The sequence below is a fragment of the Parabacteroides massiliensis genome (genome assembly GCF_900155425.1).
Lineage (GTDB): Bacteria > Bacteroidota > Bacteroidia > Bacteroidales > Tannerellaceae > Parabacteroides > Parabacteroides massiliensis.
In genome coordinates, this window is sequence record NZ_LT700191.1 from 462,275 (window position 1) to 577,617 (window position 115,343).

The 115,343-nt window shown below is 44.1% G+C and carries 85 protein-coding genes, 4 tRNA genes and 2 riboswitches; of the genes, 53 read left to right on the forward strand and 36 right to left on the reverse strand.

Features of this window, described 5'->3' with window-relative positions:
* The first annotated feature begins 62 nt into the window (after positions 1 to 62).
* The gene (locus tag BQ9893_RS12895; RefSeq protein WP_075966403.1) at positions 63 to 614 is read left to right on the forward strand and encodes an RNA polymerase sigma-70 factor; all 552 of its coding nucleotides are present in this window, start codon (positions 63 to 65) and stop codon (positions 612 to 614) included.
* A gap of 170 nt (positions 615 to 784) precedes the next feature.
* Here the strand turns inward: BQ9893_RS12895 and BQ9893_RS12900 are convergent.
* Both BQ9893_RS12900 and BQ9893_RS12905 read right to left on the reverse strand, forming a co-directional pair.
* Positions 785 to 858 (reverse strand) — tRNA-Asp (locus BQ9893_RS12900).
* Between the two features lie 14 nt (positions 859 to 872).
* Positions 873 to 946: transfer RNA gene (locus BQ9893_RS12905), tRNA-Asp, on the reverse strand.
* A gap of 306 nt (positions 947 to 1,252) precedes the next feature.
* On the opposite strand from BQ9893_RS12905, the gene hisH reads away from it, so the two are divergent.
* The 8 genes from hisH (at position 1,253) to BQ9893_RS12945 (ending at position 8,882) form a co-directional block, all read left to right on the forward strand.
* Entirely contained in the window at positions 1,253 to 1,843 is a 591-nt protein-coding gene (hisH, locus tag BQ9893_RS12910) for an imidazole glycerol phosphate synthase subunit HisH (protein WP_075966404.1), read from the forward strand.
* A gap of 6 nt (positions 1,844 to 1,849) precedes the next feature.
* Entirely contained in the window at positions 1,850 to 2,569 is a 720-nt protein-coding gene (gene hisA, locus BQ9893_RS12915) for a 1-(5-phosphoribosyl)-5-[(5-phosphoribosylamino)methylideneamino]imidazole-4-carboxamide isomerase (RefSeq protein WP_075966405.1), read from the forward strand.
* Positions 2,570 to 2,588: 19 nt separating this feature from the next.
* Positions 2,589 to 3,344, forward strand: a complete 756-nt coding sequence (gene hisF / locus BQ9893_RS12920) for an imidazole glycerol phosphate synthase subunit HisF (protein WP_075966406.1) — start codon at positions 2,589 to 2,591, stop codon at positions 3,342 to 3,344.
* Between the two features lie 178 nt (positions 3,345 to 3,522).
* The gene (gene hisIE, locus BQ9893_RS12925; protein ID WP_075966407.1) at positions 3,523 to 4,119 is read left to right on the forward strand and encodes a bifunctional phosphoribosyl-AMP cyclohydrolase/phosphoribosyl-ATP diphosphatase HisIE; all 597 of its coding nucleotides are present in this window, start codon (positions 3,523 to 3,525) and stop codon (positions 4,117 to 4,119) included.
* A 5-nt stretch (positions 4,120 to 4,124) separates the two neighbouring features.
* A complete protein-coding gene (locus BQ9893_RS12930; protein ID WP_075966408.1) occupies positions 4,125 to 4,802 on the forward strand; it encodes a cell division ATP-binding protein FtsE in 678 nt (225 codons plus the stop codon).
* A 64-nt stretch (positions 4,803 to 4,866) separates the two neighbouring features.
* A complete protein-coding gene (locus BQ9893_RS12935; RefSeq protein ID WP_075966409.1) occupies positions 4,867 to 6,186 on the forward strand; it encodes an aspartate kinase in 1,320 nt (439 codons plus the stop codon).
* 176 nt (positions 6,187 to 6,362) lie between these two features.
* Positions 6,363 to 7,520, forward strand: a complete 1,158-nt coding sequence (gene lysA, locus BQ9893_RS12940; RefSeq protein WP_075966410.1) for a diaminopimelate decarboxylase — start codon at positions 6,363 to 6,365, stop codon at positions 7,518 to 7,520.
* A 180-nt stretch (positions 7,521 to 7,700) separates the two neighbouring features.
* Entirely contained in the window at positions 7,701 to 8,882 is a 1,182-nt protein-coding gene (locus BQ9893_RS12945) for a glycosyltransferase (RefSeq protein WP_075966411.1), read from the forward strand.
* 51 nt (positions 8,883 to 8,933) lie between these two features.
* Here the strand turns inward: BQ9893_RS12945 and BQ9893_RS12950 are convergent, their stop codons facing one another.
* The 8 genes from BQ9893_RS12950 to BQ9893_RS12985 form a co-directional block, all read right to left on the reverse strand.
* Positions 8,934 to 10,178 carry an ABC transporter permease gene (locus tag BQ9893_RS12950; RefSeq protein ID WP_075966412.1) on the reverse strand — a complete coding sequence of 415 codons (1,245 nt, stop codon included), beginning with the start codon at positions 10,176 to 10,178 and terminating at the stop codon, positions 8,934 to 8,936.
* A gap of 87 nt (positions 10,179 to 10,265) precedes the next feature.
* Positions 10,266 to 11,465: a pyridoxal phosphate-dependent aminotransferase gene (locus BQ9893_RS12955; RefSeq protein WP_075966413.1), complete on the reverse strand. Its 1,200-nt coding sequence runs from the start codon at positions 11,463 to 11,465 to the stop codon at positions 10,266 to 10,268.
* 130 nt (positions 11,466 to 11,595) lie between these two features.
* Positions 11,596 to 12,495 (reverse strand): YitT family protein, encoded by a 900-nt coding sequence (locus BQ9893_RS12960; RefSeq protein WP_075966414.1) that lies wholly within the window; start codon positions 12,493 to 12,495, stop codon positions 11,596 to 11,598.
* A gap of 140 nt (positions 12,496 to 12,635) precedes the next feature.
* Complete coding sequence (locus tag BQ9893_RS12965; RefSeq protein ID WP_075966415.1) at positions 12,636 to 12,992, reverse strand: hypothetical protein; 357 nt, start codon at positions 12,990 to 12,992, stop codon at positions 12,636 to 12,638.
* 321 nt (positions 12,993 to 13,313) lie between these two features.
* Positions 13,314 to 14,486, reverse strand: coding sequence for an MFS transporter (locus tag BQ9893_RS12970; RefSeq protein ID WP_075966416.1), 1,173 nt, complete (start codon positions 14,484 to 14,486; stop codon positions 13,314 to 13,316).
* Between the two features lie 187 nt (positions 14,487 to 14,673).
* Positions 14,674 to 16,557 (reverse strand): ABC-F family ATP-binding cassette domain-containing protein, encoded by a 1,884-nt coding sequence (locus BQ9893_RS12975; protein WP_075966417.1) that lies wholly within the window; start codon positions 16,555 to 16,557, stop codon positions 14,674 to 14,676.
* 60 nt (positions 16,558 to 16,617) lie between these two features.
* Positions 16,618 to 17,694, reverse strand: coding sequence for a 6-bladed beta-propeller (locus BQ9893_RS12980; protein ID WP_075966418.1), 1,077 nt, complete (start codon positions 17,692 to 17,694; stop codon positions 16,618 to 16,620).
* Between the two features lie 3 nt (positions 17,695 to 17,697).
* Positions 17,698 to 18,717 carry a hypothetical protein gene (locus BQ9893_RS12985; RefSeq protein ID WP_139322609.1) on the reverse strand — a complete coding sequence of 340 codons (1,020 nt, stop codon included), beginning with the start codon at positions 18,715 to 18,717 and terminating at the stop codon, positions 17,698 to 17,700.
* A gap of 558 nt (positions 18,718 to 19,275) precedes the next feature.
* Between BQ9893_RS12985 and nhaD the strand changes: the two genes are divergently transcribed.
* Genes nhaD through BQ9893_RS13000 form a run of 3 tightly spaced genes read left to right on the forward strand, consistent with a single transcriptional unit; the run spans position 19,276 to position 22,015 of the window.
* Positions 19,276 to 20,706: a sodium:proton antiporter NhaD gene (nhaD, locus tag BQ9893_RS12990; RefSeq protein ID WP_075966420.1), complete on the forward strand. Its 1,431-nt coding sequence runs from the start codon at positions 19,276 to 19,278 to the stop codon at positions 20,704 to 20,706.
* 49 nt (positions 20,707 to 20,755) lie between these two features.
* Entirely contained in the window at positions 20,756 to 21,388 is a 633-nt protein-coding gene (locus BQ9893_RS12995) for a hypothetical protein (protein WP_075966421.1), read from the forward strand.
* 33 nt (positions 21,389 to 21,421) lie between these two features.
* Positions 21,422 to 22,015 carry a uracil-DNA glycosylase family protein gene (locus BQ9893_RS13000; RefSeq protein ID WP_075966422.1) on the forward strand — a complete coding sequence of 198 codons (594 nt, stop codon included), beginning with the start codon at positions 21,422 to 21,424 and terminating at the stop codon, positions 22,013 to 22,015.
* Positions 22,016 to 22,075: 60 nt separating this feature from the next.
* Here BQ9893_RS13000 and BQ9893_RS13005 read toward each other — a convergent pair whose 3' ends face one another.
* The gene (locus tag BQ9893_RS13005) at positions 22,076 to 23,578 is read right to left on the reverse strand and encodes a glutamine synthetase family protein (RefSeq protein ID WP_075966423.1); all 1,503 of its coding nucleotides are present in this window, start codon (positions 23,576 to 23,578) and stop codon (positions 22,076 to 22,078) included.
* 139 nt (positions 23,579 to 23,717) lie between these two features.
* Here BQ9893_RS13005 and BQ9893_RS13010 point away from each other — a divergent pair, with 139 nt between their 5' ends.
* On the forward strand, positions 23,718 to 23,945 hold the full coding sequence (locus tag BQ9893_RS13010; RefSeq protein ID WP_075966424.1) for a hypothetical protein: 228 nt from the start codon (positions 23,718 to 23,720) through the stop codon (positions 23,943 to 23,945).
* A 46-nt stretch (positions 23,946 to 23,991) separates the two neighbouring features.
* Positions 23,992 to 24,064, forward strand: a tRNA-Trp gene (locus BQ9893_RS13015).
* A 12-nt stretch (positions 24,065 to 24,076) separates the two neighbouring features.
* On the opposite strand, the gene BQ9893_RS13020 is transcribed toward BQ9893_RS13015, so the two are convergent.
* Entirely contained in the window at positions 24,077 to 24,412 is a 336-nt protein-coding gene (locus tag BQ9893_RS13020) for a helix-turn-helix domain-containing protein (protein ID WP_075966425.1), read from the reverse strand.
* A 344-nt stretch (positions 24,413 to 24,756) separates the two neighbouring features.
* On the opposite strand from BQ9893_RS13020, the gene BQ9893_RS13025 reads away from it, so the two are divergent.
* The 16 genes from BQ9893_RS13025 (at position 24,757) to BQ9893_RS13100 (ending at position 48,086) form a co-directional block, all read left to right on the forward strand.
* A complete protein-coding gene (locus tag BQ9893_RS13025; protein WP_075966426.1) occupies positions 24,757 to 27,840 on the forward strand; it encodes a SusC/RagA family TonB-linked outer membrane protein in 3,084 nt (1,027 codons plus the stop codon).
* A 12-nt stretch (positions 27,841 to 27,852) separates the two neighbouring features.
* A complete protein-coding gene (locus tag BQ9893_RS13030; protein ID WP_075966427.1) occupies positions 27,853 to 29,787 on the forward strand; it encodes a RagB/SusD family nutrient uptake outer membrane protein in 1,935 nt (644 codons plus the stop codon).
* A gap of 316 nt (positions 29,788 to 30,103) precedes the next feature.
* The gene (locus BQ9893_RS13035; protein ID WP_075966428.1) at positions 30,104 to 31,270 is read left to right on the forward strand and encodes a Gfo/Idh/MocA family protein; all 1,167 of its coding nucleotides are present in this window, start codon (positions 30,104 to 30,106) and stop codon (positions 31,268 to 31,270) included.
* 31 nt (positions 31,271 to 31,301) lie between these two features.
* A complete protein-coding gene (locus BQ9893_RS13040) occupies positions 31,302 to 34,400 on the forward strand; it encodes a beta-galactosidase, LacZ type (protein WP_075966429.1) in 3,099 nt (1,032 codons plus the stop codon).
* Between the two features lie 213 nt (positions 34,401 to 34,613).
* The gene (locus BQ9893_RS13045) at positions 34,614 to 36,197 is read left to right on the forward strand and encodes an SUMF1/EgtB/PvdO family nonheme iron enzyme (protein ID WP_075966430.1); all 1,584 of its coding nucleotides are present in this window, start codon (positions 34,614 to 34,616) and stop codon (positions 36,195 to 36,197) included.
* Between the two features lie 34 nt (positions 36,198 to 36,231).
* Complete coding sequence (locus BQ9893_RS13050) at positions 36,232 to 37,623, forward strand: Gfo/Idh/MocA family oxidoreductase (protein ID WP_075966431.1); 1,392 nt, start codon at positions 36,232 to 36,234, stop codon at positions 37,621 to 37,623.
* A 3-nt stretch (positions 37,624 to 37,626) separates the two neighbouring features.
* On the forward strand, positions 37,627 to 38,568 hold the full coding sequence (locus BQ9893_RS13055) for a sugar phosphate isomerase/epimerase family protein (protein WP_075966432.1): 942 nt from the start codon (positions 37,627 to 37,629) through the stop codon (positions 38,566 to 38,568).
* A 24-nt stretch (positions 38,569 to 38,592) separates the two neighbouring features.
* Positions 38,593 to 39,282, forward strand: a complete 690-nt coding sequence (locus tag BQ9893_RS13060) for a helix-turn-helix transcriptional regulator (RefSeq protein ID WP_208610825.1) — start codon at positions 38,593 to 38,595, stop codon at positions 39,280 to 39,282.
* 11 nt (positions 39,283 to 39,293) lie between these two features.
* Positions 39,294 to 39,875 (forward strand): response regulator transcription factor, encoded by a 582-nt coding sequence (locus tag BQ9893_RS13065; RefSeq protein ID WP_075966434.1) that lies wholly within the window; start codon positions 39,294 to 39,296, stop codon positions 39,873 to 39,875.
* A gap of 84 nt (positions 39,876 to 39,959) precedes the next feature.
* Positions 39,960 to 42,284: a TonB-dependent receptor gene (locus tag BQ9893_RS13070; RefSeq protein ID WP_075966435.1), complete on the forward strand. Its 2,325-nt coding sequence runs from the start codon at positions 39,960 to 39,962 to the stop codon at positions 42,282 to 42,284.
* Positions 42,285 to 42,359: 75 nt separating this feature from the next.
* A complete protein-coding gene (locus tag BQ9893_RS13075; protein ID WP_075966436.1) occupies positions 42,360 to 42,749 on the forward strand; it encodes a putative signal transducing protein in 390 nt (129 codons plus the stop codon).
* 13 nt (positions 42,750 to 42,762) lie between these two features.
* Positions 42,763 to 42,945 (forward strand): hypothetical protein, encoded by a 183-nt coding sequence (locus BQ9893_RS22445; protein ID WP_075966437.1) that lies wholly within the window; start codon positions 42,763 to 42,765, stop codon positions 42,943 to 42,945.
* A gap of 173 nt (positions 42,946 to 43,118) precedes the next feature.
* Positions 43,119 to 44,453 carry an NADP-specific glutamate dehydrogenase gene (locus BQ9893_RS13085; protein WP_075966438.1) on the forward strand — a complete coding sequence of 445 codons (1,335 nt, stop codon included), beginning with the start codon at positions 43,119 to 43,121 and terminating at the stop codon, positions 44,451 to 44,453.
* A gap of 182 nt (positions 44,454 to 44,635) precedes the next feature.
* Positions 44,636 to 46,066, forward strand: a complete 1,431-nt coding sequence (locus BQ9893_RS13090) for a RapZ C-terminal domain-containing protein (RefSeq protein ID WP_075966439.1) — start codon at positions 44,636 to 44,638, stop codon at positions 46,064 to 46,066.
* The gene (locus tag BQ9893_RS13095) at positions 46,063 to 46,803 is read left to right on the forward strand and encodes a nucleotidyltransferase family protein (RefSeq protein ID WP_075966440.1); all 741 of its coding nucleotides are present in this window, start codon (positions 46,063 to 46,065) and stop codon (positions 46,801 to 46,803) included. Before BQ9893_RS13090 ends, BQ9893_RS13095 begins: the two co-directional genes overlap by 4 nt.
* A gap of 149 nt (positions 46,804 to 46,952) precedes the next feature.
* Positions 46,953 to 48,086 carry a PDDEXK nuclease domain-containing protein gene (locus BQ9893_RS13100; RefSeq protein ID WP_075967372.1) on the forward strand — a complete coding sequence of 378 codons (1,134 nt, stop codon included), beginning with the start codon at positions 46,953 to 46,955 and terminating at the stop codon, positions 48,084 to 48,086.
* Positions 48,087 to 49,089: 1,003 nt separating this feature from the next.
* Here the strand turns inward: BQ9893_RS13100 and BQ9893_RS22565 are convergent.
* Together BQ9893_RS22565 and BQ9893_RS13115 are read right to left on the reverse strand one after the other, a co-directional pair.
* Positions 49,090 to 49,467: a DUF5906 domain-containing protein gene (locus BQ9893_RS22565; protein WP_394333240.1), complete on the reverse strand. Its 378-nt coding sequence runs from the start codon at positions 49,465 to 49,467 to the stop codon at positions 49,090 to 49,092.
* A gap of 64 nt (positions 49,468 to 49,531) precedes the next feature.
* The gene (locus tag BQ9893_RS13115; RefSeq protein WP_075966442.1) at positions 49,532 to 50,107 is read right to left on the reverse strand and encodes an RNA polymerase sigma-70 factor; all 576 of its coding nucleotides are present in this window, start codon (positions 50,105 to 50,107) and stop codon (positions 49,532 to 49,534) included.
* 556 nt (positions 50,108 to 50,663) lie between these two features.
* Between BQ9893_RS13115 and BQ9893_RS13125 the strand changes: the two genes are divergently transcribed.
* The 6 genes from BQ9893_RS13125 (at position 50,664) to BQ9893_RS13150 (ending at position 60,018) form a co-directional block, all read left to right on the forward strand.
* Positions 50,664 to 51,689 carry a FecR family protein gene (locus BQ9893_RS13125; protein ID WP_075966444.1) on the forward strand — a complete coding sequence of 342 codons (1,026 nt, stop codon included), beginning with the start codon at positions 50,664 to 50,666 and terminating at the stop codon, positions 51,687 to 51,689.
* Positions 51,690 to 51,944: 255 nt separating this feature from the next.
* The gene (locus BQ9893_RS13130; protein ID WP_075966445.1) at positions 51,945 to 55,250 is read left to right on the forward strand and encodes a SusC/RagA family TonB-linked outer membrane protein; all 3,306 of its coding nucleotides are present in this window, start codon (positions 51,945 to 51,947) and stop codon (positions 55,248 to 55,250) included.
* Positions 55,251 to 55,262: 12 nt separating this feature from the next.
* Positions 55,263 to 56,786, forward strand: coding sequence for a SusD/RagB family nutrient-binding outer membrane lipoprotein (locus BQ9893_RS13135; RefSeq protein WP_075966446.1), 1,524 nt, complete (start codon positions 55,263 to 55,265; stop codon positions 56,784 to 56,786).
* Positions 56,787 to 56,795: 9 nt separating this feature from the next.
* The gene (locus BQ9893_RS13140; protein WP_075966447.1) at positions 56,796 to 57,707 is read left to right on the forward strand and encodes an alkaline phosphatase family protein; all 912 of its coding nucleotides are present in this window, start codon (positions 56,796 to 56,798) and stop codon (positions 57,705 to 57,707) included.
* A 208-nt stretch (positions 57,708 to 57,915) separates the two neighbouring features.
* Positions 57,916 to 58,992, forward strand: coding sequence for a metallophosphoesterase (locus tag BQ9893_RS13145; protein ID WP_075966448.1), 1,077 nt, complete (start codon positions 57,916 to 57,918; stop codon positions 58,990 to 58,992).
* Between the two features lie 30 nt (positions 58,993 to 59,022).
* Positions 59,023 to 60,018 (forward strand): metallophosphoesterase family protein, encoded by a 996-nt coding sequence (locus tag BQ9893_RS13150; protein ID WP_075966449.1) that lies wholly within the window; start codon positions 59,023 to 59,025, stop codon positions 60,016 to 60,018.
* A 105-nt stretch (positions 60,019 to 60,123) separates the two neighbouring features.
* Here the strand turns inward: BQ9893_RS13150 and BQ9893_RS13155 are convergent, their stop codons facing one another.
* Complete coding sequence (locus BQ9893_RS13155; RefSeq protein WP_075966450.1) at positions 60,124 to 61,644, reverse strand: Ig-like domain-containing protein; 1,521 nt, start codon at positions 61,642 to 61,644, stop codon at positions 60,124 to 60,126.
* 155 nt (positions 61,645 to 61,799) lie between these two features.
* Positions 61,800 to 62,006, reverse strand: a riboswitch (cobalamin riboswitch).
* Positions 62,007 to 62,110: 104 nt separating this feature from the next.
* A riboswitch (cobalamin riboswitch) is annotated at positions 62,111 to 62,322 on the forward strand.
* A gap of 50 nt (positions 62,323 to 62,372) precedes the next feature.
* Between BQ9893_RS13155 and BQ9893_RS13160 the strand changes: the two genes are divergently transcribed.
* The 3 genes from BQ9893_RS13160 to BQ9893_RS13170 are packed head-to-tail and all read left to right on the forward strand — an operon-like array spanning position 62,373 to position 67,065.
* On the forward strand, positions 62,373 to 64,640 hold the full coding sequence (locus tag BQ9893_RS13160) for a TonB-dependent receptor (RefSeq protein ID WP_081415465.1): 2,268 nt from the start codon (positions 62,373 to 62,375) through the stop codon (positions 64,638 to 64,640).
* Between the two features lies 1 nt (position 64,641).
* On the forward strand, positions 64,642 to 66,084 hold the full coding sequence (locus tag BQ9893_RS13165) for a PepSY domain-containing protein (RefSeq protein WP_075966452.1): 1,443 nt from the start codon (positions 64,642 to 64,644) through the stop codon (positions 66,082 to 66,084).
* Positions 66,085 to 66,129: 45 nt separating this feature from the next.
* Complete coding sequence (locus BQ9893_RS13170) at positions 66,130 to 67,065, forward strand: sirohydrochlorin cobaltochelatase (protein WP_075967373.1); 936 nt, start codon at positions 66,130 to 66,132, stop codon at positions 67,063 to 67,065.
* Positions 67,066 to 67,077: 12 nt separating this feature from the next.
* Here BQ9893_RS13170 and BQ9893_RS13175 read toward each other — a convergent pair whose 3' ends face one another.
* Positions 67,078 to 70,065 (reverse strand): PEP/pyruvate-binding domain-containing protein, encoded by a 2,988-nt coding sequence (locus BQ9893_RS13175; protein WP_075966453.1) that lies wholly within the window; start codon positions 70,063 to 70,065, stop codon positions 67,078 to 67,080.
* Positions 70,066 to 70,283: 218 nt separating this feature from the next.
* Here BQ9893_RS13175 and gdhA point away from each other — a divergent pair, with 218 nt between their 5' ends.
* A complete protein-coding gene (gene gdhA, locus BQ9893_RS13180; RefSeq protein WP_075966454.1) occupies positions 70,284 to 71,618 on the forward strand; it encodes an NADP-specific glutamate dehydrogenase in 1,335 nt (444 codons plus the stop codon).
* 81 nt (positions 71,619 to 71,699) lie between these two features.
* Here gdhA and ruvC read toward each other — a convergent pair whose 3' ends face one another.
* Entirely contained in the window at positions 71,700 to 72,257 is a 558-nt protein-coding gene (gene ruvC / locus BQ9893_RS13185) for a crossover junction endodeoxyribonuclease RuvC (protein ID WP_075966455.1), read from the reverse strand.
* A complete protein-coding gene (locus BQ9893_RS13190) occupies positions 72,254 to 72,568 on the reverse strand; it encodes a DUF4286 family protein (protein WP_075966456.1) in 315 nt (104 codons plus the stop codon). The genes ruvC and BQ9893_RS13190 overlap by 4 nt, the downstream gene beginning before the upstream one ends.
* 84 nt (positions 72,569 to 72,652) lie before the next feature.
* Here BQ9893_RS13190 and BQ9893_RS13195 point away from each other — a divergent pair.
* Positions 72,653 to 72,726: transfer RNA gene (locus BQ9893_RS13195), tRNA-Ala, on the forward strand.
* A gap of 64 nt (positions 72,727 to 72,790) precedes the next feature.
* On the opposite strand, the gene BQ9893_RS13200 is transcribed toward BQ9893_RS13195, so the two are convergent.
* From BQ9893_RS13200 to BQ9893_RS13220, 5 genes are all read right to left on the reverse strand, one after another.
* Positions 72,791 to 74,338 carry a sulfatase family protein gene (locus BQ9893_RS13200; RefSeq protein ID WP_394333252.1) on the reverse strand — a complete coding sequence of 516 codons (1,548 nt, stop codon included), beginning with the start codon at positions 74,336 to 74,338 and terminating at the stop codon, positions 72,791 to 72,793.
* Positions 74,339 to 74,498: 160 nt separating this feature from the next.
* Positions 74,499 to 75,851: a Gfo/Idh/MocA family protein gene (locus BQ9893_RS13205; protein ID WP_075966458.1), complete on the reverse strand. Its 1,353-nt coding sequence runs from the start codon at positions 75,849 to 75,851 to the stop codon at positions 74,499 to 74,501.
* Positions 75,852 to 76,245: 394 nt separating this feature from the next.
* The gene (locus BQ9893_RS13210; protein ID WP_075966459.1) at positions 76,246 to 77,379 is read right to left on the reverse strand and encodes a helix-turn-helix domain-containing protein; all 1,134 of its coding nucleotides are present in this window, start codon (positions 77,377 to 77,379) and stop codon (positions 76,246 to 76,248) included.
* A gap of 91 nt (positions 77,380 to 77,470) precedes the next feature.
* Complete coding sequence (locus tag BQ9893_RS13215; RefSeq protein ID WP_075966460.1) at positions 77,471 to 78,256, reverse strand: porin family protein; 786 nt, start codon at positions 78,254 to 78,256, stop codon at positions 77,471 to 77,473.
* Between the two features lie 14 nt (positions 78,257 to 78,270).
* On the reverse strand, positions 78,271 to 79,386 hold the full coding sequence (locus tag BQ9893_RS13220) for a PCMD domain-containing protein (protein ID WP_075966461.1): 1,116 nt from the start codon (positions 79,384 to 79,386) through the stop codon (positions 78,271 to 78,273).
* A 176-nt stretch (positions 79,387 to 79,562) separates the two neighbouring features.
* Here BQ9893_RS13220 and BQ9893_RS13225 point away from each other — a divergent pair, with 176 nt between their 5' ends.
* The 9 genes from BQ9893_RS13225 to BQ9893_RS13265 all read left to right on the forward strand — a co-directional run bounded on the left by BQ9893_RS13225 (position 79,563) and on the right by BQ9893_RS13265 (position 93,713).
* Positions 79,563 to 80,876, forward strand: coding sequence for a Gfo/Idh/MocA family protein (locus BQ9893_RS13225; protein WP_075966462.1), 1,314 nt, complete (start codon positions 79,563 to 79,565; stop codon positions 80,874 to 80,876).
* Between the two features lie 506 nt (positions 80,877 to 81,382).
* The gene (locus BQ9893_RS13230; RefSeq protein ID WP_075967374.1) at positions 81,383 to 81,979 is read left to right on the forward strand and encodes an RNA polymerase sigma factor; all 597 of its coding nucleotides are present in this window, start codon (positions 81,383 to 81,385) and stop codon (positions 81,977 to 81,979) included.
* A gap of 17 nt (positions 81,980 to 81,996) precedes the next feature.
* The gene (locus BQ9893_RS13235; RefSeq protein WP_075966463.1) at positions 81,997 to 82,983 is read left to right on the forward strand and encodes a FecR family protein; all 987 of its coding nucleotides are present in this window, start codon (positions 81,997 to 81,999) and stop codon (positions 82,981 to 82,983) included.
* Between the two features lie 82 nt (positions 82,984 to 83,065).
* A complete protein-coding gene (locus tag BQ9893_RS13240) occupies positions 83,066 to 86,473 on the forward strand; it encodes a SusC/RagA family TonB-linked outer membrane protein (protein ID WP_167369873.1) in 3,408 nt (1,135 codons plus the stop codon).
* Positions 86,474 to 86,486: 13 nt separating this feature from the next.
* On the forward strand, positions 86,487 to 87,890 hold the full coding sequence (locus tag BQ9893_RS13245) for a RagB/SusD family nutrient uptake outer membrane protein (RefSeq protein WP_075966465.1): 1,404 nt from the start codon (positions 86,487 to 86,489) through the stop codon (positions 87,888 to 87,890).
* Positions 87,891 to 87,927: 37 nt separating this feature from the next.
* Complete coding sequence (locus BQ9893_RS13250) at positions 87,928 to 88,848, forward strand: glycerophosphodiester phosphodiesterase family protein (RefSeq protein WP_075966466.1); 921 nt, start codon at positions 87,928 to 87,930, stop codon at positions 88,846 to 88,848.
* Positions 88,849 to 89,018: 170 nt separating this feature from the next.
* The gene (locus BQ9893_RS13255) at positions 89,019 to 90,242 is read left to right on the forward strand and encodes a glycerophosphodiester phosphodiesterase family protein (protein ID WP_075966467.1); all 1,224 of its coding nucleotides are present in this window, start codon (positions 89,019 to 89,021) and stop codon (positions 90,240 to 90,242) included.
* Positions 90,243 to 90,259: 17 nt separating this feature from the next.
* Entirely contained in the window at positions 90,260 to 92,560 is a 2,301-nt protein-coding gene (locus BQ9893_RS13260) for an RICIN domain-containing protein (protein ID WP_075966468.1), read from the forward strand.
* Positions 92,561 to 92,876: 316 nt separating this feature from the next.
* On the forward strand, positions 92,877 to 93,713 hold the full coding sequence (locus tag BQ9893_RS13265; RefSeq protein ID WP_075966469.1) for an aldo/keto reductase: 837 nt from the start codon (positions 92,877 to 92,879) through the stop codon (positions 93,711 to 93,713).
* 72 nt (positions 93,714 to 93,785) lie between these two features.
* On the opposite strand, the gene BQ9893_RS13270 is transcribed toward BQ9893_RS13265, so the two are convergent.
* Positions 93,786 to 95,306 carry a DUF4301 family protein gene (locus BQ9893_RS13270; protein ID WP_075966470.1) on the reverse strand — a complete coding sequence of 507 codons (1,521 nt, stop codon included), beginning with the start codon at positions 95,304 to 95,306 and terminating at the stop codon, positions 93,786 to 93,788.
* Positions 95,307 to 95,482: 176 nt separating this feature from the next.
* Here BQ9893_RS13270 and BQ9893_RS13275 point away from each other — a divergent pair, with 176 nt between their 5' ends.
* Complete coding sequence (locus tag BQ9893_RS13275; RefSeq protein ID WP_075966471.1) at positions 95,483 to 97,699, forward strand: RelA/SpoT family protein; 2,217 nt, start codon at positions 95,483 to 95,485, stop codon at positions 97,697 to 97,699.
* 15 nt (positions 97,700 to 97,714) lie between these two features.
* Here the strand turns inward: BQ9893_RS13275 and BQ9893_RS13280 are convergent, their stop codons facing one another.
* Entirely contained in the window at positions 97,715 to 99,148 is a 1,434-nt protein-coding gene (locus BQ9893_RS13280; RefSeq protein ID WP_075966472.1) for a CCA tRNA nucleotidyltransferase, read from the reverse strand.
* 117 nt (positions 99,149 to 99,265) lie between these two features.
* Here BQ9893_RS13280 and BQ9893_RS13285 point away from each other — a divergent pair, with 117 nt between their 5' ends.
* Positions 99,266 to 100,096 (forward strand): hypothetical protein, encoded by an 831-nt coding sequence (locus tag BQ9893_RS13285; RefSeq protein ID WP_075966473.1) that lies wholly within the window; start codon positions 99,266 to 99,268, stop codon positions 100,094 to 100,096.
* A gap of 76 nt (positions 100,097 to 100,172) precedes the next feature.
* Here BQ9893_RS13285 and BQ9893_RS13290 read toward each other — a convergent pair whose 3' ends face one another.
* A complete protein-coding gene (locus tag BQ9893_RS13290; protein ID WP_075966474.1) occupies positions 100,173 to 102,695 on the reverse strand; it encodes a DUF6383 domain-containing protein in 2,523 nt (840 codons plus the stop codon).
* Between the two features lie 145 nt (positions 102,696 to 102,840).
* Positions 102,841 to 103,623 (reverse strand): mechanosensitive ion channel family protein, encoded by a 783-nt coding sequence (locus BQ9893_RS13295; protein WP_244155202.1) that lies wholly within the window; start codon positions 103,621 to 103,623, stop codon positions 102,841 to 102,843.
* Between the two features lie 221 nt (positions 103,624 to 103,844).
* Between BQ9893_RS13295 and BQ9893_RS13300 the strand changes: the two genes are divergently transcribed.
* Positions 103,845 to 104,672, forward strand: coding sequence for a tetratricopeptide repeat protein (locus BQ9893_RS13300; RefSeq protein ID WP_075966476.1), 828 nt, complete (start codon positions 103,845 to 103,847; stop codon positions 104,670 to 104,672).
* Positions 104,673 to 104,748: 76 nt separating this feature from the next.
* Here BQ9893_RS13300 and leuB read toward each other — a convergent pair whose 3' ends face one another.
* The 9 genes from leuB to BQ9893_RS13345 all read right to left on the reverse strand — a co-directional run bounded on the left by leuB (position 104,749) and on the right by BQ9893_RS13345 (position 115,321).
* Positions 104,749 to 105,807 carry a 3-isopropylmalate dehydrogenase gene (gene leuB / locus BQ9893_RS13305; RefSeq protein ID WP_075966477.1) on the reverse strand — a complete coding sequence of 353 codons (1,059 nt, stop codon included), beginning with the start codon at positions 105,805 to 105,807 and terminating at the stop codon, positions 104,749 to 104,751.
* Positions 105,808 to 105,822: 15 nt separating this feature from the next.
* The gene (locus BQ9893_RS13310) at positions 105,823 to 107,331 is read right to left on the reverse strand and encodes an alpha-isopropylmalate synthase regulatory domain-containing protein (protein ID WP_075966478.1); all 1,509 of its coding nucleotides are present in this window, start codon (positions 107,329 to 107,331) and stop codon (positions 105,823 to 105,825) included.
* 84 nt (positions 107,332 to 107,415) lie between these two features.
* Positions 107,416 to 108,012 carry a 3-isopropylmalate dehydratase small subunit gene (gene leuD, locus BQ9893_RS13315; RefSeq protein WP_075966479.1) on the reverse strand — a complete coding sequence of 199 codons (597 nt, stop codon included), beginning with the start codon at positions 108,010 to 108,012 and terminating at the stop codon, positions 107,416 to 107,418.
* A 25-nt stretch (positions 108,013 to 108,037) separates the two neighbouring features.
* A complete protein-coding gene (leuC, locus tag BQ9893_RS13320) occupies positions 108,038 to 109,432 on the reverse strand; it encodes a 3-isopropylmalate dehydratase large subunit (protein WP_075966480.1) in 1,395 nt (464 codons plus the stop codon).
* Positions 109,433 to 109,442: 10 nt separating this feature from the next.
* A complete protein-coding gene (locus BQ9893_RS13325; protein ID WP_075966481.1) occupies positions 109,443 to 110,939 on the reverse strand; it encodes a 2-isopropylmalate synthase in 1,497 nt (498 codons plus the stop codon).
* A 432-nt stretch (positions 110,940 to 111,371) separates the two neighbouring features.
* Positions 111,372 to 112,481, reverse strand: a complete 1,110-nt coding sequence (locus tag BQ9893_RS13330) for a 6-bladed beta-propeller (RefSeq protein WP_167369874.1) — start codon at positions 112,479 to 112,481, stop codon at positions 111,372 to 111,374.
* A 223-nt stretch (positions 112,482 to 112,704) separates the two neighbouring features.
* Positions 112,705 to 113,892, reverse strand: coding sequence for a purple acid phosphatase family protein (locus tag BQ9893_RS13335; protein WP_075966483.1), 1,188 nt, complete (start codon positions 113,890 to 113,892; stop codon positions 112,705 to 112,707).
* Positions 113,893 to 114,066: 174 nt separating this feature from the next.
* Entirely contained in the window at positions 114,067 to 114,588 is a 522-nt protein-coding gene (locus BQ9893_RS13340) for a nucleotidyl transferase AbiEii/AbiGii toxin family protein (RefSeq protein WP_449406344.1), read from the reverse strand.
* 151 nt (positions 114,589 to 114,739) lie between these two features.
* Complete coding sequence (locus BQ9893_RS13345; protein WP_075966484.1) at positions 114,740 to 115,321, reverse strand: type IV toxin-antitoxin system AbiEi family antitoxin domain-containing protein; 582 nt, start codon at positions 115,319 to 115,321, stop codon at positions 114,740 to 114,742.
* Positions 115,322 to 115,343: the final 22 nt, after the last annotated feature.

Sequence of the window (115,343 nt, forward strand, 5' to 3'; positions counted from 1 at the left end):
TGAAGAAAATATAGTTACATTTACTGACTGATATATTATAAAAGAACTGTATCTCTGAGAAGATGGAAGAGGAGAGTATCATATCTCTTTTTGGGAAAGTGGTGAGAGGAGATGAAACAGCGTTCCGGTTATTGTTTGAAACTTATTCCCGGCGTCTGTTCCATGTGGCTTATTATTATCTGAACTCTCGTGAACTGGCTGAAGAAGCTATTTTGGATGTTTTTACAGTCATTTGGCAAAAGCGGGAAACTTTGTCTCATGTGAAAGAGCCTGAACGCTATTTGTATATATCGGTGAAGAACCAGGCTTTGCATTATCTGAGAAGAGGATATGTGCAGGAAAAGGATTCCTTTTCTTTGTATGAAATTGAGTTGATCCCGGATTCGGATACTCCGGAAAAAAATTTGATGGATGAAGAATATCAAACTCTGATCCAACAGGCAATTGATTCCTTGCCGCCAAAGTGCAGGGAGGTTTTTCGTCTTGTCCTCTCCGATAAATTAAAAAACCGGGAAATCGCAGATGTTTTGGGCATCAGTGAAAAGACTGTGAATATACATATCGCTAAGGCATACGAACGTATTGCTAAATTTGTAAATCGCCGGTATAAGTAATCATAACCAAACACAAAACGGCATTTTCTTCCAATAAAAAAGTCCCCGTACCTTTATAAGATCCGGGGACTTTTTCCTGACTTCGCCACTCAAAAGAATACCCATCTTTACATTTCCGGGTGTAAAAATGGGTACTCATTCTGTAATCTATTGATTTCCAATATCTGTTGCGGTGCGTACGGGACTCGAACCCGTGACCCCATGCGTGACAGGCATGTATTCTAACCAGCTGAACTAACGCACCAAAATTTTATTGTGCGGTCCGGACGGGACTCGAACCCGCGACCCCATGCGTGACAGGCATGTATTCTAACCAGCTGAACTACCGAACCATTATTTATTTAACCGCTATTCCTCTGAATTGCGATGCAAAAGTAGGAGGTTTATTTGAATTATGCAAGAGTTACGCGCATATATTTTCAATTATTTTCAATCATCTCTGATAATAAACCTTTTACACTTGAATTTTTTATTCATAATTCAGAGAAGAACACTCGTTTCTTTGCTATTACTCCGTACTATGCCAAATCAGCCAGTTTATCACAAATAATATCTATTCTGCAACTTTTCATAAAGCATACATCCATATGTCATGATAATTTGTTAGTTTTGCAACTCAATATAAAAAGGAAGCAACAATGGATGTCGCCATTATCAAATACAATGCCGGAAATATTTATTCTGTGAGTTACGCGCTGAAGCGGCTGGGAGTCGAAGCAACGATCACGGCAGATCCGGAACTGTTATGTAAAGCGGACAAAGTAATCTTTCCGGGCGTCGGTGAAGCGCAGACCACGATGGAGTACCTGAAAGAACATAAACTGGATGCGGTCATAAAAGGATTGAAACAACCTGTTTTAGGCATTTGCCTCGGCATGCAATTGATGTGCCGCCATTCGGAAGAAGGAAATGCAGATTGTTTGGGTATTTTCGATACGGAAGTAAAGCGTTTCATCCCGCAGCAACACGCGGATAAAGTTCCGCACATGGGATGGAACACGATTACGAATGTTAAAAGCAGACTGTTCAACGAGCAATTGGAGAACAAGTTTGTTTATTTCGTACATAGTTATTATGTACCCGTAAACGAATACACCGCCGCGACAACCGAATATATTCTTCCGTTCAGCGCTTCCTTGCATAAAGACAACTTCTATGCGACACAGTTTCACCCGGAAAAAAGCGGTTCGGTCGGCGAGGTTATATTAAGTAACTTTTTAAAACTGTAATGTGATATGATAGAGTTGATTCCGGCAATAGATATGATCGACGGGAAATGCGTACGCCTCACCCAAGGCGATTACGACACCAAGAAAGTGTATAACGAAGATCCTCTGGAAGTAGCCAAGATGTTTGAAGATCATGGTATCCGACGCTTGCATGTCGTAGACCTGGACGGAGCGCGGCAAGGACGGATCATCAACTACCGCACGTTGGAACGACTGGCGACACGCACTTCGCTGATCATCGATTTCGGAGGTGGGCTGAAACAGGAAGGAGACCTGGAAATAGCTTTCGAAAGCGGTGCACAGATGGTCACGGGCGGAAGCATCGCCGTGAAGGACCCGGAAGTATTCACTTCCTGGATCACCAAGTTCGGTTCGGAGAAAATCATCCTCGGAGCAGATGCCAAAGACAAGAAGATCGCGATAAGCGGATGGGAAGAGACGACAGACAAAGAGTTGATCCCTTTCATCCAAGACTATTACGACAAAGGGATCACGAAGACAATCTGCACGGACATCAGCCGCGACGGCATGTTGCAAGGCCCAGCCATCGAATTATATAAAGAAATACAGGAACAGATACCTCTGCTTTACCTGATAGCCAGCGGAGGCGTCAGTTCCATACAAGATATTGAAAAACTGGCTGAAGCAGGTGTTCCGGCTGTCATCTTCGGTAAAGCGATTTACGAAGGGAAGATACAGCTGAAAGATTTGATCCGCTTCAGCTGATAAAAAACAACGATTACATATGCTTGCCAAGAGAATAGTACCCTGTCTGGACATAAAAGATGGAAAAACCGTCAAGGGAATCAATTTCGTCAACTTCCGCGATGCCGGCGATCCGGTCGAACTGGGCGCACAATACAGCCGGGATGGAGCAGACGAATTGGTCTATCTGGATATAACCGCTTCGCACGAAGGACGTAAGACATTTACGGAACTGGTAAAGAAAGTCGCGGCCAACATCAGCATTCCTTTCACGGTTGGTGGCGGCATCAACGAACTGAAAGATGTGGACCGCCTGTTGAGTGCCGGAGCCGATAAGGTTTCCATCAACTCGGCAGCTCTGCGCAACCCGAAACTGATCGAAGAGATTGCCAAGAACTTCGGCAGCCAGGTATGCGTGGTCGCCATCGATGCCAATTTTGAAGCGGGCGACTGGATATGCTACCTGAACGGCGGACGGATTCCGACAGAAAAACATCTCTTCCAATGGGCAGCAGAAGCAGAAAGCTTGGGAGCCGGAGAGATCCTGTTTACCAGCATGACACACGACGGCGTGAAAGACGGTTACGCCAATGAAGCATTGGCTATGCTGGCCGACAACCTGCACATTCCGGTCATAGCGTCGGGAGGAGCCGGAAAAATGGAGCACTTCCGCGATACGTTCACCCTGGGAAAGGCAGATGCCGCATTGGCGGCAAGCGTGTTCCATTTCGGGGAAATCGGCATCGGTTCCTTGAAACAGTATCTCCATGAAGAAGGGATCAACGTCCGTCTCTGACGGTCACGGCAGGGAATAACCGCTCCTTTGAAAAGAAGTTATTGTTCCATGCAAGTGAAACTTCCGTTCCATGCAAATGAAAACATTGTTCCATGACGATGGAACCGGAAACGGATGCTGAAGGACAACGTGACACACATACGAATGAATTAAGAACAATATAATAGTCAGATAAAAAATGAAATTAGATTTTGAAAAAATGGGCGGCCTGATTCCCGCCATCGTTCAGGACAACAACACAAACAAAGTATTGATGTTGGGCTTTATGAACGAAGAAGCTTACGAAGAAACAAAAGCTACCGGCAAAGTGACATTTTTCAGCCGTACGAAAAACCGTATCTGGATGAAAGGCGAAACCAGCGGAAACACCCTGCAGGTTGTTTCCATCGCAGCTGATTGCGACAACGACACGCTGTTGATCAAGGCTGTTCCAGCCGGTCCCGTATGCCATACAGGCGCCGACACTTGTTTCGGCGAAAAGAATGTGGAAGACATTATGTTCCTCAAATATTTGCAGAACTTCATCGAACAGCGTCGTCAGGAAATGCCGGAAGGCTCCTACACCACCACCCTGTTCCAGAAAGGCATCAACCGCATGGCACAGAAGGTGGGAGAAGAAGCTGTCGAAACAGTTATCGAAGCCACTAACGGAACAGACGACCGCCTTGTTTACGAAGCTGCCGACATGATCTACCACCTGATCGTATTATTGACAAGCAAAGGACTTCGCATCGAAGACCTCGCACGCGAATTAAAAAGCAGACATAAAGGATAACAACAATGGAAAAGATACCCCTGCTCGAACTGGATAAAGTGGAAATCTGCCGCGAGGAGAACGTCGTTCTTCACGAAGCCTCCTTGACGCTCCACAGCGGTGAATTTGTGTATGTAATCGGAAAAGTCGGCTCCGGCAAGAGCAGTCTGTTGAAATCCTTGTATTGCGAAATACCCATCAAGCAAGGAGATGCCAGGTTCTTAGATTATGACCTCTGTAAGATGAAACGGAAAGACATTCCCTACCTGCGCAGGGACATGGGCATTGTCTTTCAGGATTTCCAGCTTCTGACCGATCGCTCGGTATACAAAAATCTCGAATTCGTCCTGAAGGCTACCGGATGGAAAAAGAAAAGCGAGATAAACGAACGTATCGATGATGTGCTGTTCCAGGTCGGAATGCAGGATAAAGGTTATAAGATGCCGCACGAACTTTCGGGCGGCGAACAGCAGCGTATCGTCATTGCCCGCGCCCTGTTGAACGACCCTGTATTGATCCTTGCTGACGAACCGACCGGAAACCTCGACCCGGAAACAAGCGGACAAATCGTACAACTGCTGCACGACATTTGCCACAAAGGAACGGCCGTCATCATGACGACTCACAACTACACACTGGTACATAATTATCCCGCGCGTATAGTAAAATGCGAGAATGCCTGCCTAAGTGATGTTGGAGAATAATTTTTTATGTAACTTTGCACACGCATTTAAAGCGAAAAAGAACAAATTAATATAGTAAAAGAAAATGAAAGTTTTAAAGTTTGGCGGTACTTCTGTGGGATCTGCACAGAGAATGAAAGATGTAGCAAAACTGATTACGGGAGAACGTAACATTGTAGTCTTGTCTGCCATGTCCGGTACGACCAACTCATTGGTCGAAATCTCGGATTACTTGTACAAGAAAAACCCTGACGGAGCAAACGAGGTCATCAATAAACTGGCTCAGAAATATTACGGCCATATTGAAGAGCTCTACAGCACCGACGAATATAAGCAGAAAGCCAAAGAACTGATAAAACATCATTTCGACCATATCCGCACGTTTACGAAAGACCTTTTCACACTGTTCGAAGAAAAGGTTGTCCTGGCTCAGGGCGAACTGATCTCCACCGGCATGATGAACCTCTACCTGAACGAATGCGGCGTCAACTCCGTTCTGATTCCGGCACTGGATTACATGCGTACGGACAAGAACGCCGAGCCTGATCCCGTGTACATTAAAGAAAAGCTCATTAAGCTGCTGGACGAACATAAGGATGCAGACCTCTTCATCACACAAGGCTATATCTGCCGAAACGCTTACGGAGAGATCGACAACCTGCAACGTGGAGGCAGCGACTACAGCGCCTCTCTGATCGGCGCGGCTATCGGTGCGGAAGAAATTCAGATATGGACAGACATCGACGGTATGCACAACAACGATCCGCGTGTCGTTGAAAAAACATCTCCGGTCCGCCACCTGCATTTCGAAGAAGCGGCCGAACTGGCTTACTTCGGAGCCAAGATATTGCACCCGACCTGCATTCTGCCGGCCAAGCTGAATAACATCCCAGTCCGTTTGTTGAACACGATGCAGCCGGAAGCTCCGGGAACCATGATTTCCAACATGACGGAAAAAGGAAAGATCAAAGCAGTCGCTGCAAAAGACAATATCACGTCGATCAAGATCAAGAGCGGCCGCATGCTGTTGGCAACCGGTTTCCTGCGCAAGGTGTTCGAGATATTCGAAAACTACCAGACTCCTATCGACATGGTGACGACTTCCGAAGTCGGTGTTTCCGTCACGATCGACAATCGCAAACATTTGGATGAGATCGTGGACGACCTGAAAAAATATGGAACGGTTTCGGTAGATGAAAATATGGTTATTGTTTGCGTAGTCGGTGACTTGGAATGGGACAATGTCGGTTTCGAAGCCCGTATCGTCCAGGCGCTGAAGGATGTCCCGGTACGAATGATCTCGTACGGAGGCAGCAACTACAACGTCTCGCTCCTTGTTAAAGCCTCCGACAAAACGAGGGCTCTACAAGCATTAAGCGACCACTTGTTCAATAATAAAGCATAAAAGAGAAAGACGGGGCTGTTTTTGATACATCTCCGTCTTTCTCCATTAAATACAATAGAAAAGGAAGGATCATCTTCACAGACGATCCTTCCCGACCAAAACCTTAACTATGAAAAAATTTACGTGCTACAAATATAGACATAAATTTTTAATCACCAAGATAAATTCAAAAAATGATGCTAAAAGGAACATTTCCTGTAGAAAAGTTCAAATCACTGGCCACTCCATTCTATTTTTACGATATAAAGCTGTTGAAGGAAACGCTCGATACGGTAAAAACAGAAGCTGGGAAATATGGTTATCATGTCCACTACGCAATCAAGGCAAACGCCAATCCCCGTATTCTGTCTGTTATCGCAGAATATGGCCTGGGTGCCGACTGTGTGAGCGGTGGAGAAATACAAGCGGCACTCGATGCAGGTTTCCCCGCTGATAAAATCGTTTACGCCGGTGTCGGCAAAGCAGACTGGGAGATCAACCTGGGGCTGGACAACGATATTTTCTGCTTCAACGTAGAGTCGGCTGCCGAACTGGAAATCCTGGACGAACTGGCAGCTGCCAAAAACAAAGTAGCCTCGATTGCCCTCCGTATCAACCCCGAAGTAGACGCCCATACACATGCCAAGATTACGACCGGCATGAAGGAAAACAAATTCGGTATCAACCTGAGCCAGCTCGGACAGGTGTTAGACCTGGTCAGCCGACTGAAGCATATCAGACTGATCGGTATCCATTGCCATATCGGTTCGCAGATCACAGACATGGCGGCCTTCCGTGCCTTAGCAATCCGTGTCAATGAAATCCAGGAAGAATTGGAAGCGCGTGGAATAAAGGTTGAAAACCTGAACTTCGGCGGAGGCCTCGGCATCGACTATTATCACCCGAATCATTTGCCAATCCCGGCATTCGACAACTATTTTGCCGTATTCAACAAACTGTTGCAGCTTCGTCCGGGACAGCAGGTTCATTTCGAACCCGGCCGTTCCATCGTCGCACAATGCGGTTCGCTGATCTCTAAAGTGTTGTATGTAAAAGTCGGCGAGACGAAGAAATTCTGTATTTTAGATGCCGGCTTTACCGAATTGATCCGCCCGGCCATGTACGACGCCTACCACCGCATGGAAAATATCACCAGCGATGAAGAAGTGGAGGTGTATGATGTTGTCGGTCCGATCTGCGAATCGTCCGACGTGTTCGGCAAAGATGTCGAACTGAACCGCGCCCACCGTGGCGACCTGATCGCTCTCCGCTCCGCAGGTGCTTACGGCGAAGTGATGGCCTCGCAATATAATTGCCGGAAACTGCCGGTGGCTTATTATTCGGATACGTTATAAACCGTATTTCAATATCATAAGATGGTCCCTGCAAAAACCTGTGTGGAAAAGGTTTTTGCAGGGACCATTCTTTTATCCGGTTGCTTTTAAGAACGGGCCTCCATGGTTAGAGGGATGGATTTGTTATAAATATCCAAAAATCATCCGTACATTTGCAGTGTCAAAGACAATATAATATCGATGAGCGAAAATTTACTTACATTCTCCATCCTTGAATTATTCGGGATCGGAATTACAGGCGTGTTGTTTATCATACAAATGCTTTACTATTTGGTTACATATGCACGCCCATTACGTGCCGCCAAAACAGCCGAAAACACAGAACGGGCTACAGCCGATAAAGAAGCCAAACCAGTCTCCGTCATCGTCTATGCCCACGGCGAACCGGAAGATTTACGCAACAACCTGCCGGTATTGCTGAACCAGGACTATCCGGATTATGAGATCATTGTCGTCAACGACGGTTCCGATGCCGACAGCGAAGACGTTCTGAAACTTTTCTCAAATGAATACAAGAACCTCTATTACACCTACGTGCCTGTAGACACTCAATACCTGAGTCATAAAAAACTTGCGCTCACGATGGGAATCAAAGCAGCCCGGCATGACATCCTTCTTTTCACCGAAGCAGACAGCCGCCCGCTCGGTCCGAAATGGATCAAATCGATGGTCGATTCCTACAACCTCGAAACAGATATTATCTTAGGCTTTTGCGCTTACCGCCATACCCAAGGATTTCTGCAAAAGCTCATTGCTTACGACAACCTGACAAACGGACTGCAAATGATATCTTCCGCCCTCTCCCATCATCCTTTCACGGGAACCGGCCGGAACCTCTCCTATCGCAAAAGACTGTTCTTTGCCCACAAAGGCTACTCCAAATCTCTCAACCTTCATGCCGGAGCAGACGATCTGTTTATCAACGAAGTATCGAATTCCACCAATACACAGGTGCAACTCTCGCCCGACTCCATCATTGAGATGAACAAAATAGAGGACTTCGGAATCTGGAGAGAGATGAAAGCCTCCCGTGCTGCCACCAAACGTTTCTACACAGGATGTTCCTTGGCTTTCTACCGGATGGAGATCATCAGCAGCCTGCTCTTCGGGATTGCGGCAACCGCTACTTTCATTGCCGGGCTTTCAGGCAATTGGTTGCTCTTGATATCGGCAGGATTACTTTTGCTCCTTCGTTTCACTATCAAAGCGTTCGTTTATAAAAAATCAGCACTGCTCCTGCAACAAAAACCGTTGACCGCCTGGCTTCCTCTGCTGGAAATCGCCCAACCGGCCTACGACATATATGTCCGCATTTACAGGATGTTCAACGGGAAAAAAGATTTCACCAACAATGTGGCATAAAACCATGTACCAATCAGGACAATATGCCCATGTTGCCGATTTGCCGCATGATTATTCAAACCGAATGCTTTTTGCCGGGTGGATTTTGGTTATCAGGTAGGAAGGCCCGAGCATCATTAACATAGCAGCGGCCAATGTACCGATGTTCAGCAAAACAATGGAAAAAACGGTCAGGTCGATAGGAACCGCATCTAAGTAATAGACAGACGGATCGAGCTTTACGACACGGAAACAAGATTGGACAAGACAAAGCACGATCCCGATCACATTGCCCCAGATCATCCCCTTGCCTATCAGGAAAAAGGATATATAAAGGAATATCTTGCGGATGCTGGTGTTATTTTCACCCAAAGCTTTCAAAATACCGATCATATTCGTCCGTTCCAGAATAATAATCAACAGTCCCGAAATCATAGTGAAGCCGGCAACGGCAAGGATCAGCACCAAGATCACCACCACGTTGATATCCTGTACTTCCAACCAGTCGAATATCATCGGGTTCAGTTCTTTGATGGAACGGGTATAATAGGTGTTGCCGTGCCGGTCCTGCTTCTCGGCAATATCGAAATACAAATCTTCGGCGATCCGGTCCAGGTGATCATAATCATCCACTTGCAATTCCAAACCGCTCACCTCGTCAGACGCCCAACCGTTCAGACGGCGTATCTGGCGGATATCAGCTATCACAAACAACTTGTCATAATCCACAAAGCCAGTCTCATAAATACCTGTTATACGAAATTTACGGGCACGCACATCGTCTTGGACAAAATAAGTCAAAAAGGAATCGCCCACCTTCAGCCCCAACAAGTTTGCCAGATAGCGGGAGATCAATACATCCGTTGACGCTTTATCGGCAGGAAGGGAAAACAGTTCACCTTCTTTCAGATTATTACGAAAGAAAGTCCAGTCGTAGTTCTCGTCCACTCCTTTCAGGACAATTCCTTGAAAATCGGTATCTGTTTTCAGAATTCCCGGCTTCGTGGCAAACCCTTCCACATGCGTAATGCCGGGAAAGGCTTTCAGATGCTCCAGGAGCGTGTCGCTTACCGCGATCGGAGTCGACTCGTAAGATGCATTATTGTCGAAGTTCGTGATCTGGATATGAGAACCGAAACCGATCACTTTGTTCCGTATCTCCTTCTTAAAACCAATGACTATAGCTACCGAAAGGATCATGACAGCCAGTCCCAAAGCTATTCCGATCATAGCAATACGAACAACGGGAGGAGTAGCCTGCCGGTCCCCCTCTTTACTGAAATAGATGCGTTTTGCTATAAAATACTCTAAGCTCAAAGCAATTGACAATTGGCAATTGGCAATTGGCAATTTTGGATTGACAGGTTTTAATTGTCAATAGTTCATTGTCGATTGCCAATTCATTTATACTGTTTTTCCCGGATACGCCTCCAGTGCCTTCTGAAGCACCACGAGTGCTTTCGCCAAGTCTTCTTTTTTCAAGACATAGGCCATACGGACTTCGTTCTTTCCCAACCCCGGAGTCGTATAGAAACCGGAAGCCGGAGCCATCATGACCGTCTGCCCTTCATATTCGAAATCGCTCAGGCACCAGGCACAGAACTTGTCGGCATCATCCACCGGCAACTTGGCTACCGTATAGAAAGCGCCCATCGGAATCGGGGAATATACGCCCGGAATACGATTCAGGCCATCGATCAAACATTTACGCCGTTCGACATATTCATCATACGTCTCACGGGTATATTCTTCAGGAGCCTCCAAGGATGCCTCGGCTGCGATCTGGCCGATCAGGGGAGGGCTCAAACGAGCCTGGCAAAACTTCATAACGGCATTGCGGACTTCGGCATTCTTCGTAATCAAGGCTCCGATACGGATACCGCATTCCGAATAGCGTTTGGAAACCGAGTCGATCAACACCACATTCTGCTCGATTCCTTCCAAGTGACAAGCCGAGATATAAGGTGAACCTGTGTAGATGAACTCACGATACACTTCATCCGAAAAAAGATACAGATCATATTTCTTCACAATATCCCGTATCTGGTTCATTTCGCGGCGGGAATATAAATATCCGGTCGGATTATTGGGATTACAGATCAAGATTGCTTTGGTACGCTCGTTGATCAATTCTTCGAACTTCTCCACTTTAGGAAGGGAAAAACCTTCTTCGATCGTTGTCGTAACCGTACGGATCACAGCCCCTGCCGAAATAGCGAAGGCCATATAGTTGGCATAAGCCGGTTCAGGCACGATAATTTCATCACCCGGATTCAAGCAACTCAGGAAAGCAAACAATACGGCTTCCGAACCACCTGTCGTAATGATGATGTCATCAGCCGTCAGATTTATATCATACTTCTTATAGTATCCCACCAATTTTTCACGATAGCTGCGATACCCCTGACTGGGACTGTATTCCAACACCGAACGATCGATCGTCCGGATCGCATCCAATGCCGCTTGCGGGGTAGGCAGGTCAGGCTGACCGATATTCAAGTGATAGACATGAACACCTCTCTGTTTGGCAGCATCAGCCAACGGGGCAAGTTTCCGAATGGGGGAAGCCGGCATATCGACTCCTCGTTGTGAAATATTAGGCATTACTTTTACGGTTTGTTTTTTTAGAATGAGGCAAAGATAGGGATTAATTGACAATTGACAATTGACAATTGACAATTATTTGTCACCAAACAGAGCTTTCCAGTTGTCAATTGTCAATTTTATCAATCGCTTAGATTCCCGGACGCGGCGAATCCTTGCTTGCATGCATCGTCGAGATAAAGGCATGCGGGTCGATTTCCTTCACCTCGTCTTTCAAGCGAGGCAGGTCTTTACGCTCGGTAATGGTAAAAATGATTTCTCTCTCCTTTCCCTCATACATACCGCGACCATGCAGGAAGGTACCGCGCATCCCTAACTTTCCGACAATCAGCTCTTTCAACTCTTGCGTTTTCTGTGATACGATAAACACAGCCCGGCTGGGATTCTCGGTCTGGAACATCTCCACCACCTTCCCGAATACGAAGATGGCAAACCAAGAGTACAAAGGCACCGCCCAGTCTTGGAACACGAGCAATCCCAACATCACCACGGTCGAGTCTATCACGATAATCATATTGCTGACTTTCAAATTAGAATTTTGGGCAATCACGCGGGCCAATACATCCGTACCGGCACTCGTGCTTTGTGCATGGAACACACAAGACACTCCAAGCCCCAAAATTGCGCCACCGTAAAAACAGGCAATGAAACTGTCATTCTCCACCAAAGGCTGGTTTTCAAAAAGAAATGAAAACGTATCCGTAAAAATAGATATCAAGACAAATGTCACAATCGTTTTCGGTCCCGACGATAAGCCGAGTTTTTTCATCGCCAAAAGCAATAAAGGCACATTAAAACAAAGAGCCGTCGCACCCATCGGCAAGCCTTCGGGCATAAACGAGAAAAGTCCCTGCGTTATGTGGTGTAAAACAATCGATATACCATACACGCCTCCCGGCACGATTTTATAGGGTGCAAGAAACAAACTGTAACTAAGTGCCTGTAAAAAAGCCCCGATAACGATCAATGTGTAGTCTGCTACATTTCTTTTCAGTGTGGCATTTGAAACCAGATTAAATGGCTGTTCCATGTTTGCGTTGTTGTTCGATTTTTGTAATGTTCATTATTTGTCAAAAAACAGCGCAAAGATAGGTAAAAAAGAAGAGATTGCACACATAAAGCATACAATCTCTTCCACTATCAAAAAATAACCCGATCCGGATTGAATTATCAGAAATTCAAAGCGTGGTTATTATTATTTGTCACATTCAACAGAACCACATATTTACGATACTGTTCCGGTGTAAGAACCTTCTTCATTAACTTCAGATTTCCATAAACGGCCTGATGCATCTTTTTGTCACGCATTTTTTCACTGGCCCGGAGACTTTCTCCCTGCATATCCAGAAAATACTCGTTGATATCTGCTACCTCATTGGCCTGAGAAGAAGACAACTGCAAATAGCTGCTCAATTTTTCAAAGTTAATAGCAAACGGTTCTTTACTCACATTGTTACGGTTTTCGCGTGCAAAACCCATCGTTGCACATAATAAAACGGCTGCTACAGCCATACCTAAACGTCTCATAATACCTAAACATTAAATTGTTAAACCTAAACCGGGAGCCATTTGCTCCCTTCTTTTTGCCTTTTATCTTTTTGTCACTGCAAATATAACAATGTGTTTTATAACATTGTTCTTGAATATATTCAAATATTGTTAACAATTAGCAATTTGGATAATATTTAACATTTAAGAAGTCTTTTTGAAACACAAATGAAACATTTACTATAAATAAGACACCACATTCTCCACCAAGAAGCCAAATAGACAACATAGCCACTTGCAAACCGGACGACCATCGATTGCAGAGCCAGCCGTAGTTGGGATTCCAATTCAAGCAAAAACTTATAACAATTTGTGTTTCTCATACGATGGTTTCACCCAATGCAGGTAAACGCCAAGCGAAGCCAGGCAGCAACCCGCACCCACTCCATAGGCCACAGCCAATCCGGCATAGGAAGCGATAAAACCGGCCGAAAGCATTCCGATCCCGACTCCCAAATCAAAAGAGGTCAGATAAGTAGAGGTTGCCGTTCCGCGCATATTATGCGGAGCGACATTGACAAAGAGACATTGGAAAGCAGGGACTCCCACACCGTAGCCGATGCCGATCATCAAGGCGCAGGCAAAGAAAACCCAAGACTGATGGACGGTTGCAAACACGGTAAACGTCACCAACAAGCAGACCGAAGAACAGACCGACACCCAATGAATCTTCCCATGATCGACCAACCTGCCGGAAATCAGGCGCGACGTTCCCACTCCTATCGCCATATAAATAAAGAAATAGCCCGGATCGGCCACCTCGATTTCCTTTCCGTACAAAACGACAAAAGAGGTAATCATCCCATAAGGAATCGCAACCAGGATATAAGCAAACGCAGCCGGCAACGCCTTCACCAGGATAAAGCGATCGAGGGAAAAATGCGGACGCGGAACCTTTTCCCGCTTCGGATAGCGGATCAGGCAGACAGAACCGACGCCGATAAAAGCCGCCACCCAGCCTATCGAGACAACCGGATGGAACCCGCCTTTCCCATAGATGGCAACAGCCACCAACGGAGCCAGCGACATCGCCAGGTTGATCGTCAGACCGTAAAACCCCATGCCTTCGCCACGCCGGGAGGAAGGAATCACATCGATCGCAATCGTATTGCCGGCAACCGAAGTCAGCCCCATAAAGCCACCCTGAATGAAACGGACAGCCATAATTGCCAGCATGGTCGTGGCGACCAGATACCCGCCGAACATGAAAGCAAAGACAAAGAAGGCGAAAAGATATAACGGCTTACGCGAAAAGCAATCCACTAAAAAACCCGAAAAAGGCCGCACACAGAGCAAGCCGACCGTATAACTGGACAAAACGATCCCCACATTTGCCGTATCGATTCCTAAAACTTCCACCAGATAGACCGGCATCGTCGGCATCAGCATATAAAAAGAGAAGTTCATCAGGAAATAGGAAATGCAGCATTGCACAAAATTCCGGTTCCACAATATGGGCTTACGACCTTCCATTTATAATACAGATTTTATATAAAGAATAATTATGATGATCATGCAAAATGTCTGTCGCTTGTAGGGGCAGGGCTCTGCTCTGCCCATTGGCTCCCAATAAGGCGGACACGGTTTCCATCGGGCGGAGTAGAACCCCGCCCCTACGAGCCACCATTATCAATTCATATCCGCACAAATCACCTTTTCCTTACGCCAGCTCACTCAACTCCAGCCAGCGCATTGTTTTTTCGTCTATTTCTTCTATTACTTTTGCGATCCGTTCGGATTTGGCAAGCAGCTCGTCGTTGCTCAACGTACCGCTGCTCATGGCCGTTTCCAACTCGGCTTTTTCAGCTTCGAGCTGAGGAATCTCGGCTTCGAGCGCTTCAAACTCTTTGCGTTCCTTGAAAGTCAATTTCTTTTTCTGCTCCTTTTCCGGACGCGGCGCTTTCTCCACGGCGGGAGCTTTTTTTGCCTGCCGTGCCGCTTCAGCCTCTTTTTCCAACTGGTCCTGTACCTCTTTCCACTCGCGATATTGCGTGTAGTTGCCCGGAAAATCCTTTATATCGGCATTTCCACGGAACACCAGCAGATGATCGACCACCTTATCCATAAAATAACGGTCGTGCGACACGACGATCGCACATCCTTTGAAATTACGCAGATACTCCTCCAGCACGTTCAGCGTGACGATATCCAGGTCGTTCGTCGGCTCGTCGAGCACAAGAAAGTTCGGATTACGCATCAAAACCGTGCAAAGATACAAACGGCGTTTCTCTCCCCCGCTCAACTTGTAAACATAGCTATGTTGTTTCTCCGGAGCAAAAAGGAAATAGTTCAGAAACTGCGAAACCCCCATCTTCTTCCCGTCGCCCAAATCGACATATTCTGCGATATCCTGAACCACATCGATCACCTTCATCTGCTCGTCAAACTGGAGGCCGTCCTGGCTGTAATAACCGAACCGGACCGTTTCGCCCACGTCAAAGCGACCGCTGTCAGGCTCCACTTCACCCATCAGCATCTTGATAAAAGTAGATTTTCCCGTTCCGTTATTCCCGACAATTCCCATCTTTTCGTAACGGGCGAATATATAGTTGAAATCTTCCACAATCTTCAGTTCGCCAAAACGTTTCGAGACATGCTCCGCCTCGAAAATCTTCGACCCGATATACGAAGCCTTGACATCCAGGTTGACATTCCCAGCCTCATGCTGAAGTTTGGCCTTCTTCTCCAGCTCATAGAAAGCGTCGATCCGGTATTTAGCCTTTGTCCCGCGTGCCTGCGGCTGACGGCGCATCCAGTCGAGCTCTTTGCGAAGCAGGTTGCTTGCCCGATCCACCTCGGCATTCAACGCATCCATGCGCTCCTGCCTTTTTTCCAGATAATAACTGTAATTTCCCTTATATTGGTAAATCTGCTTCCGGTCTATCTCGATAATCTCGCTACAGACACGATCCAGGAAATAACGGTCGTGCGTCACCATTAAGATACTAATGTTCGCGCGAGAAAGGTATCCCTCCAGCCATTCGGTCATTTCCAGGTCCAAATGGTTGGTTGGTTCGTCGAGGATGATCAGTTCGGGATCGGTGATCAGCACGTTTGCCAAGGCCACCCTTTTCAACTGCCCGCCGGAAAGCGTCTCCACCTTCTGGTCGAAGTTATGGATCTTCAGTTGCCCTAAAATCTGCTTGGCACGTTGTTCATAATCCCAAGCCTTCAGGTTATCCATCCTGAGCAGTATATCTTCGAGGTTGGAATGATCGCCGCTTGCCATCGCCTGTTCATATTCGGCAATCAAGCGCACCGTCTCGTTAGGCGAATAGAAACACGCCTGCAAAACGGTCAAGCCATCCGGATAATGCGGCGTCTGTTCCAGGTAGCCAACCCGCAGATCGTTCCGAAACACAACCGCCCCGCTGTCATAGTCCTCTTTTCCGGCTATGATATTTAGTAAAGTCGTTTTTCCCGTACCGTTCTTGGCTATCAGTCCGACCTTCTGTCCTTGCGCGATTCCGAAAGTGATATCTTCGAACAAAACCAAATCGCCGAAACTTTTAGTCAACTTGTCTATCTGTAAATAGCTTATCATATATTCATCTCCGCTTTAAATGCAGGACAAAGATACGAAAAGAAAAATCATACTGTGGTTTTATTTTTTTAATCTTCCGATGTAGAGTGTTGGATTAGGTTCCTCCAGAGTCGTATCATCTATTTCCGTATGTAAAAAATAGAATTGATTTGCATCTGAATTTAGTGGACGGATTTTGACTTTCTCACCTGTGTAAATATCATCTTTGTATCCGTCTTTCATATTGTAGCTTTTCCCTGTTTTTGTATCATGGCAAAAGTAATAGTATTGATTCTTAGCGTTATAGAAAGCAAAAACATATCGGGAGTTTCTATATATGGTAAAGATATTAATTTCTTTTTCACCATTTGGACTTAGGCCTTTGTTCTTAAAGTCCATGTGTAAATTGGCAACTACATCTTTGTTATTTAATTGAAATAGTGTATCAATTAGAAAACAATTTTTTGAGATATCCGAATAATATAAATAAGTTTTTTCTCCATCATGGGTAATGAAATCCTTATATGGATGAAGCCAAATGCCTTTATGGTCAATGCTACGAATAAAGATTGTATCTATATCTTTTAAATCAGATGTAAGTGTATAAAGATAAGTTTCGTTTTTTCGGATGTCATTTTGTTTCACAGGTGTTTCGCAAAGTAATAATAGCCTATTATTGACAAAGTAAAGATTGTTAATCGGTGCAGATGACACTGATTGGTATTCGGTTAATAAGTTTCCATTAAAATCGTAGCACATCCTTTTTAGACCGTGGGTAATTAGACTGATTTTGTTTTCTTTTGTATCTATTGTTGCATCCCATATTCCCGTAAATTCTCCAGGTCCTTGACCTATTGAACCGATTTGCCGAATGAATTTTCCACTTCTGTCAAACAGCATCATGGCCTTTGTCTCTACAACAAGTATGTAATCATCTGTGCAAACAATACGGAAGGGATTTTTGATAAGGCTTTTGTCTGTAAGTTCGAGTTTTACAGAATCCAAACTGCTTGTGATTTCCGATAATGCCAATGGGGTTTCTGCATCCGTATCTACATATATTGTTAATAACCCACTCTTTTCATTTTTACAACATAACATCAAAATAGATATCATGCAATATAAAATAATCTTGAAAGTCTTAAAAATAGTATTCATATATTATTCTTTTGTTTTTACGATAAAAATAACTATCTTATTATTTGTATTTATTTTGTTTGCTTTTTGTTTTATTTTGGCTGCTTCTTTGATAAAGTAAAAATATCCAGGTTTATTGGATAGTGATATAATATTGAAATACCCTGTATGGTAAAAATCATCATATATAGGACCTTCTTCTGTGTTATTGATGTTGTATTTTTCTCCTGATTTTAAATTTTCAAGATAAAAACATCTTCTGTTATTGATGTATTTATCTGATGAATTTCTTAAAATATAATTTATATATATGTAGTTCCCGGTAATACCCTTAAACGAAAGAACGAAAGGTTTGTAATAATAATATCCTTCTTTAGGCTTTATTCTCCAATTGAAAAATGATGAAATTTTATCTCCTTCAATTTTATATATAGTACTATCCATAGTTGGTGCTATCAATAGTTCATTGTTGTAAGTAAAAAAGTTGGCTTCCGAAACAGCTCCGTATGTAGATTTTGGAGCAGAATTGAGATTGTATGCATTCAAATTGTTGAATGTTTCTTTTCCTGTTATTATATTTATTTTTGAAATCGTATAACCTATGCCAACATTCAATTCTACAAAAGAATGAATCCAAATATGTTTATTATGATAAAATAGGGCATTCGGAATATGTTGAGTTTTATATTCCTTCTTTTTATTCAGAGAATAGTCATAACATTTGATTGTATTATCTCTTGCCGCAATATAAATTTCTTTTGTATCGCTATTCCCCGTTATACCTTGAATATCAGTTTTACAATCTACTTTTTTGACAAATTCTCCTGATGTCGTGAATTGATATATTTCAGTTCTTCCACATGCGAAAATGGATTGATCTGTAAAATGTAAGAATTGTAGCCAGTCAATTTTTCTGTCCAAATAGATTGGACTGACACTTTCCGCGATTTGGGAAAGTTTTAGCAAAGAAGTATTTTTTGTATTTATAGGTATTTCTATAATTTTCTGTGCATTAGATAGGAAACTGATGCAAATTGATAACATTATTATTGCGTATGTGAAGAACAAGTGCCTATTCATGTATTGCTTATCTTATAGTGTTTGTAAATCTTTTTATAATAGATTGATTTGTATTTATGCTAATGTCTGTTCCATATACCAATTTTACGGTATATGTCATGTCTGAAAAATAACGGTTACAATATGCATACTTTTTTTGAATAAAACAAATGTGCCAATTATAAATTTTCTAAAAAACTTGATCAGTATAATTATGTGATGTGATATGTTGAAAACCTGTAAGTTGCCGTTGTATAAAGATCAGGCACAATGAACGGGATTGTTTTGTATAATTCCCGCCAGTGTAATTTGTATTCGACAATGTCGTGTATATTTCCCGCATTGTCATGAATATTTTCGGCATTGCCGTATATATCCTCGAGATGGACAAAAACAGATTACACCAGCACCTATCGGTAGTTGCCTACCGGTCGGTTCAAAACAGACTGGCGGGGGAATTTTAAACAAATCCCTTGACAAATATGTTTCCCGTACAATAAATTCGTACTTTTGCCACTTTGAATTAATTTTAACAGATACACTATGTTGACAACGATGATCATCGTGTTCCTGGTCGGATACTTACTTATCGCCTTGGAACATCCGTTAAAAATCAATAAAGCAGGGACAGCGCTCCTGACCGGAACAATCCTTTGGGTTTTATACACATTGGGGGCTCCTCAATTCATCCCGACCGCTTCCGCCGAGGAGTTTAAGCTTTTCTTGGACTCATTCCCGTTCATAAAGGAACTGCCCTACGCGGACCAGTGCACCCGTTTCATCATCGACCATCAGATACTGGACAGTATCGGAGAGATCGCTGAGACTCTGATATTCCTGATCGGAGCGATGATCACCGTGGAGCTGGTCGATTCTCACGGAGGGTTCATGTTCATAACCAACCGCATCACCACGAACAACAAGCGGAAGTTGTTGTTTGTCATCGCTACGATCACCTTCTTCATGTCCGCCGTCCTGGATAACCTGACGACTTCGATCGTGATGGTCATGCTGATCCGGAAACTGATCGGCAATTATAAGGAACGTTGGATTTTCGGCAGTATCATCGTGATCGCCGCCAATAGCGGAGGAGCTTGGTCACCCATCGGCGACGTGACGACGATCATGCTGTGGGTTAGAGGAAACATCTCGACTTCGGCAACGATCCCCCATCTGTTTTTACCGAGTTTCGTATCGGCATTCGTTCCGGTATTGATCATATCCCGCTATTTGCACGGCAAAGTAACGCCACCCAATGCTTTTGAAGAAAACCGGGACAACCTCTTACTGAAGGTATTGAAAGCGAACGAGAAACTGGCGATCCTCTGCATCGGCGTGTTCTGCCTGCTGTTCGTTCCGGTGTTTAAGACAATCACGCACCTGCCGCCGTTCATGGGGATTTTGATGGGAGTCGGCCTTTTGTGGGTATTCACCGAATTGATGTACCGGCGGACACCGATCAACGAAGACTTGAAACTCCGCCTGTCAAAGGTCGTGAGCCGTATCGACGGAGCCACCCTGATGTTCTTCCTCGGCATCTTGTTGGCTGTAGATGCGTTGCGTTGCAGCGGCGTCCTGGGCAGCTTTTCCATTTGGCTGGACGATACGATCGGCAACGTATATGCCGTCAATCTGATAATCGGGACGCTCTCTGCCGTAGTCGACAACGTTCCGCTCGTCGCCGGAGCCATCGGCATGTATCCCGTTGCCTCGGATGCGCTGATTGCGACGGCAGCCGATCCGGCCTATATGGCCCAATTCGTGCAAGACGGCGTGTTCTGGCAATTCCTGGCCTACTGTGCCGGCGTGGGCGGCAGCATGCTGATCATCGGTTCTGCCGCCGGAGTCGTCGTGATGGGATTGGAAAGGATCAACTTCATCTGGTATCTGAAAAAGATCTCGTTGCTTGCGCTGATCGGCTATTTGTCGGGAGCCGCTGTTTACATCCTGCAAAATATACTATTAGGCATATAGAAAGATTCTTCGTATATTTGTCGACAATATTATAAAGGATAAACATACAATGAATTTCATTTCCAAACTATTCAAAAAGAAAGAAGAGGCAGAGGTCGTATCGAAAGGCTCCGTAGAGGAGTTCGTTACGCTGATCCGCGTATATTACCAGGCGGTTATGGCTGTGCAGTTAGGTATCACCAACCTCAACATATTGAACGACATGGCGTTGTTCAAACGCATGCTTAAGATTCCGACCCAGAACAACAAGTTAGGCATAGCCGAGAAATCCCGTTCCCGCAAAATCCTGATGCAGGAATACGGATTGAACGAAAACTTCTTCAAGGAAATCGACGCATCCATCAAAAAGAACTGCAAGACGCAGAACGACATCAAGTCCTATTTCATCATGTACCAGGGATTCAACAACGACCTGTTCTCCCTGCTCGACAGCCTGATGCAATGGAAGTTCCGCTTCTCCATGTTGGTGAAGAAACTGTTATATGCGCAGACGCAGAAGACCATCCACGAAATCGTGACCCGTTCGGAATGGAAAGACATCAGCGTTCAGAAAGTCGCTTGGAGAATACGGAAATACAAGGAGACACTCGGCTATTCGGAAGAATGGATGACCGACTTCGTGTATAACGTCGTGCTGATGGCCAAAGAAGATGCCAAAAGGCAGAAGAAGGAAGACAAATAATTTCGCAGGCGGACAAAGTAACGGAACTGAATAATGGAAACACCAGTCTCTCAACTGATAGAGCAGCATCCGTTAGGGTTCTTTCTCCCGGAAAACACGAAGTTGTTGATGTTGGGCAGCTTCCCGCCTCCGCGTGTACGCTGGTCAATGAATTTCTATTACCCGAATATCCAAAACGACATGTGGCGGATACTCGGACTGATCTTCTACAACGATAAAGAATATTTCTTAAAGACTAAAAAGGCTTTCAGCGAAGAGAAAGCAAAAGCCTTCTGCAGGGAAAAAGGGATCGGGATCGGTGATACCGCTGTGGAAATCATCCGGCTCAAGAATAATGCCTCGGACAACTTTCTGCAGGTAGTCACTCCACTGGACCCGGCCGAAGTACTGGCTAAAATCCCGGCATGCGAAGCGATCGTAGTGACAGGGCAAAAAGCGATGGACACGCTTATCGCCATGCTGCCTCCGGTAGAAGAGCCCAAAGTCGGCTCCTACTCCCGTTTTGCCCTGTCGGGCCGCATCTTCCGCCTCTACCGCATGCCCTCTTCCTCCAGGGCTTATCCCAAACCGTTGGAAGAAAAGGCAGCAGTATATAGAGGAATGTTCGAAGATTTAAGAATGGTATAACGTAGGGGCAGGGCTCTGCTCTGCCCACCGTAACCACTGGACGGATAGAAAAAACATCATTTATCCGCAATGAAAATACCGTTTCACCAGTTCAAGCATTCCTTCGGGATCATTTTTCAGGTCTTCGCGCAATGTCGTGTCGTTATAGCTTTCCAGTTTTTTCAGGATACCGTCGATCATGCTCGGACTAAAGACATTATGCTGTTCGAATACAGCCCTTTGCTGTTGCAGGCGTTTGGCCGAAGCGGCACAGCTATCCGGCAACTGGTCCAATGTTTCCAAGCGAGCCTTGTTTTCTTCCTGATGAATATTCACGTTCACATACGTCTTCTCGGCCACATCCAACGCATCGGGGATTTCAAACCCGTAGCGGCAAGCGACTGCCAATCCCGCCAGTAACTGATATAAATCGGCCGATCCGTCAGGCGAACGCATTTCGACCGTCTGCTTCTGCGTGGTGTCGTAATGGCTGTCTGCTTCCAACGGGTTTGCCAACGAACACATATCCTTCTTGGCGGCCCATCCCAACGGAACGCGAACCAACACGGAACGGTTACGATCGCCCCAGCAAATATTCGTCGGAGCTTCCTGGTGAGGAACCAGACGGAAATAAGAGGTCGGGTTCGTATTGCCGAAAGCCGTAATGGACGGAGCCAACTTCATCATGCCGGCAATTGCCTTACGGGCCGTTTCCGACAAAACACCGTCTTTCAACATCTGGTTCTTGCCATCTTTCATTATACGCATGTGTATATGCAGGCCGGAACCCGCTTTTCCAGCCGTGATCTTCGGAGCAAACGTAATATTCAAACCGTACTCGTATGCCAGATTGCGGATCACCCATTTGGCGATCATCAACTGGTCGGCGGCATCTTCCACCCGTGTCGGCAGGAATTCAATTTCATTCTGTTCGTAGATTTTACCATTCAAAGTGAAATTACCCACTTCCGAATGTCCGTATTTTATCTGCCCGCCGGCCTGTGCGATATATTGCATACATTGCGTACGGAACTGGTTGAATTTCGCATAAGGCCCCGATTCGTGATAACCGCGTTGGTCGGTTGCAGGAAACAATTCTTCCTCATCCGCAATCACATAATACTCCAACTCACCCATCGCTTCGAACTGCATCCCCGTCACATCCGTAAACGCCTTGCTTGCCTTGTGCAACGTATATTCAGGCGAGCTTTCCAGCGGTTCGCCATCCTTATTAAAGAACGAGCACAGCATGCTCAACGTCGGCAATTCGGAAAAAGGATCGACAAACGCCGTACGGAAACGCGGAATCACATACAGGTCACTGCTACCCGCTTCGATAAACGAAAACAGGCTGGAACCGTCCACACGCTCCCCGCAAGTCAGGATTGCGTCCAGATATGCCGCATTGTTAATAACAAAATTCAATGTCTTCAAGCGCCCGTCACCGGCAGGATACATAAAGTTCACCATCCGGATATTCTTCTCCTTAATATACGATACGATATCCGCCTTTGTAAATTCGGAAGCCGGCTTCTGAAGAAACTCAACCAAGAGGTTGGCATTCATGTCTAATTCGTTTTTCATGTCTTTGTTGATTGTTTTTAAGATTACTTGATATTCACAAATATAATCAAAACCTTCTCAATGTACAAAACAAGTAAAACCTTTTATATTCGATTTATCTTTCTTATCTTTGTAAAGACAGACAATAAAAACGAAGTTTATGATAAAAGAGAGTAGTATAACAGATATGTACATGAATGTTCTATCCTCCCTCACAGCAGACGAAAAGCTTGATTTAATCAGTAAACTTTCCGAATCTCTCAGAAAGACAAAGAAAGAAAAAAAAGTCGCAGCTGATCCTTTTGCCTGCTACAAAGGAGATTGGGAAGATGATCTTCCACGCACATTCACCGCAATTCCAAATCTTATAATTGAAAATTGGGAATAAGGAATTTGTTTATTCAGAATATTCTCTTACCTTTGCACCCGCAAACACGGAAGTAGCTCAGTTGGTAGAGCACTGGTCTCCAAAACCAGGTGTCGGGAGTTCGAGCCTCTCCTTCCGTGCTAAAAAAAGAATCATCTCGATTTCAACAATTCCGCAACCTGTTCCCCCAGTACAATATTCAATACCTGATCTTTTTTATCGCCATCCAATTTAATTTGCAGAACTGCTTCTGTCGCTGTTCCATGACCTTTTGCCACAACATATTTATCTGGAAATGTAATAACATCTATTACAGGCATCTGCAAAGCCTTTGCAATTTGCAATAATGTATTATATTTCAATTCACGCTCACCCGACATGATCAAGCTAAACCCCGCCTGTTTCATTCCAATCTGCATAGCAAGATATTCCTGCGAATAGCCTTTATTCCTTCGAATTGTATCAATATTCTCCAATATACCGTTCATACTCTCAAATTAACAATTGTCTAAGAAGAAAAAAATGCATACCCCGCAATATTTTATTGCAATTAGTTTTGCTTATATAACATTTTGCAATATATTTGCCGCAAATACAAATTAAAACTATTAACAAGGATTGTGTTTACAAAGTTTACCTTTTAATCAATCAAGATAGTAGTTAACCTAAAAGTAAGTAATACAGAATCAAATGTAATAATTTTTCATTTAAAATATATGTTTCATTTAATACTTGTTGCCTATGACCTACAACCTCCAAATTCTATTTTTTTAGCTGGATAGCAATATCCATATTAGTTTTTTAACCTTATATTCATTTAATATCCAAACACATGGAAAGAAATTCTTTAAACCATTTTTTCAGGCTGTTTTGCTGTTTTATGCTTTGCATCATGTTTACAGCTACGGCATTTGCACAACAAAAGACCATAAAGGGGACCGTAGTGGATGCGACCGGTGAACCCTTAATCGGTGTCAACGTATCAGTAAAAGGGACAACTATCGGTATAATCACCGATATGGATGGTAATTACACACTGGAAGTACCCTCTAATTCGACTATCGTCTTTTCCTACATCGGCTATCAATCCCAAGAAATTCCGGTAGGAAACCAATCAACGATCAATGTAACTTTAAAAGAAGACACTCAAAAATTAGACGAAGTTGTTGTTGTCGGTTATGGTACACAAAAGAAAGTGACTGTGACCGGTTCTGTTGCCAGTGTAACGGGTGAAGAATTGAAAGCATCCCCAACAACCAACTTAACCAACGGTATGGTAGGCCGTATGCCTGGAGTCATCGGTTTCCAAACAGCCGACGAACCGGGAGGTGGCGGTACGACAATTCGTATACGTGGTACAAATTCTCTTGGAAGTAATGATCCTTTGGTTGTAATCGATGGCGTACCCGACCGTGATGGCGGTATGAACCGTTTGAATCCGACCGAAATCGAATCAATTTCTGTATTAAAAGACGCTTCTGCGGCCATTTATGGCGCACGTGCTGCCAATGGAGTTATTTTGATTACAACCAAGCGTGGTAAAGAAGGCAAACCGGTCGTTTCATTCAACGCAAGTGCCGGTTTTTCACAGCCAACCCGCCTACCCAAAATGACCAATTCATACGAATATGCGACCATGTTGAACGAAGTTCTTCCGGGTTCTTTCTCTGATGAACAACTCGAGGGTTTCCGTACGCATGCCAATCCGTGGAAATATCCGGATACAGACTGGTTTGATGAAATCGTAAAAGGTGCCTCTCCTCTGTACCGCGCAGATATCGGCATATCCGGAGGTACTGAAAAAGTGAAATATTATGCGAACTTCGGAGCAAACGGTGAAGATGGCCTGTACAGAAATTCAGCCAACCGCTACGACCAATACAGCTTGCGTACAAACTTGGATGTCAAGACCAGTAAGTATGTAGACTTTCAGTTAGGTGTAACCGCCCGTTTGGAGGACACCAAATATCCGGCTAAAGGAGCAGGCGATATTTTCGGTGCAGCCCGCCGTTCTCGTCCCGACCAAGTAGCATGGTGGCCTTCAGGTGAACCCGGTCCTGCCGTTGAGCGTGGAGACAACCCGGCCGTAACCAGTACAGACTTAGCCGGCTTCGACCACTACAAAAACCAGTACATCCAAAACAATTTGTCGGTTAATATAAAAGTACCTTGGATCGAAGGCCTGACTTTACGTGGAAACGGTTCTTATGACATCCACTTCCAAAATCGCCGTTTGATGAAAAAACCGGTTTACTTGTACACATGGGATGGTGTAACCGAAGGAAGCGAAGGTTTGAACGCATCTAAACAATGGTTGGACACTCCGCAATTAGAGCGTAAACACAGCGAGCAAATCGGTTGGATGTTAAATGGACTAATCGACTACAACCGTACATTCGGACAACACACTATAGGTGTGACTTTCGGTATGGAAGGGCAGAAAAAGCAATATGAAGAAACATGGGCATTCCGTCAGGGCTTCATCTCCGATTCCAAACCCGAATTGAGTTTAGGTGGTGAAGAAGGCCAGTCTGCAAGAGGTTATTCTTGGAAAGAAACCCGATTGAACTATTTCGGACGTGTTTCTTATAACTACTTGGAACGCTACTTATTCGAATTTGTTTGGCGTGCAGACGGTTCTTACCGTTTCCCGAAAGAGAGCCGCTATGGATTCTTCCCCGGCGTTTCTATGGCTTGGCGTGCTTCCGAAGAAAATTGGTGGAAAGATAATATCCGCTTTATTGACTACTTCAAATTGCGTGGTTCGGTTTCTCAAACCGGTAACGATGCATTGGTAGACGGAGATGGCAACTATGACCACTCCATCCAATATCTGACAACTTACGCATTCAACAATGCCGGTACAGTATTCGGCGGTCAGGAGAACAAACGTCTCTACCCGAGCCGTACTCCGAATCCGAATATCACTTGGGAAGTAGGTACGACATACAATGTCGGTTTGGATTTCAAATTCTTGCAGAACCGCTTGAGTTGGGAAACAGACATTTTCTATCACAAACGTACTAACATGTTGATCTCCCGTAACGCCTCTCTTCCTGAAATCACAGGTATCACATTACCACGTGAGAACTTGGGCGAAATGAAGAACCGAGGTTTCGAATCTTTGATCAGTTGGCAGGATAAAATCGGGGAAGTCGAATATGGAGCATCTCTGAACATGACTTATGCACGTAACAAAATCACATTCTGGGATGAAGTGCAAAATGTACCCGAATACCAATTCTCGACCGGCAGACCGGTAGGAAGCCGTAATATGCTACTCTATGTCGCAGACGGTATTTTCCATACGCAAGCAGAAATCGATGAAGCACGCGCAAAAGGCTTATTATATTCAGACAACACCGTTCCGGGTGACATTCGTTTCAAAGATATGAATGGTGACGGTAAAATAGACGGTTTGGATCGTATCCGTCCGGAAAAGAACCAGGAACCTCGTTTTGTTGCCGGTCTGACCCTGACCGCCAAATGGAAAGGCTTCGATTTGATGATGTTATGGCAAGGTGCAACCGGTGCCGAAGTGTATATCGAAACATGGTCCGGCTTGGTTGGCAACTTCTTGAAGAGTGACTACGAAAAACGTTGGACACCGGAAAATCCGTATTCCGAAGGTCCACGCACATGGGACCGTGAAAACCAATATTGGATCAACAACGACAATACCTATTTCATGAGAAACGCAAATTACCTGCGTCTGAAAAATATCGAATTGGGTTACACATTCAATTTCGACGGATTGAAAAAAGCAGGCATTTCCAATTTGCGCCTCTACACCAACGGAACCAACTTGATTACTATCGATGGTGTTAAAGATGCAGACCCGGAACAGCGTGACGCCAGCTTAGGAGGCTATCCTTTGAGAAAAATTATCAACTTCGGAGTTCAAGCAACATTTTAAAAGGTAATTATTATGAAAACAAAATTGAAATATATCTGCCTTTCGGCAGCAGCGGGACTGACACTTTCACTCAGCTCTTGTTCTGACTTCATGGATCTGACACCTGAAGACCAGTATGACGAAACAACAGTCTGGTCGGATGCTGATTTGGCAAAAACAGTTGTTAACGATGTCTATTCGTATGTATGCGATATAGCACAAGAAGTAAATCCCGATGCCTGGACAGACGATGCTTTCTTTACGCACGTGTATGGATGCCGTGATATCAACGAGGCAACAGTCTCCCCCAGCAACTTGGCCGCTTACGATCGTGACGACTGCCCGTTCAAATGGAGCAAACAATACAAAGGAATCTATCGTGCCAACTTGGTTTTGGCCAATATCGACAACGTACCCGAAAAAACAGGTGTTAACATAAGCGTATTGAAGGGAGAGACTTATTTCCTTCGGGCATATATCTACACAGAGTTACTCCGTGGTTTCGGTGGCGTACCCATCGTCGACAAAGTGTATAGCATCGAAGAAGCCTCGGCCTTAGAGCTACCGCGTGCCAATGTCGCAGATGTAATGGATTTTATCCTGAAAGACATCGAACAAGCTATCAACCTATTACCGGAACAACAAACCGGAACTAATTTAGGTCGTGCGACCAAAGGTGCAGCCAAAGCCTTAAAAGCACGTCTGTTACTGCATGTAGCCAGTCCTTTGTTTGCAGACCGCACCGTCAACAAATTAGAATGCAACCAATATGCCGGTGACCGTCAGGCTTTGTATCAACAAGCGTTAGATGCGGCTAAAGATGTTATCAATGACGGAAATTACTCTTTGATCGACTGCAATGCTGGTACAATCAAGGAAATCGCAGAAAAATTCCATAACATCATTATCACAAATAACGAAGAGACCATCTGGTCCAAACAGTATGTAAACAAAGATTTGAATGCAGACAACTGGGTCCGGAACCGTGTAGCTTTGTTACATGGGCCGAACGGTTATCACAACTGGGCAGGAACAGCTCCGACACATGATTTGGTGATGGCATTTGAAACGGAAGATGGAAAAATCCTGAACACACTGTTGAAGCCGGGTGAATCGACTACCGAGAATCCGTATATGAACCGTGAACCGCGTTTCTACGCAACTATCGGTTATGATGGTGCAGAATGGGGACGTCCCAGAGCTTCCGATGGAGCCGTGTTCGACGCTACTCCACTGGGCAACCTGCAATTCGGTTATTATGAGTTAAGTGAAGGCGGTAATAACGTCAATGCTGTATATTCGGTCGATGACGATAACAATCCTATCAAACAGGAAAAATTCAATGGCATGGTCGGCGTTGATACCCGCATGAGTCAGATCGAGAACTGGAACGGAACTTACACCGGCTATTTGGAAAAGAAATTGATCGACGGTTCCGTTTCTGCCAACGAACACAACTTCCAAACTTGCCCGATGCCCTACATCCGCTTGGCTGAAATGTATTTGATTGCAGCAGAAGCTTGCATCGAATTAAACAAATTAGACGAAGCCGTAAGTTATCTGGACGCTCTCCGCGGACGTATCGGCCGCCCGGACACCAAAGCAACATTAGCTGTTCGCGGACAGGCATTCAACCAGAGTGACCTGCGTGAATTCTTGCGCCATGAACGTCGTGTCGAATTAACTTATGAACATTCACGTTATTACGACATACGTCGCTGGATGATTGCACCGGAAATCGGGAACAAGAAATTAACCGGTATCTCAATCGTCGGTCGCCTGAAACCGGGCAAGACAGCCTCTTTACCGTATGTTCATGACGAAGAAGTCTACAATTACACCTGGACTGTTCTAAATCTGAACTATATTGAGAAACGGAAATGGGACAACAAGATGTATTTCGCACCCATCAAGTTAGAAGAGACATTACGTAATCCGGCAATTGCACAAAACCCGTATTATGAATAATATATATTCCTAAACAAATCAGATTGGGGCTGTGCCGTAATTCAGATTAACGGCTCAGCCCCAACTATAAAACATACACAAATTTATCTTCACTGTCAAGAATTCGTTCTGCGTCCAATGCCAAAGCCTCTGAATCTGCATACTCTTGCTTCGACACGACATTTTTATCTGAACAAAGAGCTGGCCAAGTTTTGTTACAAGCGATGCATACGCTACACACGGCTAATTAATTATTGCAAAACACATTGTACTTATTACAACATTTTGTAATTTTGGGCAATATCTCAATTCATAGAATTACTAATTTAATAATATCATGAAGAACAGAAAATTAAGAATGGGAATGGTTGGCGGAGGAAGTGACGCCTTTATCGGAGCGATCCACCGTCGCGCAGCCTTTATGGACAATCAGATTGAATTAGTTTGCGGATGTTTCAGCGTAGACCCTGAAATATCCAAAAGTTCCGGTTTATCTTACTTCTTGCCGGAAGACCGGATTTACAGCACTTACAAAGAAATGTTCGAACACGAAATGACCTTGCCGGAAGGAGAACGGATGGATTTCGTCACGATCGTGACTCCCAACCGCTGGCATTTCGAACCGGCTATGATGGCGCTCGAAAGAGGGTTCCATGTGGTCGTGGATAAACCGATGACGTTCTCGCTCGAAGAGGCCAAACAACTGCAGAAAAAAGTGGAAGAAACGGGGCTCGTGCTGGCTCTGACACATGTATACTCGGCCTACCCGGCTGTAAAAGAAGCAAAAGCCCGTATTGCAAAAGGCGAACTCGGAAAATTACGCCGCGTTTATGTGGAATATACACAAGGATGGCTTTCCGAACGTATCGAATTGTTGGGAGGCAACAACGCCGGATGGCGCACAGACCCGAAGCGTTCCGGCAAAGCGGGCTGCATAGGCGATATCGGTACACATGCCTGGCATTTGAGCGAATATATTACCGGCCTGAAAGTCAAGGAACTTTGTGCCGACCTGAAAGCATTCGTCCCCGGACGTCCGATCGACGACGACGGAGCAGCATTCCTCCGCTACGAAAACGATGTGACAGGCGTTTTGACCGCTACCCAGATCGGGACAGGCGAAGCGAATAATATCCGTATCCGTGTTTATGGTGAAAAAGGCGGATTGGAATGGCGCCAGATGGAGCCGAACACGCTGACCTTGAAATGGAGAGACCGCCCGACTGAAATATTGAATATTGGCAACAACGGCTACCTGACCCCCGAAGCCCTGTGGAACACCCGAACACCGGCAGGACATCCGGAAGGTTTCATCGAAGCTTTTGCCAATATCTACCGTAATTTCTCACTGACCGTCAGAGCGATCAAAAACGGCGAAACGCCCAGTGGAGACTGCTTGGACTTCCCGACCGTATACGATGGCGTGAGAGGCATGCAATTCATTGAAACAATGGTTGAAGCCGGATATAACGACAATGTAAAATGGCAAAAATGGATTGATTGAAATCCCGAAAAAACGTAATAAATAACATCTTATGAAACTAAACGTACTTGCTTGCTGCCTGTCCCTGCTCGGGACGGCAGCTTTCGCTCAAAAAAACGAGTGGAAAGACCCTAACGTCAACGAAATCAACAGGGCTCCTATGCATACCCACTATTTCGCATACGAAGACGAAAACAAAGCCATGAAAGGATGCAAGGAATCTTCCGGAAATTTTATGACCTTAAACGGCAACTGGAAATTCTTCTGGGTAAAAAATGCAGATATGCGCCCGACAGATTTCTATCAGATGAATTTCAATGATAAAGGATGGGATGATTTGAAAGTTCCCGGCTTATGGGAACTGAACGGCTATGGAGATCCGATTTATGTGAATGTTGGATATCCCTGGAGAAGCCAGTTCAAAAACAACCCGCCCGAAGTCCCGACGGAAAACAACCACGTAGGTTCTTACCGCAAAGAAATCACAGTTCCGGCAGACTGGAAAGGGAAGGAAATTTTCGCCCATTTCGGTTCTGTCACGTCAAACATGTATCTTTGGGTGAACGGGCAGTTTGTCGGCTATAGCGAAGACAGCAAATTGGAAGCCGAATTCAACCTGACCAAATACCTGAAACCCGGAAAGAACCTGATCGCATTCCAGGTGTTCCGCTGGTGTGACGGGACTTATCTGGAAGACCAGGATTTCCTCCGCCTCTCCGGTGTTGGCCGCGATTGCTACCTCTATGCCCGCAACCCGAAACACATCCAGGACATCCGCGTGACTCCCGATTTGGATGCGCAATATAAAGACGGGACTTTGACTGTTTCACTGAACCTGAAAGGCAGCGGAACAGTCGACCTGAAACTGTTGGACAAGGCAGGCAAGGAAGTTGCCACCTCGTCGGTCAAAGGTTCCGGGAAAGTCACGACCGACATGGCTGTAAGCAATCCGGAAAAATGGACTGCCGAAACTCCGGTTCTCTATACGTTGATCGCGACATTGAAAGACGGAAACAACTCCACCGAAGTCATTCCGGTAAAAGTCGGTTTCCGTAAGATCGAATTGAAAAATGCCCAGATATTGGTAAACGGACAACCTGTTTTGTTCAAAGGAGCCGACCGCCACGAAATGGATCCGGACAAAGGCTACATCGTATCTCCGGAACGCATGATCCAGGATATCAAGGTGATGAAGGAATACAACATCAACGCCGTCCGTACGTGCCACTATCCTGACAACAACCTATGGTATGACCTTTGCGACAAATACGGTATTTATGTCGTTGCTGAGGCAAACGTGGAATCACACGGAATGGGGTATGGCGACAAGACGTTAGCCAAAAATCCATTGTTTGCCAAAGCACATCTGGAACGAAACCAACGCAACGTACAACGCGGATACAACCACCCGTCCATCATTTTCTGGTCTTTAGGCAATGAGGCCGGCATGGGACCGAACTTCGAGGCTTGTTATACTTGGATCAAGAACGAAGACAAATCACGTGCCGTACAATATGAACAGGCCCGGACAAGCGAATTCACCGATATCTATTGCCCGATGTACCGCGACTATAAAGCAAGTGAAGAATATTGCAAAGGAGATATCGACAAACCGCTTATCCAATGCGAATATGCACATGCAATGGGCAATTCGCAAGGCGGGTTCAAAGAATATTGGGACCTGATCCGCAAATATCCGAAATACCAAGGTGGGTTCATCTGGGATTTCGTGGATCAGTCTTTGCGCTGGAAAACAAAAGACGGTGCGCCGTTCTATGCCTATGGCGGCGACTGGAACAAATATGACGCTTCCGACAACAACTTTATGGACAATGGCTTGATCAGCCCGGACCGCAAACCGAATCCGCATATGCACGAAGTCGGCCATATCTACCAGTCCATCTGGGTGACCCCTTCCGACCTGGCTAACGGTATCGTAAACGTATACAACGAGAACTTCTTCCGTAACCTGGACGGCTACTATGCCGAATGGGAATTGCTGGCTAACGGCGAAGTAGTTCAGACCGGTATGGTCAAAGACTTGGAAGTAGCTCCGCAACAGACCAAGTCCATAAAACTGAATTACAGCACAGACGGCATTTGCAAATGTAAAGAGCTCTTGCTGAATGTGGCCTTTAAACTGAAAAAAGCGGAAACATTGCTGCCTGCCGGCTACACCGTGGCTAAAAACCAACTGGTCATCCGTCCATACAATGCTCCGGAACTGGATTTGCAGAATGTACACCAAGTGAACATTGCGACTGTCATCCCGACCATTAAAGACAATGACATCAATTATCTGATCGTTGAAGGAGAAAACTTCCGCATGGATTTCGACAAACATGACGGGTTCCTGTGCAGATACGACGTAAACGGCATGACGATGCTGAAAGAAGACGGCAAATTGACTCCGAACTTCTGGCGTGCTCCGACCGACAACGATATGGGGGCCAACCTGCAAAACAAATATGCCGCTTGGAAAGAACCGGGCTTGAAACTGGTTTCTCTGACAAACAAAATCGAAAACGACATGGCTACCGTAAAGGCTGAATATACAATGGATGCCGTAAAGGCCAAATTGTACCTGACTTATACGGTCAATAATGAGGGCGCGGTAAAAGTCACACAAAAAATGGTGGCCGACAAATCGGCAGAAGTTTCCGACATGTTCCGCTTCGGCATGCAGATGCAGATGCCTAAATGTTTGGACCAGATCAACTACTACGGCAGAGGTCCGATCGAAAACTATTCAGACCGTAACAATGTCACCGACCTGGGTAATTACAGGCAGACTGTAGACGAACAGTTCTACTCTTATATCCGCCCGCAGGAAACAGGGACTAAAACGGATATCCGCTGGTGGAAACAGACCAACAAGGGTGGCAACGGACTTATGTTCATTTCGGAAGCTCCGTTCTCGGCTTCGGCTTTGCATTACTCGATCGAATCACTCGACGATGGAGTACGGAAAGACCAGAGACATTCCGAACTTGTGCCTCAGGTCAACTACACCAACATGTGTATCGACAAGGTACAAATGGGATTGGGATGTATCAACAGTTGGGGAGCGCTGCCAATGGAACAATACCGTATCCATTACGGAGATTATGAATTCACATTCATCATGAAACCGATTCAATCCAATTTATAAACAGTAATAATAAAAGAGCTTGTCCCCTCTTCTTCAATGGAAATAAGGGGATAAGCTCTCCTTTACAAAAAATTGATAAAAAAGCATAACCTCTATACATATTTCGTTAAATAGCGGGTATAAACTTTTATTTTATATAGAAAAGAACTACTTTTATTGCCGATTTTTAAATCTAATTCAGGACTAATTGTAAAATCGTTTACCATAAAACAAATGGCTACTAACAACAATTCTAATCGTTATCCTTCCGGGAAAAGAGGGAAATTTTTCAAAGGAAAAACTTTCTTTCTTTTAGTCGGGCTACTTCTTGGTGCAGGCATCATGGTTGCCGTATACAAAACATCTGTTTACTTTTCTTCCGATGAATCCTGTATGATGTGCCATGTTCACCCGCATGCAGAAGACAGTTGGAAACTTTCCAAACATGTAAATAACGGAAGTGGCGTTAAAACTCATTGTGTTGCTTGTCACCTTCCGCCTCAAAGCGACACTTGGAATCATTATACGGCTAAAGCCAAATTAGGCTTGAAAGACGTATGGTCTTTCATGACAAAAGACAGTGCGGATTTCGACTGGAACACCAAGTCGGAACTGGAACATGCCGTCAAATTTATTCCGAACGAATCCTGTAAAGAATGCCATCAGAACCTGTTCCCGGAAGGGATTAACCAAGATGGCATCACAGCTCACCTTTATTATGACGAAAACGAAAAGAAATTGGACCTGCAGTGTATCAGCTGTCACCTCGACGCCGGACACTACAATCCGGATTACAAGCACGGCAAATTAGCCGGCATTCCCGGTGCCGCCACGGCTGCCATCGACACCAGCCTTTATTTCAAGACAGCGACACCGGTCACCTCTTTTACCGACTATACGGAACAAATACCGGGTACGGCCGTCGCTTTCAAAATGGTTGCCATTCCGGGCGGTACATTCAAAATGGGTAGCCCCGATAAAGAACCGTTCCATAAGGCAGATGAAGCTCCGGTCCGAAACGTTACGGTCAGTCCGTTCTTCATGGCAGAAGTAGAAGTCACTTGGGATCAATACTGGGCTTTCTACGGACAAACCATGAGTGAAGGACGTACTCCTCCCGAAACCGTATATGCAAACAACAGCAATCCTGATGTCGATGCCATTTCCGGCCCGACTCCTCCGTTCGGTTTCCCCGATCAAGGATGGGGTGGCGGTGATCGTCCGGCTATCACAATGACCCACTATGCTGCAGAAACATTCTGCCAGTGGTTGTCTAAAAAAACAGGAAAGAAATACCGTCTGCCGACCGAAGCAGAATGGGAATATGCAGCCCGTGGAGGAACGGAAACTCCTTATTTCTTCACCGGGAATCCGAAAGATTTTTCAGACGAGGGATTCTGGCGTAAGTTCTTCGATGCAAAAACAGACAGCATCAGTTCATTCGTGATTTACGCGAAGAACAGCAAGAACAGGACTCAGGAACCGGGAGAAGTGAAAGCGAACCCGTTCGGTTTGAAAAACATGTTGGGTAACGTAATGGAATATTGTGCCGACAAATATGATCCGCAGGCTTACGGCAAAGGTGGCGAAAACGTGACCGACCCGTTAGTCACAGAAGGAGAAGAATGGGTTGTTCGCGGTGGCAACTACACGTCCGATGCAGCAGATGTCCGTTCTGCAGCTCGCGACTACACCAAGCATGACGCCTGGTTGAAGACAGACCCGCAGCAACCGAAGAGTATCTGGTGGTATTCGGATATCCGCGGTATCGGTTTCCGTGTGGTTTGCGAACCGGATCCGGCAATTGGAGCGAAATAATAAATGGTTAATTAATACCTAAAATTACTATATCATGAAGAGAGAAAACAGTATCAGCAGAAGATCGTTTTTAAAAAGTACAGCTATGGCCGGCGCACTGGGTGCAATCGGTACTGGCAGTGCAAGTGTATTAACCTCATGTGCAGGTGGCAGCGAAAGTGCAGCAGCAAACAAGCCTTTGAAAGAACCCGGTACTTACTACATTCCGGAATTGCCTGACAAAGCAACGGACGGAAAAGAGCTGAAAGCCGGTATTATCGGTTGCGGCGGACGTGGTTCCGGTGCTGCAGAAAACTTCCTGGACGCAGCAAACGGCGTAACAGTGGTTGCTGTTGCCGATACATTCAAGGAACGTGTAGACGCTTTGGCAGACAAACTGAAAGAAAAAGGATGTAATATTCCCGAAGACAAACGCTTCGTTGGTTTGGATGCATACAAACAATTGATCGATAGCGGTGTTGATGTTGTCATCATAGCAACTCCTCCCGTATTCCGTCCGGTACATTTCCAATATGCTGTTGAAAAAGGAAAACATTGCTTCTTGGAAAAACCGATCTGTGTAGACCCGGTAGGTTATCGTACGATTATGGCTACTGCAAAACAGGCACAGGCCAAGAATCTGTGTGTTGTAACAGGTACACAGCGTCACCACCAGCGTAACTATGTCGAATCATACAAGAAGATCATGGAAGGTGCTATTGGTGAAATCACTGGCGGTATCGTTTACTGGAATCAGAACATGCTTTGGTTCCGCGAACGTCAGAAAGAATGGAACGATTGCGAATACATGATTAAAGACTGGGTAAACTGGAAATGGTTATCCGGAGACCATATCGTAGAACAGCATGTACACAACATCGACGTATTTACATGGTTCAGCGGTTTGAAACCGGTTAAGGCCGTTGGTTTCGGTTCTCGTCAGCGTCGTATCACTGGTGACCAGTATGACAACTTCAGCATTGATTTCACGATGGAGAACGGTATCCACATGCACAGTATGTGTCGCCAGATCGACGGATGCGTGAACAATGTAAGCGAATTTATTCAAGGAACAAAGGGTTCATGGTCTACTGCCAACGGTGAAACAGTAATCAAGGACAACGCCGGTAACGTTGTTTGGAAATACGATTCGGAAGCAGAAAAAGCCCAATACAAACAGACCAATCCGTACGTATTGGAACATGTAAACTGGGTAAACTGTATCCGTGGCGGCAAACCTATCGAACAGGCTTCCGAAACAGCAGTAGCCAACATGGCAGCTATCATGGGACGTGAATCAGCATATACAGGAGCAGAAACAACATGGGATGCCATGACCGCTTCACCTATAGATTACACTCCGAAAGACTTGAACTTAGGTAAGATGGATATGAGCGGATTTACGGTTCCGGTTCCGGGAAAACCTCGTGAAGAAAAGAAAAAATAATATATGGTACTGAACAGAAGAAATTTTTTAAAAACAACTCTGGCTGGCGCAGCTGTAGCAGCCGGTAGTTCAGCTCTTGTTGCTTGCGGCGGCAAAGTCGCTTCTGCAGAAGGTTGTACGGCAGAAAAGGGATCATGCCCCAACTGCAAAGCCGAGTTGAAATTATCTTTTCAGGAAGGGATCGCACCGGGTGACAACCTCAACGAAAAGTTTGACTACATGGAAAAGTTAGGCGTTGTAGGTTTTGAACCGGGTGGACGCGGCCTGAAAGATCGTGTAAAAGAGATCAAGGAAGCACTGAACGGGCGCAATATCCAAGTGAGCGCCATCTGTGCAGGTTTCCAGGGTTTCATCCTCTCGACAGATCCGGCAATCCAAAAGCAGTGTATGGATACGATGAAAGAGATCATTGCTCCAGCAGGCGAATTAGGTTCTACGGGAGTGATTATCGTTCCGGCTTTCAACGGTCAGAAACCGGCTATGCCTCATACACAAGAGACACGTGACTTCTTGTGCGAACAGTTCAACGAGATGGGCAACTTCGCAAAAGAACACGGGACAACAGTCATCTTTGAACCGCTCAACAGAAAAGAAGCATTCTATCTCCGCCAGGTAGCGGATGCCGCTTCTATCTGCCGCGACATCAACAATCCGGGTGTACGCTGTATGGGTGACTTCTGGCACATGACCTGGGAAGAAACGTCTGATATGGGAGCATTCCTTTCTGCAGGCGAATACCTGCAACATGTCCACGTAGCCAGCCGTAAACGCCGCAGCATGCCGGGTGAAGACGGAGAAGCAGACAACTATGTCAACGGCTTCAAAGGACTGAAAATGTTGGGTTACGACAAATATGTAAGTTTCGAATGCGGATGTCAGGGAGACCGGAATGTTTTGGTTCCTGCCGCAGTGGAATTGCTACGTAAACAATGGGAAGAAGCATAAAATATGCCATTAGTCTATCCTAATATGCAAATGAGTGAGGTGGTGGAAGAGCACCCCTCACTCATTCCTGTCATTAACCGTTTTGGAATCCGCCTGGGTTTAGGCGACAAATCGGTCAAGGCTGTTTGTGAAGAATACCGGTTGGATACCGATTTCCTGTTGATGATGATCAACACGTTCCTCAACGAAGAATATTTCCCGGAAAAGAAACTACAAACGTTCCATACCTCACAAATCATCGATTATCTGACTAAAACCAATCAGTATTACCAGCGTTACCAAATCCCAAATATAGAAAGGCATCTCGGTTCGTTCATATCGATGAGTACGCCGGGAAACAACATCCTCAACCTGATCGGTAAGTTTTTCTCTTCTTTCAAAGAAGAGCTGACCTCCCGTATCGAAAAGGACGACCGAATCTGGTTCCCCTATTGCCTGTCATTAAGCGAAAAGCTGAAAGAGTATCAATCTTCCGGGCAGATAGAAGCATTACATCTCGGAACGGAACAACGATTGGAAGACCCGATAGAGGCCCTGTTGGCAGATCTGAAAAGCATCATGGTCAAGCATCTTTCCGGCGACTATAACGAAAACTTGTGTTACGCTGTTATATTTGCCATCAGCAGCCTGGAAAAAGATATCAAACAACACAACCGCATCCGCTACCGGATACTGACACCGATGGTTTCGGCTATGGAAAAGTTGTGTATTTAATAAACAACCGGATGCATCGCAACAAGCAAATAGCGATTATATTGCCCGACACGCTACAGAGTATCGGCCTGCAAAGCATGCTGACCGATTATTTTCCTCCGGTAGAGATCAGCCACTACCCCACATTCGAGGCGTTATCGGCTTCCGGCAACGATACGTTCGATTACTATTTCACAAATGCTGCATCATTTGTCCTTTATGCAGACTTTTTCCTCCCTCGCCGGAGCAAGACAATGATCCTGATCGACGGTGTGGAAAGCGAAGGGGGAGTATCGGCTACTACTAACCATATCACGATCAAGGCCTCGCAAGAAATCATCATCGAACAACTGGAACAACTTTTCACCGGTGATAACAACAGCATTTCCAGCGAAAGCAACAAAGAACTGTCCACCCGCGAAACAGATGTCCTCCAGCTAATCGTCAAAGGCAGTACCAACAAAGAAATCGCCGATAAGCTGAACATCAGCCTGAACACTGTCCTCAGCCACCGCAAGAACATCACCACCAAGCTCGGAATCAAAACCGTTTCGGGACTCACCTTCTATGCCATTATGAACGGCATTATTTCAGGCGATGACATCGAACTTTAAAATCACTACATGTAGTGATTGATTCCCATTCATCTTTACCGTTCCTTTGCAGTCGTAAAATACTAACAATTCATAATTAATACGATGAATCTACGCTATCTGTATATCCTTGTTGCAGGCACTTTTATGTGTTTGCAACCGATTAAAGCCGAACGGACGAATGAAAATGTAAACGACACGATCAAGACCTATAACATAGGTGAGGTGATCATCACTTCTTCCACCAAAGAGACGAACGACCTTCGTACTCTCCCCGGAGCCATATCCATTCTTTCTCCCCAAGCGATAGCAGCCAGGCAGATAGACGCCCTCAAGGATATCAGTGCTTTCGTCCCCAACCTTTACATGCCGGACTACGGTTCGAAAATGACTTCGGCCATTTATATACGTGGAATCGGAGCGCGGAGCAGCGGACAATCCATCGGATTATATGTCGACAACGTCCCCTACCTGGATAAAAGCGCTTTTGATTTCGAACTGAACGACATCCAACGCATCGAGGTTTTACGGGGACCGCAAGGAACGCTCTACGGACGTAATGCTATGGGAGGCATCGTCAACATCTATACCCTCTCTCCTCTCGATTACCAAGGAACAAAAGTCTCGATGTCGATGGGCAATTACGGGACGGCCCAAGCCAAAGTTTCCCAATACAGCAAACTCGGAGAAAACATAGGGATCTCGCTAAGCGGATATTACGACCGTAACGACGGCTTTTTCATCAACGAATACAACGGTTCAAAAGCCGATAAAGAAGAATCGGCAGGCGGCCGTTTCAAACTGGACTGGCATATTACGGATCATCTGAAAGCGCAATATGCATTCAACTATGACTATGTAACCCAAAAAGCCTTCCCTTACGGGAAATACGACCCGCAGACCGGAACTGTGCAACCGATCCGCATCAACGACCCGAGTTCCTACTGGCGGCGTACACTGAACAACAGTTTGTACCTGGAATGGAAAACAAACCGTTTCATTCTCTCCTCCACCACGGCCTACCAATATCTGAGAGACGACATGAAGATGGACCAGGACTATACGGAACGGTCTGTTTTCACCCTCCACCAAAAACAGAAACAATATGCCTGGAGCGAAGAACTGGTGATCAAATCCAATACAAAAAGCAATTATCAATGGAGCTTCGGCGCCTACGGTTTTTATAACAGCCTGAACACAGACGGTCCGGTCGTCTTCAAGAAAGACGGACTGACAGGGATTTTGCAAAAAGCGTTCGACGACATTCTGGCGAATAACCCGAGAGCGCCGAAACTGACCGTCCAGGGAGACGAATTGAACCAAATCTATTTTCCCGGAAACTTCGACACCCCGACTCACGGTTTCGCCGCCTTCCACCAATCGACCTACAATAACCTCTTCGTCGAGGGCCTTTCCATCACTGCCGGTATCCGTCTGGACTACGAGAAGGCCAGCCTGGACTATCACTCGGCGGTAGACAGCATGAAGATCGGTGTGGAAATGGGACCGATGAAGATGACACTCCCGGTCACGACAACTATGGACGGCAACATCTCCCAGGATTTCCTGCAAGTTTTGCCGAAAGTTTCGCTCCGTTACCAGTGCACCCCCGAAACATTCACGTATGTATCGGTCGCCAAAGGATATAAGACAGGCGGATATAACGTGCAGATGTTCGGCGACCTGGTTCAGGCGCAGGCCAAATACGAACTGATGTCCCAATTCGCTCCCGACAAAGCCGAGCAACCGAGCGAAGTGAAAGAGGTCGCTTCCTACAAACCGGAGCATAGCTGGAATTATGAAACCGGCATCCGCAGCGAACTGATCCAAGGCAGGCTGAGTGCAGAACTGACACTCTTCTACATGGACATCCGCGACATCCAACTGACCAGCTTTGCCGAGAACGGCAGCGGGCGCCTGATTACCAACGGAGGAAAAGCATACAGTTACGGCGTGGAACTGAGCCTGCGCGGCCGTATCATGGACGGGCTGACCGCAGACTTCAACTATGGGTTTACCCGTGCCACTTTCCGCGACTACATCTTCACGGACAAGGACGAAAACAGCCAGATCGTGAAAACGGACTGTAAGGATAATTTCATTCCTTACACACCGCGCCATACCGTCAGCATGGGGTTGCAATACACCAAACTGCTCCACCGGAAAATGATCGACCAGTTTACCGCATCCGCCCAGTTCACCGGAGCCGGCAAGATTTTCTGGACAGAGAAAAACGACATCAGCCAGCCGTTCTACGGCCTCGTCAATGCCAAAGTGGGTGTCCGCAAGGGAATCGTCAATCTGAACCTGTGGAGCCGCAACATCACCAACACGAACTATCAGGCATTCTATTTCGAATCGTTCAACCAATCGTTCATCCAGAAAGGCAAACCTTTCCAGATCGGAGGCGAAATAACAGTAACATTCTAATAAACGATAATTCTTCGATATATATATAATTACTTCGATAAATCATCGTTTACATTATACAACATTATATATATTATGGAAGACAAAATCGTTGAAATAGCCCGTTTCTATGAACCGGAAAAAGCACAGATACTCGAATCCCTCCTGAAATCGGAAGGGATCAAGTGTTATTTGAGAAACGAATATACGAGCCAGGTCATGTACCCGGCCAACATGGGCGGCATCCGCATCGAACTGCTTGAAAGCGAAGTGCCCCGTGCAATGGAGATTTTGGAAGCAAACGGATACGAACTCCCGGAAGAAGGCGAAGAAGCCGAGGAGCTTCAAGCCGTTTCCGGTTGGGCACGCCACGTTCCGTTCCTCCGTCATCTCCCCCTCGAAAGGCAGATCATCGTTCTTTTCATCCTTGTAGCCGTATTCCTGGCCCTGGTCATTTATTTCGGCTCGCTTGTTTCATCCAACTAAACAAATGTAAACTATGGCACGCAGAAAGATTACAAATAGTCAAGCCGTATGCATCACTCTTTTGTGGGGCGTACTTTGTTACATGCTGCTTGTATACAGCGAAAAGATAACTTTCGACATCATTTTTGCCCTCGTAGCGTCAGCTATCATTGTGTTCGTCCCTATCTATAAGAGCAGAAGGCGAAGAGAGGAGTAACATTTGGTTACTTTTATTCGATTAAAATACCGAAATGATATTTTTAATGCATTTTTTCTTTCAAATATTTGTTTGTATAAAATTTTAGCTTACCTTTGCGAGGTCGTTAAAAGAGCAACGGCCGATTAACAAATTGATATTATAAAATATAACATTCTAAATAAAATCAGTCTATGAAGGCAAGTGAAGTTTTAGACAACTTAAAGAGAAGATTTCCGAATGAACCGGAATATCATCAGGCAGTTTCAGAAGTATTAGAAACAATCGAAGAAGCTTACAATGAACATCCCGAATTCGAAAAGAGCAATCTGATCGAACGTCTTTGTATCCCCGATCGTATTTTTTCTTTCCGCGTAACCTGGACAGATGATAAAGGACAGATCCAGACCAACATGGGATATCGTATCCAGCATAACAATGCAATCGGCCCGTATAAAGGCGGTATCCGTTTCCACGCTTCTGTAAACCAGTCGATCCTTAAGTTCTTGGCTTTCGAACAGACTTTTAAAAACTCCTTGACAACTCTGCCGATGGGTGGTGGCAAAGGTGGTTCCGACTTCAGCCCGCGTGGTAAGTCAAACGCTGAAATCATGCGTTTCTGCCAAGCTTTCGTATTGGAATTATGGCGTCATATCGGTCCGGACACAGACGTTCCCGCAGGCGATATAGGTGTTGGCGGACGTGAAGTCGGCTATATGTACGGAATGTACAAAAAACTGGCTCGCGAAAACACAGGAACATTCACCGGTAAAGGACGCGAATTCGGCGGTTCGTTGATCCGTCCCGAAGCTACCGGCTACGGAAATGTCTACTTCCTGCTGGAAATGCTGAACACAAAGGGAATCGATATCAAAGGAAAGACTGTTTGCGTTTCCGGTTCAGGAAACGTAGCTCAATATACAGTAGAAAAACTGATCAGCCTCGGTGCTAAAGTCGTAACGATGTCCGACTCGGACGGTTACATCTATGATCCGGACGGTATCGACCGTGCAAAACTGGATTACATCATGGAACTGAAGAACCTCTATCGCGGCCGTATCCGTGAATATGCCGAGCAATACGGTTGCAAATATGTAGCAGGAGCTCGTCCTTGGGGAGAAAAATGCGATATCGCAATGCCGAGCGCAACCCAGAACGAACTGAACGGCGAAGATGCCAAGACATTGCTTGCCAACGGCTGTATCGCCGTATCGGAAGGAGCAAACATGCCTTCTACACCTGAAGCTATCGATGCATTTCTCGAAGCTAAAATCCTGTATGCTCCGGGTAAGGCAGCTAACGCCGGCGGTGTTTCCGTTTCCGGTCTGGAAATGACCCAGAACGCACAGAAACTGAGCTGGAGCAGCGAAGAGGTAGATGCCAAGCTGAAAAGCATCATGCAGAATATCCACGAACAATGTGTAAAATACGGCAAGCAAGCCGACGGTTACACAAACTACGTGAAAGGCGCCAATGTTGCCGGCTTCATGAAAGTAGCCAAGGCAATGATGGCACAGGGCATTCTTTAATCAATTGATAATTGACAATTGACAATTAAAGAGAGAGACAATTAGAGATTAATGGTTATAGAAGAAGGCGGGCGTTCCGGTACAACGGTTACGCCTGCCTTTTTTATTTTCAGACGAAAATTATCAATTATCAATTGCCAATTGTCAATTGTTTGTTACTTTAGTGCCGAAAATAAAAAGACATGATAACTGAAGAATTAAAACAGCTTTACCAGACACATACCGGCTCACCGGCGACTGAAATAACCGAGTTATCCTCTTCCGGCTCCAACCGCCGGTATTTCAGATTGTCGGGCCCCGTTTCTCTGATCGGTGTCAGCGGAACATCCATAGAGGAAAACAACGCCTTCATTTATATGGCTGCGCATTTCCGGGAAAAAGGATTGCCTGTGCCCCAGGTTTATTGCTGGTCGGAAGATAAATCGTTCTATCTCCAAGAAGACTTGGGAGATGTTTTGCTTTTTAATGCAATAGAGAAAGGGCGGAAAAGCTGCTTCTTCGATGAGACGGAAAAGTCTTTGCTGCGCAAAACGATCACGCTTCTGCCGACTCTGCAATTCAAGGGTGCGGAAAATTTCGATTTCAGCCGGTGCTACCCCCAACCCGAATTCAATAAGCGTTCGATCCTTTGGGATCTGAACTATTTCAAATACTGTTTTCTGAAAGCGACCGGTATGGAATTCCAGGAAAACCTTTTGGAAGATGACTTCCAGAAAATGAGCGATGTCTTGTTGCAAGATTGTACGCCGACATTCATGTACCGGGATTTCCAGTCGCGTAACGTGATGGTAAAAGATGGCGAACCTTGGTTCATTGATTTCCAGGGAGGGCGCAAAGGTCCGATCTACTACGATGTCGCTTCTTTCCTCTGGCAAGCGAAAGCCAAATATCCGGCTGAATTGCGACAAGAGTTAATCACCGACTATCTGCAAGCGCTACGTGGGTATATGGAAATAGACGAAAAGCATTTCTTCCGGCAATTGCGCCATTTCGTTCTTTTCAGGACTTTACAGGTTTTGGGCGCCTACGGTTTCCGGGGATATTTCGAGAAGAAGCCTCATTTCATCCAAAGTGTTCCCTTCGCAATCGATAACCTCCGGCAACTTTTGAAAGAAGACTATCCGGAGTATCCCTATTTATGTACCGTACTACGAGAACTGACCAACCTGTCTCAATTCTATGACGACCTCCAGAGACATTCGCTTAAAGTCAAGATTGTCAGTTTCGCCTATAAAAAAGGAATCCCCAACGATCCGAGTGGCAATGGCGGAGGATTTGTCTTTGACTGCCGTGCCATCAATAACCCGGGTAAATACGAACGTTACAACCATTTTACAGGATTGGACGAACCGGTGATCCGTTTCCTTGAAGAAGACGGAGAAATTACCCGTTTCCTGGACCATGCTTACGAAATCGTGGATGCATCTGTCAAACGCTATATGGACCGGGGATTCACCAATCTGATGATTTGCTTCGGTTGTACGGGAGGACAACACCGTTCGGTCTACTCCGCCCAACACATGGCGGAACATATTCATTCCAAGTTCGGCGTCCAGGTAGACCTCGTACACAGGGAACAAAATATTGAACAACTTTTTAACGCAACATTATGAAAGCTATGATTTTCGCAGCGGGTTTGGGTACACGTCTCAAACCGCTGACCGACAACACCCCCAAAGCATTACTTCCTATCAATGGGAAACCAATGCTCGAACATGTGATTCTTAAATTGAAAGATGCCGGCTTTCACCAGATAGCCATCAATGTTCATCATTTGGGAGACCAGATCATCGACTTCCTGGCAGCCAACAATAATTTCGGTATCCAGATTTATATCTCCGACGAACGGGATTATCTGCTCGATACCGGCGGTGGCATCAAACATGCCGCCCCGTTCCTACAAGGCAACGAGCCTTTTTTGATACATAACGTCGACATCATGTCCAACATCGATCTCCGTGCGCTTTACAACCATCACGTAGAGACCAATCCATTGGCGACATTATTAGTCAGCAAACGCAACACCTCCCGCTATTTGCTTTTCAATAAAGAAAACAAACTATGCGGTTGGCGCAACCGTGAGACAGGCGAAGTAAAATCGTTCTACCCCGATTTCGATCCGAATCAATATACCGAATATGCTTTCAGCGGAATACATGTATTGTCTCCCCAAATATTCGACTGGATGGAAGAATGGACCGGCAAGTTCTCGATCATCAACTTCTACCTCTCTATCTGTGCCAAAACCAACATTCATGCTTACGCTGACGAAAATCTCCATCTGATAGACGTCGGCAAACCGGAAACTTTGGCAACAGCAGAGAAGTGGATGAAGACACTTATTGTATAATATTGTTTATTTAACAAAGAGACGTATCTTTTGTCAATTGCATTAAATTCAGGTTTTTCACTTTTCAAAACAAGTATTGCCATAGCCATGTACATAAACAAGCGATATCTTGTGATATTTCCTTACCTTTGTTGAAAATTCAAGGAGATATGAGCGGGGTACAAATTTATACCGAAGCCGTAAAGGTTATCAAAGAAGCGATATTACAAAGTCAATATCGTGCTGCTTCAATTGCGAATAAAGAGCAATTATCGCTTTATTATGGCATTGGTAGATATGTTTCAGAAAATTCTCGAAAGGGCTTTTGGGGGAAAGGAGCAATTGAAACCATCAGTGAACAACTACAGAAAGAACTACCGGGACTTCGTGGATTTTCTGCAGCGAATATCAAATTTATGCGTCAATTCTATGAGACTTGGTGTGATGATTTGAAATCGCTAACTGTAGTTAGCGGAATTGGAAATGATAAATCGCTAACCACAGTTAGCGAAATAGATACCCAAATGTTGATTCCTTGCGAAAACCCTCAAAAAGAGAGTGTTGATATTGCATCATTCTTGGGGTTAGGATTTACGCATCATATGATTATTGTTCGCAAAACCAAATCGCTTGCCGAACGATTGTTCTATATTCGCCAAGCCCTTGCAAATAAATGGAATAAAGAGGTGTTGGCGGCAAGAATAGAAGATGATTTGTTTTATCATCAAGGAGAAATTGCAAACAACTTCATACAGAAAATACCAGATGCCCGACAATCATTGAAAGCTATTGGGATGTTCAAAGATGAATATCTTTTGGATTTTATCAATGTAGAGGAACTTGGTGAACGTGATAAAGAAGATATTGATGAACGAGTAATAGAACAGAAAATTATACACAACATTAAAAAATTCATTCTCACCTTTGGTCGCGACTTTGCATTTGTCGGCAATCAGTACAAATTAGAGGTATACGGAGTGGAACATTTCCCCGACTTGATATTCTTTAATCGGGAATTGAACGCACTTGTAATAATTGAACTAAAGAAAGGAGCATTCAAATCCTCTTATTTGGGGCAATTATGTACCTACCTTCGTTTAGTGGACGACCAAATGCGTAAACCACACGAAAATCCATCAATCGGAATAGTGTTATGCAAGAGTGCGGATAAAAAGTATGTGGAATATGTTATCCAAGACTACAACAAACCATTAGGTGTTGCTACATACAAGACTTCTGATGAAATGCCTGAGAAGTTAAAACAAGCATTGCCCAATATTGAAGAACTGAAAAAATTACTATAATCTGATAGACGTCGGCAAACCGGAAACTTTGGCAACAGCAGAGAAGTGGATGAAGACACTTATTGTATAATATTGTTTATTTAACAAAGAAACGTATCTTTTGTCAATTGCATTAAATTCAGGTTTTTCTCCTTAAAAAAAGGCCTTCTTGCCGTGAGGTGCACTGTTTTTTCCTACGAAGACGGTCTTCATTACTTTGACGACCGTCTTCATACATGGTGATCTCGGCATCTCACGGCAACGACGACCGTCTTCATATCAATAACGACCGTCTTCATGGCCATAAAGGCCTGAATCCCTTTTCAAATATCCAAAGCCGCCACCAATCTTTTTTGCTACAGACAAATCTCAGGAGGTTGAGCTTTTCCAAAATGTAAGCTTTTATCCCTTTTCTATATCTCTCAAAACAATATATTTTCATTTCCTGCCGGTCTCAGATATCCGTTTATCAGCCAAACAGAAAAAACAGCATCAAAACATCAAACTAAAAAGCTCTGATATTTTGATCGAAAGAGAAAAAGCAGAAAACAGGGGTTATTGTTCAAAATGCCAATTATGTCTATATATAACCATTCAGACAAATAAAAACAACAAATCTGATTTGACGAATCAAGGGCTACTAGGACACTCGGATAAACTATTTTATAGCGTTATGAAACGCTGAGTTTGTTATTTTTCTCGCCAAACAGAAAGCGATTGCCAGTATTTGGGGAATCCCATATCTTTAAGGTCAAGCAGACGGCAGTCGGATTTGAGCAATTGCCTCGTTTTCATCATCGAAAACAAGCCCCCGTTGTTTTAGCCGTGCGACTTGCTCGGCGAGGGTCAACGGTCTCTTTATATAATCAGTTTTATCAGCCAATCCTATCAAAACTATTATATAAAAACTCGAAGACCTCCCCGGGTGCGCTGTTCTACGGGAAGCGTGGGAGGTCATATCGAATGCAAAGATGATATTTTTATTTGATTCTGCAATGCAAGTATGCGCTCGACCTTGATTTTCTCAGCGACCTGCCTTGCATGGTGGTTCTGCCGATTTCGTCACGGTCTTTACCTTTGCTTCCACCTTGTAGGAAAGTGTGGTACTGAGGTTCTTCAACCGTTCGCTGTCTTCCCTACGGTTGAGCAGCACCTCATCCACCACGATAAGGAGCTTCCCTGCCCAGTCGGAATTGAACTGGCTGCGGAAATCCTCGTTGATGTTGTCCAATGCCAGATTGATGTCCCGTGCCTCCTTGCTCTTGCCTTTGGCTCGGTTGCCCTTGATGTCCCAAAGCGTTTTCGGGACACTCTGCTTGCAACAGAACTGCACCACAGTCCCGTTGATTGTCACTCGCCCCATAATGGGGACAATACCGTTTTTCACCTTGCTGCCGTTCACGTAGTATTGATAGCCATTTCAGTGACATTCCAACCTCTTTCCTCGGTTATTCCAAAGATTTTGATTAAAGAAAAGCAAGTAATATCGGCAAATAATCCTTTAGTTCCACACGAAGCAACTTCAACGCTTGCTGAATACGATAATCGACTGTTTTGGATGAAACACCCAAACGTATTGCTATTTCGCTGTACGTCATGTGCTGGAAACGATTCAACTCGAAAGCTTCCCGGTAACTGTCAGGAAGACGTTGCAACGCATCTTCTATTTTACGGCTCAGTTCTTCCACGACATAGAAATCGGGATCTTCATATTCCAAATGCCGATTGTCGTACAGCGTACTGATAATCCTCTGTTTTATTTCATTCCGACTGATCAACGTCAGGCAACGGTTCTTCACCGCCTTGAACAGATAGCTCTTTGGAGAAATCTCAAACGTATGCATCTCCCGATTCTCCCACAACCAAACCATCACATCCTGCACAATCTCTTGTCCATCATCATATTCGACAAACTGCCGGGCATAAGCACACAAAGATGGATAATAACGAAGAAACAAGCAGTCAAAAGCCTTTTCTTCACTTACTTGAATTCTTTGAAATAGAATCTCATCACTCGTTTTATCCGTGAGTATTGAAAGCATATATATGGCAAATTAATTCCTATAAGACTTAGATTTATTTGTACAAATATAATTTTTTGATTTATAAAACAATTTACAATCCCATTAATTTTTCATTAAGATCGAACAAAAAACAAATCCTCCATTTTAAGAATCAACTTTCCTCCTGTTCTTCTATCCACTCTCTCAATTCTGCTTCGGATTCGATACGCATTAACACCAAATAGTGAGACCAAGAAAGCGTAAACGGGTATGTACCTGTTAGTTTTATTGAGCTTTTTATCGTTTTTTGAATTTGGTCAACAGTGTTGACCAAATTACCGTCTGATAATTCACACTGTTGCGCCATATGTGAACTTCTGCGTATTTAGTTTCGTGGAAATGCACAAGAGGCTCGAACAAAATATGTCCGAACTGATTCCGCTGACCGACGAGAACAAAGAAAAACTGGCAGAGGGAATGGGTGCAATCGCCTGAAAACATGGATTACAAAACACAAAAAAGAGCTATGCAAAAAAATTCATTTTTCGTTTAGGAGATTTCCCGTTTCGTTAGTCTTAACTATAAAAGAGACAAAATGAATGCACAAAAACATATAATAGATGAACAACTTCTTTGGAATTACTTTTCCGGAGCAATCACACCTGACCAAAAAACAGTCATCGAATCCTGGATACAAGAATCCGAAGAAAATAAAAAGATGGCACAGGATATCGAGTATATTTATTTTGCCACGGACACACTAAACATTATCAAATCTGTAGATTCAACTTCGGCTTTGAAAGAAGTAAAGGAGAAGATTAACAGAAAAAGAGATTATAAGCATTCGTTCATTTTCCAACTGCAACGGATCGCTGCAATTCTCATCATTCCCTTATTGATCAGCACAATCTACCTTGCAACGAAAAAAGATCCGGTTGAATTCATCGAAATCAGGACAAATCCAGGAATGGTCGCAACCGTTGACCTTCCAGATGGCAGCAAAGTATGGCTTAACTCCCACTCTTATTTGAAGCATCCGAAACAGTTCACCGGAGATACACGAGACGTAGAATTGGAGGGTGAGGCTTATTTCTCCGTAAAAAAAGATAAATCAAAGCGATTCATTGTCAACACGCCTTTTGATTTGAAAGCCGAGGTATTAGGTACTGAATTCAATATGGAAGCTTACAGAGAAAGCAATAAAGTGATCACCACTTTAGTCTCCGGTTCCGTCAGACTCTCATTCTCCAATAAGGAAAATACGGAAGAGACATTGCTTATGAAGCCTAATGAAGAAATATCCTATAATTCAAAGACAAAAGGCATTAGCAAAAATAGACCTTATCTTCCCACGCTAACAGCCTGGAAAGACGGTTTGGTTATTTTCAGGAATACGACTTTTGATGAAGCATTGAATATATTAAATAAACGATTTAATACTGAATTCATTGTAAAGAATGACTTACTGTATGAAAACTCGTTTACCGGAACTTTCGATGGACAACATCTTCATCTCATACTCGAACATTTCCGCTTATCATCGGGTATTCAATATAAGTTTGTTGATCCAGAAACTAGGTCGAATAAAATATCTGAAAAAACAATTGTTGAACTATATTAAAATCACTGAAATATGAACAATCTAAATTCTAACAACAAAATGAAAACATTCAAACCTCCTTAAAAAACATACGGGAAAAATATTGGCGTATTTTCCCGTATGAAAACCTTCTGCCAACTTGTTTGGCGACAAGCTGACAGCAAATAATTTTTTTAACTCTAAATCACTTACAAATCTATGACAAATTATTTTAGCATCCAACATTTCAGGATGACGAATCTATCGTTTATTATCCTGAAAAAAATACCATTATGTATGAGACTCATCGCAATAATGTTATTTGTATGCATCGGACTGACTTATGCTTCAGACAGTTACAGTCAATCTGCAACGTTAACACTGAACGTTAACAACAAAACAGTACAAGAAGTTTTGGACGAAATCGAGAAACAATCTGAATTTCGTTTTTTCTACAACAACAAACAAGTAAACACGAATCGTGTTGTTTCCATTCAAAGTAAAAAAAAGGATGTATTCAACATTCTTGAACAATTATTCAACGGAACAGATATTAGTTATAAGGTTTTGGACAAAAGTATCATTCTTTCTCCCAAAGAGATGCTGATTAGTGCCGTTGCCCAACAATCCATAAAAACGATATCCGGAACTATCACCGATAGTAACGGTGAACCGATCATCGGTGCAAATGTATTAGAAAAAGGATCTACAAATGGCACCATAACCGATATCAACGGTAAATTCAGTTTATCCGTTCCCGATAAATCGACATTAATAATCTCATATATCGGATACGTATCCAAGGCTATTATCGTAGGGAACCAAACAGTCTTCAACATACAATTGACAGAAGACACCCAAAATTTAAATGAAGTGGTTGTAACAGCATTAGGTATCAAACGTGAAGAAAAAGCGCTTGGGTATGCTGTCCAAAAAGTGAAAGGGGATAATCTAACCATAGTCAAATCAGTAGATGTCGGAACAGCTATCACTGGTAAAATCGCAGGATTAAATGTTCAGAACAGTAGTGAATTCAATGAAGCACCAAGTATACAACTTCGTGGAGAAACACCACTTCTTGTTGTTGACGGTGTTCCTTATGGAAACATCACTTTACGAGATATTGCATCCGATGACATTGAATCTATAGATGTTCTAAAAGGAGCAACAGCATCTGCCCTTTACGGTTCTCGTGGAGGTTCAGGAGCCATTATGGTAACAACCAAAAGAGGAAAAGAAGAAGGGCTAAATGTCAGTATAAACAGTAATACCATGTTTGATGCTGGTTTTCTCCGTTTACCTGAAGTACAAACATCTTATAGTACGGGTATGAATGGTAAATATAACTCTGAAGACTTTGTTTGGGGAGATAAAATGGATATCGGACGAACCGCTACCCAATGGGATCCAATTGGAATGGAGTGGAAAGATATGCCATTGATATCAAAGGGAAAAAATAATTTCAAAAACTTCCTTGAACAAAGTATTGTTACCAATAACAACATCAGTGTTGTTCAAAAAGGGAAATATGGAAGTGTTCGCACCTCTCTCACCCACATTTATAATAAAGGACAATACCCCAATACAAAACTGAATAAATTAACTTATACTGTTTCCGGAGATATGAAATGGAAAGATTTCACTTTTGAAGGAGGATTAACTTATAACAAACGCTTCTATCCTAACAATGAAGGGACTGGATATGGAACAGGCGGATATATATATAGCATGTTAGTTTGGACTGGAACTGATTTAGATATTCGAGATTATAAAAATTATTGGCAAAAAAAAAATGAAGTTCAGAACTGGCCCAACAAAGTTTGGTATGATAATCCCTACTTCATTGCAAATGAAATCATCCACTCTAGTGACTATGATGTTGTAAATGGCTTTATGAATGCAAAATACGACTTCGCACCGTGGTTAAGAGCATCTTTACGTACCGGTGTTGATGTGTATACAGAAAGAGAAATCTGGCGTAATTCTATAGGAGCATGTGGAGGATGGAATAAAAAAGGATATTATGAAGAACAAAGGAAAGGTGGTTATAGTGTCAATAATGACATCATCATTTCTGCCGATAAAAAATTCGGTGATTTTTCAATTGATGGTTTTGTCGGTACAAGCTTATATTTTTATCAAGACGATGTCTTAAACGGAAAGACTTCAAATGGTATTACAATACCTGGATATTATTCATTGAAAGCCTCTGTTGATCCAGCAAAGGTATATAGTACAATTAAGAAAAAACAAGTTAACAGCCTATATGGAAAAGTATCTGGTTCTTGGAAAAGCACTCTATTTTTGGACATAACAGCCCGAAATGACTGGTCATCCACTCTACCAGTAGAAACCCGTTCATATTTTTATCCCTCTATATCTGGTAGCTTAGTTATATCTGAGTTATTCAATATGCCCCAATGGTTTGATTTCTGGAAAATTCGTGCATCATGGACACAAACCAAATCTGATCTGGGTGTCTATGAAACCGATCGTAGTTATTCCATCTCTACTAATTTATGGGATAATATGAACGGAGCTACTTATCCCACTACAATGCGCAGCACTTTGGTCGAACCTAGTGCTACTCGTACTTACGAAATTGGTACAGGAATGCATTTTCTAAAAAATCGTCTGCAAGTAGATATTGCCTATTATAATAAACTATATTACAACTTAACTAAAAAAGCAGCAATCAGCGATGCTTGCGGTTTCGAATACACATTAATCAACACAAACGAAGAACATGTCCGGAAAGGAGTAGAAGTAACTGTTTCCGCCAATATCATCCAAAGTAAAGATTGGGATTGGATCACGACATTCAACTGGTCACTAGATCGTTATTATTATTCAAAAATAGATCCTATCTATTCAACTCAAAAAGACTGGGTAAAACCTGGTGAACGTTGGGATTGGCTTGGATATTATGATTGGGAAAGAGATCCTTACGGAAACATTATCCACGATAATGGCTACCCGATCCAAAGCAAGTATCAAAGTGTAGCCGGATATGAAAATCCCGACTGGATCTTTGGATTTAATAATACCGTAAGATACAAAGACTTCACACTTTCATTTACATTGGACGGTCGCATAGGAGGTGTTGCCCATTCGGTTATGGATCAAGCATTATGGATGACAGGAGCACACCGCGACAGTGACACATTCTGGCGCTATGATGAAGTTGTAAACGGTAATAAAAGCTACATCGGGGAAGGTGTAAAGGTTGTTTCAGGTAGTGTAGAATATGACTCACAAGGACATATCGTTTCTGATACACGTGTTTTCGATCTAAATGATAAAGCTGTTTCATATGAAGGTTATATGAAACTCTACAATGGAGCTGGAAATGTTTGGAATGCTAAACATCAACACATTCTCAAACAAACGTTTATCAAATTAAGAGAATTGTCGCTCAATTACAATATACCCCAAAATATATGCAACAAAATTGGCATGAAAAGAGCCTCTATTGCATTCGTTGGAAATAATTTGTTCCTGTTGACAAAAGATTTCAAATTTTCTGATCCTGACAAAGCTACAGAAAATCTCAATTCCCCGTCATTAAGAATGCTTGGATGTAATATTAAAATTAACTTCTAATCAAATCATAAAATGAAAACACTTTCGCATATTCTAATCACAGGATTAGCCTTAATTGGTATCTCCTGTACTGGAAATTTCGATGATCTGAATACAGATCCGAATTCTGCAACAACCGTAACAGCCTCATTGTTGGCAACCCCTTTGCTACTCGATATAACGGCAACAGGAGGGACTGCTTCTGGTTTCATTTCAGACAATTGTCTTGCTAAACAAATGATCTGGCTCGAATCTCTATACGACTACAATTACAATCTGTTGGGACGTGCTAGTGTAGGAGGCTATAAAACTTTAATCAATGCCTTAAAAATGGTGGAACTAGCAGATGAAAAAGACAAAGCGGCTTATGAAGGTTTGGCTCTTTTCATTAAAAGCTACAAAATATTCTATATATCCATGCAGTTAGGTGATGTACCCTATTCTGAAGCACTGAAAGGAGAAGAAGGATTAGTTAGACCTAAATACGATACACAGGAAAGTGTCATGATAAACCTAATTAACGACTTAGAAAAAGCTGCATCCCTATACAACAAAGCATCTGATTTTGAAGGTGATCCAATCTTAAATGGTGATGTTTCCAAATGGAGAAAAGTTGTGGATGCTTTCCGCTTAAAAATGTTACTCTATCTTTCTAAGAAAGAGAATCATACCGAATTACGAATAAAAGACCGCTTTGCCCAAATCGTTGCATCCGGAAACTTGATGAGTAGCAATAATGATAACTTCCAACTGGAATTTTCAGATAAAGCTGGACAGATTTATCCATTTAACAAAATTGTGTCAAAGCATTATATGTACACAACGATCTCAAGTGTCGTAGTTGACACGCTAAAAGCCTACGATGACTACCGTTTATTCTATTTTGCCAAACCGGCAGCAGCATTGATCGCATCCGGTTTAAAAGCAAATGATAAAAATGCTTATGTAGGACTTAATCCTGTTGCTGATTTTTCAGATCTGCAATCCCAATCTGCAGACGGAAATTGCTGTACATTAAATGCCAGGTATACAGATCTGATCACAGGTGAACCTTATGTCAGAATCGGTTATGCCGAGCAATGTTTCATTTTGGCTGAAGCTGTCTTACGGGGCTGGATTACAGGCAACGCCTCCGACTATTATAACAAAGGTATTCGGGCAGCGATGGAGTTTATCGCAAACAACACTCCAAATGAAGAGAAATATCATTCAGGACGGCAAATCACCGATGAATACATTACTCAATACTTGCAAAATAATTGTATTAAACTTCAAGGAAATTTTGAAAGTCAATTGAAAAAGATTATCGTTCAAAAATATCTGGCCTACTATATGCAATATCCGATGGATGCCTATTACGAATATCGTCGTACAGGATACCCAGTCCTTCCCATAAATCCGAATACAAATCGAAATACTGATAAAAACAAGATTCCTGTTCGTTGGATGTATTCGACTTGGGAATATGACTATAACAAAGAAAACGTTGAAGAAGCAGTGCAACGTCAATACGAAGGGATAGATGATTATAATAAATTAATGTGGATTTTAAAGTAAGATAAGTTTATGAAAAATACGTATTTAATAGCAATTTTATTGCTTTGCTGTTTAATTTCATGTACACAACAGGAAAAACAATCATCCGAATGGAAAGCTAAACATGTCATCCTAATCGGTATTGATGCATGGGGGGCTTATAGTATGAACAAAGCCAATATTCCCAATATTCGAAGCCTCATGGCTAATGGCTCATATAATCTGAAAAAACGTTCTGTATTACCATCTTCTAGTGCCCCCAATTGGGCATCCATGTACATGGGAGCCGGACCGGAACTACACGGATACTGCGAATGGGGATCACAAATTCCAGATTTACCTTCTCGTATTACAAATACAGACAAAATATTCCCAACCATTTTCTCTGTGCTACGAGAAGCCGTTCCTGATGCTGAAATTGGTAACATTTGTGAATGGAATGGTATTAGGTATCTAGTCGATACTCTATCTTTGAATTATGACAAACATGTTTTCGAAGCCGAAAAAGATAGTTCGGCAACAGTACGTTATGCCGTCAATTATATCAAAGAAAGAAAACCGACGTTTCTTAACATCGTTTACGATGCCCTTGACCATACAGGTCATGCAGTAGGACACGACACTCCTGGTTATTACACCAAATTGGAAGAAATCGATGGCTATATCGGAGAAATTATAGCAGCAATCAAAGAGGCTGGTATATGGGACGAAACCATCATAATTGTCACAGCCGATCATGGAGGCATTAAGAACAATCATGGTGGACGAACAATGGAAGAGATGGAAACACCTTTCATTATTAGTGGCCCCAATATTAAATCAAACTTTGAAATGCCAGAAAGCATGATGCAGTTTGACATTGCTCCAACTATAGGTTACATTTTTGGTCTAAAATCACCCCAAGTTTGGATTGGAAGACCTATGACTTCAGCTTTTAAATAGGTTCAATGGAGGCTGTCTCCCTTGACATATTATAGGCAGCCTCCTAAACAAACCAAAACCTCTATAAATCGAAAATTATTCATCCCAAATAGATAAAAAACAGGTAACCTCTCTTACAATAAGCAGTATATAGCTAATTTTATAGATTCGATCTTTCATGAAAAGACTATTAATAGTATCTTTGTCCAAATGATAAACTATTCTTCCTATGACAAAATCTAAAATTCTTTCAATCGTTGTAGCTGCACTACTAAGTATTGTTTCTATAACAGCCCAAGTCTACCCTGTCCGGCCTCAACTTTCTGACAAGAATTCTTTTTCTTTGATTCTGTTGCCTGATCCGCAGAGTTATAACAAGTTTGATGCTAACCAGCCGTTGTTCGAGCTACAGACGGCTTGGGTTGCCAACAGTATCGAATCGCTGAATGTCAAAGGGGTTTTATGTACCGGAGATTTGGTTGAGCAGAATGAGATACGGATTCCGGACGGTGTAAACGGGAATCAGACAAGCGAAGAGCAATGGCAGGCTGCGTCCAGGGCTTTCGAACGGCTCGACAACAAGATATCTTATGTCATTTGTACAGGAAATCATGATTACGGATATGAGAAAGCAGAAAACCGACTCTGCCACTTTCCCGATTATTTTCCTTCCGAACGAAACAGTTGCTGGAAAAAATCTTTGGTCGAGACCGGCCTGAACTATCAGGGTATTCCGACTCTTGAAAATGCGGCTTATGAGTTTGAGACAGATACTTGGGGGAAACTATTGGTCATCTCGCTCGAATTTGCTCCGCGTGACGAGGCAATCGAATGGGCGGCTAAAGTTGCCGGTAAAGAGAAATACAAAAATCATAAGGTGATTCTGCTGACACACTCCTACATGTCGCCGGAAGCCAAGCGCCATATCAAGGAAGGCTACAAAATATCGCCTGCCAATTATGGAGAAGCGATCTGGCAGAAGCTGGTCTATCCTTCCTCCAACATCTGTATGGTGATATGCGGGCATGAATGCGAAATTGCGGACTACAAGGGTAATGTCAGTTTCCGGACGGATAAAAACAGCACAGGCAAGAATGTAGCCCAAATGATGTTCAATGCCCAGACTGCCGACGGACAATGGCATGGCAACGGAGGCGACTGTTGGCTCCGCATCATGGAATTCATGCCGGACGGGAAGACGATCAAGATCAAGACATTCTCTCCTTTGTTCGCTCTTTCTCCCCTGACATCCGAAAAGGCGTGGAGAACTGATTCATACGATCAGTTCGACATCACAATAGAGTAACACTATTCATAAACAAAAAACAACCTGAAGATGAAACAACTTCTTATCATTCTTTCGCTTGTGCTCGGAGGCCTGCAACAGGGCCATGCACAGAAACCGAACTTGAAGTTCAACAAAGACGGCAAGTTCAAAATCGTACAGATCACGGATGTCCACTACATTCACGGGAATCCCAAGTCTGCCATTTCGCTCGAACGTATCAACGAAGTGCTGGATGCAGAAAAGCCGGACTTGGTGCTGTTCACTGGCGATGTCATCTACGGCCAGCCGGCGGAGGAAGGGATGCGCACAATCCTGAACTTAGCTGCCAACCGCCAGATACCGTTCGGGGTGACATTCGGCAACCACGACAACGAACAGGGACTTACCCGTACCCAGCTGTTCGATATCATACGGACGATCCCGTATAACCTGACCGATTCCGTACCCGGAGTCGCAGGAGCGACCAATTTTATCCTTCCTCTGAAATCGTCCGATGGAAAGAAAGATGCAGCTGTCCTGTATTGCCTGGACTCACATTCATATTCACAGATCAAGGGGATAGGCGGCTACGATTACATCAAGTTCGACCAAATACAATGGTATCGTGAAAACAGTGCGAAATACACGCAACAAAACGGAGGCACTCCCCTGCCCTCGCTGGCATTCTTCCACATTGCCTTGCCTGAATATAACCAGGCTGCATCAGACGAAACAGCCATCTTGGTAGGGACACGAAAGGAAAAAGCCTGCGCTCCGCAACTTAACTCCGGCATGTTCGCCTCGATGAAAGAGATGGGGGATATTTTAGGTGTGTTTGTCGGGCATGATCATGACGACGACTATGCTGTTTTCTGGAAAGGCATCCTGCTGGCCTATGGCCGTTATTCAGGAGGGAACACAGTATATAACAATCTGTCTAACGGAGCCCGCGTAATCGAAATGACCGAAGGTTCAACCAACTTCAAAACCTGGATTCGCCTGAAAGGCGGAGAGATCATCAACACGGTCAACTACCCTTCGGATTTCATCAAAAAGAAAGACTAAATCATGATATAATTAATTCGTTTCCAAAACACCTATGTTTTGAAATCAAATCATAGGTGTTTTGAAAACGAATCATATATGTTTTGAAAAGGAGATACTTTGGGTTTAATCGTTCTCCATGACGCGGATCATGTCGAAGTAGAAACCGCCTGCGACTTCGGCACCCTTTTCGACCGTGCCGGTGGCGATGTCGTAGATGTAGATGACAGCGTTTGCATCAGCTTCAGTGTTCACGCCGATGTAAGCCTTACCGTTGAAGATGACGCTGCGTTGTGAGAATCGTCCTCCGCTATAGGCAATCTCCTTACCGTTGTAGGCGAGGCGTGTGCGCTGGCCGGTGGCGAGGTCGACGATAGAGTAGTAGTGGCTGTAGCTGTCGATCTTCGTGCCTGAAGCATCGTTACGTCCGTAAACAAGAGCCTTGCCGTTTCCGAGGTATTGAGCGGTCATCAGTTTGCCATCGGCATCCGGGTAACCATTGTAAGAGGCGTCAAACTCATATTCACCGGCATTGATACGAAGCAGAAGCCCGCGTTCGATATCTTCATCGGCAAAAGCGGCGAGGTAGAGGTTACCGGCTTCGTCATACATCACGCAGTTTTGCATCAACTCGCCGTAAGCACTACCGGCCATTTCGCTGGGGACAGGGGAAACAAGGTTTTGTTCCACTTCCATTGTTTCCGGAGCGATCACGGCAGTACGGAAGTTCGGTTCGTTTTTACTATCCATCGAGTTTGTCCCTTGCGTTTTTCCGTAATAGAAATAGAACAGTTTGTTGTCAGCCTGACGGTAAGTCAGGATACCGGATGATGTCAGTTTGCTATAACCTTCCGGAACAGAGATGTTCAACTCGCCTTCATCGATAATAGACATGTCGGCCGTGTTCAGTTTTGTCCAAATCACACCCGTCTTTTTACCGTTGGCTGACATAATCAGCAGGGTGTTGTCGTCCAACCAGGCATGGGTATAAGAACGTACTTTATAAACATTTCCCTTGAACGGACAATCTTTGATCACGACAACTTTGTTATCCTTGATTTGATACTTCACAAAGCGGTTCTCGTCCGACGGAATCTGGTAATAGTACTTGCCTTTTGAGATACATTCCATCGCATAATCGTTCAGCTCTGTACCTTCGCCCGTAATGGTGATTACCCCCATATCGGCAGTCAGCTTGCTGATACTGTTGACCACGGTCGTATTCTTGGAACTCATGCCGCCGTGTTTGCCTACGGTCAGGAAGAGGTCGAAGTGGTATTTGCTTTCGTCAAACGCAGGTGTTTCTTTTGTCACCGTGACGTTGCAAGTGGCTGTGAAACCGCCATCGTCCGTCTTAGCGGTGATTGTCGCCGTTCCTTCGGCAACCGCCGTAACGACACCTTTATCTACGGTGGCTACGCTTTCATCCGAGCTGCTCCATGTCACCGTAGCGACTGTGGCGTTAGACGGGACTACGGCAGCCGTCAACGTGCCAGTCGTTCCTTCTTTCAATTCCAATGTCTCCGGACCGACCGAGACACCGGTCACCGGGACTACTTCCACTTTGTCGTCGTCATCGCAAGCCGTGAACGCAAAGGAAGTCAGGGCTACCATGAACGCAAACAATGCAAATTTGATTTTTTTCATTTCTCTTTGTTTTTAGTTATTCAAATATTAATAATTACATATTATCCGGCATCGAATCGCTTACAGAGAATGTACACATGGAGAAATGATGTCTTTATACAAGGATAAAGAATGGCATGGCTCGATGTTTTGTTGCTCTATTCCCCGAAAGCATTAAAACGATGTTATTTTTGGCAGGTCTTCTGACTTGTTCCGTCTTTGAATGCCTTCCCATCCGGCTTGCGGACAGTGGCTTGTAGCATATTCAAAGAGTTTAGAGTGGAACTTACAGCAGCGGGTCTGTCCGGGATTTGCACCCGGTTCCCTTTTTAACACCTCCCGTAACGAACGGGTATCGTGGAACCAAAAACTTGTGCAAAATTACGTTCCCCGCTTGATTTGACAAGGGGTTAAGGCTTGTATTATGGAAAAATACCTATAAGTAGGTATTTTACTACTACAGAGAACATCCAATCTATAAATTTTATAATTTTGCACCGTTTTTGGTGAAACGCCGGCTTCCTGCCGGTGTTTAAAAGGGAATCCGGTGGAAAGCCGGAGCAGTTCCCCGCTACTGTATGGTCCGTTTCGCAAGAAATCAAAAAGACCTGCATGCCACTGTTCCTCAATATCATACCGGGAATGGGAAGGCGTCTGATAGGATCGAGCCAGGAAACCTGCCAAATGCACATAGATAACTTTTGCTTCCGGGGTAAGAGGCATCTTTATTTATTTTTATTTATAGCTATATGAAATCGAAATTTTTTACTGTGGGCATGTTATGCCTGGGAGTAAGTAGTGCCTTTGCGCAAGATTTGTCCAAAGACACGTTGAGATTGGATGAGGTTGTCATCACTAGCCAGTATGTCAAACCGACCGAAGTCGGCAGGTTACCGGTACCTTTGTCGCAGGCTCCACTTTCCGTGTCCCGGATGTCAGCCCCGATGATTTCCGACCTTTCTTTGAATTCATTGATCGATGTTGCCCGTAACGTCACGGGAGTCCGCCCGAACAATTCGTATGGCGGCTTCCAGTCGTTCTACATTCGTGGTTTCAACACGTTTGTGGTAGTGACAGACGGAATCCGCGACGAACGTCATAACTTATATGCTTCAGCCCCCAATACAACCTTAGCTTCGATCGAAAGCATCGAGATACTGAAAGGAGCGGCATCCGTCATGTACGGGCATTCGGCACTCGGCGGGGTCATCAGCCTCGTACACAAGCAACCGACATCTGTTCCGCGAGTAAATGCGCAAATGAGTATAGGCAGCTGGGGACGCTATTCGATCCAGGGAGGTGCCGGCGGCAACATTGCCCGGGGCGTCGATTTCAGGACAGACTTCTCCATGAGCGGAGGTGAAGGATGGAGACACACGAACGATCGGGCCTACAATGCCTATTTCGCCTTGAACTTCCGCCTTAGCGATTATGACAAACTGAACTTTTCCGTCAGTGCGAAAAACGACCGTTACGGGACGGATACCGGACAACCTCATGTCGACAAGGATATTTATGATGCAGATGGATCGGTGATCTACCGGCCGGGCGACCTGCCGGAAGGTTTCGACCGCCGTACACGCTACAATGACCCCTTGGACCATCTTGCAGACAAGGACCTGACTGTGTCTGCCAAATGGACGCACCAGTTCACCAACCCGGACTGGAGCTTGTCGGACTATCTCTCCTACTACTATGACGATCTGGATTATTATGCTTCCGAGAAGTTGACGTATCTGACATCTTCCGATCCCATATACAACCATTATTATATGAATGGAAACACCAAGACATACATAAGCTTAGATTCCATACAGCGTGTCGGTTACCAGTTCGCATACAAGGTCAGCCTTTTACAAAATCAATTGGAGTTGAAAGGAAAATTCATGACCGGAGAGGTCAAGCATAACTTCTTGGGTGGCTATTCTTTCTCATCCCTGTACACCCCTCGCTATACGGCCAATTATGCTGCCGATGCAACCGGTCCCGGGAAAAACGCACATCTCTCCGTCGTCGATCCTGTCTTGAACCAAGGCGACTTGAATCTGCCTTACCAAAAAAGAAACTTGGCTTGGGAATATATGCATGGCATTTACGTGCAAGACTATTTGAATCTGACAGACCGGTTATCGGCATTGCTAAGTCTGCGTTATGACCGTTACGACCGGACTTACCAACAGGCTTATACGAAAGACAAAGTCGTAACCTCCAAAGACGAAAAGGCGCATATCCATGACAATGCGTTGACCTATCGTTTCAGCCTGCTTTACCAGTTCACGGATGCGTTCAACGTTTATGCTTCGACCAGCAATTACTTCAAGCCGACACGTACGGTAGCTTCGCCGGGATATGTCTATATCGGCAATGACGGCAAGGTGATCGAGCCCAGCGGCAAGAACGTGTTCAGTCCGGAAAAGGGATACCAGTATGAGGCCGGATCGCACATCGCATTTTCAGACAAGTTCAATGCCAACATCTCCGGGTTCTACATCCTGCGGAAGAACATGGTTCAAAGCTTAGGGACAAAAGACGGGCAAACGATTTCGGGACAGGTAGGAAAAGCCGATTCCAAAGGACTTGAAGTGGATATCAACACTCGCCCGTGGCAGCAGTTTAACATTAATGCCGGATATACATTCACAGTTGCCAAACTGAAAGAATACGCGAAGAATGACTATGCCGAGAACACACAGGCCGGCAATTACTTGAATCTTGTCCCGAAGCACATGGCTTACGGATGGGCTTTTTACGACTTTGACCGTTCGTTGAAAGGGTTAAAGTTAGGAGTAGGTTTCAATTATTCGAGCAAAGCATATGTCAACACTGCCAATACATTGGAATTCGAGCCTTATGCCATCGCCAACGCAATGGCGGGATATTCATTTAAAAACTGGAAGTTGCAAATGAATATCAACAATATCTTCGACAAGAATTATTATATGACTTCCGTCAACACGATCGGCTTCATTCCGGAAGAAGGACGCAATGTGAAGTTTACAGTTTCATTTGACATGTAGAATGAAAATCCATCGTTTATTCATAAAAACGCACAGGATACTGGGGATTTGCCTCAGTATCCTGTTCCTTATGTGGTTTGTCAGCGGCATTGTGATGATGTATCATACATACCCCCGTGTCGAAAAGGAACAAGCCTTAGCGTTTGCCGAAGACATCGACACGGTCCTGTTGCCGATACAAAATCTGGTGGAAGAGTTGCCGCTACGAGACCCGGTGAAAAGCATCAGCCTCAACAAACGTGCCGGAGAAAACGTCATTCGCATTTCGACAGAGGAAGAAGAATTCCTTTTGAATGCCCGGACAGGGCTTCCCATAGGCAAGTTTTCCTCCGGGCAATTGCAGCAAATTGCGAATCGATGGTCTTCCGGGGATGCGATGCTGAAAGATACACTCAACGAGATCGACGTTTGGCTGATCGGTGCATATCCGTTCAAAGATTTCCCGGTTTACCATTATTGTTTCCCGGATGAAGAAAAGAGAGAACTCTATTTGTCGTCCAGGACAGGAGACGCTTTGCAGTTTACGACATGGAAGTCACGTTTCTGGGCTTGGGTCGGGGCTATCCCCCACTGGATTTATGTCAAGCAGTTCCGGGCACACGGGCGTCAACCATGGAAAGACATTGTGCTATGGGTTTCAGGAATCGGTATTTTGATGACGCTTTCCGGAATTTATGTCGGTATCCGTTCTTTTCGGATAGCCCGGAAAAAGCATCACACAGGAACTCCATACCGGAAAAGGCTGTTCCGGTGGCATCATCTGGCCGGCCTTTGTTTCGGATTGTTCACCTTGACGTGGATATTCAGCGGGTTTATGTCGTTGGCTCAAGTGCCGCAATGGATATCGAAAGTCCACGAGCCACGCAATGTCCGGGATGAAATAAACGGTTCGTCGTTGGCATTGGATGCGTACAGGCTGGATTGCCAACGCATATTGGAACAGGAGGGGATCAAGAATCTGACTTGGACGAGTTTAGGAGGATACCCTTGCTACAAGGTAGAAACGGAAAAAGAGACTTATCTTGTTGATGCAACCATACCGTCAGAAGTCCGCCGGTTGGAAGTGGACGAAACCTTCTGCCGGGAAATGATGCAACACATTCGGGGAAAAGAGGTTCCTGTCGAAGTCTCTTTGCTGACAGAATATGACAATTATTATATCAGCCTGAAAAACGCATTGCCGTTGCCGGTCTATAAAATAAAAGTCCGGGATGCCGATAAGAGTTGTTACTACCTGGATCCGGTAGACGGCAGTTGCCGGTATTTCAACGAGAATACCCGATATCGTGTCTGGATGTACAAAGGATTGCACTGTTTCAGCACAGTTCTTTTTGCCCGGCACCACACGCTAAGGGATGTTTTGATGTGGATCTTGCTATTGGGTGGATGCGTCTTGTCGGTGACCGGAGTGATCCTCTCAATTCGCTATGTGAGTCGTAATTAATTAAAATGTTTTTGCCATATGTCTATTTTAAATCGTTTCAGTTTTTTGAAGAATGCCTTCAATTCTGTTTTAAGGGTGTTTTGTTTATTCTGCATCTTGTCACAATCCGTGCGGGCAGAGGGTAATTTTATGGAATCCGATCTGTTCGGTTCCTTGAAAGACGGTGAGAAAGGTGCCGTGCTTGTCGTACATTTCGGGACAACCCACGAAGATACGCGTGCCAAGACCATAGATGCCGTCAACAAGAAGATAGCTGAAGCTTTTCCGGGGATTGAGGTCTGCGAGGCTTGGACATCTCGTATCGTCATGCGTCGTTTGAAAGCGCAAGGCATACAGAAGATGAATCCGGAAGAAGCGCTCAAGCAGTTGAAAGCAGACGGTTATACCCATATCCTGGTCCAACCCAGCAGTATCATAGACGGGATCGAGACGGAATCGTTGCGTAAAGATATTGCAGCACAGCAACAAGATTTCAAAGAAGTACGCTTGAGCATTCCTTTGTTGTACAGCCCGGACGACTATGAAGCGGTGATAAAAGCCATTACCACTCAGCGAGGCAAGGAAGATGCTGTTCTGCTGGTCGGACATGGCACTTATACACCCAATACGGCACAATACGCCATGCTGGATTATATGCTGAAGGCAAAAGGATTCGACCAGTGGTTCGTCGGGACCATAGAAGGGTATCCGTCTTTTGACGATGCATTGTCGCAGATCCGGAAAAAAGACTGTAAAACGATCCTGCTGATGCCGTTCTTGTTTGTTGCCGGCGAACACGTTAAAAACGACATTGCCGGCGACTGGAAAGAAGAGCTGGAAAAGCAGGGATATCACGTAGATGTACTCATGAAGGGACTCGGAGAGAATCCGGCCATCCAGGATATCATCGTACAACATGCACGTTTCAGTGCCACTCACCAATCCATGGATATCGCAAAGAAGAAAAAAGAATATGCACAAGGCAAAGAAAAATATGAATAGCTTTATCAAAAGCTATTCATATTTTTCAGGTTTCAGCACCACGCCCAGACTCTTCTTTCCGTCCATCTTGATCACGATCGGTTTATCGAAATGGACATGGCGGAGATATTCGGTTTCTTCCACCGCAGGCAAGGAGTTCAGATATTCTTCATCGAACCAGCCATCTCCCTTAAACGGATTGATCGTGAAATAGCCAACCCCGAACGACGTCAGATTCTGGAAGAAATGCGTTCCCTGGCTCGGATCGACACGATAGTTCTCCAGCCCGCATTCCACAATGACGCGGGCATTGCTGATATGCGGCCATTTCACCGGAATGCCCAACCAGGAATCGCTGCTGCCCCAACGGCCGGGACCGACCAGGACATAGTTCTTTTCCTCTGCGGTGAACCCGCGGTTCATCTTCTCGATGTCGTAAGCTATCAGTTGGTTGTTGGCAGAGTTGAAAGCACCGGTCTTCACATATATGATATCTTGCACATCCGTCACGATGCCATGTCCTAAGACGCTTGTCGATGAGAGTATCGTATCCTTTTGTTCGACGAGTGTCAAATCTTCTTCCATCACCTCTTTGTTGTCCACGATCGGGCGAATCTGCAAGAGATAGAATGTAGCCGTAGGACTGCCTCCCCTGCTCTGCTCTGTCTTCATGGGGTCGATATTTACCGCAAATTCAATTTCTATGGGACGCCCCATCTCTTCCTGCCCGACATGCAGAATCTGGTCGAGCGTATCGGCAAGCGGGAACACGTCATGCTGAAGGACGTTGACGAAAGATAAAATCTTGCGTCCGCCGGGATAGTAGCCGTCACGAATGATCTGGTCATAAGGATCGTAGGTCGAGACAATGAACTTCAACGAACCGTCTGCATCGGCATCTTTCAGGTTCAGACGAAGCAGGTTAAACGAATCGTCTACCGAGAATTGTTCCGCCAGGTTCTTCAGGTCGAGTGCATAATAACGGGTCTGCGTTTCACGCAAAGCAAAGTCCATCGTACTCATCTGCAGAATATTATGCGGATGGCGGGGAGAAAAGCGCAGTGTCTGCCCGCCGTCTACGATATACTTGCCAAGCCCCAGGGCGATATTGGCAATGCCGTCTTCCGCCTTTTCATTTCCAATCGGGTAGAAATTCAACGAACGCGCGACACCGGAAATAGTAGGATAGAAATGATCATTGTACCGGTTTCCTACCACCTCCTGTAAAACGATCGCCATCTTTTCTTGATCGATAAGATTCGATGTTGCTGTCATATAGGCCTTACTGTCACGATAAAACACAGAAGCATAGACCGCTTTGATCGCATCACTTAATGTACGGAGCATGTCGTATTTATCCTCCAGCTTAGGTACCATATAAGTAGAATAAATCCCGGCAAACGGTTGATAATGGGAATCTTCCAAAAGGCTGGACGACCGGACGGCAATCGGGCTTTTGACAACATCGAAAAACGCCATCAGGTCTTCAATCAGACGGGCGGGAAGGCTGGCACGCAGGAAATATTTCAAGATCGTCTCATCATCCACATCACTCAAAGCGACCGGATACAGTTCGTTTGTCTCCATAAACTCATCGAAGATATCCGTACAGATCACGACCGTCTTCGGAATGGTCACTGCAAAATGTTCGTGTTCCAACTTAGGATAACGCTTCACCATCGCTCCGATAAACGCAAGGCCTCTTCCTTTTCCTCCCAACGAACCGTCTCCGATACGGGCGAAGTTGCTGTACTCGTCGAAGCGTTCCTTCTGGTAGACCGCAACGACACCGGAATTCTTCATCCGCCGGTACTGTACGATCAGGTCGAAAATCAGCTTCCGCGCCTCATCCATATCCTTGTAGTCGCTCACGTCCACACGCTTCAACACCTCTGCCGGCGGGAACATGGCACGGGAATAGAAAAAGCGGGAGAAATGGTTACGGCTCAGATGGTAAACCAGAGAATCATCGGGTATCTGAAAGACTTTCTTTTGCAAATCCTTCAAATCCTTGATGCGCATGATCTCTTCCTTCGTCTGGGGATTCAAGATGACGAAGTCGCCGAAACCGAAACGCTGCATGATCTTCTTCCGCAGATCCTGTGGGTAACTCTTGGAATTCTTGTCGATAAAAGAAGCTCCCAACTCTTTTGCGTACACCTTGTTGCTCGCCTCCGACGATTCCAGCACGAAAGGAATGATCAGGCCGGTCTTCCGCACATACTGCCCGAACTTATACCCGGCATAGGGATCTTTCACACCGTCGTGCATGAAGCTCATGTCCGAAATAATCCCTAACATATTATCGCGATACTGGTTAAAGATGCGGACTGCCTCTTCATAGGTACGCGCCAGTTTGATCTTGGGACGTCCGCGCATACGCAACGTTCGCTGATGGTCGTTCAAGGCTTCCTTCGCAAACATCTGGCTCTGTTCCAGCACGAACTTATACAAGTGTGGCAAGGCCGAAGAGTAAAAACGAATGGAATCTTCCACCAACAGGATTATCTGGACACCGACACTGGCCGTATCATCAGGCGCATTCATCTTGTCCTCGATCAGCTTGATGATGGCAAGCAGCAGCTCCGCATTTCCCAACCAACTGAACACATAGTCGATCGCGCTCAAATCTTCATTGGCGATCCGCTTGGATACCTCTTTCGAGAACGGGGTGAGGACAACGATCGGTATATTGGGATAATGGACCTTGATCTCCGTAGCCGCCGCGAAAATATCACGGTTATCCATATTCGGCATGCAGATGATCAACTCGAAGTTGCGGTCTTTCAACTCGGCAAGCGCCTCCGCTTCTGTCGTCACCTGTGTGAAACGAGGCGGATAACGAAGGCTGAGTGAAGTATATTCGTTGAATATCTGTTCGTCCACCCGCCCGTCGTCTTCCAACATGAAGGCATCGTATTTTGTAGCAATAAGCAATACATTATATATACGCTTATTCATTAGATTGGCAAATGATGTGTCTTTAAACACAAGATTCTTAAAATCCGGTATTCCGCTCATAATGATTTGATAGAATTAACAGCCCCAAATGTAAGGAAAAAAACAATCAACCGAAAGAAACTACGGCATAGCCTTCAGGATAAAGCCGGATTTTCACTTAAAGAACATTGTTCAAAAACATAAAAAGAACTGTCAAAAAGTAAGCAAAACATTTTGCAAACCCAGGTTATTACCTATATTTGCAAGCAGAATGTTATCTTAAAAAGAAATTATATACTATGAAGACAGAAGTAATCTTATCAGCACTGGAAGCAAAACATCCGGGCGAAAAGGAGTATCTGCAAGCAGTAAAAGAAGTTCTTCTTTCAATTGAAGAAGTGTACAACCAGCATCCCGAATTCGAGAAAGCTAAAATCATCGAACGGTTGGTTGAACCGGAACGTATTTTCACTTTCCGTGTGCCTTGGGTAGACGACAAGGGAGAAATACAGGTAAACTTGGGATATCGTGTACAATTCAATAATGCGATCGGCCCGTACAAGGGCGGTATTCGCTTCCATCCGTCCGTAAACCTGTCCATCCTCAAATTCTTGGGATTCGAACAGACCTTTAAAAATGCGTTGACAACACTGCCGATGGGTGGTGGAAAAGGGGGTTCCGACTTTGCTCCACGGGGTAAGAGTGATGCAGAAATCATGCGTTTCTGCCAGGCTTTCATCCTCGAATTATGGCGTAACCTCGGACCGGACCGTGATGTTCCGGCAGGCGATATCGGCGTAGGCGGACGCGAAGTCGGTTATATGTACGGCATGTACAAGAAGCTGGCTCGTGAAAACACCGGTACGTTCACCGGTAAAGGCATGGAATTCGGCGGTTCTATCCTCCGCCCCGAAGCTACAGGTTTCGGTGCTCTTTACTTCGTTCACCAGATGTTGGAAACTCACGGCATAGATATCAAAGGCAAGACTGTCGCCATCTCCGGTTTCGGAAACGTTGCCTGGGGAGCAGCCACTAAAGCAACCGAACTGGGTGCCAAGGTCGTTACGATCTCCGGACCGGACGGTTACATCTATGATCCGGACGGCATTTCCGGCGAAAAGATCGATTATATGCTGGAACTGCGTAATTCAGGTAATGACATCGTAGCACCTTACGCCGAAGAATTCCCCGGTGCTACTTTCTATCCCGGCAAGAAACCTTGGGAACAGAAAGTCGACATCGCATTGCCTTGCGCCACTCAGAACGAGCTGGACGTAGACGATGCACGCAAGCTGATCGAGAACAAGACATTATGCGTAGCCGAAGTGTCCAACATGGGATGTACGGCCGAAGCTGTCGATTTGTTCATCGAACACAAACAACTCTTTGCTCCGGGTAAGGCCGTCAATGCCGGCGGTGTCGCCACTTCGGGGCTGGAAATGACTCAGAACGCCATGCATATTTCCTGGACTGCAGCCGAAGTCGATAGCAGGCTGCACCAGATCATGAGCGCGATCCATCAGCAATGTGTCGAACACGGAAAAGAAGGCCAATATATCAACTATGTGAAAGGAGCAAACATTGCGGGCTTCATGAAAGTAGCCAAAGCGATGATGGCACAAGGAATCGTATAGATCGATGTGTATTTCAACACACATCGAGAATGTGTCTATAAGAAGGGGGGATGTCTGTGATTACAGGCATCCTTTCTTGTTTCAGCGGACTTTGCCCGGATTCTTCGCAATAAAGTCCTTCCAGCCGGTATATTTCTTTTCCTGTATCGGGTTATTCGTTTGGAAATAGTGGCAAACGGCAGCAGCCAGTCCGTCTGTCGCATCCAATTGGGGCAACATGGATGCTTCCGGAATATGCAGGTAGCGCTGTAGCATCCCGGCCACTTGTTCTTTAGACGCATTCCCGTTCCCGGTAATGGACATCTTGATTTTTAGCGGGGCATATTCAAATATCGGGATATCCCGTTCGAGCGCGGCAGCCATAGCGACTCCTTGTGCACGCCCCAGTTTCAACATACTCTGCACGTTCTTCCCGAAAAACGGAGCTTCAATGGCCAGTTCGTCCGGATGATATTGGTCGATAAGCCCCAAGACCCGTTCAAAAATTTTACGGAGCCGCAAATAATGATCCTCGTATTTATTCAGTTGGAGTATGCCCATCGCTTCCAGTTTGGGTTTGTTTCCTTCGATCTTCAGGACTCCGTAACCCATCACGATTGTCCCCGGGTCAATACCCAATATGACACGTTCCTTCGTCATTTCTCCCAGTCTATCTCTTCCAGCAAAGTACTAAAGCCGGCAATTTTATGTCCAAAACGGGCGACCAGTGCCCGGTGGAGGTTATTACCTTCGTTCTGTAACCAGAAATTCAGCGTATCGACATTCTTCACATGAAACTGGACAGAGAAACTAACCCCCTCTTCCGTCTCGGCCTGCATCACGCGTCGCAGACATGGTCGTTGCAGAAAACCACTCTCCATAGCTTTCGGGATATATTGTTTTTTCAGATAATCCAAGCCTTCATCCTGAATATCATTTTCGACATGGAACGTTGTATTATAGACAATCATCTTCTTTTTTGAATAAATTTCTATGACAAAGATAGTGGTTATATCAAGAAAAGTCCTATATTTGCACTTGAAAATAAGTCGCACGGGGCATTAGCTCATCTGGCTAGAGCGTCAGACTGGCAGTCTGAAGGTGATCGGTTCGAGTCCGATATGCTCCACAATCTTACGGCAAGCAACAAAAAAAGGCATTCATCATTGAATGCCTTTTTTGTTCTATCCTTCTTATTTCTTCGCATTTGCCAACTCCGTTTCGATCGGATCGTCATATTGTTCCTGCAATTTATGCAGTTCGGCTTTCAGACTGTCGATCAAGGCTTCGTTGCCCGGTTCGTTATATATGTTGTGCATTTCCATCGGATCGTTCTGCAGATCATAAAGTTCCCACACATCGATGTCATTATAGAAATGGATTAATTTATAGCGGTCGGTACGAACGCCATAATGACGTTTCACCGCGTGTTCTGCCGGATATTCGTAGAAATGATAATACAAAGAAGTACGCCAGTCTTTCGGATGCTCGCCTTTCAGCAATGGCAAATAAGAGTCACCTTGGATATCTTCGGGTATAGGAGCACCGGCCAATTCGAGGAAGGTAGCAGCATGGTCGATATTCTGGACCATTTCAGGGATATCGCCTTTAACACCACCGGGGAAACGGACCAACATCGGCGTACGGAAAGATTCTTCATACATGAAACGTTTGTCGAACCAGCCATGTTCGCCCATATAGAAACCCTGGTCGGAAGTATAGACGATAATGGTATTCTCCAATAAACCGCTTTCCTTCATATAATCCAATACACGCCCCACATTGCGGTCTACGGAATGGATCACACGCAGATAATCGTGCATGTATTGCTGGTATTTCCATTCGGCCAAAGCCTTTCCTGTCAACTTCTGTTCCTTAAATTTCTTGATGATCGGATCATAATGTCTGTCCCACGCCGCCTTCTGCTCCGGTGTCATCCGGTTATACAAACCACGGCCGATTTCCTCAAGGCCTGTCGTCGTATGAATTTCATTTTCCTTATCCGCCATCTTCAAGTCATAGACGAGATCCATGTCCTTGATGATACTCATCTCCTGTTCGGATGCGGCAATACGTCCTTCATATTTGTCATAGAACGTTTCGGGAATCGGATAAACAACATCTTCATACAAATCCAGATCGCAGGTATCCGGCATCCAGGTACGATGAGGTGCTTTGTGATGGAACAAAAGACAGAAAGGTTTGTCTTTATCCCGCTTGTTGTCCAACCAATCTAAAGCCAGGTCTGTCGTGATATTCGTGGCATAGCCCTCTATCTGTTTTTTCTCTCCATTATCAATAAAGTACGGATTATAATAATTCCCCTGCCCGATCAGGATATTCCAATAATCGAAACCGGTCGGATCGGAAGTCAGATGCCACTTTCCTACAATAGCAGTCTGGTAACCGGCCTGCTGCAATAACTTCGGAAATGTCTGCTGGTTTCCATCAAAACTGTTCGTATTGTCGGTAAAACCATTCTTATGACTGTGCTTGCCCGTCAGCAAACAAGCACGGCTGGGACCACTCAAAGAATTGGCGACGAAACTGTTCGTAAACCGTACGCCTTCATTGGCAATCCGGTCGATATTCGGAGTTTCGATAAAACGATGATCATAGGCACTGATTGTCTGATAAGAATGATCATCACACATGATGTAGAGAATATTCATAGGTTTCTCCGGAACCTCTTTTTTGTCTTTCTGGACACAGGCAGGAAGTGCAACGACTGCCCAACTCATCAAAAGAAATCGTTGATTCGTTTTCATGATACATTATGTTTTTTTGTTTGGATTTGGCAAAATTAAACAGAGCAAACGGAATAATCGCTATTCGGACTGTAAAATATAAAAAAGTCCCGAAACTTTATCCGGGACTTTTCCCTTACCTTTTATCTTCTTATTATTTGTTACAATACGGCAATTTGTATGGATTCCGGTATTCGTACCAGTACAAACGATGCGATTCGGCTTCCTTATCCCCATTAAAACTCAAGGTTGCCGGATCCCAATGAACAGGACGTCCCAGTTCGCGGGCAATGTTCTGCAAGCAGCAAAGCGTATTCGTGCTACAACCGACTTCAACCGGCGCAATCGGGTTCTTGCGTGAACGGACGCAGTCGATAAAGTTCTGCATATGCGGAGAGCTTACTTCATATTCACCTTTTCCGACTTTCTTTTCCTCTTTCGGCAACAAGGAAGGATCAGAACATTCGATATAACCGCGAGCCACTTTCAACCATCCCTTATCACCGATAAACTTGATGCCTTGTGCATTGGCGTTATCCTCACGGTAAGGCTGTTCGGTCATCACGATTCCATTGGCATATTTCATTGTCGCATACTCCGTACCTTCATATCCTTTCGGAATAAATTCTACCGGACCGGATCCGTCCATACCGATTGCAGCCTGTGCAATATCGAACATATGAGCACCCCAGTCGGCCGTATACCCGTTTCCGGTTTCCTGATACCAGCGCCATGCTCCCCACAACTTTTCGTTCTGTTCGGGTTCAAGAGAAATCGGCGGACAAAGATCAGGATGATAATGAATCTTCGGATCGTTCAACGGTCCCATCCATTGGTTGAAATTCAGATTAGCGGGAACATCCATTTCCGGCAGGTCCAATGGTTTGGGCGGTTCGCCGACACGGGCATATATCTTTTCAATATGGCCGATCTTACCGGCACGGACCAATGCGATCGCATCCTGAAACTCCTTGCTCGAACGCTGCTGGCTACCGATTTGGAACACACGATTATTATCGCGCACAGCACGAACGACAGCCAAACCTTCGGTAATCGTATAAGCCAACGGTTTCTGGCAGTACACATCCTTTCCGCTCTGGCAAGCATGGATAGCAACCAAAGCATGCCAGTGGTCAGGAGTTGCCACTTCAATCACGTCAATATCCTTGCGATTCAACAAATCCTCGTAGAATTCATACATATCGCAGCGGGGAGCCACATTCAAAGACTTTTGCCAAGCTTCGACACGACGTTTGAAGCGTTCACGTTTCAAAGAATCCACGTCGCAACAGGCAGCAACCTGCACACCCGGACAAGTAGAAAAACTCTTGAAATCGGACAAACCTTGCTGTCCTAATCCGACAAACCCCAAAACGACACGATCGCTCGGGGCAATACGCACCCCATTTACAGCCCAACTGGGCAGGATAGTCAAACTTGCCAATCCCAAAGCGGAAAGGCCAAGAAATTCTCGACGGGTTACCCCTTTTTTAGTGTTTTCTTTCATGGTAATTCAAAATATATTGGACTAAAAAATCAAGCGACAAATATAGGATTTTTTTTCGTATCTCAAAAAAATTTCCGCCTTCACCCGTATTGCCACCTTGGTCTACCTTCACTCGGAAGGTTATATTATAGTAGGGTCAGTAGTTGTGGCATCATACAGGTGATAGGCGAAAAATCCGGCCGCCACTCCGTGCTCCTGTCAACAGACGTATGTTTTGCCGTTAATTCGATATGCAAATAAAAAGAAGAGAATCTATATGAGCAACCCTTTGGATGGGGGCGGAACGGCTTTATTGGCAAAGTCGCATATCTTTGTCGTTTAAAGAATTTCAGATTTGTCGTTTCGGCCTTTCTTTGTTGTTTAAGCAAGTTTTGCCATCTGATTTTCCTGTGCCTTATTGATTGGTCTTTTTCCATTTGGCAGGAGAACATCCCTCTTTTTCCTTGAATGTCTTCGTAAAATGGCTCATCGACAAGAAACCCGATATTTCGGCTATTTCAGCGATGGTTTTCTCTGGACATTCAGTCATTTTTTGTTTGGCATATTCCATGCGTAAATCGGTAATCCAGTTACGGAACGACCGGTTGTACACCGTGTTTATATAGGTTGAAAGATAAGTGCGGTTGGTATGCAGTATCTTGGAAAGCTCTTTTATGGTCAGTCCCGGACGGACATACTCACCCGTGTTTATCCACGCATTGATTTTTTCTTCGATTATTTCAAACGTGCCGGAAGGCAATTCCGGGATATTCCCCTCTTCTTCGCCGTCTTGCCTAAAGCTACACGAGGCTTCCTCTTCCGAAGGCATTTCATCCACCATCGTATTCTCAACCTGCTCATAGAACAGCAGGTAATTTTGGTAACAGATATACAGGTAAATATAGAAAGGGACCGAAGAAAGAATCCAAATGAAGATATATTTATCCGGAAGGAAAGTCAAGGCTCCGCATCCTACACCGAATATGACCGCCCAATAGGTAAAGATGGACATCCAACGGATGTATGTCCCGATATCATCCGAAAGAGAGTTGTCGAAAATATCTACTGCCTTCTTATAAGCACGAAGAAGCCTCCTGGAGAGGATCAGGCCATAAGAGATCAGCCATATAGCCATTACCGCCAGTCCTATCTTCTGCGCCATACCTCTCGACAAGGCAAGCAACACTATGCCGGAAAGGAATGAAAACGCCACCCACATGCATAAATGGGCACAGAATCTTCTCCGCGTAATGTAGAACCGGTTAAGCAATGTGGTAAGTGCCGAACTGAAGAGCCAGTAACACAGAAAATAGGTGGACAGGTTCATCTGTATGGCCGCGTTTGGGTTCTGATACCTGATACCGAAGAAAAAATGTATGGAATAGTTTGCCGCAAGCAACAGCAAAGCCACACCCATAATACGCCGTGAACGAAGATAATTCTCAAAAATGGCTTTATCCGGCGTTTTCGAAAACAAAAAAGAAAAGCCGAAGAATAACATCAACGGCAAGGCTACGCAAAGCGAATAGCTATATATTGTATGCTCCATTACAATATCTGTAGGTTGATTTTAATCATTTTATAATCAGGGTATCGTGTATAAAAATCAGTACATCGTGAGAACGGTGTGCCCGCTTGTATCAGAAAGCATAACCGAAACCGACATTCAGATAGATCGGATACATGGCGAAAGTAATCGTATCGAAATCTTTCCGGAAGATATCATTCAATCCCCAGGTCAAATCCACACAAACATTCAAGTGTTTGAATGCACGCCATTCTGCTCCCAACTGTGCTCCCCACTGGAAACGGCGAAGGTCTTTCGAGAAGTCGTAAGGGGCATTTTTACCATCGGCAAAAACAACTTTGTTGCCGGTTGGGTCGCCTTCGCGCAAATAGCCGTCATAGACATTCCCGGAGAAATCTCCTTCCAGCATATACGCAAAATAGGGCCCTAAGTTCATACAGAAACGGCGATTAAACTGATGGGTGGCCAAAACCGGAAAAGACAGATAAGTATTCTTTACTTTGGTCTTCACATATCCGGTCCAGTTACCTTTTACGCGTTCACCACCTTCACCGATAATTTCCATTCCATAGTTTTTCACGTTGGCGTCCGTTTTCATTCCTTTGCTGTCCAAACGAATGCCGACTCTCATCCCCCATCGCTTCTCTTGGTCGAACCATTTTGTCACATTTCCTTCTATCGCAACAGCCATAGTAGGATTATAGCCTGTTATATCACGAATCTCGACGGGTAAAGGCAGCGGAGCTGTCCCTCCGATGTTAAAGCCGGCTTTTACTTCATACTCCAAGCCTATCAATGCCGAGTTGATAATCCCCCTATTCCGGTCTTCCTGCCCGAAAGCCGAAAATGCCACCAGCAACAAGGCCAACACATAAACCGATATAATACTTTTTCTCATCACGATAATCTTTTTTATTCTGCTGCATGAATCAGTTCCACCTCATCGACATACAATGTACTGCCGACAGCGCCTCTGAAATAATCTCCTTCTATACTGGACGAAAAGACAATCGCCACATTATACTTTCCCGCTTTCAGCTTCTCTTTGTCCACACTCTTTCCGGGCTTCGTCACAAACGGCAAATAGAATTCCGTCCACTCATCCGTTTCTTTCCTGTCTTTCTCTTCAATACGCGCTATGGAAATCAGATTCGGATGGTCAAAACGATCCGTCGCATCCAATGTTTTTGTATTTTCATCCGTCTCGTAAAAGATGGCATAAATGTCCCATGTATCCTTTTTATTTTTTACCTCATTCCCTTTTTCATCTTTATAGACCTCACCGGCCTTATATTTATAATACCCTTTCAGATAAGTCGGCACAAACTCGAACGGAACTCCGAACTTCGTCGCTTTCAACGGATCCGTCAATGCATTTCCCATATTAAACGTTCCCATAAAAAGATTGCCGGCTGCGATAGGCATACCTTGCTTCTCTCCAAAATCACCGGTTGCCTTAGTCACCAATTTCACACACTTGCCAACCATTCCCTCCTCTGAAGAAGAGGTCGGGAATGATGCCGGATCTTCCGAGCCCGATCCTGTAAAGGCAAAGCCTGCATTTCCACTGGCCCAGTCCATTACCCATTTCCCTTCGGAATCATTCTCATAGAAAATATTATAAACATATTTTAAAAGCGTACTTTTCTGATCCTTTACGTTCTCAAAATGATAGACTGTGCTAATCCCGGCTACAATATAGGAAACTTGATATTCTTTCTTCCAGTTTCCATCTTCAGAGGTTACCGTATAAGACTGCGGAGTCGTAAAATCACGTTCGGTCCCACTTCGCGGAGATATGGTTGCGCCGGGAGTCAGCGTAAACTCAGGAGCCTGATGCGTCAAATCCGCATCTGCTGTTACCATCAATACCACTTTGTTGTTCTCTATAATCGGATCACGTTTCAATATATCTTCCGGCACCGTACAAGTCAATATATCCGCTTCAGCATTCAACGCCTCGTCACGAATACATGAAACCTGCGCAATCCCCAGCAAAAGACAAACGACAAAATAAGCAACTCTCATCTTCTTCTATTTGTTTTATAAATAATAAGTTCCTTCAAAAGTAAACCGGATACAAAAATACGTTCCTTTTCGAAAAAAGCCATCGCCTTTATATTTTTATCACAGTTTTTATTGTACCGATCATCCATTCTTTATACATTTGGCTCAACAACTTATATTATCTAATTCATAAGACCATGACAACACGCAGAGATTTTATCCGGCAAGCGACCTTATTAGGAGCCGGACTTTCCATGAGTCCATTCTTTATTAATGCTACCCCTGGAAGCGTAGGGGCAAACGACAAAATACGTGTCGGGCTGATTGGCTGCAAAGGAATGGGTTTTTCAGACCTGCAAGCATTTCTCCGTAACCCGGAAGTCGAGTGTATCGCGTTATGCGACATCGACGACGAAGTTCTCAACAGCCGGGCCGCCGAAACCCAAAAGATCACAGGCAAAAAAGTTAAAAATCTTTACAAAGACTGGCGAAAACTGATCGACAACAAATATATCGATGTTGTAATCGTCGGCACTCCGGACCATTGGCACTGCCTGCAGATGGTTGCTGCATGCGAAGCCGGCAAGGACGTTTACTGTGAGAAACCGTTAGGCAACAGCATTGAAGAATGCAACATTATGGTTCGCGCCGCCGAGAAATACAACCGGGTGGTGCAGGTCGGACAATGGCAACGCAGCGATCCTCACTGGCAAGATGCAATGGCATTCGTCCACAGCGGGCAGTTAGGCAAGATCCGTACCGTCCGAGTGTTCTCATACCAAGGCTGGTGTCCATCCATCCCGGTCAAGCCGGACGAACCCGTTCCGGCAGGAGTAGACTATGACATGTGGTTAGGCCCGGCTCCTAAACGCCCGTTCAACCGTAACCGTTTCCACTTCACTTTCCGTTGGTTCTGGGATTATGCCGGAGGGTTGATGACAGACTGGGGCGTGCACCTGCTCGACTATGCCCTATATGGAATGAACGTAACAGCCCCCAACTCCATCATGGCTTCGGGCGGCAAATTCGGTTATCCGGATGACGCTTGCGAAACGCCGGACCTGCTACAGACGATCTATACATTCGACGACTTCACAGTCATGTGGGACCATGCGATCGGTATTGACGACGGAGCTTACGGGCGCAACCACGGTCTGGGATTTGTCGGAGAAAACGGGACACTGGTCGTCGACCGAGGCGGCTGGGAAGTAATCCCCGAAAAAGTAAACGGCAACGCCCGCATGGAAGCTGTACCCCTGAAGAAAGCATACGGCGAAGGCGGATTGAACCTGCACGTCAAGAACCATCTGGAGTGTATCAAGTCGCGCAACCGCAACTGCAATGCCAGCATCGAGATCGGCGCCCATATCGCCAAGTTCTCCCAATTGGGAAACATCGCCTACCGCACCGGCAAGAAACTGACCTGGGACGGAAAGAGCTTCCACGATGCAGAAGCAGACAAATACTTGTGCAAAGAATACAGAGCCCCCTGGGAACTTCCGAAAATCTAAAAACGGAAAAAGGCAGCCCAAAGTTCTCCCCGTTCCCGTTCCTACACTCCAGCCCGGAAACGGGAGATCGTCAAGGCGCTCGGCAAACCGTAAAGCTATGCTTTAGCCAACCTAAAGCTATGGGGTACGATTGCTAAAGCATAGCTTTACGATAGCCTTTTTTGTGCCAATAGCATAGCCATGCAAAATGGCCGCCCCCGTAGGGGCAGGGCTCTGCTCTGCCCATCAGATCCAACCAAAGCGTGCGTTGTCTGCATTGGGCGGAGTAGAACCCCGCCCCTACGGGAACCATTAATTTATTGCGCAGCCATAAATCACCATTTATCGATTCGAATATTTCATTGCATAAAATGAATAAAAGTGGGAGATACTAAAAAACGCCATTATTGATTATCAGCCATTTGTGGTAATTGTATCGGAATATTTCCTTTTGCATGATAAAAGAAATGCTTTTTGAATGCTACTCCAACCATAATATCGTATATTTGTATCAGAATGAAAAAATCATGAAAGAAGCTCACAACAATGATGATATTTTACTCCGTCAATTGCAAGAAGGCAATCAAGTCGCTTTTACTGTAATATACCAAAAATATCATAAAGCACTTTATGTTTTCTCTTATTACTATCTGAAAAACAAGGAACAAGCAGAAGATACCATCCAAACTGTATTTTCAAAATTATGGGAATACCGTTTCCAGATCATAGTCACGGTCAACCTTAAAAATTATCTTTACAAAATGGTTAAAAACCATGTCTTGAATGAAATTCGGGATGCCACAAACGCATTGACCAAGAATTATGAGATGGCCCAGTCACCCGAAGATTTTGAAGATAATTTAGTAGAACAGATTGAAGAAAAAGAACTAAGATCTTTATTCTACAAGGCAATCAATAAACTTCCAGACCAGAAAAGAAATATTTGTTTGCTTAAGATAAAAGAAGGTATGTCAAACAAAGAAATCGCAAAAAAGCTGAATATTGCAGAGAATTCTGTCAAAGTTTATTATAATCAATCGATCAAGACACTACGGTCATACTTGCAAAAAATGCTAATAATTATTATATTATCAATGCTTTTGGCAAGCTTAAGTGTCTTATAAAAAATAAAAAAGGAATCATGGAAAAAATGAAATCTGACATAATAGAAAAAGTATTGAATGGAATCGGGACAGAAGAAGAAGCTCGTGCTGTCACCGAATGGTTTGCCACTCAAGAGGGAGAAAAATATCTATCAGACCAGATGGATCAGAAATTTGAAGAAATAAAGGAGGGATACGAAGATATATTGGTAGATCATCCAATTCCTTCTGAAAAGATCTTTAACAAAATCGAAGCCAACATTGCCCGAAAACGTCTAAAGATAATCCTTTTCAGATGTGCAGCAGTCCTTATCCCAACAGTTCTGATATTAGGACTATTCTATCATTTGGATTCAAAGGTCGAACTATTCGGAGAAGTAGATTATGAAGAAGTATACGTACCTAAAGGGGAACGGATACAAATGATGTTCCAGGACGGTACCCGTGCATACTTAAATTCAGATACCCGGTTAAAGTTTCCAAAAAAATTCAGCCTATCCGAACGGGAAGTGTTTATTTCTGGTGAAGCATATTTCGTTGTCACTGAAAATCCGAAGCGTCCATTTATCGTGAACATAAATGAAATGTCAGTAAAAGTATTAGGAACATCATTCAATGTTCATGCATATCCGGAAGAAAATGATATAACTGTCTTTCTGGAAAAAGGTAGAATAGCTCTAACTGCTCCAACAAAAGAAGAATACATACTTAATCCACAAGAAAAACTCATCTATGACAAGGAAAACAGAAAATGTACAATCACAAAAATAAAAGAGTCGAAATATTTTTCCGTTTGGAAAAACAATATAATATCATTTCATGACACACCCTTCTCTGAAGTAATAAAAACATTGAACCGTTGGTATAATGTTGAATTTATAGTGGAGGATCCTACTGTTTTGAACAATTATTTGACTATAACATGTGAAGATACAAACTTGGATAACATATTGAACGGATTAGAAAATATAGTACCTGTAAAATTTGTCTATGAAAACGGCCGGATAAAAATAGTGGCAATATAAAAAAACACATATACTTTTAAGAAACCTGTGTGTCATTATAACAGAGAGGTGAAATTATTTTTTAATCTTAAAATTTACAATGATGAAACACAAGTTTTTCTTTATCCTGGTTATTCTCTTGACAACATCTCTGTCGATGTTCGCTCAGAAAGTAACGATCAATCTGCAAAATGCGAAGCTGGGGGACGTGTTTACCACCATTACCCAACAAACCGGTTTAAAAGTGGCTTATAGCCGACCAACTGTAAATCCGGACAAAATTATTAGCATTTCTGTTTCTAATGAGGAACTGACAAACATTCTTGATAAATTATTCAAGGATGGGAATATCAGTTATAAAATTGAAGAGAAAACGGTATTCTTGAAAGAAAAAGGAGATACAATTTTTTCATCTAAACAAGCTTTTCAGATCAAAGGAAATATTCTTGACACCAAAGGAGAGTCTATTATCGGTGCTTCCATATTGGAGAAGGGAACTACCAACGGAACCATCACAGACATAGATGGGAATTTCTCCTTAGATGTATCATCCCGCCAATCCATTTTGATTATCAGTTATATAGGATACAAAACACAAGAAATTGCCGCTAATAAAGCCTACCTGCAAATAACCCTTCATGAAGATTCAGAAGCGTTGGAAGAAGTGGTTGTTATCGGGTATGGCACGCAATCAAGAGCTAAAATAACAGGTTCTATCGCCAAATTAGAAGGATCAAAATTAGTAGGTAACTTAGCTGTTACCAGTTTCGACCAGGCGTTAGCATCCAAACTTCCCGGAGTAAATATCCAACAAGCGACAGGAGCCCCTGGAGCCGGAGTAAATATCAAGATCAGAGGAACATCATCCATTAATTTCAGTGGTCATCCGCTGATTGTTGTTGACGGTTTACCTTTATCTAACAGTTCTTTTGACGAAACATTACAAGGGAAATCGACTATCAGCGGATTTCAGAGTTCGTATGCTATCGACCCCTTATCCTCTATCAATCCATCTGATATTGCTAGTATCGATGTATTAAAAGATGCCGCCTCCACTGCGATTTACGGATCAAGAGGATCAAACGGAGTAATTATGATCACTACGAAAAAAGGGAAAGAGGGCAAACCTGCAGTAAACTTCAATATGTATGTAGGTGCACAAAAACTCAGTAAAAAAGTTGATGTCATGGACGCTTATCAATTGGCCCGATATACCAAATTATCTCGTGACGAAGCTTGGGTCGCCATCGGAGGAAATGCTAATGATCCTTTGGATATACGTACCAGCGCCAATACCATTTATCCAGATTATATGTTACCCTATCTGGAAGGCAAGCCTGGGCTGACCAACACTGATTGGCAAGATGAAATTTATAGAACCGCCATGCAACAAAACTACGATATCAGCGTAGCCGGAGGTACTGAAAAAATCAACTACTACATATCGGGAAATTACATGAACCAAGAAGGAATCATCATTAATTCAGGAATCAAACGCTATAGCGTACGATCCAATCTGAATATGAACATCACCGATAAATTACGTTTGGGAATGCGATTAAATGCCAACCAGACAGACAACAACCTCGTTCAGTCTGAAGGAGCTTGGAATAAAGAAGGTATTGTAATCACAGCCTTGATGTATCATCCAAATCTACCTGCTTATAACAAAGATGGTTCCATCGCCAAAAATCTAATGTTGGATGAGCTGAAGAATGGACAGAATATAGCCAAACTACAAAACCCGATAGCGTTAGCTAAAATGGAAACAAATAAGCTACAAAACAGGACATTTATAGGTAATGCCGATTTAGAATATACTATTCTCGAAGGTTTGAAGATAAAAACAGCTTTTGGAGTCGAATCAATGGGATTACACCGTACATTCTATCGTCCGAAATCCCTCTCCCATTCCAACGAAGTTGCACCAACCAAAAGTTACAATTATGGTCTCGACAGCAGATCATCCATTTTTAACTGGATCTCGGAAACTAGTATAACATACAATGCTGATTTTGGAAATCATAACCTGAATGTACTAGGAAACTTCTCTGCACAAAAAGAAACAGTTTCACAATCAATGGTAGAGGGACAAAATTTCCCGAATGATAATGTGACAACAATTAATGCTGCCGCAACCAGTACCGGGACGTCTTTCTCACAAGAGGCGGCTATGGCTTCTTTTCTTGGACGTGTAATGTATTCATACGAAAGCAAATATATGTTATCTGTATCTTTACGCTACGACGGTTCCTCTCGTTTTGCAGCCAACAGCAAATGGGGTTGGTTCCCTTCTCTGTCGGGAGGTTGGAATATTAGCCAGGAAACGTTCTATCCTAAAAAAGCATGGGTAAACAATTTGAAACTCCGTGCAAGCTATGGAATAACCGGAAATGCAGAGATACCTTATTACGGCGGAGTTCCTGTATTGGCAGCGAATAATTATATCTTCGGAAATTCAGGTTCCAAAGATATTGCTTTAGGTTTTTCTCCTGAAAATGCTCCTAATAAAGATCTATCCTGGGAAAGTACTTCCACTGTAAATATAGGTCTGGATGCTGGATTATGGAATAATAATCTGCAAGTTACCATTGATGCTTATCAAGCGACAACAAAAAATTCACTCTTGAATGTAACTATCCCGGCTTCCAGTGGTTTGGTTAGCGCCTTACAGAATGTCGGCGAAATCAGAAACAGAGGATTGGAAATAATGTTGTCAACCTATCAGGAATTTAACAAAAACTGGAGTTTAGATTTATCTTTAGCCATGTCTACCAATCAGAATAAGGTATTGGCACTAGGTCCCGACCAAAAACAAATCCTTTATGCAAGTGGTTTGCCAGACCCCTCATTCATTGTTAAGGTAGGCGAATCAATCGGTTCATTCTACGGTTATAAAGTATTAGGAGTATTCAAAAGCCAAGAGCAATTTGATTCTACACCACATTTAGAAAATGCAAACCAAGGAGTTGGCGATTTCATTTATGCTGATACCAACAACGACGGCAAAGTGAACGAAGAGGATCGCGTAATCTTAGGAAATGCCAATCCTGATTTTACCTGGGGACTTAACGGAACCTTAGGATGGAAAAACCTTGATTTCGGATTCAGTATTGAAGGAAAACACGGGCAACAGGTTTTCAATGCCATGCATCGTTATCTTGCAGAATCTTGGGGTAATAATTTATCCGTTTATCTGGAAGAAGGAGCTCCACGACCGGTATGGGCTTATGGAACCAAAAGCCATACACGTCCATCCAGTTGGCAGATAGAAAATGCGTCTTTCATTCGTATTCGCAATCTAACACTGGGATATACATTCAAGGATCTGGCCTTTTTACAAAAACTGAGAGTATATGTCTCTGCAACCAATCCTTTTATCTTTACCGATTACTCTGGTTATAATCCGGAAGTTTCAAACGGAGGGAGCAGTGCCATTACAGCAGGAGAAGATTTTGGAAATTACCCAGTGGCTAAATCTTTCGTCGTCGGTTTAAATGTTTCATTCTAAATAATTTGAAATCATGAAAAATTTATTACTAATATTATCGCTTCCACTTCTTTATGCTTCATGCAACAATTTTATCGATTTGAATCCTGTTTCTCAACAAAACGCAAACACGTTTTATAAAGACTCACTGGAAATGGATCAAGCATTGACAGCGGCTTATAATGCCCTGCAATCTATTGATCAATATGGAGGAAATGGATTTTCTTCATTCATGGAAGTCACATCAGACAATACATGGAATGAAAACGTCACAATGGGAGGAGGAGCCTACGCTTCTTTTGATAACTTTATCGTTGACCCGACAAATGTACAGGTTGAAAAAACATGGGTTGCCTGCTACGATGGGATCCAAAGATGCAACATTGTAATTACCCGATTGGAAAATAACCAAGAGATAAGCGAAAATTTCAAAGTAAAAAAACAGGGAGAAGCTTATTTCTTAAGGGCTCTAACTTACTTCAACATGGTTCGCATATGGGGAGGCGTTCCTCTTATTACGGAAGAAGTTACAAATGTAAATGACGCCTTCAATCATACAAGAAGTAGCGCTGAGGCAATATACGAACAAATAATCAAAGATTTAGAATTTGCAATCAAGAATTTACCTGCATCGTATAATGCAGAAAATATAGGACGTGCAACGAAAGGAGCTGCTCAAACTTTACTCGCTAAAGTTTTTCTCACACGTCACGATTGGCAACAAGCTTTATCCCTACTGAATGATATAATAGGAAGCGGACAATATGAATTGTTGAATAATTTTGCAGATGTATTTTCTGTTGACAACAAAAACAACAAAGAATCTATTTTCGAAGTTCAATTTGATAAAACAATCGAAGGGTTAGGTTACATGGGAGGTGATCCGTTAATCACAGGCAGTGATGTAAACAACTTGCCTTCTGAGAATTTACTCAAATTATATGAAGAAAATCCAGACGACAGAAAAGATGCTTCAATAATAAATTTAGGTGTACAGGGATGGCGACTCTATAAATGGCACGACACAAAAGGGACTAACAACGGCATGGGGTTCAACATCATGGTATTGAGATATGCTGATGTGTTATTAATGGCAGCAGAAATAATGAATGAAATGAACTATGGACAATCAAAAGCATTCGAATATTTGAACCAGATACGTAAACGTAGCCACGCTACAGAATACACAAATACTGATTTACCAAATCAAGAGTTGTTCAGGGAAGCAATAGCTAAAGAGCGTCGGTTGGAGTTAGCATTTGAAAATCACAGATGGTTTGATTTGTTAAGAACAAATAAGGCGATCAATGTATTAAACAACAGTAAAGGGGCTTCCATATATCCTATCAATGTTAAACCTTATCAGTTATTATTTCCAATACCACAAGCTGAAATAGATGCCAATGGTCATAAATTGGAACAAAACGAAGGGTACTAATAAAAAGAATAAATAAATCAATTTAAAATGCAATAAGATGAAAAAGACAATATTCATATTATTCCTAATAGCAATTTTACCCATGACATCATTCTCTCAAAATAAAGAGTCAATCAAGTTGTTACGCGAGAAGTCTGAAACCGATTATGTCTGGGTAGCCTCCCACAGGGGAGACTGGATTTATGCGCCGGAAAACTCTATTCTGGCATTGGAACATGCCATATATTTCGGAGCAAATATGATCGAAACAGATGTTCGTTTGACAAAAGACGGTAAAATCATTATGATGCATGATTATACCGTAGACCGAACAACGAATGGCTCCGGTAAGATTTCCGATCTGACATTGGCAGAAATAAAAGAACTAAATTTGCGGAATAATTTTGGAATCATGACTGATCTGAAAGTTCCAACTTTAGAGGAATATATTAAAATTGCAAAAGGAAAAATTTCTTTATACTTGGATAAAGCCGGCTATGATTTACCAGATCATCCCCAAGGTTATTTAGTGAAGGAACTTTTGAAAATCCTAAAAGCAAATGGAGTACTGGAAGAAACAGTATTCGTATTGGATTGGCCTTACAAAAAAGCACAAGAAATCTTCGGATATGATCTTGACAAAGTTATTTATTGCCCAGTCATTGAAGATAAAATTCCTAATCTGGATGCACATGTGAATGAATATATTGAAAAATTAAGTCCTGCTGCTTTCCAATTTAGAATGGCCTCATTAGACTCTGATACTTACAAACAATTACCGAAAATACTGAAATCTGGATCAAAAGCTTTCGTGGCTGCAACATGGGAGGAACACACGGCTAATCATAGTGATTTAGTTTCCATATTTAATCGTCCCACCGAAGGATGGGGATGGCTGATCTCGCAAGGATTTAGAGTCATAGAAACAAATTACCCACATGACCTGATAAGATATCTCAAATCAGAAAACCGGCATTAAAATTCAACTCATAGAGAAATGGTCCAAAGTCTGTACAATTGGAAGCAGACTTTGGATACATTTTTAACAAAACGTATAATTTATATATATAATCCCTAAAGTTGACAAGAAAGGAGGATAATTCTTTAGGAAAACATCTCTATAATATTCATCTACAAAAAAATAAAATCATGAATAAAATCATATTACTATTTGTGTGTTGTTTTGTGATAACCTCAATATCTGCTCAACACGGATTTCCTGAAGGACATTATTGTAACTCCGAAAATGGATGGAAAACCAAAAGATGCAAAGCTTTATATGGAATGAAAAAAGAAGATTTCAACAAAGTAATCGTTATCCCTCACCGAGGATTATGGGGAACTCCTGGTATACCAGAAACAAGCCTAATAGCAATACAAGAAGCATATAATAAAGGCTATATGTTTTGTGAAATAGATGTAATCATGACAAAAGATAGAAAACTTATTCTATGTCATGATCAACAACCTAACAGGATGACAAATGCACCAGCTACATTTTCCAATAATGGAGGAGTAGATGATCCCGGAAATTTCTTTAGAAGTCTCAATTATAACACTACAACTAATAATTCTGTACCTGATACTAATGGATCTATGTATCCAATTTTCCCTGCTTTAAAAGATTTATATTATAAAGATCGACAAGGCAATATTACAAATCAAAAAATTAATACACTTGAAGAAGCTTTAGATTTTTGCAAAGACAAAGAAATCATACTTGCTTTAGATATTAAAGTAAGTAAAATGAGTGATCCCGTTATTAAAAATGAATATTTAGAAGTAATGAAGTTAACTTTAGAGTTAGCAAAAACTAAAGGTTGCCTTCATCAAATCATATTTAAACCCGGATCTGCAGGACAAGTAACCCTCCCTGAAATACAAAACTATCTAAACCAATACAACTTATGGGATACTTTTTCTAAACTCACAAATGTTGTTTTAATTGATATCATGGGAAATGCTTTCCCTTTAGCAACCAATAAAGCTTACATTGATTCATGGTTATCCCTTCCATCTTTAATTGGCGTAGAATACATTTATAAAAACCCACAAGATGAGCTCATCATTCCTAAAAGTGAATTTGGGAACAAAAGTATTGTACAATATACAAAAGATAAGGGTTTTAAAACAGGGGTATTTCATCCAACTCCTACTGATGAAACCGGATCTCCTGGGGGTAGAGGCAGTTATTATAATCCTAAAAATTATGGCACATTAGATGACTTAAGAGGTTCTTTGGAATTTTTGTTCGGCGTTCCTAATAATGTATTTCCAGGTATGTTGGTAACTGATCGACCTGATTCTGATATGGATTTTTTAGAATTATTCAATCTTAATTCTAAATACACAAAGAGAAGTACTGTTAACTAATTAAAACAATCAATATTATGAACAAAATAATTATATTATTAGGCTCACTTTTACTCTTATGTAATTCTATATTTGCCTATCGTAGAGATATACATCCTATGACAGTTAATCCTGATTTTAGTGCAACAGGTGGTCTTGTTGGTTGGTATGACAACATATTATCAATTAGCCATACTACTACTAATCCTGGTTTTTCAATACAGGTAGATTTTTCAACACCTGCTATCCCATTAAATGAAACCATATTAACTTTTGGAGGAAAATGGGGAACCAGCTTGGATAATGCTATTTTAATAAAAGAGAATAATGCTACTCTAAAATTTTCACGCCATGTAAAATATAATGATTCTTACGGATTCTATGAAAGTAATGCATGGAATCCCAATATATTAAAAAGAAACACTAATTATTCTTTAAAAGTAGAAATAGATGAAACTCGTCTCAGATATTCAATTTGGGAAGAAGGGAAACCGGATAGTATATCATATGAGTATGAATTTTATGGTATGGCATCATCTTATCTTAAAGATATTTTAGCAAGAACAACAAAAAATTTAGCATACGCTGTAAATCTCCATTATTTTCCTCAAAAATTAAAAATAGAAGATTTAGGATCTGGAGTTGGAGTAGACCCCGTTAAACCTGCCCCCACTATACGATGGGGTCATTTAGTTAATTTAAATAGCAATATGTATTTAAGAAGACAAGGTACTACTTCATTAGGGAATTTAATGTACCAAAATACAAACTCAGATTCTGCCAATGATCTTTGGGAGTTACGACCTACCAATGATTCAAAACGAACTCCATTATCTTATTCTGCAACATTCCAAAATCTCTATTCAGATATGTATCTTTCTCCACAAGGATGCAGAAAAGGGAATGATGTTCCTTTATATGAAACATCCTTTACTGATTGCAATGACTGGCAAATAAAGAAAACTGTCAAAGAAGCCATTTATTTTAATCTTTTAAATAATTCTACAAACAGTTATGCCACTGTCAAAAACAAATCAAAAGAAGCAATGGCCCCCATTGTTACATCCGAGCAAATAACAGGAACTGAATGTTCATGGAATTTTGTCGATTTAAACTTCGATGCTCCTATAGAAACAGGATACTATTCTATTCAAAATAAAAATAGTTCAAAATTCCTATATGTCAAAAATTATTCGATAAGTGTTGGAGAATACATTGTACAACATAGTTATAATGGAACATATCAGGACCTTTGGTATATTGAGAAACAAGCAGGAGGATTCTATACTATTTCAAATATGGATTCAAGACTCTATTTAGAAGTGGAAAATGGTAACTTTGATAACGGAGCTTATATAAAACAGGCAGATGTACCCAGTTTTGGATATCGAAAATGGATAATAAAGCAGGGAAATGAATCTGGAACTTATACCATACAAAGCTTAGCATCAGGAAAATATATGGTCGTACAAAATGCTTCTACTGCAGAAAATGCATATATTATACAATATGCTACTGGAGAAGATAATAAGCTATGGACGTTAAAAAAAGAAACTTTCGCACCTCTACCTTCAACCTGGAGTGGCTTGGGAGGTATATATAAAATTAAAAATTTATATACCAATATGTTTTTAGTGGTAAAAGATGCTTCTATATCTCTTAGTGAACATCTTATAACTTGGAGTACTGCCGATACTAAAAATGCCTGGTGGAGTGTCGTCCAAAAAGATAATGGAACATGGTTGATAAAAAATCTCAATAGCCAATTATACATGAATGTAGATGGAAATTCCATGGAAGAAGGGGCGAGTATTGTTCAATGGGTTGACGGCAGAGATACAGGTAATTCTCTTTGGAATATCATTCCAGATCCCTATCTAACATCTTCTAATATATTTTTTCTGAAAAATGTTCGTAGTGGGAAATATGCACATGTACAAAATGATTCTGAAACCCCAGGAGCTTGGATTACACAACAATATGGAGATACTCCAATTGGTCCTAACAACAAAATGAGATGGGAATTTATACGTATCGACTCACCTTCAAATCGTGTATTGACTAAAAGTATCAGTATAGACAATCCTGATGATTTAATTTCTGTACCTTCTCAGCTAAAAATATATTCTATTGCGAATAATGTATTCAAAATATCATCAAATGAAAAAAAAATACACCAAATTCAATTGATGTCTGTTAATGGACAAATTTTAAATCAATATAACGTAGGAGACATTCAATATGAATTAAATACAGATGGTAAAAGTACCGGAGTATATTTACTCTACATAATTTATGATGACAAAAGTTCTGAAGCTCGTAAAATATTAGTCAAATAATATCACATAAACAATTATATGACAGACATATACATAAAGAGAGACTTATGCCATCGCGCCAACTCAATTATGAACAAAGTGATGGTGCAAGTTTCCGCCGTGAACATCAATGGTCAACTATGAGATCGCGAAGACTTTCACGGTTGGTTAACGGCCCCCAATATCTTCTTTACAAGCAGTAATTTAGGTAACACTATCCGTAATCCATATAATAAGGATTTATTTTTTACTCTCTAACTTTGTAATATCTAACAAGTAAAAAAAGCAGGAGCTATCATAGCTCGAATAACATCGTTAGATAATAAAATTAAATCATATGGAAACAGTTAAATTGAACAACGGCGTTGAAATGCCGATTTTAGGTTACGGTGTCTATCAGGTGACACCTGAAGAATGTGAACGTTGCGTGTCGGATGCCATCAGCGTTGGTTACCGGTCTATCGATACGGCACAAGCTTATTATAATGAAGAAGGGGTCGGCCATGCCATCCAGAAATGCGGTGTGCCACGTGAAGAACTGTTCATCACGACAAAAGTCTGGATCACGAATGCCGGAGAGAAAAAAGCAAAAGCGTCGATCGACGAATCGTTACGCAAATTGCAAAGCGATTATGTCGACTTGTTGCTTATCCATCAGCCTTTCAACGATTACTACGGGACTTACCGGGCTATGGAAGAAGCCTATAAAGAAGGGAAAGCCCGCGCCATCGGTGTCAGTAACTTCTATGCCGATCGTTTTATAGACCTGGCCAAGTTCTGCGAGATCAAGCCGGCAGTCAATCAAATGGAGACGCATGTCTTCAACCAGCAGGTCAACCTGCAGGAGATCATGAAAAAGGAGGGTACACAACTTATGTCATGGGGACCGTTTGCCGAAGGACGGAACAATTTCTTCTCCAATGAAGTATTGAAAGCGATCGGCGGGCAGCACAACAAATCCGTTGCTCAAGTCGCATTGCGTTTTCTCATCCAACGAGGGGTTGTTGTCATCCCGAAATCAACTCATAAAGAACGGATGATCGAGAATATCAATGTTTTCGACTTTACATTGTCTGCAAAAGAAATGGAAGAAATTGCCAAACTCGACAAGGCTGAAAGTCTGTTCTTCTCGCACTACAATCCGGAATTTGTCAACTTCCTGATAAATCTATAAACAAAAAAAGGTGGTGTGCATTCTATGTTTTCATGCAAGTAAAACATAGAATGCACACCACCTTTTTTTGTTTTATTGATGTTCTTGTCTCAGCAAATCGTTTACCGTCTTAACCGGATTGAATGTTTCGATCGGCACTTCGACAAAGACCGTATTCCAGTCACTCATCGCTCCGTTCCACAAACCGGGCAGTTCCAACGCCTTCAGTTCGCGACCATCCTTGCTCTTATAAGAGATAAAACCGGTATTCTTGTCCACATAGTCCGGCAAATTGAACTTCTCGCCTTTATAGTTCTTCAATGCGCAAACCAAATCCACCGGATTGAAATGCGTACCCTTCTCGAACATTGCTTTCTTTTCGGGATCATTCAAGTCGATCTGCGAACTTTCGAGTATCTGCAAAGAGATCGTCCCGTCCGGATTGACAGCCAGGAACGGGCCTCCACCCGGTTCACCGACATTCTTCACCATACCACAGACACGCAACGGACGGTTCAGCTTGCTCTTGATATAAAGAATCAGTTCGGCATCTTCCAGCAACTTCGTTTCCGGATTCTTCACGCACAAGTCTTCCTGAAGGAAATGAATCATATCTTCCACCTGGTCATGCGAGTACTTGCCGCTATCGATCAGTTCCAGATACTTGAAGATGCGTTCCTGCAGAGAGACCAGTACACCGGCGATCACCTTCTTGAAGATAACGGTCGAACATTTGAAACTATCCGGCACGACATTGTCGATATTCTTGACAAACACCACATCGGCATCCACATCATTCAGGTTTTCTATCAAAGCGCCGTGCCCGCCCGGACGGAACAACAGGTTGCCGTTCTTATCGCGGAACGGGTTGTTTTCCATATCGGCAGCAATCGTATCGGTACTCGGTTTCTGCACGCTGAAAGAAATATCGTATTTGACAGAGAATTTCTCTTCATAATCTTCCGTCTTTGCAGCAACCAGCTGTTCGAACAACGCCTTATGTTCGGGCGAAACCGTGAAATGAATATTCACTTCGCCGGCATTGTTCTTTGCATACATCGCACCTTCGGCCAGATGTTCTTCCATCGCCGTACGGGCTGTCTGTGGATAAGAATGGAAAAGCAACAGGCCTTTCGGAAGCTGTCCATAGTTCAGGCCTTTCGGTTCCAACAGGTTGGCGACAACCGCTTTATACTGTCCGAGAGCGACCAACTCCGGAATGTCTCTCGCTTCATTCGCAACGCAAACCCGATTCAAGGCATCATAGAAGGCAAACTTTCTGATGTTGTCGAAAAATTTCTTCTCAAACGCATTCTGAGGCTCGTTATAGTCGGCAGACAAGAACTCATACAGATTCTTGAACATACGGCTTGCCGCACCCGAAGCCGGCACGAACTTCACGATCTTCTTATTCTTCGCCAGGTAAGCATCCCAGGCATCCATATAAGTAGCCTGTTTTTCCTGCGGGATCACCATGATCCCTCTCTCGACCGACGCCGAAGCTGTAATTTCCAGGAAAGGAAAACCTTTCACGAAACAAGCCAACTGTTCTTCAATCTGCTTTTCGCTGATTCCTTTAGCCGCCAGTAACTCTAAGTCATTTGCGTTTAACATAGTATATCTTTTTAATAAATTAATAATCAGACACGCAACAAGGGCCTGCCGGCCTATGTATCTTTTGCAAATGTATAAAAATACCAATAGAATTGCACTGATATTCGCAGAAAAACTTACTTTTACGGTATGTTTTACGGACAGCCCTTAAACAGGCAGTAAAAAGACAGACGACTATGGATATACAACCGTTCTTTACCGAAGAGGAGAAAAAACAGTTTTTCTCCAAGTACAAGCAATTATTACGCCATCTGTACTCTTTCCTGAAAAAAGAAGATCTGAGTAAGATGAAGGAGTTGATGAAGCGAGTTGTGGCTTTGGATTGTTACGGACGAGATAAAAACGGCATCAACGGCCTGCTACGCAATATCGACACAGCGCTGATCGCCGCTACAGAGATCGGACTGAAGCGTACATCGGTCATCGCTCTCCTGCTCTACCGCCCGGTCCTGAAAAAGATCATCACGCTGGATGAAGTGGAAGAGACATTCGATGCAGATGTCACCCTGATCATCAGCCGCCTGCTGAAGACTTCGGACCTTTACGCCCGCAACACGGCTGTTGATTCCGAAAACTTCCATAAACTGTTATTCTCGTTTGCCGAAGATGTGCGCGTGATCCTGATCATGATCGCCGACCGCCTCTGCCTGATGCGCCTCGGCAAACATTTAAAGAGCGACGAAGACCGGAAACGGTTGGCAACGGAGGTCTCCTACCTGTACGCCCCACTTGCCCACCGCCTCGGACTATACACGATCAAGAGCGAACTGGAAGACTTGTCGCTGAAATATACCGACCGCAAACAGTATGACTTCATCAAACGGAAGTTGAACGAAACGAAACGCTCGCGCGACGCCTACATCGCCGAGTTCATCGCTCCTATCAAAAACAAGTTGGAGGAGGCAGGGCTCCGTTTCGACATCAAGGGACGCACGAAATCCATCCACTCCATCAACAACAAGCTGAAGAAGCAGAACATCCCGTTCGAAGACATATACGACCTGTTCGCCATCCGTATCATCCTGGACACGCCTTACGAGAAAGAACGTTCGGAATGCTGGCAAGTCTACTCGATCATCACCGACATGTACCAACCGAACCCGAAGCGCATGAAGGACTGGATCTCCATCCCGAAGACGAACGGTTACGAAAGTCTGCATATCACCGTGATGGGACCGCAGAACAAATGGGTGGAAGTGCAGATACGCACCCGCCGCATGGACGAGATAGCTGAAAGGGGACTGGCCGCTCACTGGAAATATAAAGGGGTAAAAGCGGAAAGCGGGCTGGATGAATTCCTGAACACCGTACGTGCAGCCTTGGAAACGAAAGAAAACAACCCGCTCGACCTGATGCAGGATTTCAAGATGGACTTGTATAAGGACGAGATATATGTCTTCACCCCGACAGGCGAACTGATCAAGCTGGCCAAAGGGGCGACAGTGCTCGATTTCGCTTTCGCGATCCATACCAAGTTGGGATGCAAGTGCGTCTCGGCAAAGGTAAACGGAAAGAACGTTCCGATCAAATACACCTTGAACAACGGTGACACGGTTTCCATCGTCACCGCTCCTACCCAGACGCCTAAACGCGACTGGCTGAACATCGTCGTCACCTCCAAAGCACGAGTCAAGATCAAACAAGCGCTCCGCGAAGAGACAGCCAAAGCCGTGGATTTCGCCAAAGAGATGCTGCAACGCCGTTTCAAGAACCGGAAAATCGAAATGGAGGAACCGATCTTGATGCGTTTCATCAAGAAAAAAGGGTTCAAGACTGTCACCGACTTTTATGTCGAGATTGCCGAGGAACGCCTCGACCCGAACCAAGTGATCGACGAATACCTGGAGCAGGTCCGCCGGGAAACGGAAACAAACGAACATACCGAAGTCCGCAGTGCCGAAGAATACATCACGACAACCGAGGCAGAAGAAATCGCAACGAACAAAGATGTCCTGGTGATCGACAAGAACCTGACAGGCATCGAATATAAGTTGGCAAAGTGCTGTAACCCGATCTACGGGGACGAAGTGTTCGGTTTCGTCTCCACGCAAGGTATCAAGATTCACCGGATGGACTGCCCGAACGCGCAGGAGATGTTCAGCCGTTTCGGATACCGCATCATCCAGGCGAAATGGAGCGGCAAGGGAGACAACGGATACATCGTCACGCTCCGGGTCATCGGCCGCGACGACATCGCGATTGTCACCAACATCACTTCCGTCATCAGCAAGGAAGCGGGTGTCACGCTCCGCTCCCTGAACATCGACTCGGTGGACGGAATCTTCCAAGGAAACTTCACGGTGATGGTTCGTGACACGACGGCGCTGAACATGCTGACCAAAAAGATCAATGCCGTGAAAGGAGTCAAAACGGTCGAAAGGCTAAACTCCTGATTGGCAAACAACCAATCATTTCTTTACCGGCCTCAGCCCCATATTCTCCGCCCGTTGCAGCATAAAGGCACGGGCGGCTTCGTGTTCGTTCGGGATCACGCCATCGAGGATCGCGTTCTTGATGGCTTCTTTCAGGACACCGACCGGTTGGGAAGGGGGAAGCCCGAATGTGTCCATTATCTCCTCACCTGTCACAGGCGGCTGGAAGTTGCGGACACGATCTTTTTCTTCTATATCGGCGAGTTTGTTGCGCACCTTTTGGAAGTTGTTCAGGAAACGACGCACCTTTTCGGGGTTCTTGCTCGTGATATCCGCTTCGCAAAGTTTCATCAGGTCGTCTATATCGTCGCCCGCATCAAACAGCAGCCGGCGGATAGCCGAATCCGTCACCTCATCGTCCGACAAGGCGATCGGGCGCATATGCAGGCTAACCATCTTCTGGACATACTTCATCTTCTCGTTCATCGGCAGTTTCATCTTGCGGAAAATGCCGGGAATCATCTTTTCTCCGATGAAATTATGATTGTGGAACGTCCATCCCAAACGCGGATCGAAACGTTTCGTCGCCGGCTTGGCTATATCATGGAAAAGGGCGCTCCAACGCAACCACAGGCTATCGGTGGTTTTACTCAAGCGGTCGAGCACCATCAAGGTGTGGGCAAAGTTGTCCTTATGCCCGATTCCTTCCTTCGTCTCCACTCCTTTCAGAGCACAAAGTTCAGGAAAGATCAGAGGCAGCAACCCGCAACGGTCCAGCAGGTCGAAACCGACAGATGGTTTCGGCGAGAGAACGATCTTGTTCAGCTCGTCCACGATACGTTCTTTCGAGATGATCGAGATGCGCTCCTTATTCCGTTCGATCGCATCGAAAGTGTCGGGATCGATAAAGAAACCTAACTGGCTGGCAAAACGGACGGCACGCATCATGCGCAACGGATCGTCGCTAAAGGTTATATCCGGATCGAGCGGAGTACGGATCAGCAAATTGTCCATATCGGTCAAGCCATCGAATGGATCGACCAGTTCACCGTACCGGTCCTTATTCAAGCAAAGAGCCAAAGCATTGATTGTAAAGTCACGGCGGTTTTGGTCGTCTTCGAGCGTCCCGTCTTCGACGATCGGCTTACGGCTGTCATGCGTGTAAGATTCTTTGCGGGCGCCGACAAACTCCAGCTCCAGGTCGCCGGCCTTCACCTGCGCCGTACCGAAATTCTTGAAGACAGACAGACAAGCTCTCCGCCCTAACTTCTTCGCCACGGCTTTCGCCAGCTCGATGCCGCTCCCGACGGCAACGACATCAATATCTTTTGAAGGACGATGCAGAAATATATCCCGCACATAACCACCTATCACATAAACCTCAACTCCCAACTCTTCCGCCGCCTCCGAAATCAAATGAAACGCTTTCGCCGAAATATGTTTTAAGATATCTTCTTGTTCGATGTACATACAAATTATCATTTGGCCTGCAAAGATAATTAAATTCTTGCGGGGATGCTAATTCTCTCTTTTTCCAATATCTTTGCATGTGGATAATAAGGAATAGACAACTAAAGGATTATCATAATGAAAAAGTCAGCAATCTGTATAGCGCTTGCAGCCGTAGCATTGGCCGGTTGCAGCAATGACGAAAAGAATGCACAGGCAAGGCTGGACAGTGCCCGAAACATGTATGAACAAAATGAGTTCTTTGCCGCCAAGAGTGAAATAGACAGTATCCGCATCCTGTACCCGAAAGAGTTCAAGGTGATTCGGGAAGGCCTGACACTGATGCGCCAGGTAGAACAGAAAGAAGCGGAACGCAACCTGGCTTTCTGCGACAGCCTGATCCCTGTCAAGCAGCAGGAACTGGAAGGGATGAAAAAAGGCTTTAACTTCGAGAAAGATTCCGCCTATAACGAAATAGGCAACTACGTCTCCAAGCAGCAGACCATCGAACGTAACATCCAGCGCTGCTACATCCGCTCGGGCGTAAACGAGAAGGGCGAGATATATTTGGCAAGCGTCTATTTCGGTGGCAAACCTATCAACCACACCGGAATCAAACTGAGTACGCAGGACGGCCTTTTTGCCGAAACGCCCGCCATTCCTTACGACGGTGGCTTGAACTACCACTTCAAGGACTTGGGAAACACAACCGAAGTCGTGACCTATCAGGGAGAGAAATGCGAAGATGCCGTCAAATTCATTTTTGCCAATAAAGGCGAACGCATCAAGGTCGAATACACAGGCGGCAAGCCTTATGTTCTCTATATTGCCGATGCGGATAAGAAAGCGATCGCCTCAACCTATGAGTTGGCTGTCGTATTAAGCGACATCGAAAAATTGACGAAAGAAAAGGAAAAAGCCATCAAGAAACTGGCTTATTTGGAAAAGAAACTTTCGGGCGAAAAATAAGCCGTTTGCCCTTTATTAAAGAAAAAAGAGGCGGTGTATCCAAATACACCGCCTCTTTTTTTACAAATACAAATTCTTATCTTACAATCACTTTATGGGTTGTGTCACCTTCGACTGTTACTAGTACGATACCGGAAGCAGCAGGCATTGAGAAGTATTCGGAGGTTGCTCTGCGAACACCGATCGTCTGTCCTAAGATGTTGGACAATGTGATCATTTTGCCTGAAGCATTCGTCACGATAACCTGGCCGTCCTTGCTGATCACCTTGATCGCAGAAACGTTTATCTCTTCGTTGGCTGTCGGAGCGGAAGCTGTTTGCACATCGAATGCGACATGCGGGAATTTTTCCAGTACGACAAATCCATTTACTACGCCGACATAAGGATAACCGCTTTCTCCCAATTGCAATTGCTGCTGATTTTCCAAGAGATAGCCACCATGTTCGTTCAATTTGAATGCGAACAAAGCCGGATTGTTTTTCGATCTCCTGATTGTATCATTCGACAGGAACATTGCATTCTTATATGCTTCAGCACTGATATTATTTATAGTCGTATCTTTAAAGGACAAATAATAACGAGTGTCTGCCACAGCCGAAGAGATGAAATAAAGCTGTTTACCGGCAACCATCGTGTCCGGTTCCACCCACAGGCTGAAATTATCTTTTTCATAAGTAGCTTTCGTGATTTCGCTACCTTCTGTTTTCATCTGTGCAAAGAAGTTATTCGGATTCATCACCAATGAATTGCCATCAAACGCCAATCGTTTGTGCCCGGCTTCAAAAATTTCATATTCGGGAGCATCATCCGGGGCGATATTCATGACAGTCCTTGTGTCTGTCAACTGTAATTTGGAAGTATTGACATCGATTCCGATATATTTGCCTTCCGTTGTTTTCATCGAATAGAACTGTCCGTTGGCATCAGAAAGAATATAAAAAGAGGTTGGAGTTGCAGATACCGATAATCTCAAACCATCTTCTCTTTCTTTCGCTACTTTACCATCGCGGAAATAAATACCCAATTGATAAGGTATAATCTTGATTGTATCGCCCAACGACATTGCACCAGCCTTTTTCACAGGTTCTTGTGGGAAAAATTTGAAAAGTTGAAGTTCACTTGCACTACCTTTCAGAATCGTGTCGTCTGCAAACATAAACAGCGCAGGCACACCTTCCGTCGCGGAAAAAAGGCTCAGGTAGAAGCCTTTGTTTACCAAATCCTGTTCTGCAACGGTAAACGAACCTAAGTATTGGTTCTTCAAATCAACATTCATCTTTTCTACCTTAATGGAGTCATCACCAATCAGGTAGGTATCTTCCATTCCTTGAACACCAAAGATCTCTGCATAACCGGCGATCAGCTTTGTATCCGATTCACGATCCACAATAGCATATTTGCCATCCTTTTCTTTAATAAGCCACTGACCACGAAGTTGGTGTACGGTCGGCACGCTATCGCCGCTCATAAAGGCCTCACCTGCCGCAACAAAATATTTGCCGTTATTTTCCCCTTTGCTTACTTTCTGCAAAGAATAAACACCGTCGCCAGTAGGAATTGTAACCGGAGTTCCTCGTTTTGCTGTGATCAAAGGAATTTCTCCTTGATAGGATCCAGAAGCTTCAACTTTTCCGGAGACAGTCAAAACCTTCTTCGAATCTGTCTGGGCATACACAACCCGCACCCCATCAACCTGTGGAGCCAAAGCCGTCCCATTTACATCCGGAGCCGCTTTAACGAACATGGCAATAGAGTCGTTCTTCAAGTTTATCGTAAACTTGAACTTCTGGAAATCAGCATTCCCGATAGAATGCACACCGTCAAGTGCGGCATAAGTCGAGTCGATTGCAAATTTTGCACCGTAAGCTCCCGTTGCACCCGAAATCACAGTCTTGACTGTATCGACACCCAAGAATTTGGATTTGCCATCCGGAAAGGTTTCGTCTCCTTGAACTTGCAAAGAGACATAGCCGTCATCTTCACCGGAAAGGTCTTTTGCAATCAATTCTTTTCCTGTAAAAATGTTACCCTCGTAAGTGTCACCGAAAAACAACTGGAAAACAGAGAAACCATTTCCCAATTGCTGAGCTTTCAGCGGGAAATCCGCACTCGGTTCCTCGACAGCAAAAGCAGAACCGCCGGCTGTAGCAAGAGACAATTTACCCTCTTCGATTTTCAACGTGATAAATTCGTTTCCGCTATAATAGCCTTTCAATATTCCTTCCGCATCAATAACCCATTTATCAACGCCCGCTGCCAAATTCGGGACCAAGGCCTTTGCCGAAGCATCAAACGACAAAACCTGCTGAGTCGCCTTATTGGTTAACTTATAAGTCGTCACACCCAAAGACACCTCTTTATCGGCAATCTGCCACAAAGCAGAGTCACAAGCCGCTTTAGTCGCATCAGACCCAATAGTTTTCACTACAACCGAATCAGCCTTGTTTCCGTCCAAGGACAGATAATAAGTATCATTGCCCAAGTAGTAATAATTACCTGCAGTCCATTTGTCACTCGGAACTGCATCCGCAGCGCTTGCCGCAGTAAAAGTTCCTATCGTCATCAAGGCCGCAGCCAAAAGTGTAAATTTTTTATTCATACGCAAATTGTTTATTATTTCATTTTCCTACAAGGGCAAAGATAGAAAAGTTCAATCTCACAAAGCTATAATCAACTATAAAAGATACTGACGCGCGGGCATAATGTACAAAAGTGCCTTTATCCGTGCCGAAATAAAAAACAAGTTATTTATCAGCCCGATGTACAGTAAGTTGTGGGAACGGGAAATTGATGCCCTTTTCATTAAATGTTGCATAGACCGCCTGATTGATTCCGAAATAGACATCCCAATAGTCCGCACTTTCCACCCATACACGGACAACAATATTCACACTGCTGTCTGCCAACGCATGTAAAGCAATGAAAGGAGCGGGATCTGCCAAAATACGGGAGTCACGGGCAAGAACCGTTTGGATCACGGCCTTTACTTTATCAAAGTCTTCGCCATAATCGACACAGAACGTCCAATCCACGCGACGGGTAGCCTGCCGGCTGAAGTTCGTAACCGCACCACTGCTGAGCGAGCCGTTCGGGATATACACCGTTTTATTATCGGGTGTCGCCAGGATCGTATGGAAAATCTGTATTTCCTTCACCGTGCCGCCCGTTCCCTGCGCCTCCACATAGTCGCCGACCTTAAAGGGCCTGAACAGCAGAATAATCAATCCGCCCGCAAAGTTCGCCAGATTACCGCTCAAAGCCATACCGACGGCAACACCTGCAGAAGCAAGCAGAGCGGCAAACGAAGTTGTTTGTACCCCTAACGCACCGACAACCGAGATGATCAACAAAATAGTCAGGACAACATTTACCAGACTCCCGACAAAAGTCTTGACTGAAGGATCGATATCACGTTTCAGCAAAACCCGCTTTATCAGTTTATTCACCAAGTTAATCAGGAGACGCCCGACAATAAAAACCAAAAATGCTTTAATAAGCGTCCATCCCAACATCGCACCCTGCGTCATCAGGGGAGCCAATAATCCTTCCAGACCATGTGAAAGGTCAATTACCGTTACAATCATAATTCTTTACTATTTATGGAAATTCATATTAATTTCTTTACAGTTATCCATCCCTAAAGTATTAGAAATTGTAGCAAAGATATAAAGATTTCTTATTCGAATAAAGAACCGATTTTATTATGTAGTTTTGCAAACGGTCAAATAACAGATATAAACGATAGGAAATGAGGACTTTCTTGATTATTATAGGTTTGTTCCTTTTCATAGGAAACAGTTTTGCACAATCATATGAAGAATTTATAGAAAAAAGCTACGACTTCGTAGACAAAGGCGACTTGGTTTCGGCAGAAGAGAGCCTGAAAGCGGCCATGCGCAAAGAACCTGCCAACCCACTGAACTACGCCCTGCTCACAAACCTCGGGACCATACAACGCCGGCAGGGAAAGTTGCAGGACGCACTCGTCTCCTACACCTCCGCGCTAAGCGGCCACACAAAGAATATCACCATTCTCGAAAACCGGGCTTCTCTTTATACCGAACTGGGAGAGACAGAAAAAGCGTTGAGCGACTACAACACCCTGCTGATAGAAAACCCGGAACATCAAGAGGCGCTTTATTGCCGCGGGTTGCTCTATATACAGTTAAAAAACTTTATGTGGGCGGAACAGGACTTCGACAAGATACTGGAAGTAAACGAGAAATCGGTCCGTGCCCGCCTCGGCCATGCCATCTTGGAAAAAATGCGCGGGAACTATGACGAAAGCGAACGAATATTCAACTACCTGATCAGCGAGATGCCTCGCGACTGGGTCCTCTACGAAGGACGGGCAGACCTGTATTTCATGATGGGAAAGAATGCACGGGCAATGGCGGATATAGAAAAGGTCTTTACCGAAAGCGAACCGACAGCCGCCCTCTACGTGTTGAGAGGTAAAATCAAACTGGCGCAATACGAAAAGGAACGCGCCGCCCTCGACTTCAAGAAAGCCGAATCGATGGGATATGATAAAGAAGTTATCAGGGAACTTCTTAAATTGACAATGGAGAATTGACAATTGACAATTAGGCTTCGCGTCGCCAAAATCGGCTGAAAGCCGAAAATAATTGTCAATTGTCAATTATTATTTATTATTTATTAATGTAGTTGACAATCCAAGCCCCTACCTCTTTCGTGCCATATTTCGCACCGCCTTCCACCTGGATTTCGGGAGTGCGGACATTGGCGTCCAGAGAAGCATCCACAGCCTTGCGGATCAAAGCACCTTCCGCCTTGCAACCGAAATGTTCGAACAACATGGCAACCGAAAGGATCTGCGCCAGCGGGTTGGCGATATTCAATCCTTTAGCCTGCGGCCATGAACCATGGATCGGTTCGAACACAGGAGTGCTTTCGCCCGTCGAAGCAGAAGGGAGCAAGCCCATAGAACCGCTGATGCAAGAACCTTCGTCGGTCAGGATATCGCCAAAAGTATTCTCCGTCACCATGACATCAAAGAACCGGGGTTCCTGGATCATACGCATGGCGGCATTGTCGACATACATATAATCGGTCTGGACCTCCGGATAAGAAGGAGCCATTTCTTGTGCGATCTGGCGCCACAGACGCGAAGAGGCCAGGACATTCGCCTTGTCGACCACCGTCAGGTGTTTCTTCCGTTTCATGGCGTATTCGAAACCGACTTTCAAGATGCGCTCGATCTCCGGACGTGTGTACATGTTGGTATCGTAAGCCTTGTCGTTATCCTGATATTTTTCTCCGAAATACATGCCTCCCGTCAGTTCACGTATGCACAGGAAATCAGCGCCATCCACCAAGTCGGCACGAAGCGGTGATTTGTGCAGCAGGCACTTGAAAGTTTGTACGGGTCGGATATTCGCAAACAAGCCCAGTTTCTTGCGCATGGCCAACAATCCCTGCTCAGGACGCACTTTGGCTGTCGGATCGTTGTCGAACTTCGGATCACCTACAGCAGAGAAAAGGACGGCATCCGCTTCTTTACAAATCTTATACGTCTCTTCAGGGAAAGGATCTCCCACTTTGTCGATCGCATCGGCTCCGCAAAGGGCATACTCATAATGGACCTCATGTCCGAATTTCTTACAAACGGCACTCATCACTTCCACACCTTGTGCAGAGATTTCAGGGCCGATCCCGTCGCCGGGAAGTACAGCAATATTCAGTTTCATATCATAAATAATTTATTATTGTTCTATTTTGTTCAGCATCTTCAAGGTCGCCTTGATGGCGGCTTCCGTCTGGTCCGCATCGAGACCACGGGTTTTAAAGTCCACACCTGCATAATTCCAGCTGATGATGGTCTGCACAAAGGCATCGGTCCGTCCGCCGGGCGGTATGGAAACGGAGTAGTTGGTCAGCATCGGGAAAGGCCGGCCCAGATCAGTATATATCTTCCGTAGGGCACGGACAAAAGCATCATACTGTCCGTCGCCGGAAGCCGATGCCTGATAGGCTTCTCCGTTGATCTCTATCTTCAAGGTGGCGACCGGCTTCAGTCCTTGTGCCAAAGACAGGGAATAATTCAGGATGCGGATACGCTGGTCGGCCATCGCATCATGATGGAGCACATCGCTGATGATATACGGAAGATCTTCCGTCGTAACCATTTCTTTCTTGTCCCCCAGTTCGATAATCCGTTCGGTCACCTTACGCATGGAGTTTTCGTCGATGTCGATCCCCAACGATTCGAGGTTCTTGCGGATATTCGCCTTGCCGGATGTCTTGCCGAGAGCATATTCGCGGACACGGCCGAAACGTTCGGGTAGCAGGTCATTGCAATACAGGTTGTTTTTGCTGTCGCCATCGGCATGTACGCCGGCACATTGCGTAAAGACATGCTCTCCGATAATCGGTTTGTTAGGCGGAATATGAATGCCGGAAAAGGTCTCCACCAGACGGCTGGCGTAATTGATCCGTTCCTCTTTGAGCGTCGTCTCCACACCCAACTGGTCTTTCAGCACGGCAAGCACACTACTAAGCGGGGCATTTCCGGCACGTTCACCCAATCCGTTCAGCGTAGTATGAATTCCTTCTATGCCTGCACGGACGACAGAGTAGACATTCGCCACCGCCAAGTCGTAGTCGTTATGGGCATGGAAGTCGAACTTCAGATCCGGATAGCGCGTAACCATTTCCTTGCAATACTCGTAGGTGTTGCCGGGATTCAGGATGCCGAGCGTATCGGGCAGCATGAAACGCCGGATAGGCAAGTCGCGGAGTGAATCGATGAAGCCGAAGACATATTCGGGCGAGTTCTTGATGCCGTTCGACCAATCTTCCAGATAGACGTTCACGGCGATTTCCCGTTCGGTCGCCAGATTGATGACGGAACGTATATCGGCAAAATGCTGTTCGGGAGTCTTACGGAGCTGCTCTGTCACGTGCCTGTAAGAGCCTTTGCAGAGTAGGTTCACCACACGGCAACCAGCCGCTTCGATCCAGTTCAGCGAAACATCGCCGTCCACAAAGCCGAGCACTTCGAGCTTCCGGATGTTCCCTGTACGTTCCGCCCAGGAAGCCACACGCTTCACGGCCTCAAACTCGCCGTCCGAGACACGCGCAGAAGCGATCTCCAGACGGTTCACACCCAGATCGAGCAATGCCTGTGCAATACTCAGTTTCTCATGCGCCGCAAAAGAAACCCCCGATGTCTGTTCCCCGTCACGCAGGGTGGTATCCATTATTTCTATCATAATTACAAAATCTTGTTTTTGTCAACATGGAGCATGGAAGACATAGTCATACAAAATGATTGTCGTCCTGTAAAGGCAAGGCTCTTAATAACCACAACGCCCCTTCTCGAACGCTTCGATCCTTTCTTTGTTGGAGAGCAGATAGTCGATGTCGTCGAGGCCGTTTACCAGACAGGCTTTTTTGTAGGCATTGATGTCGAAGTGTTCGCTCTTGCCCGTAGCCTTGTTGGTGATGGTTTGGGCAGGCAGGTCGACTTCGACTTCTGTTTTCGGATCGGCAAAAATCGAGTCGAAAAGCTCAGCCAGGAAAGGTTCGCTAACCACCACTGGGAGAACGAAGTTATTCAGTTCATTGTTTTTATGTATATCCGCAAAGAAACTGGAGACGACTACGCGGAAACCGTAATCGGCAATCGCCCAAGCTGCATGTTCGCGGCTGGAACCCGAACCGAAGTTCTTTCCTGCCACCAGTATCTGTCCGCCGTAGGTCGGATCGTTCAGGACAAACGACTCTATTTTGTTTCCCTGCTTGTCGTAGCGCCAGTCGCGGAACAGGTTTTCGCCGAATCCTTCTTTGTCGGTTGCTTTCAGGAAACGGGCTGGGATGATCTGGTCCGTATCCACATTTTCGAGAGGAAGAGGAACACAGGTCGATGTTATGATATTGAATTTCTGTTTCATCTTTTATGTTTTATGATTTATGATTTCAAAAAAACGTCCTCGGATCCGTAATCTCGCCTGTCACGGCTGCTGCCGCCGCCACCAGTGGTCCGGCCAGGATCGTGCGGGCGCCCGGTCCCTGACGTCCTTCGAAGTTGCGGTTGCTTGTCGAAACGGCATATTTCCCTGCCGGGATCTTATCGTCATTCATTGCCAGGCAAGCCGAGCATCCCGGTTGGCGCAACTGGAAACCGGCTTCTTCAAATATCTTGTCCAACCCTTCCTCGCGGATCTGCGCATCGACCATCCAGGAGCCGGGGACCAGCCAGGCGATCACATGGTCTGCTTTCTTCCGTCCCTTTACGATGGAGGCAAAAGCGCGGAAGTCTTCGATACGGCCATTGGTGCAGGAACCCAAGAACACATAGTCGATCTTTTTGCCCAGCAACGATTCGCCAGGTTCGAAACCCATATATTTCATCGATTTCATAAAAGAGGTTTTCTCCACTTCGTTCATGCCTTCGATGGTCGGGATATGTCCGGTGATGCCCATTCCCATACCCGGATTGGTTCCATAGGTTATCATCGGTTCGATATCGGCTGCGTCAAACAGGATTTCCTTGTCGAACACGGCATCGTCGTCGCTCTTCAATGTTTTCCAATAGGCGACCGCCTTGTCCCATTCTTCGCCGGCAGGAGCATTTTCACGTCCTTTGAGATAGGCGAACGTTGTTTCGTCGGGAGCGATCATACCGCCACGCGCCCCCATTTCGATAGACAGGTTGCACAAAGTCAAGCGCCCCTCCATCGTCAGGCTGCGGATCGCCGATCCTGCATATTCGATGAAATAGCCGGTGGCACCGCTGGTCGTCACTTTCGACATGATATAGAGGGCGACATCTTTTGCCGTCACCCCTTTCCCCAGGTTACCTTCCACACGGATACGCATGGTTTTCGGCTTTGCCTGCAAGATACACTGCGAAGCCATCACCATTTCCACTTCGCTGGTCCCGATACCGAAAGCGACAGCACCGACCGCCCCGTGGGTGGAGGTGTGCGAGTCACCGCAAACGATCGTCATACCCGGCAAGGTCAGTCCGCGTTCGGGACCTACCACATGGATAATGCCGTTCCGCGGATCCATCATGCCATAATGAGTCAGCCCAAATTCGGCAGCGTTCTTGGCCAACGTATCGACCTGGTTCTTCGAGACTGGGTCTTCGATCGGCTTATCCTGATCGTGTGTCGGCGTGTTATGGTCAGGCATGCAATAGATGCGTTCCGGCCGAAGCGGTTTCAAACCACGTCGACGCATGCCGGCAAAAGCCTGCGGGCTGGTCACTTCATGACAGTACAACCTGTCGATGTAAAGCTGTGTGGGTCCCTCTTCGATCATCGTCACCACGTGGGAATCCCAAATCTTGTCAAATAATGTATTCATAATTGTCAATTCATTTCACAAATTTATTAATTGCATCGATAAAAGCCTCGACCGAAGCGGCTATTATATCGGTATTGGCGGCAAAACCGTAATAACGGTTTCCTTCGAACTCGACCTGCATGTGCACTTTTCCCATGTCGTCGCTGCCTTTGTTGATCGCCTGGATCAGGAATTCCTGGATCGTCATCGTACGGTGTATAATGGACTTCACCGCCTTGATGGCCGCATCGACAGGCCCGTTGCCGGAAGCGGCAGCTTCGAACTTCTCGCCAGCGATGTCCAAGCAAACACTGGCCACGGACTGCAGACCGACACCGGAGGTCACCTGCAAGTACTCCAGCTTGATGCGGTGCATAGCCGTACGGTCCTTGCCGGCAAGCATCAGAACATCGTCGTCGTTGATGTCTTTCTTGCGGTCGGCAAGTTTCAAGAATTCTTCATAGACCTTATCCAGTTTTTCTTGCGACAGCTCGACGCCTAACACCTGCAGGCGATGCTTCAACGCAGCTCGTCCGCTACGGGCAGTCAGCACGATTGCGTTATCGTCGATCCCCACATCTTTCGGGTCGATGATTTCATAACTTTCGCGATTCTTCAAAACGCCGTCCTGATGGATACCAGAAGAATGGGCGAACGCGTTACGTCCGACGATCGCTTTGTTCGGCTGGATCGGCATATTCATCAGGCTCGAAACCATGCGGCTGACTCCGTATATCTTGGTCGTATTGATGTTGGTGATGATCTCACGTTCCTTATGGCTCTTGAAGATCATGGCGATTTCTTCCAAAGAGGTATTGCCGGCACGCTCGCCTATGCCATTTATAGTGACTTCCACTTGGCGTGCACCGTTCAAGACGCCCTGCACGGTGTTGGCAGTCGCCATCCCCAAGTCGTTATGGCAGTGAGTCGAAAGGATCGCCTTTTCAATACCGTCTACATGTTCCATCAGATATTTGATCTTCGCACCATATTCGTCCGGCAGGCAATAGCCGGTCGTATCGGGGATATTGACAACCGTCGCACCGGCTTTGATGACCGCTTCTACCACACGCGCCAGATAGACATTGTCCGTTCTTCCGGCATCTTCGCAATAGAACTCGACATCCTCCACATATTTCTTCGCATATCGGGTAGCAGCGATAGCTCGTTCCAAAATATCTTCCTGGTTGGAGTTGAACTTATACTTGATATGATAATCGGATGTCCCGATCCCTGTATGAATACGTCCGCGCTTCGCATATTTCAAGGCCTCGGCAGCCACATCGATGTCTTTTTCCACCGCACGGGTAAGCGCACAGATTGTAGGCCATGTTACGGCTTTCGATATTTCAACGACACTATTGAAATCGCCCGGACTCGACACGGGAAAACCGGCTTCTATCACGTCTACACCCAGTTCTTCCAGTGCTTTGGCAACCTGAATCTTTTCAATACTGTTTAACTGGCACCCCGGTACCTGTTCGCCGTCGCGCAATGTTGTGTCGAAAATAAATAATCTGTCTGACATAGTTCTTATCGTCTTAAATTAATTTGTTAATATCTTTTTTGTAAATTACTTGAACGAAAAAAGCCTTTCTCACAAGGAAGTGAGAAAGGCTTTTCATATCTTAATGCCCAGCAAAGCATATACAGTCTCACTTCCTATCCTGTCCCCAGAGTAGAATAATATTTAGAGAAATAATGAGACTATTTAGCTTTTCCTGTTTCATATCGTCCTTTAGCTTGTTTTTGTTTGAACGCTGCAAAGATACAGCCTTTTTTTAAACCGCCAAATATAATTCGAAGTTTTTTATCAATGTTTTCTTATAAAATGTAAGACGAACGCACTCTGATAACGTCAATTCATAATTCCCCAAAAGCGAACTATCGGATATAGGCATTTATCACTTGCAGTACGAAGTTCTGATCCTACTCATAACGCTTTTCGGTATCCGCGAAGTTATTTCTTTGAAAGAATTAAGATCGGATTAGATTCTTCATCCAACAATTCTACTAATTCAGATAATTTCTCATTTTTGATCTTATCCTTATAGCGAATAATATAATCTGCCGGTATATAATCAATTAGATACTCCGTCGATACCCATTTAGGCCAGAAGAAATGAAAACCGTTTTTCACTGTTATACCTCCAATTGGATCTTGAACAGTTAATATTTGATCATTACTTTTGTCAATGATCACTTTTTTATTTTTACCATGGAACACATAGTCTACATAAATATAATCATTTGTTTCAGAAACATCTGACAAATAAGCATAATTTTCATACTCTTTATTGAACAATTCGTAACTACTCAGTAATCGATAAGGCAATTTACTATTTTCAAAATCAAACACATATCTGATTGACAGGTTATTTTGATGTTGATCATAGGTATATATCGTATCATTGAAATTCTGTCGGACCAACATTTTCTCCTTACTTAGCAAGTGCATATTTTTGACGCTTGGAAGCGCAAACATATCCTGAAACTCATACTGAATATCATTGGAAGAACGATATAAAACCTCTCCATCCGTTTTCATTACCTGCAACTTGAATAATTCATTACCTAAATTCATAAAAGTAAGGAATATCCGATTACTGTTATATTCTATATTCCGCACAAGTCCTTCGTAAGGGATGGAATGTTGAAATTCATTATCAAAACTATACATTGCGATCTTCCCTCCCATCATGTCCCACAAAAAAGCTATTTCTTGCTTTTCGTCTATTGCAAAATCAAAAATCCCTTGAACATCCGAAGGAGATTCTCCATATTGCCCAATATTGTTCAGAAATTTACCTTCCAGCGAAAACCGATATAAAGAAATATCTGATTTTACGAAAATGTACTTATCAGTCAAAACAATCTTGTCCATATAACCTATCGGACATCGTTCATTGAACTCCAAAGCAATATAATGCAAATCACCACTATCAAAGCTACCAGCATCTGCATGTTGTACCTTTTGAATATCATAGACCTTATATCCGGACTTTGTATTTTCCGTATTACAGCCACAGAACATAGATAAGAAAATAATGTAAAATACTAAATGTTTCATTTTATCAATTTTCATCATTTAATCTTCATCATAAATAAGGAAGCCCATTTCCGTCAATCATGAATTTCACGAGATGAGCTCTTTCTTTATAAATGAAAACAGTTTTTGTATAGTATTTAAATCCATCGCTTCGCAAAGATAAAAAATACTATATGAAAATCAACAACTATTTAAAACAAAACATTTTATTATTCAAAATCCAGATGAAGCACAAAAGCCTAATTTACTTCTTTATGGAAAATTGGTCCAACATCTTTCCGTCTACATCCACGACCTGTATCTTCAGTTCGTTCGGATCGGCAGTAGCTTTCAGGACAGCAGTGTTGGAATTGACGATAATCGGGAACGGTGTCTGAGCTGTTGCATCCTGATGGATGAATTGGTGGAGATGGCCACACAGCATCACATCCGGCTTGGCTTCGCGTAACAAAGGCATGAATTTCCGCTCCACTTCCAAGTTCCCATGCCATCCGCCGATCGGTGGGATATGGGCGACGATGATCTTGAACGGGGCTTCCTTATATTCTTTGCTATCCAATACCTGACGTAACCATTCCGCCTGTTCCGTCCGATATTCGTCATAGACTGTTATGCCGGCATATTCGATATCGGAATCCGGTTTATCTTCTCCCGTATCCAAGATCACGAAACAGATCGGACCTTGCCGGAACGTATAGTAGATATTCGTTTCTTTCGGAGAGAAATAACGTTGGAACTCGGTTGCAAAAGCTCCGCGGGTCTCGTGATTGCCTCTCGTATAATACATCGGGATCTCGGAGGCAAACAGACGGGTTGCCGTATCCATAAATCCATCGAAAATATGGTTTTCCTCATTGAATACCGACACCATATCGCCGTTGAAAAGGAAAAAGTCTGTCTTTTTCAGGTCACATTTGGAAACAAGGTTTGTCAACACATCGTTCTTGCCATGTATATCGTTTACCATTGCAAACGAGACGGTTTTGTTAGCAGGATCGCTTGTCTTGAACACCAGCGGTTTTCGGGAGTAGACATCGGTCGAGGCACAATAACCATAGACAATCCTATGCCCGACATGGCTCAACACTTCCTGCGCGAAGACACGATAGCGATAGTTCGTACCAGGTTTTAACCCTTTAATCTTCACGGTATGAATCGTGGATGTATTCTTAACTCCGTTACGGGCATCGTAATACTTGGGACGTTCAACGGCATAAAAGTTCGTATCATCATCCGGCGCCAACTCCACCCAACCGACAGACGGCTTGTCCGACAACCATACGATCGTCACTTCATTCGGTCCCAGATTCTGCAAATAAGGACCGTGTACCAACCGGATATTCGATTCCGGCACCGGCGATTCGTGAACCGCTCCTTCTGCAAAACAAACAGAAAGCCATAACAGCATTACCAAAAATTGGATTTTCTTCATAATATGTGATATTTAAACAATTAAATTCAAAATTCCTGCCACGAAGATATCAATTACTCTCCAAAGATTCCCTACCTGAATGATACATTTTCCGCAAAAAGCATCTAAAAAAGTATATAATAGCAGAATCCGTTTTTCCTTTTAGGTTTCAAGAGATTGTAGTAGCCGTTGACTTTATGTAGTGTTAATGTAGAAATATTTCTCGGCCATAGGTTGTAGCCTATCCTTTATCACCTTCATTACGGTTTCAAATTCAAGAGGATCTTTCCATTGAATCTTTCTCAGAAAAGCCTTCCAACGGATTATACGTGCCTCGTCTGTTATAAAATTGTCAGCAAACAATTGTAAATCGGAATTGTAAGTAAGTTCTCGATTATCAAATGTTGCCTTAATTGCCTCATACAACATATCATCATCTAAGTTCCTCTTCGTCAGAAGTTGATAACAATCGAAGAAATCTTTCATACGACTATTGAGAACATCACGATCTATCATTGTATGGAATTTCTCTGCAACAACTGTTTCCAAAGAATATGCATGTATGTTCACCGAAGGTATGTCCGACAAAAGTAAAGCTTGAAAAGCATGGGCTAAAAAATCCCTATCACGACTGATTCTGTCTGCCATAAAGTCAACATCAACCGTTGGGCGAGCCTCGAGTCCATTCATGGCATAAAGAAAAGAACCTCCTTTCAACAAAAGTTGTCCTTATACCGACTTACAGAAACTCTGTAGAGCAACCTTTCGTTGAAGTATCTTGCCAAAAGGTACATATACTTATAGCCTGTCTCATTCATGAGACTGAGCAAGCGTGTCTTTACTGATTTACCATAGTCTTTCTTTCCCACTATTCTATTGCGATTTCAAGATAATTTTTCAATGTATTAAATACTCTTAGGCGTTTGGCGTAATTCTGTAGACGGGCAAGGTTTCGGTTCGGTTTTTTCAGATAAGTACGTATTACTTCCGCACAAACATCCAAACCGATCTTGTTCCTATACTTCACTGCATCGCAAGTACTCCGCTCCATGTCTGTAATACGAATTTTATATCCCGATATTTCTGCATCCATAATACCAAATTCCAAGTTTTCTTTCTTCCAATAATAAAGTTCTATCGGTAGAGCATGAGGAAGCACCACTTTTCTTTTATTGGCAATTGCTATACAAAAGGCTGGTGGAACTGTCGTTGATAGTTGATGGTACGCCCAAGCATTGTATAGGCACACAACACCATTAGGTACTATCCGTTCCACATCTATCATTGTGCTTAGCAATACTTCGGGAGCAGCATATACCCCATGACGTAATTTTATCAAGTCGCCACGCTCTTTAGCTCTCAGCAGCTGTTTGTATTCAGACAAAAGAGATATATCTGCTGTCGTTATTGTTCCTCCGAGGGATGCGACCTTATAAACTATATCATTCATATAATCCACTTTAAATGTTCTA

What these genes read in the sequence shown, in the direction of transcription:
- BQ9893_RS12895 (WP_075966403.1), top strand. Translation starts at nt 63, where the DNA reads ATGGAAGAGGAGAGTATCATATCTCTTTTTGGGAAAGTGGTGAGAGGA.
- hisH (WP_075966404.1), top strand. Translation starts at nt 1,253, where the DNA reads ATGGATGTCGCCATTATCAAATACAATGCCGGAAATATTTATTCTGTG.
- hisA (WP_075966405.1), top strand. Translation starts at nt 1,850, where the DNA reads ATGATAGAGTTGATTCCGGCAATAGATATGATCGACGGGAAATGCGTA.
- hisF (WP_075966406.1), top strand. Translation starts at nt 2,589, where the DNA reads ATGCTTGCCAAGAGAATAGTACCCTGTCTGGACATAAAAGATGGAAAA.
- hisIE (WP_075966407.1), top strand. Translation starts at nt 3,523, where the DNA reads ATGAAATTAGATTTTGAAAAAATGGGCGGCCTGATTCCCGCCATCGTT.
- BQ9893_RS12930 (WP_075966408.1), top strand. Translation starts at nt 4,125, where the DNA reads ATGGAAAAGATACCCCTGCTCGAACTGGATAAAGTGGAAATCTGCCGC.
- BQ9893_RS12935 (WP_075966409.1), top strand. Translation starts at nt 4,867, where the DNA reads ATGAAAGTTTTAAAGTTTGGCGGTACTTCTGTGGGATCTGCACAGAGA.
- lysA (WP_075966410.1), top strand. Translation starts at nt 6,363, where the DNA reads ATGCTAAAAGGAACATTTCCTGTAGAAAAGTTCAAATCACTGGCCACT.
- BQ9893_RS12945 (WP_075966411.1), top strand. Translation starts at nt 7,701, where the DNA reads ATGAGCGAAAATTTACTTACATTCTCCATCCTTGAATTATTCGGGATC.
- BQ9893_RS12955 (WP_075966413.1), bottom strand. Translation starts at nt 11,465, where the DNA reads ATGCCTAATATTTCACAACGAGGAGTCGATATGCCGGCTTCCCCCATT.
- BQ9893_RS12960 (WP_075966414.1), bottom strand. Translation starts at nt 12,495, where the DNA reads ATGGAACAGCCATTTAATCTGGTTTCAAATGCCACACTGAAAAGAAAT.
- BQ9893_RS12965 (WP_075966415.1), bottom strand. Translation starts at nt 12,992, where the DNA reads ATGAGACGTTTAGGTATGGCTGTAGCAGCCGTTTTATTATGTGCAACG.
- BQ9893_RS12970 (WP_075966416.1), bottom strand. Translation starts at nt 14,486, where the DNA reads ATGGAAGGTCGTAAGCCCATATTGTGGAACCGGAATTTTGTGCAATGC.
- BQ9893_RS12975 (WP_075966417.1), bottom strand. Translation starts at nt 16,557, where the DNA reads ATGATAAGCTATTTACAGATAGACAAGTTGACTAAAAGTTTCGGCGAT.
- BQ9893_RS12980 (WP_075966418.1), bottom strand. Translation starts at nt 17,694, where the DNA reads ATGAATACTATTTTTAAGACTTTCAAGATTATTTTATATTGCATGATA.
- BQ9893_RS12985 (WP_139322609.1), bottom strand. Translation starts at nt 18,717, where the DNA reads ATGTTATCAATTTGCATCAGTTTCCTATCTAATGCACAGAAAATTATA.
- nhaD (WP_075966420.1), top strand. Translation starts at nt 19,276, where the DNA reads ATGTTGACAACGATGATCATCGTGTTCCTGGTCGGATACTTACTTATC.
- BQ9893_RS12995 (WP_075966421.1), top strand. Translation starts at nt 20,756, where the DNA reads ATGAATTTCATTTCCAAACTATTCAAAAAGAAAGAAGAGGCAGAGGTC.
- BQ9893_RS13000 (WP_075966422.1), top strand. Translation starts at nt 21,422, where the DNA reads ATGGAAACACCAGTCTCTCAACTGATAGAGCAGCATCCGTTAGGGTTC.
- BQ9893_RS13005 (WP_075966423.1), bottom strand. Translation starts at nt 23,578, where the DNA reads ATGAAAAACGAATTAGACATGAATGCCAACCTCTTGGTTGAGTTTCTT.
- BQ9893_RS13010 (WP_075966424.1), top strand. Translation starts at nt 23,718, where the DNA reads ATGATAAAAGAGAGTAGTATAACAGATATGTACATGAATGTTCTATCC.
- BQ9893_RS13020 (WP_075966425.1), bottom strand. Translation starts at nt 24,412, where the DNA reads ATGAACGGTATATTGGAGAATATTGATACAATTCGAAGGAATAAAGGC.
- BQ9893_RS13025 (WP_075966426.1), top strand. Translation starts at nt 24,757, where the DNA reads ATGGAAAGAAATTCTTTAAACCATTTTTTCAGGCTGTTTTGCTGTTTT.
- BQ9893_RS13030 (WP_075966427.1), top strand. Translation starts at nt 27,853, where the DNA reads ATGAAAACAAAATTGAAATATATCTGCCTTTCGGCAGCAGCGGGACTG.
- BQ9893_RS13035 (WP_075966428.1), top strand. Translation starts at nt 30,104, where the DNA reads ATGAAGAACAGAAAATTAAGAATGGGAATGGTTGGCGGAGGAAGTGAC.
- BQ9893_RS13040 (WP_075966429.1), top strand. Translation starts at nt 31,302, where the DNA reads ATGAAACTAAACGTACTTGCTTGCTGCCTGTCCCTGCTCGGGACGGCA.
- BQ9893_RS13045 (WP_075966430.1), top strand. Translation starts at nt 34,614, where the DNA reads ATGGCTACTAACAACAATTCTAATCGTTATCCTTCCGGGAAAAGAGGG.
- BQ9893_RS13050 (WP_075966431.1), top strand. Translation starts at nt 36,232, where the DNA reads ATGAAGAGAGAAAACAGTATCAGCAGAAGATCGTTTTTAAAAAGTACA.
- BQ9893_RS13055 (WP_075966432.1), top strand. Translation starts at nt 37,627, where the DNA reads ATGGTACTGAACAGAAGAAATTTTTTAAAAACAACTCTGGCTGGCGCA.
- BQ9893_RS13060 (WP_208610825.1), top strand. Translation starts at nt 38,593, where the DNA reads ATGCAAATGAGTGAGGTGGTGGAAGAGCACCCCTCACTCATTCCTGTC.
- BQ9893_RS13065 (WP_075966434.1), top strand. Translation starts at nt 39,294, where the DNA reads ATGCATCGCAACAAGCAAATAGCGATTATATTGCCCGACACGCTACAG.
- BQ9893_RS13070 (WP_075966435.1), top strand. Translation starts at nt 39,960, where the DNA reads ATGAATCTACGCTATCTGTATATCCTTGTTGCAGGCACTTTTATGTGT.
- BQ9893_RS13075 (WP_075966436.1), top strand. Translation starts at nt 42,360, where the DNA reads ATGGAAGACAAAATCGTTGAAATAGCCCGTTTCTATGAACCGGAAAAA.
- BQ9893_RS22445 (WP_075966437.1), top strand. Translation starts at nt 42,763, where the DNA reads ATGGCACGCAGAAAGATTACAAATAGTCAAGCCGTATGCATCACTCTT.
- BQ9893_RS13085 (WP_075966438.1), top strand. Translation starts at nt 43,119, where the DNA reads ATGAAGGCAAGTGAAGTTTTAGACAACTTAAAGAGAAGATTTCCGAAT.
- BQ9893_RS13090 (WP_075966439.1), top strand. Translation starts at nt 44,636, where the DNA reads ATGATAACTGAAGAATTAAAACAGCTTTACCAGACACATACCGGCTCA.
- BQ9893_RS13095 (WP_075966440.1), top strand. Translation starts at nt 46,063, where the DNA reads ATGAAAGCTATGATTTTCGCAGCGGGTTTGGGTACACGTCTCAAACCG.
- BQ9893_RS13100 (WP_075967372.1), top strand. Translation starts at nt 46,953, where the DNA reads ATGAGCGGGGTACAAATTTATACCGAAGCCGTAAAGGTTATCAAAGAA.
- BQ9893_RS13115 (WP_075966442.1), bottom strand. Translation starts at nt 50,107, where the DNA reads ATGCTTTCAATACTCACGGATAAAACGAGTGATGAGATTCTATTTCAA.
- BQ9893_RS13125 (WP_075966444.1), top strand. Translation starts at nt 50,664, where the DNA reads ATGAATGCACAAAAACATATAATAGATGAACAACTTCTTTGGAATTAC.
- BQ9893_RS13130 (WP_075966445.1), top strand. Translation starts at nt 51,945, where the DNA reads ATGAGACTCATCGCAATAATGTTATTTGTATGCATCGGACTGACTTAT.
- BQ9893_RS13135 (WP_075966446.1), top strand. Translation starts at nt 55,263, where the DNA reads ATGAAAACACTTTCGCATATTCTAATCACAGGATTAGCCTTAATTGGT.
- BQ9893_RS13140 (WP_075966447.1), top strand. Translation starts at nt 56,796, where the DNA reads ATGAAAAATACGTATTTAATAGCAATTTTATTGCTTTGCTGTTTAATT.
- BQ9893_RS13145 (WP_075966448.1), top strand. Translation starts at nt 57,916, where the DNA reads ATGACAAAATCTAAAATTCTTTCAATCGTTGTAGCTGCACTACTAAGT.
- BQ9893_RS13150 (WP_075966449.1), top strand. Translation starts at nt 59,023, where the DNA reads ATGAAACAACTTCTTATCATTCTTTCGCTTGTGCTCGGAGGCCTGCAA.
- BQ9893_RS13155 (WP_075966450.1), bottom strand. Translation starts at nt 61,644, where the DNA reads ATGAAAAAAATCAAATTTGCATTGTTTGCGTTCATGGTAGCCCTGACT.
- BQ9893_RS13160 (WP_081415465.1), top strand. Translation starts at nt 62,373, where the DNA reads ATGAAATCGAAATTTTTTACTGTGGGCATGTTATGCCTGGGAGTAAGT.
- BQ9893_RS13165 (WP_075966452.1), top strand. Translation starts at nt 64,642, where the DNA reads ATGAAAATCCATCGTTTATTCATAAAAACGCACAGGATACTGGGGATT.
- BQ9893_RS13175 (WP_075966453.1), bottom strand. Translation starts at nt 70,065, where the DNA reads ATGAGCGGAATACCGGATTTTAAGAATCTTGTGTTTAAAGACACATCA.
- gdhA (WP_075966454.1), top strand. Translation starts at nt 70,284, where the DNA reads ATGAAGACAGAAGTAATCTTATCAGCACTGGAAGCAAAACATCCGGGC.
- ruvC (WP_075966455.1), bottom strand. Translation starts at nt 72,257, where the DNA reads ATGACGAAGGAACGTGTCATATTGGGTATTGACCCGGGGACAATCGTG.
- BQ9893_RS13190 (WP_075966456.1), bottom strand. Translation starts at nt 72,568, where the DNA reads ATGATTGTCTATAATACAACGTTCCATGTCGAAAATGATATTCAGGAT.
- BQ9893_RS13200 (WP_394333252.1), bottom strand. Translation starts at nt 74,338, where the DNA reads ATGAGTTGGGCAGTCGTTGCACTTCCTGCCTGTGTCCAGAAAGACAAA.
- BQ9893_RS13205 (WP_075966458.1), bottom strand. Translation starts at nt 75,851, where the DNA reads ATGAAAGAAAACACTAAAAAAGGGGTAACCCGTCGAGAATTTCTTGGC.
- BQ9893_RS13210 (WP_075966459.1), bottom strand. Translation starts at nt 77,379, where the DNA reads ATGGAGCATACAATATATAGCTATTCGCTTTGCGTAGCCTTGCCGTTG.
- BQ9893_RS13215 (WP_075966460.1), bottom strand. Translation starts at nt 78,256, where the DNA reads ATGAGAAAAAGTATTATATCGGTTTATGTGTTGGCCTTGTTGCTGGTG.
- BQ9893_RS13220 (WP_075966461.1), bottom strand. Translation starts at nt 79,386, where the DNA reads ATGAGAGTTGCTTATTTTGTCGTTTGTCTTTTGCTGGGGATTGCGCAG.
- BQ9893_RS13225 (WP_075966462.1), top strand. Translation starts at nt 79,563, where the DNA reads ATGACAACACGCAGAGATTTTATCCGGCAAGCGACCTTATTAGGAGCC.
- BQ9893_RS13230 (WP_075967374.1), top strand. Translation starts at nt 81,383, where the DNA reads ATGAAAGAAGCTCACAACAATGATGATATTTTACTCCGTCAATTGCAA.
- BQ9893_RS13235 (WP_075966463.1), top strand. Translation starts at nt 81,997, where the DNA reads ATGGAAAAAATGAAATCTGACATAATAGAAAAAGTATTGAATGGAATC.
- BQ9893_RS13240 (WP_167369873.1), top strand. Translation starts at nt 83,066, where the DNA reads ATGAAACACAAGTTTTTCTTTATCCTGGTTATTCTCTTGACAACATCT.
- BQ9893_RS13245 (WP_075966465.1), top strand. Translation starts at nt 86,487, where the DNA reads ATGAAAAATTTATTACTAATATTATCGCTTCCACTTCTTTATGCTTCA.
- BQ9893_RS13250 (WP_075966466.1), top strand. Translation starts at nt 87,928, where the DNA reads ATGAAAAAGACAATATTCATATTATTCCTAATAGCAATTTTACCCATG.
- BQ9893_RS13255 (WP_075966467.1), top strand. Translation starts at nt 89,019, where the DNA reads ATGAATAAAATCATATTACTATTTGTGTGTTGTTTTGTGATAACCTCA.
- BQ9893_RS13260 (WP_075966468.1), top strand. Translation starts at nt 90,260, where the DNA reads ATGAACAAAATAATTATATTATTAGGCTCACTTTTACTCTTATGTAAT.
- BQ9893_RS13265 (WP_075966469.1), top strand. Translation starts at nt 92,877, where the DNA reads ATGGAAACAGTTAAATTGAACAACGGCGTTGAAATGCCGATTTTAGGT.
- BQ9893_RS13270 (WP_075966470.1), bottom strand. Translation starts at nt 95,306, where the DNA reads ATGTTAAACGCAAATGACTTAGAGTTACTGGCGGCTAAAGGAATCAGC.
- BQ9893_RS13275 (WP_075966471.1), top strand. Translation starts at nt 95,483, where the DNA reads ATGGATATACAACCGTTCTTTACCGAAGAGGAGAAAAAACAGTTTTTC.
- BQ9893_RS13280 (WP_075966472.1), bottom strand. Translation starts at nt 99,148, where the DNA reads ATGTACATCGAACAAGAAGATATCTTAAAACATATTTCGGCGAAAGCG.
- BQ9893_RS13285 (WP_075966473.1), top strand. Translation starts at nt 99,266, where the DNA reads ATGAAAAAGTCAGCAATCTGTATAGCGCTTGCAGCCGTAGCATTGGCC.
- BQ9893_RS13290 (WP_075966474.1), bottom strand. Translation starts at nt 102,695, where the DNA reads ATGAATAAAAAATTTACACTTTTGGCTGCGGCCTTGATGACGATAGGA.
- BQ9893_RS13295 (WP_244155202.1), bottom strand. Translation starts at nt 103,623, where the DNA reads ATGACGCAGGGTGCGATGTTGGGATGGACGCTTATTAAAGCATTTTTG.
- BQ9893_RS13300 (WP_075966476.1), top strand. Translation starts at nt 103,845, where the DNA reads ATGAGGACTTTCTTGATTATTATAGGTTTGTTCCTTTTCATAGGAAAC.
- leuB (WP_075966477.1), bottom strand. Translation starts at nt 105,807, where the DNA reads ATGAAACTGAATATTGCTGTACTTCCCGGCGACGGGATCGGCCCTGAA.
- BQ9893_RS13310 (WP_075966478.1), bottom strand. Translation starts at nt 107,331, where the DNA reads ATGATAGAAATAATGGATACCACCCTGCGTGACGGGGAACAGACATCG.
- leuD (WP_075966479.1), bottom strand. Translation starts at nt 108,012, where the DNA reads ATGAAACAGAAATTCAATATCATAACATCGACCTGTGTTCCTCTTCCT.
- leuC (WP_075966480.1), bottom strand. Translation starts at nt 109,432, where the DNA reads ATGAATACATTATTTGACAAGATTTGGGATTCCCACGTGGTGACGATG.
- BQ9893_RS13325 (WP_075966481.1), bottom strand. Translation starts at nt 110,939, where the DNA reads ATGTCAGACAGATTATTTATTTTCGACACAACATTGCGCGACGGCGAA.
- BQ9893_RS13330 (WP_167369874.1), bottom strand. Translation starts at nt 112,481, where the DNA reads ATGAAACATTTAGTATTTTACATTATTTTCTTATCTATGTTCTGTGGC.
- BQ9893_RS13335 (WP_075966483.1), bottom strand. Translation starts at nt 113,892, where the DNA reads ATGAAGAAAATCCAATTTTTGGTAATGCTGTTATGGCTTTCTGTTTGT.
- BQ9893_RS13345 (WP_075966484.1), bottom strand. Translation starts at nt 115,321, where the DNA reads ATGAATGATATAGTTTATAAGGTCGCATCCCTCGGAGGAACAATAACG.